This is a genomic window from Pseudomonas sp. S1(2024) (assembly GCF_046557535.1).
This window is the reverse complement of the sequence record NZ_JBKGFP010000001.1, coordinates 226279-336174: the sequence shown is the minus strand read 5'-3', so window position 1 is coordinate 336174 and position 109896 is coordinate 226279. Positions and strand designations below refer to the sequence as shown.

The window sequence follows — 109896 nt, the reverse complement described above, 5'->3', positions numbered from 1 at the left end:
ACTGTTGATCTTCGAGTCAGTAGACGAGCTGTACGACCGCGAGCAGGAAGCCGAGCGCCAGAAAGCGTTGGCAAAACTCAATCCTCGTGAGCGCAAGATCCTTGGCCTGGAGTAGGGCGGGCTGAATGCAGCAGGCTCTTCAGCCCCCTGCGAAGGGGGCGATTAGCCTCGCATCAGCCGCTCGCCTTTCTGTTTAGCGGAAAAACTGGAGCTGCACCCAAGCCCCAAGGCGCCTGAGCGCAGCAGCATAAAACTCGATGCGTTCAATTTGCTTGGCGTTCACACATACAGCCTTGCACCCAGCCTCATAGTCATCGACTACCCGGTGGAACCTGTTTATGAAGGTGGCGCACGCCTCCTTGCTGTTGAGGATCCGGACGGCACAAGGGCCGCCAATAGCATGATTATCGCTGTAGACAGCCCCCTGATATACCTCATAGATAGCCTCTACCACCCCTGGCGACGTGTCGTAAAGCTCATCAAGCTTGGCAATTTCTCCCATTTTCTGGAAGGCGTCATCAATCCGGCTTTCGGCCTGATGCTTGTTCTGCACATGGCTGTAATGATCAAGTTCGCTTGGTGCAGGGTGCCCCGCTTTGATGAACGCCTTGTAGGCGACTTTTTCATTCCAGACGTACCTTGGGGTGCCGTCTGACAACGGCCTTAACACAGCATATTCAGGCTTTACCGGCTCACCTGTCGCCGACATGATCTTGCCGACCTTCAAAGCCTTATTGGCCTGCATCATGGTGATGGCAAAGTCTCTGGACAGTTGTTTGATGCCGGAGAACTTGGTGTTTTGGTTGGACATATTTAAATCCTGTTGTTATTGAAACTCCAGATGGAGTAATAACAGCATCAATATATTATAAAGCAGAATCAATAAGCAATAAAAAGCTGTAACTTCGTCACACCATTTTCATATAGTGCTCGTACATGCAAACAACAAGTCGTGATCATCGGTGAACATGCGAAGAAAGACAATGATGCGAATGGCGCGAAAAAATCACCTGATTCAACCCTGTGAAGCCATGCGTCCATGAAAGGATTGTGAATAGCGTATACCTGGTATACTCTATTGGAGTCACCAATCGAAAGGAGAAGGGCATGTCACTGGTATTCATCGGCGAGCAGTTTCGCAACGAGGTCACCAGACCGTTCTCCCTGCGTCGGCTTGAGCGTGGCCGGCAACCAATCGATTTCGGTAAGACCAGCCTGGCAGTTGAGCCAGGCGTCTCGACCAACAACCTGCTGATCAAGCTGCGCAATAGTAATGAGTTGAAGATTCCCGCCTTCGTTGGCGAACCAGTACGGGCCTTCATCGAAGCCTGCGTTGCCCACGCCAGGGCGGCTGATCTGCCGGTGCGCAACCGCTTCATCTACGTGACCCTCGATTCTCGCCCTTTTAAAAAGGGTGGCACGCAGCGCACGCCAGGATGGCACGCGGAAGGCCTGCAGGGCGCCGAGGTTACGGTCAAGCAGGGCGGCTGTTACCACTTTTTGTGGACAAACAAACTGCCGTTCAAAATCAGCACGCAGGGGTTCGATCTGTCTGGCATCAACCTTAGCCAACACCATGTGTTCGATTCGCTGGCGCGGCAGGTCTATGACGATATGGTGAAACCAACCCTGGCCGGGCACCTGTACCTGCTTAACTGCTACCAGATGTACACGGCGGTGCCAGCTGAACAGGACACGGATGATCGGTTGTTCGTGCGTGTTTCGTTCTCGGAGCTCGCCTACACCTCGACCCGCATGTCACTGAACCCTGATATCGATTATCCCTTCACGCCGCACACCACGACCGGTGCCGCACCCGCCCATCTGCAGGTCTGGGATGGTGGTGACGAGCAGGTCGGCAAGGCGTCTTGACCCCTGTGGGCGTGCCCCCTAGTGTAGGGTCACCTGGACGCTGGAAAATGGCCTGATGACGCAGACAATGCTTCAAACCCGATGGATTGCCCTTTGCCAGCGGCTGGGCATCGACACGCCAGAGCACAAATGGGGGATCCTGGAGGCTCATTACCAGGCCGAAGGGCGCACTTACCATACCTTGCGCCATGTTGCTCAGTGCCTGGTGCTGTTTGACCAGTACCGCACCCTGGTGGCCGACCTGGATCTTGTCGAGTATGCGTTCTGGATGCACGATGTCGTCTACGACCCCAAGCGTGCGGACAACGAAGCGTTGAGCGCTGAAATGGCCGGGGCATGGATGGCGCAGGACGTTCGCTCGGCCTCTATCGTGTCGGCACATATCCTGGCCACACAGCACCCCTCGGCGCCGATCGATCCGGATCAGCAATTCGTCGTGGACGTTGACCTGGCGATCCTGGGGGCCCCACGCTCGGCCTATGCCGACTACTCTCAGGCCGTCAGGCGTGAGTATGCCTGGGTACCCGATCAGGCGTTTCAGGTGAGCCGGGGGAAGGTTTTGGCTGACTTCCTGGCCCGATCGCGTATCTACAGACGTCCGGAGTTCGTTGACCTGTGGGAGCAACAGGCTAGGCTTAATATGCAGTGGGAGCTGAAGCTCATGAGAGAAGTCGACTAATTCCACCGACCAGAGGGAGGCGGGCTGCCATGAACAACGATCGTGATCAGGCACCGGCAGAGCAGGACATCCACCTGAGTCTGACTGCCAGCGAATACGCCGAACTTCTCAGCAAGATTGCCAAAGAATTGGAAATCTTCGGCGTGTCTGAGCTTGACGGGATGGCCAGCGCCACGCTCAAGAGTGCATTCGTCAAGCTGGACATGGCGTGCCCATTTGACCGACAAACACTGGGTGAGCTGCAGCCGGTTGAGAAAATCCGCCACCAACTTGGCCATCTCTATTAGTGAGAGGTTGTCGGCTAATATTTTCTCAGCACATCCGCTACGTCATCTCCCACAGATAGGGTTTATGCCACCTTCTGGGCGGCTTGGACTCCCTCCTGGGAGACCTTCAGAAAGAACCGCAAAAGCTAGACCAAACCTGCCTGGATCATCTGGCCTCGTCCGTCAAGATCACCACGCGGGGGCTGGTTGGCATTGCGCAAACGTGGTCAATAAGCCATATCTGACGGTCGATCAGGACACCATATGACGAGAATTTCTACATGGCCATTTGACGTCCTCACCTACCTGAAGGAAGGCGGCTCCAAGGCTACGATTGTATGAATTTATGTGTATATCCCATTGACATATACACATGCTTCATTATCATGGGATATACATTTGATATATCCCGCGAGGTGTGCCGTGGAACAAGGCGCCGTTTTTCAGAGCAATCGCAGTCAGGCGGTGAGGCTACCCAAGGCTGTTGCCCTTCCTGATGACGTGAAGCGTGTCGATGTGGTGGCTCTTGGTCGAGCCCGGATCATTACCCCTGCTGGCGAGTCTTGGGATAGCTGGTTCGACAGCGAAGGCGTAACTGTTGACTTCATGGCGGAGCGCGAACAGCCTGCCGATCAGGGGCGCGAGACTTTCTGATGCTCAAATTCATGCTCGACACCAACATTTGCATCTTCACCATCAAGAACCGTCCCCAAGAGGTGCGTGAGGTTTTCAAGCGGCATCACGGCCAGATGTGCATCAGCACCGTGACGCTAATGGAGCTTATCTACGGTGCGGAGAAGTCCTCGAACCCCGAGCGCAATCTTGCGGACGTAGAAGGCTTTGCGGCTCGACTGGAGGTGCTCAAGTATGATCAAGAAGCTGCCGCCCACACTGGTCAGCTTCGTGCTGAACTGGCCCGTCTTGGTAAACAAATTGGCCCCTATGACCAGATGATCGCTGGGCATGCCCGTTCTCAGGGGCTGATTGTCGTCACTAACAACCGCTGCGAGTTCGACCGCGTGCCCGGTTTAAGAATTGAGGATTGGGTAGCCCCGATCGCGTAACTGAGGAAAACTCGGCCATGGCACAACTGATCGAGGCGCTACGCTTGACTGCCGCGAAATGGCGAAAAGAAAACCAGGAACATCGTGAGGGCGTTGTTCTGGTGTGGAAAGGCAAGGTATACGGCTGGAAGAATGAGCTGCGTGATCCGGCCAGCGAACGCCCAGGCGCCTATGCCGTGGACAAGGCCGGGCAGGTCTTCAAGGCCGAAGGCGGCGACGACTACAACGGTGCAATTGAATGGGTCGCGGTTGTCCCTGACGCGCCATAGGATAACACCATATGGACGCAAGACTTTGGACTGTTGCTCGATCTGCCAACCCAGGCTTCGCCTTACAAAGCTAACTAGAGGAAAATTCATGGAACTCCCGATTTCTCTCCCTGAAGGATGGTCTGCTGAAGCGGATGAAATGCTCGGCGTAGTCATCACCGCCGTGTCCTCGGAAGGGCATAAAGGATTTGTCACCGTCAGCGAGGCGAAGCGCTCGTTCGAGCTGGGCATGAGCGTGGTCAGGCAGCGCAAGCACTACGCTGGTCGATACTGGAGAAAGGAGTTGTACGAGGAAGCAGTTGCCACTCTTCGGGCAGCAATGAGTTAGGGGAAACTACAATGAGTAAAGCGAAAGCATGCAACCATCAAAACCAACACACAGAGGGAGCGGGGGTTCGCTGGTGCTCTGATTGCGGCAAGAAGGAGCCAGCACCTTTGAGCTTGGATCAAGCGACTTCCGCAGAGCGGCAAAGGCAAGCCAACCGGATTGAGGGACAGTTCGACACTCTACAAGATCGGGTAGCTGCTGTTGGACACGGCAAAAAGTACAGCGACGAAGAAGTGGCGGCAATGCGGGCAGAGATGACGGTGCTTTCGAACCAGTATTTCGACCTGACCGGCCTTACCTTGGAATAGCAGGGTAACATACGTGAAGATCAAACCGACCCGCGAGCGGATTAATGATGCACTGGCTGGTGGAGCGCTCAGTTTTCACGAGTTGGCCATGCGGGTTTATCCGCCTGAAAGCCACCCAAGGTCTTGGCGCTATAGCGCGAACGGAGGCCCACCAGGTTGCTTCATCGCTTTGAGCAGAATGGTGCGTGAAATGGGCCTGATTCAATGGGAAACGGGGGTAGGCGCTGGTCAGCGGTTTGTTCAACTGCCCGAAAACTCCAAGACATAGGAATTCGACTCGTGATCCTTCGATGGCTTCGCCGCATGATTGGCAAAAAGGCCCAAGCCCCAACGCTGTTCCTTGGGTCTACGACCTCCGGCTCAATGACCGATGCCCAGTTGAGGGAATGGGCTTGGCGGTTGCATGCCACCTCGATAGCCCCGGCAAAACTATCAGGGTTCGGAATTGACCCTGCGTTGTTGCTTAAGGCACAACTGGACGATCAGGCGTTGATGGATGTTCGTCGCTGGTCAGGCGTTGCGCACCCAGACCAGAACATATAGAAAACCGACATCTTTCTGCCTGGAGTCCCCCAATGACCTTAATGAAAATCGTGTTTTCAGAAGAAGACAAAGGCTTTGGTCAGGTGGGTGGCAGTGTCCGTATGGACGACCCAGGATTGTGGCCTCTGTCACCTGACACCCAGGAGCCGATGACACCTCTGTGCACGGTCATGGAAAGCTTCCTCCCAGCTAAAATCTTTCCGCCCGAGATGGCTGCCACGGTATTCATAACCGCTAGAAAACAGCGCGACGGGGGCTTCAAGGAATCTGTCGTCAGCCGCTACTCACTTCATGAGCAAGCGGAGCTGCCTGGCATCCACAATGGTTACGCACGGTTCATTCTCCACCGGCTGTGTGAGGAGGAGTTACCCGCCCCACCTGGAACGCTCTTGCTGGAGCGCCGTTATATCGACTTCGAGCCAATGACCGAAGAGGAATTTGCCGAAGAGTGCGCGGACGAGGACTCCGGTCTGGGCATCAGCAAGCAACTTGGTCGAGCAGCCTGGATGCAGGATCCCATCTATGTCCCAGACCCGTACTTGCTCCTTTTGCAACTGACCGACCATGAAATCAGCCGCTGGGCCCCCGAGCAGGAAGGAATCTTCCTGGATGGCATAGGTTACATCTACCTGGACAATCGTGCGCGGCGAAAAAACCAAGGCGACGAAGCCGGGTTCTTTTTCGTTCAATACACCTGATGACAACAAGGATCAGCGTGTTACCATTCGCGGAGCTGGTTTACACCAAAGTCAGGACGCTAGCCACAGTTGAATGCAGGAAACCCGGCCATGACTTTAAACTGGATTGTTTGTTGACTGGGCCGGTGACACCCGTAAGACCGAGAAGCCGTAGATTTCTTCGAGTGCATCATTGATCAGGCGGGTATCATCCACACCAGACTATCAAATTGAGTGAAAACGACCGATGACTACCGATTACACCCCGCTTTGCTTCAAAGACCTAGCCACACTGCCTGGTGTCAAGGCCGTGGATGTTGTTGGAGGCATCTTGGTGGTGCTCCTCAATAACGACTCATCGATCGCTGTCACCAGAGCGGCCTTGGCAGAAGAGCTTGGGCTTGAGAAATGGAGTGCCCTTGTCGGCGAGGAACAGGCTCTTTCTCTGACCTCTGCTGAGATGCTTGATCTCATCAAGCGGACTGCATCAGCAGCTTCCTCGAACTGATCACGAAAGCCAGCGGAATCATGAATCCCATGAAACATCGTTATGACGTTGAACCAACGGTAGAAGCCATTCGCAGCATGGCCGAGCAGTTGCGCAAAAAAGCTGCAAAGCTTGACGATCTGGCCAGCGAGATGATTGCAACAGGGAATCTTTCGCTAGCCGGAGATGCCGCAAATGTCGTGAACAACCCTGTATCCCATATGCACTATCTGGTGGATCGGCCTTTAGCTGCGATGGCCAATCCGGAAGATTGTTAAGGGAAAACGTCCACGCAAAACAACAACACCACTGATTCAATTGCGCCTGTGACGCATGCGGCCCATGCCCATTTTGAACCAGTAGTTGCCCAAGCTAATGGTAAATGGGGGCTTGACATCCTCCCCTACCAAATCATTCCTTTGGAAGGGGATTTCCACAGTTGGACGCTTATGGCCGAGCGCAGGAATTTTTTTTGGCGGCGTGGACGTCGCGACCGTGGGTGACATCGTACCTATTGCCAATCCATTCTCTTATTCCAATCCCAGCGATACCTCTTGTCCTTGAATCTAGCAATTGCTGGTAGTTCGAGCAGGATTGAGCGGTGTTTGCGCTGGGAATCTTGAAGACGATCCGTGAATCCTTGTTGGATAGGGGGCTAGACCATAAGGCTCGGACGCAGCTGATGCCTGCGATCGTGGAGTGATTGAGGGCAGGACGGGTTCCAGCCAATGGTTTCGAACCATCTGCGCCGTTTATTGGCGACTCTTCCAAGGTTTGAAGCTGAACTTTAGCGCATGTCCAAATGGGGAGATGGAGCGGTTTTCGCGTAGGCTGTAAATTGATTAATTGTTTCGAGTATTCAGCTAATTGACATCGCCCTTGCATTGTCGTTAATTTAGCTGCCATCAATCCATGGACTGGGTTCCAGGCCAGGTTGAGCCCTTATTCTCAGGAGCCTCTACGCATGAAAACCGCTATTCGCTTGATCACCGCTTCGACGATCGCCGTGCTGCTTTCAGGTTGCGCGATTGATGGCATGAACAAGATGACCACCTATGGCGGCGTGGGCGCCCTAGCCGGCGCTGCCGCTGGCGCACTCATCGGTGGCGACGGCAATCGCGGCAAGGGCGCAATGATTGGTGCCGTGCTGGCGGGCGGCGCGGGGGCCGGGTACGGCTACTATGCTGACAAGCAGGAGGCCGAGCTGCGCAAGCAACTGGCAGGTACCGGGGTAGATATTCAGCGCGAAGGTGATTCGATCAAGCTGATCATGCCGGGGAATGTCACTTTCAAGACCAACTCCAGCGACATCGCCAGCAATTTCTACAGCCCGCTCAACCAGGTGTCGGCTTCGCTCAAGCAATACGACCAGACCACCGTCTCGGTGGTGGGGTATACCGACAACACCGGCCCACGGCAGTACAACATGAACCTGTCGCAACAGCGTGCGCAGAACGTGGCTCAGTACATCATTTCCCAGGGGGTGGGTGGGCATCGCCTGATGATTCATGGCGCTGGGCCCGATCAGCCTGTGGCGAGCAACAGCACTGAAGACGGTCGACTGCAAAATCGCCGTGTGGAGATCAGCCTTCGCCCAGTGGTGGCAGCCGGGGCGTAAACCCACCTGAGGCAGCGCTCGGTGCGCCAACAACTTGCCGTTGGTGCGCCTGCTGGCTGGCGAGGCAGGACTCATCGCAGGCCGAGCCAGCCATCAGGAACAACCCATCTGCCTTGGCTATAGACCCAGCTCCAGGGCCAGGAAATCATCCATTCGATTGTCAAAATCAGCCTGCTGCTCCGCAGTAACAATGGCGTCGAGCATAAATTCCTTTGTCAAGTGGGTGCCCCTCGCCATAGACGGGTGGATAGCCTTGACTATGAAGCTGTTGGGCTGCAGCTCCCCACAGATAGCGACCTTCCCAAGGAAGAAGATTGAGATGTTCCTTTTGTAGCCGTTGTTAACCTCAGTCCGAAATGCAGCCAGCAGGGCGTCGCTCAATGCCTCAAAGCGTTTGCCTGGATTTTCGACCTCGAAATCCTTCAGCCTGGGGTGTCGAGACCTGAACTCATGACCCTTTACATTAGCGCTTCCTGGTGAATTCGCGGAATCATCTCCATGCCCACGATTGAAGAAGAAAAAATCATCATGATAGAAATCACCATAATCCCGATCTTCAGGCGTTTGCGAAATTTGACTTCCAGCGGTCATCGAGAACAAAGAGCACGCGCAATCGCCCCGAATCAATGAGTCCAGGTGCAACGACGATGTGTAATGGTGTTCATTGCTCAGCACGTTGGCTGCAGCCAGTGCGTCCTTGTCAACTTTGATGGAAAATTCAGATACCAGTTCAGCGTAGGGTTTCCCCATCAGCAGGTTGAAGAAAGCATCCATCTCACGCTGATCGGTCTCATCGAACGCCTTGTGCAGCACGTCCAGATCACGCCAGAAATGCACATGCGATTCAAGCCATGGAATGCTGTCCTGGCTTGCTATGTGTCTGCGCAAATCCATCAGCGCATTGTCATGCGACCTTCTGAGCAGCTGGGAACCACCGAATCGTGCCCACAATCTTTCCTGGGAGCTTTTGTGGTCATCGACCAGCTTGCTGTAGTCAACCTTTTCAAAAGTTAGAAAGCTGACCAAGCACTGCAGCAGGCCCGCATCCATGTCCACGGTGTTTGTCAGCGGAATGTCGCGTGCGGGCTTTCCCTCCGAGCGCCTGACGCTGTTATAGACATCACGACAGCCACGCTTGAGGACATCCGTGATCAAGGTGTGACGGGCCAGGGGGATGATGTCGTGGTAGATTTTCACAATTTCAGTTCCGAGCTGGTGCTTCTCAGCATTCTCACACGGGAGTGACCACCCTGAATAGTGTGACTGGCGACATGCAGGCCTCAGACCCTGAATACAAGTTATTGGCACTGCAGTTCTGTCGATTGCCATAATGGCAATTTTACCCTTGCCTGTCGTTCGGTTTATCTGTAAATTGCCATCCACTGCCTGGAAAGCCCATGATGATGAGGAATGGCAGCGTGGAAGGTTTTAACGAGAAATTGGTGAAGTGTCGGATTTTCCTGAAGTGCCTGCTGGTCTTTTGCGTGGTCAGCAGCGTCTGCCGCGATGCTCTGTCACACTGTATCTAACAGTTGCTCACGGTCTTGATGCGCAGTTCCAGCGGCGGGCTGAAGATGCTGTATCCACTGGCGTATGGTGCCCTGCTGGTGCAGCGCGCAGCCGCTGAGACGGTATGCATGAAATCACCACGCCGTGGCAACCGAGGTCTTTTATGGTTGGTACCTCAACGCCATCAACCAGGATCGGTCTTCACTAACCAGCGATAGGGAGAAGCTTGGCGGATTGGTGTCATGTGGCTTGCTGGCCGAGCTGAGTACGGCTGCTGGGGCAGATCAGGTTGGCTCCGGGGTGAACTATTTCACCTAGGTGCCTGACGTGAATTCGGGCTGGAGCAGCCCCTGGATGTGAAACCCCGGTTGGGAGGCACCAGCCAAGCGGTGGTTGCAGTGACTTCGGAGCAGGCTGCCGGCGTGAAACAGGGTCTGCTGGTACAACTCAAGCCGTTTCAAGGTTGCTGGAAAATTGCGCATATTTGGCCTCGCACCACGGGGCTTTACTAAAAGAACTCTAAGACAGCGCTGGGGCAAACATGAAAACCAGATTAACTGCAAACGCTAACCACTGTCGTGCACCATACCGTTTGAAATTAAGAAGTTAGCATCAGATGCATGCGAGAGAGCTCGCCAATATATTGCCAAATCTGGAAAAATGAGGTTTACTCCGCAGCTGAAATGCGAAAGCGCTAGCTCGATGCCTCAGTCCGTTTGGCCTTTTGTTCCCAGTCACTTGTCAAGAGATCATTCATGACGCTGCCCAATACATACAACGCTGATGCCATCGAGGTGCTCTCCGGGCTGGATCCGGTTCGCAAACGTCCTGGCATGTACACCGACACCACACGCCCGAACCATCTGGCCCAGGAAGTGATCGACAACAGCGTCGACGAAGCGATGGCCGGGCATGCCACAAGCATTGAAGTGATCCTGCATGAAGACAACTCGCTGGAGGTGACGGACAACGGGCGCGGCATGCCCATTGACATCCACCCCACCGAGCAGATGTCCGGTGTCGAGCTGATCCTGACCAAACTGCACGCGGGCGGCAAGTTCTCGAACAAGAACTATGAGTTCTCGGGCGGCTTGCACGGTGTCGGTATCTCGGTGGTGAACGCCCTGTCTGCCAATGTGGTGGTCAACATTAAGCGCGATGGCGGCCTGCACAGCATCAGCTTCGCTGACGGCTACAAGCTCACCGAGCTGGAACGCATTGAATCGGTCGGCAAGAAGAACACCGGAACTTCCGTGCACTTCTGGCCAGACCCCAAGTATTTCGACTCGCCGAAATTCTCCGCCAGCCGACTCAAACACGTTCTGAAAGCCAAAGCCGTGCTTTGCCCAGGCCTGAATATCAGTTTTGAAGACAAAATCGCTGGTGAGAAGATCGAGTGGCACTACGAGGATGGCCTGCGTTCGTACCTGTCCGAGGCCTGTGCTGACAGTGAAACCGTGCCGGAAGACCCCTTCACCGGCAAGCTGCGTGGCGACAAGGTCGAGCTGGAGTGGGCCCTGACCTGGCTGGTAGAGGGCGGCGAAGCGCTGCAGGAGAGCTACGTCAACCTGATCCCGACTGCCCAGGGCGGTACCCACGTCAACGGCCTGCGCCAAGGCCTGCTCGATGCCATGCGCGAGTTCTGCGAGTTCCGCAACCTGCTGCCACGCAACGTCAAGCTGGCTCCTGAGGATATCTGGGGCGGCATCACCTACGTGCTGTCGCTGAAGATGCAGGATGCCCAGTTCTCCGGCCAGACCAAAGAGCGCCTGTCTTCCCGCGAAGCCTCGCCTTATGTCAGCGCCGTGGTAAAAGATGCCTTCAGCCTGTGGCTCAACGAACACCCTGACAAGGGCCAGGCGCTGGCGGAAATGGCGATCAGCGCCGCCCACCGCCGCCTCAAGAGCAGCAAGAAGGTCGAGCGCAAGAAGATCACCCAGGGCCCAGCACTGCCCGGCAAGCTCGCGGATTGCTCGGGTACCGACCCGATGCGTGGCGAACTGTTCCTCGTCGAAGGCGACTCTGCAGGCGGCAGTGCCAAGCAAGCCCGCGACAAGGAGTATCAGGCCATCCTGCCGTTGCGTGGCAAGATCCTCAACACCTGGGAAGTCGAAAGCGGCGAAGTCCTGGCCAGCCAGGAAGTGAACAACATCGCCGTGGCCATTGGCATTGACCCAGGCTCGTCGGATCTGAGCGAGCTGCGCTATGGCAAGATCTGTATCCTGGCCGACGCCGACTCGGACGGCTTGCACATCGCCACTTTGCTCTGCGCACTGTTCGTCCAGCATTTCCGTCCGCTCGTGGCTGCCGGCCACATCTTCGTCGCGATGCCGCCGCTGTACCGCATTGACCTGGGCAAAGAGAAATTCTACGCCCTGGACGAAGCCGAGCGCGACGCCATCATCGATCGCCTGGCCGCTGCGAAAAAGCGTGGCACCCCGCAGGTCACACGCTTCAAGGGCCTTGGTGAGATGAACCCGCCCCAGCTGCGTGAAACCACCATGGATCCGAACACCCGCCGCCTGGTGAAGCTCTCGATCGATGACCACGCCGTGACCAACGAGATCATGGATATGCTGCTGGCGAAAAAGCGTGCCTCTGATCGCAAGAGCTGGCTGGAAGACAAGGGCAACCTCGCAGATGTCGAAGTCTGAGTAGGCCGTTAACCGAATTTTGAATGAGTATTCCATCATGAACGATGCGATCAACCTGAGCCTGGAGGGCGTTGAAGAACGCTCGATGGCTGATTTCACCGAGACGGCCTACCTCAACTACTCCATGTACGTCATCATGGATCGGGCGTTGCCGCACATTGGCGACGGCCTGAAGCCTGTGCAGCGCCGGATCACCTATGCGATGAGTGAGCTGGGCCTTGATGCCGACAGCAAGCACAAGAAGTCAGCGCGTACCGTGGGTGACGTACTGGGTAAATTCCACCCCCATGGCGACTCGGCGTGCTACGAGGCGATGGTGCTCATGGCCCAGCCGTTTTCCTACCGCTACACCCTGGTCGATGGCCAGGGGAACTGGGGCGCCCCGGATGACCCGAAATCCTTTGCAGCCATGCGATACACCGAGGCGCGGCTTTCCCGCTACTCCGAAACGCTGCTGACCGAGCTGGGCCAGGGCACGGTTGACTGGGTGCCTAACTTCGACGGCACCCTCAAGGAACCTGCCACGCTGCCAGCGCGCTTACCCAACCTGCTGCTCAACGGCACCACGGGCATTGCCGTGGGCATGGCCACTGACTTCCCGCCGCACAACCTGCGCGAAGTGGCCGCTGCTTGCATTCGACTGCTGGATGATCCAGCGACGACCACCGCGCAATTGATGGAACACATCAAGGGCCCGGATTACCCGACCGAAGCTGAAATCATCAGCTCGCCTGGTGACATCCTCAAGATGTATGAAACAGGTCGTGGTTCGGTGAAAATGCGTGCGGTGTATAGCGTTGAAGACGGCGACATTGTCATCACCGCGCTGCCGCACCAAGTGTCGGGCGCCAAGGTGCTGGAAACTATCGCGGCACAAATGCAGGCGAAAAAGCTCCCGATGGTTGCGGATCTGCGTGATGAATCCGACCATGAAAACGCTTGCCGCATGGTCATCGTTCCGCGCTCCAACCGGGTCGACACTGAAGCGCTGATGGATCACCTGTTTGCCACCACTGAACTTGAATCGAGCTATCGCGCCAACTTCAACGTGATTGGCCTGGATGGACGCCCTGCGGTCAAGGGGCTCTCCACGTTGCTCAGCGAGTGGCTGCAGTTCCGCATCACCACGGTGCGCCGCCGCCTGCAATTCCGCTTGGACAAGGTCGAGGCCCGCCTGCACCTGTTGGAAGGTTTGCTCATCGCATTCCTCAACATGGATGAGGTGATTCACATCATTCGCACCGAGGACGAGCCGCGTACGGCCCTTATGGCGCGCTTCCAGCTCACCGAAGCCCAAGCCACCTACATCCTGGAAACCCGCCTGCGCCAATTGGCACGCCTGGAAGAGATGAAGATCCGTGGCGAGCAAGACCAGTTGCTGCAGGAGCGCGAGAGCCTCAAGCTGTACCTGGAAAATGAAGTGGAGCTCAAGGGACTGGTGCGCTCGGAGATCATTGCTGATGCCGACACCTATGGCGATGATCGCCGTTCGCCGATCGTGGAGCGCGCTGAAGCCAAGGCACTGTCCGAAACTGAGTTGATGCCTTCTGAGCCGGTGACGGTGGTGCTGTCGGATAAAGGCTGGGTGCGCAGCGCCAAAGGCCATGATGTCGATGGCGCCGGGATGTCGTACAAAGCCGGCGATACGTTCAAGATGGCCGCCAATGGCCGGAGTAACCAGTCTGCAGTGTTCATTGACTCGACGGGTCGCAGCTTCTCCCTCCCGGTCAACCAGATGCCTTCAGCCCGAACCCAGGGCGAGCCGCTTTCGGGCAAGCTCAGCATCCAGCAGGGGGCGACGTTTGAATGCGTGACGCTGCCAGACGATCAAGCCTACTACCTGCTCGCCTCCGATGCTGGCTATGGCTTTGTGGTCAAAGGCGAAGACCTGCAGTCCAAGAACAAGAACGGCAAGACCTTGTTGACCTTACCGGACAACAGCAAAGTCATCGCGCCGATCCTGCTCAAGGATCGTGACCAGGACTGGGTCGCTGCAGTCACCAGCGAAGGGCGTCTGCTCATGTTCCAGGCCAGCGAACTGCCACAGTTGCCCAAAGGCAAAGGCAACAAGATCATCAGCGTGCCTGGCGACCGTGTAGCCTCGCGGGAAGAAATGATGACCCAACTGGTGACCCTGAGTGAGGGTGACAGCCTGCTGATTACCGCTGGCAAGCGCACCATGACCCTCAAGCCTTCTGATCTGGAAGGTTACAAGTCCAGTCGGGGCAAGCGCGGCAGCCTGTTGCCCAAGGGCTACCAGAAGGTGGATCAGGTCGAGGTCAGCGCCAGCTGAGCTTGAAGGATCTGAAGAGGGCGCCTGCGGGCGCCTTTTTCATGGGGTAACCACTCAGCATGGGAAACAGTAGCCGAGTTGGACGGCACTGGCCGCAAGATCAGTGCTTGCCAGAGACATCTAGAGCAGATTTCTTGAAGGGCACCAGCGTGCCGCCTGGCTTCTCTGCCCCTATGTTCAGGATGTGATCCGGCAGGGTGATGAGGAAGGCCTGGACATGCAGCACAGGTCGAGGACTGTTGATGATATGCATCATGTAGACCCTGTCTTTGGGCGACACCTTCTTTGCGCAGCGCCTTGCCGTGGTACGAACTGCTTTGTCGGTTTTGTGAATTTCCATGGCCAAGCATACACAGACCAGGGCGTCTAGAAATCTCATGGTGCTTCCAGCAGTCGACGGGGTAGAGCAATAAATAGCGGCCCGAATTATGCCATGGCTGATGCGCAGAATCGAGTTTTAATGAGCGATCGCCGGTGAGCGACAGCCCATGGCTGTGCTGGCCTGCCCCACTCAGAGGTGATGTCATTCAGCCAATCGAGACTGGCATTTACTCTGTCGGAATGCTGCGCGCAATTTGCAAACAAAATTTTGGAGTACTATGTGAACAAATTTGTGAAAATGGCGATCAACAAAATTCATGAAAATGACATTAATTATGATTTTCTATACAGAACCAAGCAATATGCATCAGTCGTAAAGCGCCAGGGTTGGAGGAAGGGTGATAAGCGTCGTGTGGATAATGCTTTGTGCCATGCACTTAAATACAATTTTGAATTTTCAACCATAAGTGGGCCTAAATCATTCCCGACCGATCTTGCCAGCGATAAACTTGCTATAACGACTTTTTGGGTGCCCGTTGGAGAATTTTTCTATTGCCCTGATTACAAATCTTATCGATGTGGTTTCGTTGAGGCCACTGACAAATTTGGCAATGTACAGAAAGCAATAGATTTAGCAAGAAGTGAAACCTTTAAGGCATGGCAGAAGGCCAAGCGTTTCCTGCTGCAAAAGAAAGGTAAGAGCTTAGTGAGACCCCTATTCTGCATTGGGAATTCATCAACATATGTCTATTTTTTTAGAGATTTAAATAATAAGCAGATTAAGATTGGATTTTCTGGCGACCCAGTGGCACGAATGATTGAGATTAGTCGCCAGCACGGTAGGGGGGATATATTTCTTGAGCATGCCATACCAGATCATGGGCGTGATTTGGAGCAGAAGCTGCATAAGCATTTTCATCAATTTGCATGCGGATATGAGTGGTTTAAAGAAAACCGGGAACTGGATTGCCTAATTAAAAACCTCCAGAGTGGTCATGCCATCCAGGATCTTCTACCTATGCAGTGATTTATAAATGTTACGCACAGCCCAAGATGCTGCACAAGATGATTTTCAACTGCGTTTTCGGTCAAACGACCCAGGTACTGCTTATCATTTGTGATCATGGAGGCCGACCTCAATTGCACGTCCGTCTTGGGGTGTTGCTCGATCAGCGCCGGATCAACAGTGGACAACAGCGTTTTGAGCACTTGATTGTGTATTCTCCACTGCTTGTCCTCAGGGTAGTTTGATAACTCAAGCAGGTCTTCCATGTTGGGGAGCGAGCCTTGGATCGGCCCTTAACAGCCGAGTCAGCTGGTGGAATTCTGTAGCATCTCATGTGAATCAGGCCCTGTCGAAAAGGCTACGGGTGAGAGAGCACGGAGGGTGTGGAAGCCACGCCCCACTCAATCATGAGTGGCTGTTTACACCTGAATGGATTATTCCTATACTGTACCGGGTGTCACTGCATTAATATATGTTACAGAAGTATTGTGGAGGAGCGGAAGGTGTCAAATTTATTCGATAACTCCCTCGAAAGAGCAGATCGGCAACACTACATCACTGGCGTGCCGGCGATAAACTTCCCAACCTCAAAGAATACTGGCGGGTGGCACTTTCTGAATTATTTTGATCTTGATCGTGGGGTCTTCAAGGTTTCTCTTTCTGGCATTCACTATCCCAGCACTAATAAGTATTTCGGTGATTTTGGGATTGTTGATATTTCAAATAAGCTAGACGCTTTAAAAATTCCTCACTTTAATAAGAGGGTTTTTATGGCAACCCACCACAGGGCTGCAGCAGACATACTGATCAAATGGGCAATTTCAGGCAAAGTGCATTGCACTGTCGAGGCCGATGAATGGTTCCCTGCTAAAAGTGATCGAGATGCCCTTGTAAATGTACTTACCCTCGCAAAAGAAAAATTAGAAGAGGATGGACTATGGATAAGACTGCAATCCTGGATGACGTCACAGCTAGAATCAGGGTCAAAAAAGACTCCGTTCGAGGAAAACACCTTTCATTGATGCTAGATGTTCTTGAAAAGCTATCGGGATCATCGCTCGTATTCAAGGGTGGCTCATCCCTCCTCTTGTGCCACGGGGGTACAAGGTTCTCGGAAGACCTAGACTTTGATGCTTTTGCCCCTAGAAATTTAAAGTCAGTGCTTGGGTCGCTTGCCCCAAAGTACCAAGCGCTCGGCTGCACATACGAGGTTGAAAACCCCAAGAACACTTCAACAAGCAGTCGATACAATATTTTTGTCAGTGGTGAGTACGGAAGTTTTAAGTTGAAACTGGATATTTCACTTCGCGATTTCAGAAAAGGAAATGGCCAGCCACCCCTTGTGACAATAAACGGCATAGAGACCTATTCAATTCAGGAGATATTCAACCAGAAAGTTAATGCCGTTGTTGGTACGGAAACAAGCAATCAAAGAACTAAGTCTAGGGATATATATGACCTGAATTTTATACTGGCAAAACCAAATATTGTGGTTGATCAGCATCAGTTGATTAGACTTAAAAATGAGCTTGGCAATCCAAGCTCTATGCTCGAAAGATACTTAGAAGCATGGGAGGAAGATCCAATAACATCTGACTTCAACCTTGATGAAGCCTCTATTAATCTATTCGACAGTGTGGAATCACGAATAGTAAACTCAGGTCACGATCGTCGCGGGTTATTTGCAAAAGCTGTGGAAAATATTGAGTCTGGAAATGATCTAGGCCCCAAGATTAATGAGAGTGATCCAGAGCCCTAGCTTCACCGTGCTCTTAGAAGCACAAGATGCCAGTAAGCTTTAGCACGTGCATCCCAAGACCGACCGACAGTGCTCCTTGGTCTACCTTCACCAGTCGGGAATAAACCTCAGCCGGGCGGCTGCACTTGCGCCTGGGCAAGGGTCGAAGCTCGTCTTCAATGGTGCCTCAATCATGGCTAAGGGTTTCCCTCTACACATTTGAACTGAGCCAATATACAAATAAATGGAAAGTCATTGGAGAAGCCTGTAAAATGGTAAGTTTATCACCTGACTGGTCTGACTCGCGTGAAAAAATCAGCAATGGTTTTAGCTCTTGCCTGCACACTTGCGCTGCCGTGCCACGCCACTAACGTCACCCGGCACTTCAACAGGTGGGTCTGTTGGCTTTGATTTTGGCAATGCAATCGGCGCTGAAATTCCAATACGGGTTCAAATGGGGGCGGCGATCTGCCCAGCGATGCTGTCCTGATGAACCAAGCCGCCACGGCATGGGTGATTCCGGCAGATGGGGTAAGCACAACCGTTTTGACCGTTATGCTGACTGATCCATATGGTGTTCCTGTCGCTGCTGGATTGTCTGTCCCCTGGTCAACGGACAGTGGCACCCTGTCGGCCAGCGCCTCACTTACAGATGAAAATGGCCATGCCAGCGTAACACTGACCGCCCCTTCAACCAGTGGCGTCATAACGGTGTCCGCCAACGGCAAATGACCATTCCGCATTCATGCCTGGTAGTGGCAGCCCAGGATGGACGAAGCCACAGACCTAGAGACCCAGGTCTGCGCCTAGCTGATCGACTGCCGTCCCCTCTGACATGCGCTCCAGGTACCGCTTTTCGCCTGTAAAGGCGTAGGCAGCCCGAAGCTGAGTGTCGGTTTTGGCGCACCGGTCTATATGCTGCGGATCAACGTATGCGAGCAATGCGTCTATTGCCATACCGTGAGCCTTGCCAGCTCTAACCTGGTTGGCTGATGAAGAAAGCAAATCTTCGACATATTCCTGTTCCAGCGTGTTTGCGCTGGCGATTTTGTCCAGATACTCGCCTGGAGAGCGACGCTCGATGTGCTTGTAAAGGATCTGATGCCCTGGGATGCCAGCTTTATGCAGATCTTCGATAAGCACCTGCACCATGAAAGGATTGTCACTCATGGCCGCCGCCAGACAATCTTCAATCACTTCTGGATAGCGGGTTAGTAGCTCATAATAGCCAGGAATATGCCTTAGACCATGGTCTTTTGAGCGAATTGCAAGTGAGTCCATGTTGTAAAGGCCTTCGTAGAACTCACATTTAGTCCCTATTTCAGGAGCGATTTTGTAAAGCTGATGCCCTGAAATATCCAACCCAACGGAAGCCAGGGGGAACGAGGTGGTCTCTAACGCTTTAGCCTGACGAGAGATTCGGCATTCGACCTCCATCATTGATGGCGTGGTCATTTCAGCCCAGCTGCGAACACTGGATAGGGGGTCAAACACAGTCTTTGCCAAGGCCGAACAAAGACTTTTTCTAAAATCACGGGAGAAAACCGATTTGGATATTTTTTCCACCATGGGAGCATCATCAAAAATTACGGCAAGCTGGAGAAGCGTGTCCTGAACTGAGAATGCCTCATTGAGATCCAACCAGTTTTCAACTGATGTGTTTTTGAATGCAAGGTAGGGGTTGATTGGATTGCAATCCAAGATCCAACGGATTGTGTCGTAACAATCTCGTATCAGCAACGCGTCTAACTCTGCGAATTTTTCAAGAATGTACTCCAGCAAATCATCATAATCACCACATGGCGCGCTCAGTGCAAAAGCGACGTTTGCAATGAAGATGTCAACGGCTTCGCGATCGTCCCGCTCCGACTTGGGTGTCGACGCAACCGCGTCCAGCAGATCATCGATACCTGTGTCGTTGAGCATGTGCTGCCTGAAGGCCGACTGGCAACTGCGCTGCACCTCGCCCGAAATGAGTTCAGGGCATTCGTCATACGGTCGTGCCCCGTCGCTATTCATGCGATTGTTCAGCTGCAAGCCAGCAAAGCCAGTCAAAAGCGAGGTCATGTCGGAAGTTCCTGAAGTCTTGACCTTCAGTATACATACTGAGTTGCCGGGAGTTGAACAACCCAAGAAGGTGGCGCCAAGCCACTGGCTTGTCTATTGACGCATCATTCGCTGGCGCTGAGCATGGCCACGATCAACGCGATGATCGTGTCCTTCTGCTCCGGGCTGGACTGGGCGACCATCAGCGTGAGCGAGGTCAAGGCCATGGGGCTGATCAAGGCTTCACCACCGGTCTCAGGAGCGAGGCGCCCATTGAAGTCCAGGAATGCCACGAACAAAAATGCCGCCGAGCGCTTGTTGCCATCCGAAAACGGGTGGTTTTTGACGACAAAATACAGCAGGTGGGCGGCTTTGCTTTCGACTGTGGGATAGGCGGGCGAGCCAAATACCGATTGTTCAAGGTTGCCCAGGAGGGCGGCCAACTCCTGCCCCCGGTCACGGGCAAACAGTTCCGAGGCCTCGCCCTTTTCCATCAGAAATCGCTTGAGCTCACCCAGCTGCAATTGAGCCTGGTCAAGCGGTGGAAGCTCACCTGCAGATTGCCCTTCGACGTCTGGGAAGCGGTCGTCGTCATAGCGCTGCAGCCAGGTAAAGGTGTCTTCATACTGGCGAATCAAAAGACCGATGGGCAGGGACATTGCGGTTACTCCTAACCATTTTCTGGAGTGAAGGTGGGGCTGAACTCAATAATGCCATAACCCATACACTCACCGTCGACCAATTTCAGAAAAGTGCCTGATTGACCCGGAGCAAAGAAAACGGTCGAGGTTGGCTCGATCAGCTGCCCCCAGCGGTAGTCGCCTGGGTCAATGCTGGATCCCGGCAATGGCCCGATCAACACGTTGGCCCAGCTAGGTGCGCCCTTCCAGCGTTCGATCTTGGCAGTTTCACGGATTTCCAGTGCTTTTTTGAGGAGGTTGTCGGCCATGCGGTCGAGCCCCTCGCTGGCGGCATAAATGGCGGCCCGCGCCGGAGACTCTTCCTGCACCGTGGGCGGTACAGGAGCTTTTCTTTTGCGACGACGCTTGTCGGCTGCGCACATCCAGCCCACCGGCAAGGAATCCCCATTGGCAATCAGCCAGTCGCGTTTGCTCGGCACATCGGCGACCGATGCGGTTTTCGCGCATTCTGGGCATACGGCGACATCATGCGGCTCGTACCAGAAGTTTGTGGGCTTGGTGCACAGGGCGCAGGGTTCGCCGGGCATGTAAGATGGAAAATCATCCTTCACTACTTTGATCATGATGGTCGCTCATGGCCAGTTATTGATTGCCATTATGGCAACGTAATGGTGAAGGTCAAGCCTTTATCAATAAATTGGCCAAGGGTCAGTTGGTTGAGCGATGCCGCGAAAGGTTATAGCTTGATGGCGGGAGAGGGGGACGCAAAGGTCAGCCCCTTCAAAATAAAAAAGGCCCTAGGGTAGGGCCTGTTGGCATCAGCAGACAATCATTCGGGGCTGGCTAGCACTTGGCTGATGGGCGCCCCCATGCGAATCCTGTTGTTGCCACGCGGCATAGGAATCAGCTTGAGGTCAATATTCTGATCAACATACAGGCCGTTCTGGTCAATGGCTCGAATGAGCACTGATGTATCGCTAGCACCTGTTGTCTGGAACCTCATCCGCGCCCCCTCCAGGGTGACCACCCCGTGACCGGGTTGGCGGATTACCTCGAACACATGCGAGTCCCAGCGGTTAGGGTCAGTGACGGTCAAGGTTGCTGCACCACCGATGCCGACATACGCCTTGACCTCATTCGGCGAGATGCTGAGGGGCGGGAGATTGTACTGATCGACCTTGACCACCCCGTTGCCTTCAATGGCCAAGCCAGCCTGGTCAGTGGCGGTGAATTTGAAGCTGTCGTCGCCATAGAAGCCTGGGGCTGGCGCGTAAGCCAACCGGTCACCCAGCACCACGATTATGCCGTTCTGCGGTGCTTGAGTGACAGCATAGCTGTGACTGTCCCAGAGATTGCGATCCTGCACGGTTGGGACAACTGGGTCGCTCAGCTTCCCCTCACGCCCCTGAATCACTACGGAGGCAAAGGTGGGGGCGTAGTTGTATTTCTCGACCAACACGTGCGCAGCACCCTCTACAGCCATGCCCGAGGCATCGAGCACCTTGTAGGTGAACCCGTCGCTGCCGACATAGCCTTCAGCAGGGGTGTAGGTGAAACCCGATGCGGTCGGCACGACACTGCCGTGCTCAGGGTCTGAGAGCACCGAATACGTCTTGCTCTGCCAGGCATCTGGATGGCTGTCCGCTGGCGTGACAGTCGCCTGGGAGCCCTCATTGACCTTGAACTCCAGCGACGTTGTCACATCTGGATTAATCACCTGAATGGTCGATTGGCCTTGTTCAAGGGTGAGCTTGGTGCCCGAGGCATCGAACACACTGGCCGTCCAGCGAATTGACTGTTCGCCAGCGCGAGGCAGTTTTCCGGCCAGTTCCAAGGGATCAAGGGATTTGATTTTGAGGCCCTCTGGTACGGCGGTGAATTGGATCAAGCATGTGAGTGACGTGCCCGCCACACCTGCCTCCCTGGCAATGGCCTCATCCCCCGTAATTCTGCACCTCGGGCCTGTCAGCTGAGACATTGTCACCGAAATCAGGTCGATCGCCCGCGTGACGGGCTTGCCTTGCAGTGACTGGGAGAAGGTGGCCGAGGCGACGGTCGACTGGACATCCAGGAACTGCTCGCTACTGGTCAGCAGCACCTTCTCCGTGCCTTTGTTGTAGAGGGAGAGGGAATAGCCGATTTTTTGCCGACCGACATCCAGGGCTCGACCGGTCAACTGCGTCATGGGATGAAGCGTGCCTGCCACATCCGTCTGCTTGAGCCCACGTGGGATGCTTGTCCATTCCAGCAGGCAGACTGGCGCTAGGATCGGGTCAGCGGACTTGGCCACTTCGGGGGAGGTCGTCACTTGGCAAGTATTGCCGGCTGCTTGTTCAAGCGTGGCACTGACAGTGGTCATTGCCTGCACGGGTTTGTCATCGTTGACGGCCAGTGACACTGTGGGAAGCCAGGTCGTGATGTTTGCGTACACCACGGGGGAGTTGGGGGCCGAGGTGGAGATGATCAGGCTATTGCTCCCGACCGCGCCCGGTGTGACAGGCACTACAGGGATGGATATCTTACCACCGGTGCTGGTGAAATTCAGCTGACCCAGCATCACCGTTGACCCAGGGTTCACGGTGAAACCCGAAATGCGCAGGGGGGTGACCGCATCCGAGCGCACGGTGGCGAGCAGATCATAGACTCCAGATACGGGCGTGCCATCAGCAAGCTTCAGCTGCTGACTGTTGATCAGCACAGAGCCATCTTTTCGTTTGAATTCCGTGGGTACCGCAGGAATGTTGATCAGCCCTTTGTCATGATCGATGATACCTGCCATCGGCGGGCCATACAAGAACGTCGTTGCTCCGGTACCTGTGTTTTTCTGGGCGTCCTGCGCGGTGACTGTCAGCGTGTAGGTTTCCCCAGCTGCCAATGATGGGAAGAGGATAGGGTATTCAAGGCCGTAGGTGGTCGCGTTGATTTTTCGGTACGACAGGGCGATCGACTCATTGGCGGGCCCACCTGTCAAATTCACCGACACAATCTTCGGCGCGGGATCCTTGTCATCGGTAACCGTGAAGCTGATTTTGTCCAGGGTGTCGATGGTTTCGCTGGCACCTTTGCTGACAGCAATGACTGGGCTTTTGCGGTCGCTCTCAACGGTGAACAATGGAATTCTGGAGACTGCGCCCAGGTTTTCACTGGCAGCGCCTACGATCTCCTGGGTGCCCTCCGGGAGGGTTTTCAGGTCAAACTCATACTCGAAATTCCCGCCATTGGATGAGGTCAGTTTTTTGGTAACGGGGAGTTGGGCACCAGATTTGTTCTCGATCCACGCTGTTTTATGTGCAAGGTAGTTGTTGTAGTCCCCTTGATGCGGCTGTTGCACCTTGAGTGTCAGGATCATTTCGGCGGCATTGTAGGTGTAACTCAGAACGGGGTAATACAGATCGTTCCACCAGACGTTTGCCCACTGCCCAGAAGCACTCAAAGCCCCGTCAGCACTTTTCAGTACCGCCTGGTTATGCATGTAGCCCGTAGTGCCTTTGGCCAGTGTAGTGTCAATGGCGATTTCGCACTGGGTCTGCCCCGCAGGGATGGTGCAGGTGCCCAGATGGGTCGCCACCTGGGCGAACGGACGAGCTTCGACAGTGTATCTGACCTTGGTAACTTTGATCGGAAGCTCCTCGGGCCTCACGATTCTTCCAGAATAATTCATCCAGCCTTTGTCACTGAAATAGTATTCCACCAATTTTATCACAGGCGTTTTCGGGGCATTGGGGTGAAGCACCAGGTCATACCGAATGGTGCCTTGAGAGCCCCATTCGCCATAATTAAAAAAGCGTATGTAGTTGGTGTCTTCGGCCCGAAACGGTAACGATCCTACCAAGTAAACGAAAGTGTCATCTGTGCCAACAACCGTGTTTTCGCCGAAGCTGTTTTGAAACCTCAACCCACCCAGACGGTAGTCGTTCCAGTTGGTTTTCGGAATCTTCCAGGCCAGCCGAATCGGGTTGGTTTTCACCGCATAGCCTGGCACATAAGGCACGAAGCCTTTCAGCCCTGGTGCAAGGGTAGCGGTGTTATCAGGATCATAGACGGCGAATGGCTCGGTCGGCGCGTTGCCAATGTTGTCAAACATGACCTTCTGCCGGTTGGTCGCAGTGACGTTGCCGGCCTTGTCTGTGATGACAAAATCAACGCCAAACACCTCATCAAGGTCGGAGTTGGGAAAGAAATTTGTACGGTACTGAATCGACGCTGTTTTAGTGTCTTCGGAAAACAGCACGTTTTGCGCCTTGTAGAGCTCACCTGTCGCCCGATATACCCTCGCCGTGACATTGCTGATCCCAGAAGTGTCAGAAAAGCCACTCAAAACAAAGGTTGAGTAGGTTGCAGCATCGGCAGCCGCCAGCCCAAGCTTCCACACATCTCCAGTCAGAACAGGGGTGCCCCAGGTATACGGTCGTGGCGCGAAGGTGCCGGCCACCGGGCCTTTTGTATCGATCACCAGGCTGTTGTTGTCGCTCTGGACAATAGCGCCCGTGCTCGACAAGATATCTGTGCGAACCGAGTACTTCCCATCCGCCAGCTTTGGGCTCAGAAATTCTTCGCCGTAGTAGCTCTTGCCGTTGTAGGTGATGACGTCGTTGGCCCCCAAGACTCTAGTGCTTTCCTTGATAAAAGTGGGTGCCGAAGAACCATTGGGGGTGACGGTTACGCGAAGTTTACGGTCAATCCCGCCGCTGACCATGAAAGACACCGTGGACGCTGGATTGATAAATCCGACTCCGGGCTCGGTTGCGACCTGCTCGCCCGTGCCGGTGGTGTAGCTGTACCTGACCAGGTCGGCATAGGCATTGTCGACTGACAGCAGTGGTAGCCCCAAAATAATGCCCAATGCTCCCCAGGCACATTTTCTGCGCGTCCTCTTCATCCTATCACCTACACTCATCAGAACCCCCTTCGCGCTCTACCCTCTTTGGGTAAGGCCAACCTGAATTTCCCCACAGCGGATCGCATCGGATCGTCGCGTCAAATTACATGCATCTTTTAGCCTTTAGCTACATATTGAGTTTTTCATGGATCCATTCCAAAGTCCATTGGGGTTTAGCTCTTCACCCGAATTGAGCTTGCCCATCTTTCAATCGTGGGGCCTGAAGAACAGCCAACGAGATTTCTGTGGTACCAATCCACACTGGAAATCCAGATGTGATTGACCTATATTGACTGCAATTTTGACTAGAGAGTATTGCAGATGACGCCGGGGGAGTTCGAGACATTTGTGCGTGACAGGGCCTCCTTGGGCTGGAGTCGTCAGCGGGTGTGCCAAACCCTGGGAATCACACCCGTTAAGCTCGCGCACCTCACCGAAGGCATGGATGACATCCCGTGGCCCAAGCCTTCGTGTGGAGCTGGGCATCGCCTGCACTACCAGTCTATCAAGGGGCAATTCCCGCTCTATCTGCAGCGCAATATCGAGAAAGCCCTGGCCGCCAACGCCAAAAAATATCCTCAGTACACCCTATGTGGAGTGCAGGGATCCGTGCGCGAACTGTTCGTGGCCTGGAGTGACTACATTGACGTTTCTCTGTGTACAGTGCGGCGAAGGCTGGCTGCCGGAAAAAGTCTTTATGATGCCCTGTTTCTCCCGGCCACCCCGGCTAACAGTCGAAATCAGGGGAGAAGGAAAATCCCGACCTATCGCAAGCTGCGCAGAACCCGTCCCAAGCAGGCGGCCATAGCGCAAATCAACAACCCCATATGAGGCGGTCATGAGACCTATCACCATCACCAAGTACGCGCAGGGCCTTAGGGCTCCGCAAGGGGTCTGGACAGACGCCGATGACCCGCACTTCCAGCGCTGCGTTTTCGGCGGACAGGAGATGCTACTGGCCAGTGTTGGCGATGCCGACCTGACCTATGATCTGGTGTTCATGTCGTTCAAAATGGCTGGTTTCCACAGTCTGGAGGTGGCCAAAGAGAGCGCTCAGGCGTTTGCCTTGAAAGTGCTCAAACTGGTTACGGAAAGCGCTGCCACCCTGGAGCCAATCCAGTTCTCTGTTGAACGCGCCCTGGATCCTTCAGCTCCATTTCCCGGATAACCCTTACCTGCGGATGAGCCATCGCGGGAATTCATGCCAGCTTGCAGCTCCCCACATTTCTGGTGACCCAAGAAAAGGCCCGCAACGCGGGCCTTTGTCCCCCAGCTACAATTACCTGCCTGTTACTGAACTGCCCACTGCTGGGCAAAGGTCTGGGCCAAACTTGCATTCTGCTCTGCAGTGTTCTTGCTCGACCACACAAGACCGGTGGCCACAGTGACGGCCTCCAGATCCGGGTAGCGTGGTTCGCCGTCCACCACGGTCTCTTGGCGCCAGGTGTTCGGAAGGTGAGAATATTGTCGTCTTTGGCCCGATGCTTCGGCATTCGCCAGCTGGTCAGCCTCGGTTTCAATACAGGGTCTGCGAGTGATCGTCGTGACCAGGTGGATTTCCAGCGTGCTCTCAGGGGTAACGCCATACTCCTGGGCGAGCAGCTCGGCGCCGTGGGCGTCGGTACGGGTAAAGGAGGTCAGGTAGCCGTAATAGTCATTGGTTACGGGGCCCTGGCGAACGACTTTCCCGCCGTGCGTGAAGAGAAGGGCAGTTTCGCTTTCCTGCACCCAGATCACTTCACGCTCAAACGACGCTTTTTGACGGGCGCCGCCCACTTCCACGAACTGCACGAATTTTTCGGTGGTCTTGCTTGTTGGACATTCAGTGCGAAATTGCGACATAGTCGAACTCCCAGGTGCTGCGCGCAATGGCAGGGGTAGATTAATCCTGAATGGCTTCACATCACCGGCATGAGGCCCTATTTTTCCAACACTTCAGCTCGGGTGAAGTCACCTTCCTTGAGCTCACTACTGAGCAAACTAGCCAGGTGATTGGCTGCGACCCTGATTGCCTCAACGTTTGGCGTCCAGAATTCGATCATCAGCCAATTACCTGAATCCCCCTGCTTGAAGGGCTTGCAAGGCTCAACCTGAGGATCCTTCATGGCCATCACCAGCAGGGTGCGCTGCTCTGGCTTGAGGTGAATGGCCTGAAATGACCAGGACTTATCGCCGTGGGGCGGCACCAGCCTGGTGACCAACTTCAGCATGGTTCAATCTCCTTGAGCAGGTCAGATTGTTCATCGCTGATCACCGCTCTGCCGACAGTTAAACAGCAGAACAGCCCGGCGAGCGCTAGCAGCATCAAGAAGGCGCAGACCACCGCGCTCAGCAGGCTTACGCGAAAGAAGGGCAGCATAAAGTCGACGATCGGCGATTGCACCCCGACCTCCATGGCCGTGGCAACGATGCTGTTCCACTGGTGTAGGCAGCTATAACAGAGAAAGAGAAACGCACCGGCCACCAGCAGGTTGAGCACAATCAGCAACGTGATACGCGACACCGGCTCTTTCGATTTGATTGCAAAGGCCATGACAGGCTCCTTGGGCGTGTTGTCATTTTGGCAATATATGCGTCAAGCGCATTTCTGTCAATAAATGCGAAACCCGAGTTGAAAATATTTCCGAATATGCTATTTTTCAATCACGGCCTGTCTCCGCCTGCAGCTTGCCCCATACCGGGATGGCAAAGGATGACGTTCACACCCTCCAATCGAATTCGGTCTTCTGCCAGCGATTGGGTAATGCAAGCGCCCTGTCTGAAGTTGCTGGCACCTGGAGCATCCGAATGCAAAACGAATACGTTTCTGCGGTAAAAACGCACGCCTCGGTTTTGGTCGAGCACCTGAATCGCTACGGTATCAAACTGAAGAAAACTCAGGCCATCGAGGTCATTGCCAACTTGCAAGGGCAAACTGACTGGAATCGGGTCAGGGCCAAGCTCACCGGAGTCGAGAAAAAACTCATGCCAGAGTTGCCGGCAGGTGCCAAACCCCTGCGGGCTATGATGTTGCTGGGTCGACCAGGGATTGGCAAGACCGAGGCGCTGAAGACAATTGTTGAACTTGAGCAAGCGGACAGCCAGACTAACTCCTTGTTTATCTGCCTGTCAGGCTCCGCTCATGTGTACCTTGATGAGCAGGACAGCATTTCGTATCACAGCAATAATTTTGATGTTCACTACTCGTCAACTGGGATAATCAAGACCACGGGTCGGCTGCGCCTGCCAAATAAGCCAATTCTGATCAACATGATTTCCGATGAGCGTGGATCACGTCATGGCCTGAAGCAGTCATTCATCAGCTTTCTGATACAAAACAAAGAGTTATTCCAAAGTGTTCGGATTGGCTCGGTGTTGATCGATGAACTGCACTGCCTCCAGGCGGACGAGGAGCGGGAGATCATAGAGACAGTGGCCTGGTTCTCCGCGACGCTGCCCAGGCCGATCCGTCAGTTGGTGATGGTGAGCCAAGTGATACCAAGTTTTAAGACGGCGCCTGCCGGTGTTGACTTGAAGCTTTTGGTGGATAGCCAATTTCCATTGGCAATGGATTGGAAGCCTGATGAAAATCTTAGTTTTCCACATGAGAGTGTTGGTCAGGTTTATACGCGCCCATTAGACGGAATGGGTTATTGGGAACATCCTCATCTGCCGTGGCGCTCTCAATCCATTGACGATGAATTTTTGGTGAAAGATATCTTCAATGCGGTGATCCTGGCATTGATTGAAGAAAAAAGCGAAAGGCGAATCAGGGTGAATGGAACCACGCGGTTACGATATGTCCTTGGCGAGTCGATCTGGTTCCGGGATCTTCGCGCAGATCTACTGCGCCTCTAAGACCCCAAAAGCTCCTTCGGGAGCTTTTTCCTTGCGATGCCTGTGTTCGGAATCTATGCACATTGCCTTGACGACGCTGATAGGCTGGGCAAATCACCTGCCGGCCCCAAGTGTTAGGCGCTGGCGTTTAACTCGGCATGACTGGAACACTCACTGGCGGGCCGGTAGTCAATGCCCTGAATGGCAAGGGCAGCCTTGCGAATGCGACCCTCTGCATAGAACTTGTTGCAGGCCGAAATTTGAAAATTGTCTGTGTGACCATGCCAGCGCAGATGAAAATACGCACCTGACGGATTATGCAAACAGATCAGGGAGTACTCATGCGCTGGAAGATCGTCATCGTCGGTCATTTCCGTCACCTGGAGCACCTTGAGATCCACACCTGCCAGCTCTTTACCGTCAGGGAGCTGGAACACTTTACTCGCCAGGCCTTGTTGATGGCGAGCAAGCTGAAAATCATGTGCTTGTTGACGTTGTTGAAAGGCTTTCGCCTGGTGCGCCTTGCCTTGTTTGGCAACAAACACTGCCACGCCTGCGCAGAGTCGAGCATAGAGGCCTGGTTTGGTTCTTGGCTGGGTCATGACGTTCTCCGAAGGCCGGGAATTTTTCAGGGCAGGGTGCTATCAATCATGGGATGAGTGTCAGTTGACGTTTCGCAAGACAACACATCCCTTGCCGTTTGTTCAAGTTAGCCACAAATTGCCAAATTGTCAATGCCTCCTTTGCCAGCGTCGGTGAGTAGGGGCTGATACTGCCTGCTCGCCCGAAGATCGCCCGACTATCAGGGGGAAAGGCGTGGCAATAAAAAAAGCCCCTCAGGGGGGCTTTTCGGTGTCCCCAGCCAGTGCGCAGCATCTGCTGGGAATAGCGGGGATGGGTGTCTACCACCAGTTGTAGCTATTGCGTTTGTTCAGCCGGCTGAGCGCTACCTCCAGGTCGCCGTTTCTCAATGCCTGGTGGATCGCCTGGCGATGCTCACGGCTTTGCTTCTTCACATCCAGCCTTCGGCAGAAACCTGGTACGCTGCGTCCGCCTTTGTCGCGGTGGTGCTTGCGCACAGACTGTCGCACATGGTCATCGTAGCTACCGGGGTTTCTCCAGTCATCGACCCAGCGCGGGATGCCGCTGTAGTGGGAGACATCAGCCTCGCTGTAAATCACGCCGATGCGCTGGTAGTGCTGCCGGTTACGGTTGGGTTTTCCCTGACGCAGTGTTCGTGACATTTTTGTTCCCTCGTTTGTGTGAACACAAACGGGAAACCTTGTTGTGGCGGTAGGGGATCATTTCTTTCATGGGAAATCCTCATGCTGGTAATGGGAGATAACCAATATAGGTAAAAACCTTCAACAGGATTTCAGAGTAACATCCTTCCAAACGCTTCACCAGCTCTTCGCACATTGCCCGGCCAAATGCCGAGACACTCCGAGGTTACCCTTATTTTCCCATCAGATATCAAAGAAACACCTGGCGCCACTGGATTGCGAGCGGAACTAATCGGTATCTGCTAAAGCGGAGTGATGGCTGGATTGGCCAGCCACCGGAAGTCTTACAGGTTGAAGGCGTAAACAGTGAACCTACCCAGTCCACAATCATAGGGTAGAGAGGTAATGCTGTAGGCAGTGTTGCTGGGCACCCCGAAAGTAATGGTGGCAGTCTTGTACCATTCGTTGTTGTTATCAATAGCTCCTGCGACTTGCATGCCGTTTACCGTAGCGGTCAGGTAATAGCGGTTTGTGCCGTCACTGCCACCGCATGAAGGAGCATTCCCGCCACGAACCATAACGATTTGAGCCTTTGACCCCGAGCTCAGCGTGGCGCTCCCCGTGTATGTGCCCATTTGTGTATAGTCACCCTGGATCCCATTTGCAGCCCATTGGCCTGCCTGGCATGACAACAGTTTTCCGTCGCTGGCCCTGCCCACCAAGCCGGATGGGGCGCATCCTGCACCTTCTGTGGCCAGGCCCCCAAGCGCAAGGTATTCATTGGTGGAAATCCTGCCAGCAGAGGTAATGGTGCCAGAGTTGGTAATGTTGGCACTGCGCAGGTTTGCGAGGTTCGAGGTGTTGTTCGGGTCGAGGTAATAGGCGGTGTTGTTGGAATCATAAAAAATCTGCGCGAGAACAGCGTTACCTGCGGTCACATTGCTGCTAGCGGTGACGTTGCCGCCAGCGGTGACGTTCTGACCTGCAGTCACGTTGTTGCCAGCAGAAACATTGTTGTTGGCGGTGACGTTGCCAGTGGCTGTTACGTTTCCGGTAACGGTCGCACCATTGTCGACTACCAGGCTGTTGCGTACGCGCAGACTACCGATGATTTCCGCGTTGGTGTCTACGACCACTCCGGCTCCAGAAACGGGGGTGACACCCGAAGCTGCACCCAAATAAAGCACCTGACCTGCCAGGTTTTGTACGCGGGAGGCCCCAGTGATTTGCCGATTAAGAGCGTTAGCGTCATCAAACTTCAGGTTAGCATGCATGGCGTTTCCGCCATCGGTGCGTAGCCAGATATCGCCCGTGGATACGTTGCGGGCCACCATGGTGATCTTGGCATCCAGGGCATTTGACTGATAGCTGGCATCGGTAGCCGCCGCATAAGGGGTGGCTCCAGTTGAGCCAGTGCTATACCCGGCGCCCAGCGCTGCCGCAGCGGTGAGGGCAGCCATGCCAGAAAGATCCGAACGAATGGTGGCGACATTGCCTTTATAGAGCGTGAAGGCACTGGTCGTGGTGGTTGCAGTCAGTTTTCGGTTGGGCGCGGTACCCGTAGCGGTAATGACCGTGGTAAAGCTCAGAGAGCCGAACTTGATGGGATTTGCAGCGCTGGCTTCAGGGAAACTGCAGGGGAGAAACTCGCTACCTACCGCGAGTGTACCACCGCACGTTGTGTTCTTTAGCCAGGCAGTCCCCGCTCGCGTGCCGACAGCCACCGCACTGTTCTGAGCGAGGCTGGCGCGAACGGCATTGTTGTATTGGTAGAGTTGCTCGCCAACAACGCGCGCTTGGGCTTGCTCAAAGGTTGCCTGGCGCTCGTTGAACGACATGATGATGCCGACACTGAGAAGTGCGACAACTAATAGTATTTCTAGAAGGGTCAGCCCGCGCTGAGACTGTTTCATGCTCTTGCGTCCTATTGTTATTATTGTCGCAGGATCAAAGGTTGAAAGCTTTTACGGAAAATACACCGGGGTTGCAGTTGTAGGGTTCACTCGTTATATAGAATTGAGTATTGGCAGGCGCCATGAAGGCGATGTAGCCCCTTTTACCCCACAGATTACTGGCATTGTTAATGTTCGCAACGATCATGCCGTTTAATGTTGCCGTCAATTGATATCGGTTTATACCATCCCACACATCACACGAGGTGCCATTACCACCATAGACTTGAATCAGTGCAGCCTTGGCGCCCGTGGCGAGAATGGCTGAACCGCTGTGACTACCCATATTCACATATTGACCGCTGATACCACCACTCGACCAAATCCCTGCAGTACACGAGAGCACAGCCCCTGTCGACGATCTCGCTACTAAGCCAGTTTGAGCGCAGGGGGAGCCTTCGTTCACTGTGGCTCCGAGCTGGAAAAACTCATCTGTTTTCAGCCTGCCCGCTGTCGCGACCGCTAGTGAGTTGTTGATCGTCTGCGTGTAAATGGAGTTGAGGTTGGAGGTAGCGGCTGGATCCAAGTAATAGCCAGTGTTGTTGGCATCGTAGAAGATCTGGGAAACCAGAGCACCCCCTGCGGTGACGTTTCCGCCAGCCTGGACATTGTTGCCGGCAGTTACGGACTGATTTGCTGATACACTGCCAAGGGCAGCGACATTGTTGCTTGCCACGATCTGGTTGGAGGCTGTGACGCCCCCTGTAATTGCTGCACCATTATCTACCGCCAGGGTGTTGCGCACCCGAGCCGAGCCGATAATTTCTCCATTGGCATCCACTACCGTGCCCGCCCCGGAAACGCTGGCGACACCAGAAGGGCTCCCTAACATCAGCACGCCAGCTGCAATATTCTGGATTCTCGAAACTCCCTGTATCTCTCTTGCACTGGCCGATGCAGCATCGAAGTCCAAAGTAGCCCGCATAGCATTGGCGCCATCGGTGCGAATCCAAACATCGTTGTTAGGCGCTGCGCTTGCTACCATCACGATGGTAGAACTCAAGGGATCGGCCTTGTAACTGACGTGTGTAACCGCATTAACTAACGAGGTGCCTTCCTCGGATACGCTGCCATTACGGTTGGCATTGTTGGCTGAGGCTGCAGTGATTGCGCTAATGCCCGCCAGGTCAGATCGGCGCGTGAGCACACCCTTGTTGTACACCGAAAAGGCGCTGGTGGTTGTAGTGGCCGTGGTTTTCACGTTGGGTGTGGTGCCAGTTGATTGCACCAGGGTGCTAAGGGAGAGCCTGCCGAAGCGAATCGGGTCTGAAGCAGTGGCTGCAGGAAATTCGCAGGGAAGGTACTCTTTGCCAACCGCCAGCGTGCCGCCGCAAGTGTTGTTCTTAAGCCAGGCGGTGCCATCTTTCACACCCAGGGCCGGCGCTGTTTGTTGACTGAGGTAGGTGCGCACGGCGTTCTCGTACCGAAACAGCAGGGCTCCGGTCTGTGCCGCCTGTGCCTGCTCCAGATCTGCCTCTTTGGCGCTCAATGACAGGGCAAGAAGCAGGGAGGAAAGGCCAGTCACCAGCAACAGTTCTACCAGCGTAAATCCGCCTTGACGCTTTCTCATCAGATGACCCCCAAGTCTGAATGCGCATGCTGACCACAATATTCAGAAATGAATTTTGCCGTCGATGGCCCGTGGGCCATAAAATGCGTCAGACCAATTTATTGGCCAACCACCTGAGACTATTAGCGAATGGCCATCTTTATTGTATGATGCCAAGGATGTCATATTTAAGCATAAATTGCTATAGATGACCTTCATGCAATCCCCGCCTGGCCGGCTCTTCGCAGGGCACGCTGGATAGGGGGACGGAGAGGGCTGCGGCGCAAAGCAACCAATGATCTGGGCTCTAGTTTCCTTGCGCAATGTCAGAGAAGTGCAGCTCGATACCCAGGATTTTCGCTTGCGCCTGCTCGATTTGATTTTGCGCTTCTTCTTGCGGGCACAGCCTGATGGCGCAGTGCGAGTCATAGTTGTTGCGAGTAACTATGAAGAAGCTTCTGCCCTGTCCGTCCCAGCACAAAACCGCATGATCGTGATGGTGTTTCGGTGTTGACGGGGTGGTGATGACGTTTTGAACAAGAAGGTCTTCACCTTTCAACAGCCGTTTCTGACCGTCATGTGAAATTTGGAAGTGATGCTTACGAATAGCTCTTTGGTGGTAGGCAAGCACCTGCTGGTGATTACACCGGCGCAAAGTGACACCGAACCTATGCAGATTTGCCTTTAGCGCCGCGAAAGCGCGACCGATAGCACCTGCCTTCGATTGGGTTTTCTTCATGGGATAACCTTTCGTCAGATCTAGTGAAATTGGCTGATAAAATTGCCCCTGACATTCTGCCAAGGGCATCCTGCGTTCCTGGTAACACAGTCCGGCACAGACTCAGGCCTGATCCATCGTGTGGATCAATCCTGCGTCAATCCGAGCAGTTCTTGCACGGTTTGGCCGATCTTGAGTTGCTCCAGGCGCTCGTTCATTTCGGCGATGAACTGGCGGTGGGCTCGCTGACCTTCGGCTGCCCCTTTGGCGTTACCCAGGGCCAGCACCTCATCGACGACTTTTGCGTAGGCTTCGGAAATGCGCCGGGACTGCTCGATAAATGCCGCGTATTCACCTTTCTTGCTGGCGCCTTTGGCTACCATGGCTCGAAGGGCACTGATCTCCGCTTGAACGCCTTGCAGGAGGTCTTCGAGCACCGCCTTGAAGTCGACGGCGCCGTGGCGATCGAAGGTCATTGCGGGCGGCGTATCATTCCAGTGTCCCGTGTTGATCTGCACGCCACAAGGCGTGCAGAACCCCGCGTCACCGCGAACCATGAGGATGAACTGCTCGGCGGAAAGGTTCAACTCCAGCTTTCTGCCGACCCCCGAATGCAGCGTCGGACGGTCTTCGTGCCCCTGATCTACATCCACCCTCGCCAGATTGAAGACAATCGACTTCGAGTACTGACTGATAGTGCTCGCCCCCACCAAGAAATCGTTGGCGCCGCTCGGGTTGCTGACGGACACGGCGCCGTAGCTGCTGTGCGCCAAGCCAAGCCCATCGGCGTCCAGGCTGGTTTCCACGATCAGCTGACCGTTCTCGCTGCGCGTCGGGTCGTGATTGAGAATGTGGTGAAGGGTGCTGCCCTCAATTGCATCCGCCGCTGTGAAACGCGGCGCTCGCAGGCTCTCCAGGTGCGTGGAGAATGGGTTCTGTCGGTTGGACTTGTTGCTGCGGTCGTACGCGGTTTTCTGCGACCACGCTTCAAAGCTGTGATCGGCTTCAGGCAGTAAAAATGCTAGCTCTTCCGGAGTGAGACCGAGGTCGCGGGCGGTAACGACATCAACGTAACGCATTATTTGCCCCCTTGCGTTTTGCGCAGGCTAATCAGGGACTCAACCTCAGCCCGCTGCGAGGTCGTGACCTCCTGGGAGAATTCGGCGACCTTGGAGATCTGGAAGCTGAGGTTGCGCGTCAGCGAGGAAACCTCAGGAATGGTGCTGCGCTGAAGCGCATCGATTGTCTTTTGACTGAGCTTGCCACCTTTGACCCCCAATTCTTCGAAGTCGGTGGTCAACTGCTCCAGACGCCCGGTCATGCCATCGACAATCCCCTGGATTTTTGTGGCCAGGTGCCGTGCTTGCGAGGTGAAGGCCGAAGGAATCGTGGGCTCGATTCGGTAGCCTGCCAGTTTTTCGATAGTCACTGGAGAGTCGACGCTGCCAGAACTGGTCACCATAGTGTTGTAGCTGAGCTCACTCAACTGGAATTGCCCGACAACCTCATAGGGCGCGTACATGATCAACCCTTCAGGGGTAATGGTCGCCTCGGCGCGAGACACCGTGAGGGTGTAGGCTGTCAGCGACTTGCTTGGGGTACCAAACAGCACCGTCGGCGCCGGTAGCACATGGTGATCGACGGAGACTACGCCAATGGCAGGATGGCGCAACCGTACAGCGCCATCGGGCAGCTCGGTCTCGGCATATTGGGCGCGATCGACGCTGCGGTACTTCTCGATTTTGGCCAAAATGGAGTCACGCACGCGTGCATCGCCTTGAGCAGCGTGGGCGAGGTTGGCCAGGACGTTAAGCGACTCCTCGCGATCCCTTAAAAACTTCATGTTGCTTGGCTTGATGTACTTCATGCGTGACTCCCGCCAGTTTCGATTTCGCCCACGCATACTGATTGGGCTACTGAGTCCAAACACTCCCCATGGATGCCTGGGGCATGGGCTCAATTTATTAATATATTGCCAAATTGTCAATGAAATCTCTGTAAATCAGTGGCCAATGCTGAGCATGGTTTTTCAGGAGCGGCGATCTGTCCTAAAGCCACGCCTCCAGCGGGCTTTGGCCGCCGAGGTTGCGCAGATCATCAGCCAACCCAATCCCCTCCAGTTTTCTAAGGCGCGACCGCCAAATTTCCTGCATGCCCGCCGCAGGCCACACAGGTTGCTGCTCAAACATCAACAGGAACGTAAGCTGGTCAATTTGACCTGAAAATTCACCCAGGCCAGCCTGCCCCATCAAGGTCTTGATCCTCACGATCGGATCGGTGGCGTGCAGACCAACAACCACCTTGAAGCCGATTTGTGCCAGCTGCAGGGCTTCATAAGCCACGCGACCACAGCGCAGATCGTCGACAAACACAATGTCAGAGCGGGAGCGGGCGCTGTCCATAATGCTTTGACCCCCACTTGCGTTGACCCATTTGATGGCCGCTGGGTATTCCCGCTCCTGCTTACCGAACTGGTAGAAATCGACAGAGTCGTGACCCTGGATCAGGGCTTCATCCGCCATTTGCGAAAGCGTTGTGGTCATGCCGCAGCCAGTGCTACCGGCCAAGATGACCAGACCACCTTTCGGTGTGCGCAGGAAATCCTGAATCTCCTTGCCCAGCTGCGGGTTATTCGCAAACACCTCGTCGTATTGTCCCACCCAGTCTGGACGTATCTGCGTGCGCAGTTCCCGCACCAGGGGGGTGTAGCGCTCCTTCGGCAGGGCTTTAGGGTGGGCAGCACATGCAGCGTCCCAATGAGGATAGTTTTCCTCTTTGGCCACCAGCTCCAGTGCCTGGGAATGTGAAACAGGAATGCCAAGCATTTTTTCAATGGCATGGCGCAGGCGCTTGGCGCGTGATTTCAGAATTTTTGCGGACATAACTGGCTTCCAGATGTGGCCAGGCTGGCGCAATGCGCGATCGGAGTCCTCGTTCTCGAAGCCTGGTAAATGGTCACCCTAGGCTTTGGTTGCACCCCGCATTCACCGTACCCATGTGGGCGAGGACGACTGGCTGCGGATAGCCAGGGATGATAGTATCCACCTCGGAATTTTGTGTCAATAAACGCATAAATGCATCATGTGCGCGTATGCTAAATATTGACAATTTGGCAATGCAACCTATAATTCAAATACAGGGGTGCGAACCTGTACAGCCGTGGTCTTTGCTTGCAAAACACAGCGTTCCGCCCGACCCACTTCGAATGAGGGTTACCCCATGCTGGACTACCACATCAAGCAAGTCGAAGAATTGATGACAGAACATGGCAATACCGTGGGAGAAGATTTTTCAGGTCACGAAGTGCTTGAGGCAGCTCGCAAATACGCCGCCTCGCTCAACAGCGACCAGAAGCCTGTTCCCATCAATGAGCATTTGCGCCGCTGGGAAGACATGGGGCAAGGCCGCCTGGAACTGTTCCGTGAGGAGGATGGTGACATGATTGTCACGGTCATCGACCCGGAGGGCCACTCCAACAGCGTGCAATTCTGTACCTACGGCAGTGGTGGCGGCCAATCGCCCAAAGTGCTGAAGGCCCTGTACACCCTGGCCAGCGCCATCTTGGAAGAAAACCAGTCCCACCCTCAGCGGGGACGCGGGCCCGCCCTGGCAGGCAGCTGATTATCGTCAGGAGCACAGATGTACTCCTGACCGACCCCATGGATTTCAGACTTACATTTCGGAGCGATCACGTATGACCACCCACAGGGTAAAGCTGCCTAAAATGGCATTTTTTGATCTACTGTCAGGCGCCAAGAACGCCGAACTGCGCGATTGTTCCGACACTGCGCCGCATCGCTACCGCGTGGGTGATACGATGCATTTCAACCTGGTGGACGAAACCGGCAACCCGACTCCTCACGAAATTACCAGGACGATCACCCACGTCGAATACGATGGCCAGCTCGATGACCTCTGCCTGGTTTGTTACGCGCCAGTTCCCAAGAAATATGACCTGGACGCGGTGAAAAACCCTGCAGAGCAGGCAGCCTTCAGTCAATGGGCGTCTCAGGAACAGCATCCGCTGGACGACGCGCAGCGTGAATCGGCGCGGGTGGGTTGGCTGGCGGCCCTGGAATGGATGAGCCAATCGCCAGGTATCATGGAAACCCAGGCCCTGCATCGGGCTGCAACTATTGTCCGGCGTGGCAAGCAACACAACCGGGGAGCACGGGGGATTGACTCGCACCTGGAGAAAGCGGCTCAACGCATTGAAAAACGCGCTGACTTCGAATGGTATTTCTACGACTACGTGCACCCCACACCCGCCAAGCCGCAAATGGTTTGCCTGATCAATACCGAGGACGCCAAATTCCTGCAAAGCAATCTGCATCGGAAGGGCACTTTCAAAATGGATCTGTTCCTTGATGAGGACAGCGCCGGGGCGGACACCAGCTTGCTGTACATCATCCCTGCACCGGTTCATCACGCGCCACTGCCCGTCGATTGCGAGGCAGACCGCCCTGTCTTCTCGCAAAAATTCCCGGAGGCTGCGCGTTACAAGCTGCGCGAAGATGGGCTGTACTGGGATGAAGGTGGGCTGCGTGATGAGCCGTTTCCTGCCGGGCCGAACAGCGAATGGAAAGGCTGGAAGGCTTGCTACGAGCACCATGTGCTGCCCATGAGCACCGAAATCGCACGGCTAAAAATCCATCACCGTAACGAGTACGTGGAAGCCTACCGCGAACAAGAAGCCTTGGGCAACGGAGTGTAATGACCATGACCACCACCCACGATACCGCTGTCATCGACCTGGTCGAAGGCCTTGATCTGAACACCACCGAGGGCGGACGCGAATTCGTTGCCCGGCTTTTCCGGCAGCGCCTGGAACGCCAGGATTTCACAGGGTACATCAACACCGAGCTTGCTGGCGACTTTGCCTATCACCTGGCCCGGTTTCTGGCGCCCGAGCTCAAGACCCCGGTTCCCCAGGTCGAGCCAGCAGTGCAGGTTCCATTTATAGCTGGTAATTTCTACCGGACACTGGGTGGTGCCCTGGTTCGCTTTGTGCGCACCCACAACGAAGGGATGATGCATGAAACCATGGAAGACGAGGCGGGCATCCAACGTTACACCCGACGCGATTTTGGCCGTGTAACTGGTACCGATCACCATACCCCGGATCCGCGCAATGTCCTGCCGCTGTTCCAGCTGCCCCCGGAGGCGGCGCAGCAGGCTATCGGGCGGCAGCTGCAGCTTGACCAGGCCCTGATTGAAATCGAAACGCTGAAGCAACAGCTGGCGCAGGCGCAGGCTGACGGGCTTGTGCAAGCTGCCCAGGCACTGCGCGAGCATGAATCCTCCGGCTGGCTGGGTAGCAAAGGCCATCATACCGGCGTTATTCACGCTGCCGTGCATTTGGAGACACTCGCCGCGCAGAGGGGGTGGCGTGCTCGGGGGCAGTCGCCCCTTTAGCGCCCAGCGCTGCTGCTCCTGAGGCCGAAGGCCCAATTGCCGGCTGGGAGCTGGCCATCGAGGGTCGGCATAGCCGCCTTGTGCCGCCCTCAGAATATGACACGGTGGCTCAGGAGCAGCACCAGGTTGCGGGTGCCGAGCTTCATGCGTTGGTATATCAGCGCGATCTCACTCAGGCCCAACAACAGCGCGATCTGTACAAGGAGCGCGCCGAGCGCTTCTTACGCATGAAGCACGAAGAATGCAAACGTGCCGATGCTGCCGAACACCGGGCCAATGACCTTCAGGAGTCGCTAGAGGATCTTGAGGCGCACTATGGCAAGGCATCGGGACAAACCGGGAAGGGCTGACGCGTCGGCCATGGGCGAGACCCCGGCCTGAAGCTGGGGTTGCTTGCACAATGGCAAATTCTCAGAGACACGGGCGAGACTACCTCGGCCATTTCAACACGGGTGATCAGCATGCCAGAGCAAACAGGGCAAACACCGAGTGAACGGCTCCTCAATCTTTCTGGGCAGCTTCCACCGCTTGATCCGGTTATTTGGCGTGAGCTGTGCGCTGCCATCCACGACGTAGCGCAAAACGAAGCACAGGCCGTACAATTGCCATCGGAAACTCCTGCCTGGCCGGACATTGGCCCCGAGCTTGGCGAAGATCGTGATGCCTTTCTCAGCCAGTGCCATGCACGGCTGTTGGATGTGTGCGTGGATGCTGGGGGCCAGTTCGTCTGCGAACACACACGCACACTGTGGGATTTCTGGCGAGTACGCGGCCAGCAGCTTCAGGCAGGTTTTTTTGCGGTGCAAGGGGCAGAATGCCGGCGCCTGCAAGCGCTGGTGGATGGTCATGAGCAACACATCGCGCAAGTGGATGCACGTTGCCGCAAACTGGTCGACACTTTGACCCAGGCACAAGGAGCATGAGCATGAAACCAGGCAACACGAAAGACCCTCAATCGGCGGATATTCCAGCAGAGCTGGTATTCACTGCCAACGAAGCGCAAGTGATGCTGCATCGCCTGGAACTCCTGGAGCATGAGGAGCACTGCGAAGAAGTGTTCGATTCGGTGGATGCTGAATGGGCAGCTGACTATGCCGGGCAATTGGTCAAGCTGATCCAGGCTGAAGCTTATGTATTCCCACTCCCGTGCGCTGACGCTCTGGAAGTCCTTGCCGAGTCGCTGGAGGGGTCAACATTCTTCGGTGATGTCGATGATGCTATTGAACAGGGCCAGGTCACCAAACAGAAAATGGCCGCGTACAAACGCGCCGCTGGTTCTGCTGCGGCGAAAATTGAAAAGCTCATTGGCCGCCGCGTTGTCGCGGCCCTCAGCTGAGAACAGTGTCATGGCGCAATTGGAACTCAAGGATCATCCCGTGGGCACCCGCATTCAAATTGGCGATCGTTTCTTTGTGCGCCTGCATCACGGGACTTTCTGGAAAGAAGATCACCCCATCCCTGGTAACTGTTGCAGGCGGCCATCGGCGAGCCTCAGGCAGATCGAGATCGCGCTGAAGACCGCCCATGTTGTGCTGCCCAGCGCCGAGGGCTGAGCATAGGGTTTCGAAACAGCCTGAGATTTGCAGGCTTTCAATTCTTCTCTCCAATGCAGGTGGGTAACATGAAGCGTGCCATGGCAATGGTTGGTCTGACACTGGCGCTGTCAGGTTGTGGTGAATCGGGCCAGATCAGTGAAGTTCTAATCGGCGGCAAGGTCATCGGAACCCCGCCATTCCAGCTGCCAGGCCCGATGTACGCGCTCAAGGCCTCGCCGGATCGGACTGCGCCAAACGGCACGGCCTGGGCGTTCGAACCTGCCTCCTGGAAACCCAAGGGCTGGTCGCTCTGGGTCACGTCCAATGTCTACTCAGCGTACGTTGCGCCGAAGAATGACCAATCCTACCTGCGCAATGGCTTTGGCCGTGCCGAGTCCGCGATTGAGCGTAGCGCCCAGGAGAGTCTTTTTCTGGGGGCGGTGAGCCGGTGGACGAAGGCCAACAAGGTGGCGCTGGAAATCAATTTCTTGGGCTATGACGCGGCGCCGTTACCGGGAAACTGGGCGCACCCCTCCAAGGGTTATTTCCTTACGCATAAGCACTCACCCTGTGACAAAGCGTTTCGCCTGTGTGTGAACAACTATTTCGCTTCCCCCGTGCTGCGGCAGCCCGAGAGCGGGCGCCTGGCATTCAAGGATTGGATAGCACCCTTTTTGGTCATGCCTGATGATGAGTCGTCGATGGGCAAGCGCTACGTCATCGCGGCCCAGGGTGGCCAGGAAAATGCCGACAGTCCATTTTTTGACTGGTGGCCAACCATGGTCTTTCTGGTCAATCCCGAAGGCAGCGTGGTGCGCGCCTGGCTCCCGCAAAAAAATGACCGCGCCACCGCAAATCGGGTCAAATATGCGATCATTACCGAGATGGGCGGCAAATACGCTGGCCTCAAGGTGACGGACGATGACCCCAATCCCGGCGTTCCCGCTCACGCCTATTACGGCAAGGATTACATTCATGCCATCACAGAAAAAATGGTCGGGAATCAATGATGACAACCATCCAGCTGCCTGAACCGATCCTCACTGGCACCCAGCGCTCCTACACCATCAGCAGCCTGTGGCAAGGTACTGCGGCTCGGCCCAATCAGGCGTCCGAGCGCCAATTGCTGAACCTGGTGTTGCCGTCCTGGCAACGCCCGCCCCGCTGGAGCGATGTACAGCAGGTTCGCTTCATCGAAGGCATCTTTTTGGGGCTCGGCACCGGTTTCTACGTCATCAATGGCCGCGAGTACGGCGACGATGGCAAAGACCTGCCGATGTCTGGCTGGTTGTTGGATGGCCAGCAGCGCATCACCGCCATTGCCCGGTTCATCAACGATGAAATCGAGATCTTTGGAGGGATTCGTTACAGCAGCTTAACCCTGCCTGAGAAGCGTCGACGCTTCGAAAACATTGTCTTCCCCTGTATTGAACTGGAGTACCAGGCTGACGAGGCCCTGCTAAAGACCCTGTATCGCCGCTTGAACTTCAGCGGTACCGCGCACACCGCCGAGGATCTTGCGCTGCTCGATGAGCCCAGCGCCACCTGCAAGGACTGATGTTCGTATAACCCAGGAGTTACCATGCCAAGTGAAGAAACCGTTACCCTTGCGGGCAACATCTACGTTGCCCCCTGTCTGCAATGCGGCGGAACAGACATTGTGTTGTTGCACAACCACGACACCTCACTCAACATGGGTGGGGGAAAGTGCAAAAAATGCGGTGTCGAGGCCCTGGCCGAGCTGAGCGTCAACCCCAGGGCGGGGCAGATGGCGGCTGCCTGGAATGCCCAGAATGACACTCAGACATTGATTCGCAAGGAATTGGGGATTATTGCTCAGGCCCAGCGCAGGGTGCTGGAACTGAAAGCCAAGCCCTGGCATGTCGAAGACTGAATGCGGCTCAAGGGCGTTGATGGATGCCGGTGGAGCAGCGACTTTCCGCACTCACCGGCTGCAGCAATGGATTGACCGCAACCTGTATTTGCAGCTTTTATGGAGTTGCCACCCTGGACAACCTGCAAAAGCCTCGCACACCGAACTGAGATACCGCCATGAGCCACGCCACCCCCATAGCAGCAGAGGTGCTAGAAGCGCTGTTGCAGTACATCGACACGGGCACCTGCGCGTATGGGTATGCCGGCAGTCATGAGCGCCTGGGCGTTGAACAGAAGGTGAAGCTGTACCGTAACGCGCCCTCAAAGCTGCTGCATGGCATCTGGCTGATTGATGCCATTCATCGCATGCAGAATCCCGCCGCATTCTCAGCCAAGTTCGAAGCCATCTTGAGATTGGTGCCCCGTGGCCTGAACCCATCAACCATCCGCCAGCATCTGACCGACACCCTGTTGTGCACGGCGGTTGTCGATAATCGCGAGCAGGCCCGGCATCTGGAGGCGGTGTGGGAACTGATCCATGCGAATCCCAAGTCAGTGTTTACCTTTAACCTGAACAGGCTGGCGCTTATGGATATCCATCGCCTGGCCCTTGAGTATGACGGCATGCGCCTCAGCGGCGCACCGAATACCTCTTACCTTGCCTACGCGGTCATGCAGTGCTCGCCCGATGCATCCGAGCAGTGGAGCTTCACCCCAGGGATCAAACAGGAGGAGGCGGCGTTCCTCAAGGGCTTGTTCGAGGATGGCCAGGAGCAAACAAGCAGGCGGAGTTTGTATTCAAAAATCACCTTTTTGCGTAAGCATTACTCCCCGGTGACGGCTCGCCTCGCCGATGCCTACGCACAGTACCTGACCCTAAAGGTCATGGAAGAGGAGGCTGAATCCGCCCTTGATCCTCAGTTGACCAAGCTTTTATTCGAGGGTCAGCAAGTCGAACACCTTTACCAGGCGTTTGTGCAACGACTCGCGCCAGGCCCCCTGGCCTTTCATGGCGCCGCGAAGTACCAGGCGATATTGGCGCAAGCCGAGCAAGTGCTGCGGGTGGTGATGAAGGAGGTCAAGCCCGGCCAGCATGATGAGATGCTGGCGCTGCAGATCAGCCGCCAGTTCGACGTAAAAAAGATGCAAGGCTCCGCCCCACACATGCTCGCAAACTATTTCCGCTGGTTGGCTAGCATTGCCCACAACTGGCCTGTTGTCGTTACGGCGCTGTTGACCAATAGAGGTGATGGACTGGAGCTGCAGCGGGCTCAAAAAGCTACTGTCGGCACGGCCTGTCGCCTGGCCATGAGCTACCTGATCAATCCGCGAGATGTGACACCCCGGCCCACCCAAGTTTACAAAACCCTCGCCGAAGTAGTGGTGCAGGACACCTATACCCTCAAGCTGGCAGGGCTGGTGCTGCACAATCGCAAGGATCGCAACAGGGCGATCGAGACGCTGTACACCATCACCCAGGACGCCAAGCTGCTGGACATGATGCATGATTCATCGCTTGAAAATACGCTCGCGACCGAATTGGGCTTATAAATGGCACTGAGCACGCCAATTGCGGGTTAACCCGGCTGGATATCAGCTATGATTTACCTGTATATTGCATTGCCAGCCTGGCAAGTCAGTGCCACCCGCTGCTCGCTTATCCGCCAAGGACAGAACATGGACTACACGACCGAAACCCGCCACAACTGCCTGATTGCCTATGGCAGCATCCCCATCATGGAGTTGGTTCGGATTATCCAGGAGGCTCCAGAAGAGGCCGACATGGATCTTCGACTTCAGCGCATGCTGGGTGCCTCACTGGTGAGAGGGTTGCCCGAAGACTTGAAGCGGCTGGCCGCTGACCCCTATGTCCTGGAGCGAGCCACTGAAATTGCCCGCCAGGAGTTGGGCGACAAGACGGTCAGCGCCGAGGCGTTTAACTGGCTGGTGTCTGGCGAGCGCGGCTCTAGCTCAGAGCATCTGTTTTCGGTCGTGCTGGGGGTTGAATTGCCGGGCAAGGGGTTTCCTGCTGACCCCGCTGATTTCTCGCGGTGCCGCAAGCTGTGTGAACAGGTTCCTGAGGTCGCCAGCAACCTGCAGCTGATGAAAGCAACTTCGACGCAATGGGCGCGCCTGATCGATCAATGGGACAGCCTCTGCATCCTCATGGACAGCGAGAGCCCGCAATGGCGAGAAGGGGTTGGCTGCGCGCCGAAAACCTACAAGTCCATCCAGGCGCTCTAGCGTGCCAACCCGCTTTGGACGGCAAGCTTATAAGGCTGCCGGCTCTGGAAGCTCGAATTCCAGCTCGGGCTCGGCACTCGCCGCACCGCTCGGCAACACGGTGTTGTAGCCATTGGCAATGCAGTCGAAGTGCAGGATCCAGTGGCGCTCGCGGTCATTGATGTAGGCGGTCTTGTTTGGATGATCGTCCGGCAAGGCGATGGTTTCGAGTGCCTGGAACTGCCAATCTGTCAGGGGCGTGGATTTGATGACCTGGTGGAATTTGGACTCGCTTGGATACGTCAGGTGTTGCCACCAGCGCAGGGTGATCGGCCTGATGGTCTGACCCACATAGCACTTGCCTGTGGAGAGCTGGCGAATCAGGTAAATCACTGCCGGAAGCTTGCCACTACAGACTAGGTCGTAATCCTTGATCCGGCGCAAGCGACCTTCTTCCGCACAGCTTTGTGAGCAAAAATCCGGGCCTTTATCGCGTTCTGCAGGGTTGTTGAACTTGTCGATAATGCGGAAACGGGCAGCGCATTCCTTGCAATCCAGAAACGCAAACCGCCGTCGCATGACGTCATCCTCCGGGAGGATTTCACTGATCGACAGCAGGAAGGCATGGTTCTTCAGGTCGTTCGCCAGCACACGCAGTGGAAACTGCCGCCCATACTCTTCTTCGATCAGCAGCTTGGCGGCCTTTTTATTCGGGGCCTCGACCTTGTTGGAATGAAGGGGCGGCCATTCCCAATTCGAGTTGAATGCCCCCATCCCCAGCTGATCATCTGGCAAACGTCCTTTGATCTGGTAGTAAAACTCTGGCACGCCCAATCTCCTTCTTTGTGTGCTGGTCATTGGCCAGCAAGCAACCCTTAACTCAATATCCAATATAACGCGAAAGCCGTTATTCAGCCTCGGGCTCCGCCACGGGCAATGCCTTAATCTGCTCGATCTTGCGGATATATACCTCAAGGCCTTCGAGCACCGACCCGTTTTTCGCCTCTTGGCTGACAAACCGATGTATCCGGGCACTTGGCAGCCGCTGGGCAAACAGCGCTACCAGCAGGTCACGGTTGGTCTGACAGTCGCGCAAGCACTGGCCATCCCCGTCACGGCGATCAAACAGGACAAAACCTCGATCGACCAGGGACTGCTCCCACAAAGCCTTTTGTTCCATATCCGAAACCGGGGTCGCCGAATTGGTCAGCGGATAGTGCCCAAACAGCCTGCAGGAAAAGTCAGCTTTACAATTATATTGGCCAAATTGGACTTCCCGCACATGGCCAAACCCGTCCAGTTTCCACCATCCATCAAGCTGCTCAACCATCGAAGCGAGGGCCAGCTGGACATTCGCTGGATCTTGGGCGCTCCCGATCAGTGCTTCCAGCCTGTGCACTTCCATGTTCGCTCTGCGCAGCTCGGCGTGGCGATCTTCGCTGTCCACAGCCGCCTGAGTCGCTACTTCCAGCAGCTCACCCAGGGTCTTGATATGGCTTTCAGTGATGTTCAGTACGCTGGAGGCCACGCCTCGCGTCAGGCAGGCGTCTTGGCTCTTAAACCAGAGCAGGGAGCCCAGATTCTGCTGGATTTCCTTGATTGTGCGCTGCAGCACCGCATCCTGATCTGGGTTCAGGCTGACGGGCGTTTCATCGAATTGCGACTCATGTAGTTCCATTGCTCAGATCACTCAGGGTGACAGGTTTTGGGCTGGCACCGTAATTATTGGGCAAGTTGGTGATCGTCCAGTTAACCACCGAGTGTTGCGCCTGGGTGGATATTCTCACGCGCCATTTCACGAATGAATTTGTTCAGGTGGCCCAAATGTGGATTTCGACCGCCTGACACGGCACGGGAATACACCTCGCAGCAAGCTTTGATATAAGCCAAGCTGTCCGACCCATCTGGTTTTGAGGCTTCGCAATCTGCCGCCATGTGTGCATCTCCTGGGTGAGATTAATTACCTGCAGCATAGCATTTCAAGCAGGGCATTAGAGACGTCTATTTAGCCTGCAGGATTGTCATATTTCAACCATTTAGACCATAATTGTAATGGCAGCGCAGAGCCATCGGTTTCTTTGAACAGGTGGCTCTTCAGGGGGCCAGTTACGCTGGATGACCAATCGATCCCCCTGTTGACTTGGTAGCGCCGGGTGGACATGGCCAGCCACGCGGGCACACGGGCCACTCCCAGGGAGCGATCTCTGGGATTTTTTTGCCTGAGATGGGAAATGACCTGCTGGGTCGCGTCTGCGACCGAATCATCGTCCAGTCGAGCGGCAGTCTAGCGCAAGATCAGAAGGGCAGATCCCTGCCGGATACCTCATAGCCTGGGTCTTCAGGTTTGCGGTCGACCGGTGCTGAATACGGGAAGCCCATGTCATCGGCAAACGAGATGGTGCGGGTGAAGATTTTTCGCTTTTCCTGTTCGCTCAGGTCGCTGATGAATCGGTTCTGATTGTTGGCCAGGGACTGCCTGACATCGTCTCGCAGGCGATCGACCAGCGCCTCCACCTCCGGGTTAGGGCAGCCCTTGCCCGTGCGGGCCATGGCCAGCCAACGCTGCGCAGTGATCTCATCGCGCACCGCCTGCATCGCCGGGGTCACCTGAGCGCCTGGCTGATCCGGGTTGATCAGGAAGCCGCCCCGTTCGAAATGGGCAGCCATCGTCTCCCGCATGATCGTGGCAATCTCCGCCACTGTTTTTTGCGTCATCGCCTGAGGGTCAATGTCCTTGAGTAAGACATCCAGGGCCCACGCGGTGGTATGATCCTGATTCTTCACCGAGATATCCGCCCGCCGCTCCAGCCTGAGCATATTGTCGAACGCATCGAAGGTGCCTGTTTTCTGGGCGTAGAGCAGCACCATGCCCAGGTCGCCGGCTGTTTCCATCACGCTGCTGAAATACTGCGGGTCGAACTCATGTTCATTGCGGATGTTCACACCATCCTCAATGTTGTACAGGCAGTGGGTGAGTTCATGCGCGGGAATGACAAAGTCCAGAAGGTTCCGGTTCATGATCGTCGGGCTATTGAGGTTGTCCGCCCCAATGTAAACCTTTGAACTGTTCCATGGCTTGGCGTAGCTCCTGATGACGCAGCCATTGGCGTCCTGACCCGTTTCGGAGCGCGAGGCGAAGTAGGCCCTGGCATTCATCTGTACCTGGTCAACCTCTGCAGGCGTGGCCTGCCAGGCATCCAGGGCCACGCGAACACTGCGCATGAAGGGCACGAATCGCGAAAACTGACCCTGCTCAATGACATTGACCGGGCCCAGGTTGCCCTCAAAGCGCGTGCCCTCCACCGGAATGGGGTTGACCAGGTCGTTGGCGCGGACAAGGTGCGCAAGGCCTGGCACTACACCGGCTATGGCCAAGCTGATCACGGCCCCACTAATGAACTGCTGTGGACGTTTGATCAGCGGGCGTTTTTTGAGCTTGGCTGGTAGGTTGAACAGCATACTTGCCTGCTCACCTTGAGAGACAGCAATCACCTCATTCACTTGCCGCTTATTGTCCACAATCACCACCAGAAGTTTTTTGAAGGAGATCGCGTCCGTCTAGCGCTCTGACGGTTCGCTTATTTCCCGACTGGTGATTATTGTAGGGAAGGCGAAAGAGGGCGTGCAAGGCCCATACTTATCGGGATTGCCGACTGGATGTGCGCTGCTGCGCGGTTTGAGCAGGGCCTATAGACCCATATCATGTCCCAGGGCTTGCTCCCAACGGTCTTCCGGTAAATGCTGGCCGCTGGCCTGAAGCTCCTCTCCAGTGACATTGAGCAATAACATGGAATCAGTGCAAAGCCGCTCCGATTTTGCAAGACAATCAATGGTCAACTGACGTATCGGGGGCGTGAGCTGCAACAAGGTCTTTTCTGGCAGCTTGGGCCGCATCGACGGAATCCAGCTTTGGTGGATTGCCCAGTATTTGTAACGGGCGGCAACCGAGGCACACACCCCACTGATAAAGACAGCAGCCTCAGGCGCGGTCAAGGCGTCAAAGTCCACAACCCTTTCGAGTTCTTCGTAGGGTATGCTAGGCAAGGTGACTGCTGCATTTAGCACAGCTTTCAGGCCATCGGTATAACCCCCCTCACGGGCTAGGAGATTGGCCTGCACTTCGTGCGTTGCCCCACCTCCAAGTGCGTCATCGAATCCGATGTTGAAACCAGCGCGGCCCAAACAGTCCAGCTGGAACGCCAGCAGTGACTGTGGATTCCAGCTTACTGGGTGGTAGATCAATGCCAATGGCCCGCCCAGCAGCTTGCGGTGCTGATCCCCAATCAACAGATGCTGCCTGATAGCTTGACCGGAAACTTCATCACGGGCTGGCGCCAGTCTCCGCAAGGCTTCAGGGTCAAAATAGAAGAGATTGATCAACACGCCGCGAAACACAGCATCACCCAATACGGCATCTATTTTCAGGGCCTGGCAAATCGCTGTCATGACAATGCGCAGCTGCTTGATGAGGCGTTTCATCCCAACTCCCTCCAGGTGGCAAAGCAGTCCGATCGGATACACCGCCACCTTCACACAGGTTGCCAGCTCATTGTCCGTGGTGACTCTGCCATTTAAAATGTCTTGGATTAAGTAGCGTGAGACTTGGTCAAGGGTCACACCGTGCACCACTTGGCCTTTGAATACTGCGACAAACAAATCATACAGCCCCACGTCACCGCTGAAATTGGCACCTCCACGTACCTGTGGGCGCTGGTTCGCCCGGATATTATCAATGTGTTCCTGCGTACATTGGCTGACTGGATCAGTGCCTAGGGTGGAACGCTGGGCTTTCCCAAAGATTTCAAATCCACAGCGTGCATATATCGAGGAGTCAAATCTTTTGCCGGCCTCTGAGGTTATATACAGCCTATGCACCAGCCGTCGAATGACTGACAGCTTGGCATCGAACAGTGGCATCAGGGGTGGCAGGCCCACACCAAGCATGACATGCCTAGGGTTGATCGAAAGATGATGATCGACCAAGCGTTCATAAAAGTCAGCCAGGGAGCTCTGGCCGTAGCTGTGCAGGAACGCCATGCAAAATGTCAGGACGGCGCGTAGGTCGGTGCCGTTACACAGCCGGTTTTCGAGAAAATCATGGTGGAATTTCCTGAAATTACTGGCACTTTGACGGTGCCAAAGCGCAATCCTTCTTGGTAGATCGTTATCCTCACCGGGCAGTTGTTTGCGGCATGCCTGGGTGTATTCGTTGATCAGGGCAGTTGTTTTTTCGCCAAAGGCGTCTGCGGCAAAATCTTTGAAAATGACGTTCATTCCACCCTCGACCCTTGCGCGATGTCCGCTACGTTAACAACCTCTGAAGTTAATGCGGTCGATAACCTGCTGGCATCAGGTGGCGTTTTGTTCTGGCTGGTACTGAAGCATGTCCTGCTTGATCGCAAGGAACCTGAATGCAGCATCCCTGGTCGCCGCTTCCAGTGAGTCTGCGGTGCCCCAGCTGTAGCCGTTGTAGGCGCTGCCGATCTCCCAGGCCCAGGTTTCCGGGTACGAGGCAATGATGCCCCTGCCAATAGAAAGCTCGATTGCACTGTCCGGTATGTCGGCAGGGTTCTCGTTGCCCAGCCCTGCACTGAATTGGGCCAGTTGCGTAGCCGCCTCGGTGTAGGCCTCCAACTGGGATGGCGCAACACCTCGGCGCAGCGCCAGGTTGTCGCCGTAGATTTCCCAGCCCCAGGATGCCGGGGAATCGGGACATAAGCCAAGTGCCACCCTGAGGGTAAGGGTTTCATCCTTTTCGCCGTTGGACATGGTGCAGAATCTCGCAGATTAATGGGGATCGGTGATGTGCCAGCCAATATACATGATAAGTAAAAAAGGCGCTCGATGAGCGCCTTGTTCACTGCCGACTGTACCCTCACGGCTGGGGGTCTTCCTCCACCGGCTTAGGTTTGCGCGAGGAGAGCAGCATGAAGAACAGCGGCACGAAGATGGTCGCCACGAAGGTCGCGGCTAGCATACCACCAAACACGCCTGTGCCCATGGATTTGCGTGCGGCGGCCCCGGCGCCACTGGACACCACCAGTGGGAGCACGCCGAGGGTGAACGCCAGAGAGGTCATCACGATGGGGCGGAAACGTAACTTAGCCGCTTGCAGCGAAGCCTCGATGAGGCCGACCCCCTTATCGAGCTGTTGCTGTGCGAACTCAACGATCAGAATGGCGTTTTTTGCAGACAAACCGATTAGCACCACCAGGCCGATCTGGAAGTACACGTCATTGGGCATGCCACGCAGCAGAATGGCCCCGAATGCCCCGAGCAAGGCGAAGGGGATGCTCAGGATAACGGCCAGCGGCAGGCTCCATTTTTCATACTGCGCCGCCAGGATCAGGAACACCATCACGATGGCAAATCCGAAAGCCAGATAGGTGGTGGAGCCGCTGTTTTGCTCCTGATACGCCTGACCCGCCCACTCGACATGGTAGTTGTCAGGAAGCACCTTGCCGGCGACCGCTGCAACCGCCTTGATCGCATCGCCAGAGCTGACGCCCTTGGCTGCACTGCCGGTGATCTTGGCGGCGACAAAACCGTTGAAACGCTCCAGGCTTTCCGGGCCGTTTTTCATTTGTACCTTGACCAGCACCGAGAGCGGCACCAGCTCATTCGCTGTATTGCGCACATACAGCGCGGTGATGTCTGTTGGCGCACTGCGGTACTGCTGATCGGCTTGCACCTGGACGCGGTAGGTGCGGCCCGAGAGGTTGAAGTCGTTGACGTAAATCGAGCCAATCGTGCTTTGCAGGGTGCTGTAGAGGTCTTGCAGGGACACGCCCATGGAAACAGCCTTCTCCTCATCGACATCCACGTACAGCTGCGGCACTTGTGCCCGGTAGAAGGTGTTGATGCTGGCGAAATGGGGATCTGCCTTGAGCGCCGCCACCAGCTTGTCCAGTTGCTTGGCCAGCGACTGAGGATCCCCGTCATCACGGTTTTGCAGGTAGAACTCAAACCCACCGGTCGAACCCAGGCCCATGATCGCGGGCGGGTTGAACATCATGGCCAGGCCGTCGTTCATGCTCATACCAATGCCCATGAACTTGCCCGCGATGTCCATCGCGGTCACTGTGCGCTCCTCCCAGGGTTTCAAGGCCACAAACAGGGCGCCGGAGTTGCTTTTGTTGCCGCCACCGATGAAATCCATGCCACTGATGCTGAAGACGCTTTTCACCGATTCATCAGCCATCATTTTCTGGCGAAAGTTCTCGATGAAGGCCGTGGTGCGCGAGAGCGAAGCGTTGTCTGGTAGCTGAATCGAGCCCATCAGCATGCCCTGGTCTTCCGCTGGCACAAAGCTGGTCGAGGTGGTCTTGGCCAAGGTCATGGTGCCGGCGCAAACCAGCAGGAATACCAGGGCGGTGGTCACCTTGTTTCTAAGGGTCTTGCCCACCAACCAGGTGTAGCCAGAGGTGAGGCGCTCAAACCGGGCGTTGAATCCGGCGAAGAACTTGCCCTCGACTTTGTGAGGCTTGAGCAGCAGGGCGCACAGCGCAGGCGTCAGGGTCAGCGCAACGACACCCGAGAGTGCGACCGCCAGCGCCACCGTCACGGCAAACTGTTGGTACAGGGTGCCAGCAATGCCACCCAGGAACGACACAGGGATGAATACCGAGCACAGCACAAGGACGATCGCCACCAATGCCCCTGAGACCTCCTGCATGGCCTCTATTGACGCCTGGCGGGCAGACAAGCCCTTCTCATGCATGAGCCGCTCAACGTTCTCCAGCACGACGATGGCGTCATCCACGACGATACCGATTGCCAGCACCATGGCAAACAGTGTGAGGGTATTGATCGAGAAGCCCAACACCCAAAGGCCGGCAAGGGTGCCCACCAGCGACACTGGCACCGCCAGGATCGGGATCAGGGTTGCGCGCCAGTTCTGCAGGAACAGGAACACCACCAGGATGACCAGAATCATGGCCTCAACGAGGGTCTTGATCACCTCGTCAATCGAAACACTGATGAAGGTCGTGGTGTCGTAGGCGGTCTTCACCGACACGCCGTGTGGGAACTGTTTGCTCAAACTGGCCATTTTGGCCTTGACGGCATCGGCGACATCCAGGGCGTTAGCACCGGTCTGCAGGTTGATGCCCAGGCCAATGGCTGGAGCGCCATCCATGAACGTGATGGACGAATAACTCTGCGCCCCGAGCTCTACGCGGGCAATATCCTTGAGGTGTACCACGCCTTTCTGGGCGTCCTGACGCACGATTATGTGCTCGAACTGTGCTGGGCTGATCAAGCGTCCTTTGGCGGTGACGGTGAAGGTCAGTTGCTGGGATCCGGCGACAGGCTCATCGCCGATTTTGCCAATCGCATTTTGATTGTTTTGGCTCGCAATCGCTGACGTCACATCGGTCATGGTGATGCCTAATGCGGCCATTTTTTCCGGGTTGATCCAGGCACGCAAGGAATAGCTCTTTTCACCAAAGATCTGCACATCGCCCACGCCCGGCACCCGCTTGAGGTCATCAACCAAGTTTAGGGAGGCGTAGTTGGAAAGCTCAAGGGCCGAGCGGCTGCTATCTGGGGAAACAAGCGCCAGCACCATTAGCATGTCACTGCTGCGCTTGCGCACGGTGACGCCATTGCGGTTCACATCCTCGGGCAGACGTGCCGTGACGGCTTGCAGGCGGTTCTGAATATCCACCACGGCCATGTCGATGTCTGTGCCGACCTCGAAGGTCGCGGTCAGTCGCATGCCGCCATCGGAGCTTGAGGTGGAGTTGTAATACAGCAGGCCTGGCACGCCGTTGAGGACATCTTCGATCGGCGCGGCGACCACCTTGGCCAGGGTCTCAGCACTGGCCCCGGTGTACGTGGCGCTGATATTCACCGTGGGCGGGGAAATGGCGGGGTATTGCATCACCGGTAAGCCCAGCGAAGCCAGGGTGCCGGCGATGATGATGATCAGGCTGATAACCGTCGAGAAAATCGGTCGCTTGATGAAGAAGCTGGTCATTTTGCATCCTTGTTTGCGGTACCATCCTGAATCACCTCAACAGGGGCGCCCGGATAGATTTTCAAAAGGTTGTCCAGGACGACCTCGGCGTTTGCTTCAAGCCCGCTCGCCACCTGGTATTCGGTGGTGTTCCAGCCGTTGTTGCCCACCGCCTGGCGCTGCGCCTTACCGTCCTTGACTACATAGACGTAGGGCCCGGCTTCTGACTGCTGAACGGCCTTCAAAGGGATCAGGCTGACATCGGCAAGGCTGGCCCCACTGACGGTCACCCGCACGTATTGGCCCGCCTTTAGTCGGTCATCGTCGTTACCCAGGGAGGCCCTGAGCGTCACGGTACCGTAGCTGCTGCTGATCTCGGGCGAGGTGTAGTCCAGCTTGGCATCGCCCACGACCGACCCATCCTCAAGCAACACATTGACCTTGGCATCGTCCAGTCCGGCAGGGAACATGGCCTGGTACTGGAGCTGAGACAGGGCAAAGGTCACCCACATGGGGGAAACCGCCGTGAGCGTCACCAGGTTGTTGGAGGGCGAGAGGTAATCACCCACCGACACCGTTGCTATTCCCAGCTTGCCGGAGAAGGGGGCCTTGATCACGGAATCCGCCATCCCTTTGCGGGCGATATCGCGGGCGGCCAGGGCGGAGTTGACCCTGGCCTGCTCGACCTGAAGGGTGCTCAGCGCGTTGTCGTAGTCCTGCCGGGCGGCGGCTTTGTTTGCCAGCAAATTGGCTTGCCGGCGCTCTTCGCGCAGGGCCTGGTCGAGGCTGGCGCGGGCGCTCTGCAGCTGGGCATCGGCCTGTTTCAAGGCAAGGTTCAGGTCAGTCTGTTCCAGAGTGAACAGGACTTGCCCCTGCTCCACGGCATTGCCATCGGCGAAGTGCTTGGCTTCAAGCAGGCCGGTGGTCTTGGCCTTGATATCAACCTGGGCCGAGGCGACGGCCTGACCCAGTACCGTCAGCGTGGGGGTATAGCGTTGCAGGTCGACGCGTTGGGTGTGGACAGGGGTTGCGGTCGGGGCGCGGTGGTTCTGGGATGGCGCACCGCTGTTGCCGCAACCTGCCAGTAAAATAGCGGCGGACAGGGCGCAGAAGGCCTTACATGCTCTCATTGGGCTCTCTTTTTATTCTGGAATTGTCTCAGCTGGGTATATTTTGGCGTTCTGCGGCTGATAGGGCAACGGTTTTGTTGGATATTGAAAATGGCTGGGCGGGGATGAAGGGCATTGATCTGCACAAACACCCCTGAGTTAGGACTCGCGCCAGTCAGGGGCAGACACACCTCGCAATATATCGGCCCGGCTGAATCTGCGCGGCGCTCGACTTCTGCAGATCCTGGCCGGCATAAGCGGGACTGGATTACTCGGATTAGTGCTAAATTGACTGCCTTAAGGGTCTCCGGTAGAGTCTATGGACACCCAGTGCGAGTAGATCCCATGTCGATGCCTCACCTGAATGCTAACGAACAAATAGTCTGGGAGGGTAGACCATCCCAATGGAACAACGCAGGGACGTTCTTTGCCGCCACGCTGTTCTGCTGGATGGCATTCCCGCTGCTGATTGCCCTGTGGCAGTGGCTGGTGGTGAAAAACACCCGCTATGTGCTGACCAATCAACGCCTGTTCACCTACCGGGGCGTGTTGAACAAGCATGCTGACGAACTGGAGCTGTACCGTGTCAAGGACTACGCCTTGTTCAAGCCCTTTCTGATGCGCTTGGTGGGCCTGGGCAACGTCTCCCTGGTGACCTCCGACCGCACCACACCGAATGTTACGCTTGCGGGTATTCTCGAATCCGAGAAGGTGCAGGGCATGATTCGTAACGAGTCCGAAGCCTGCCGCATTCGTCGCGGCGTTCGCGAATTTGACGCGTAAGGAATTCACCATGATTCATACTCAGGCCTTTCACAAGGGTCAGTCGCAAGTCTTGCGGGGCGAATGCAAGGGACTGCTCGATGAGCTTCGCGAAGAGTGCGGCAAAGAAGAGCCACGAAAACACAGGCTGCTGACAGCACTGCCGGCAGTGCTGGTCAACAGCTTGACGGTCATGGCGATCATGGCGCTGTGCGTGTTCGGCCTTTTTGCTTTCCTCATCAGCGGCCCGCTGCCGCCTGAAGCCCAGGATGCGTTGTCAAATCTCTTTGCCATCCTGCTCGTGGGGTGTGTGATCGCAGGTTATGCCGTTTGCGCCTCGTATGAAACAGACTTGATCCAACAAAAAGAAGTGACGGCCTATTTCTACGAACGCTTTGCTTCCAAAGCGAAGGAATTCCCGGATCTGGCGATGGCAGTGGATGGACAGGAATTTCTCACGAATCAGGAGGCGGCATCCGCGCTACGCCGCCTCATTCGTCGCCTGGATCAGGAGATTGCCTCAACAGGAGCGGGAAAGTCGCAGGACGCCATGCGGCGTAAATTTCAAGAAGTCTCCCTGCGCGACAAATCCGAACTCGCGCCTTGAGACAGCCCAACGGCTCTGAAAGGCCCGATGCCAAGCCGCATTGTTCGAGTCTGCGCCTGGGGCTTGGTTTCACAAGTGAGCCAGCTGTAGCCAGAAGGCGCAGGTGGCACTGTCAAAACCCTTCGCATCCTGAACCCACCGCGAGGCACCAACCCATGAAAACGATTGCAACAAAGTGCTTGCTGGTGCTGGCGTGCTTGCTGATGTTTGCAGGGATCAGCGCTTGCACCCTCGGCTTCGTGAGTGATGATCAACCGACCCGAATATTTCTGGGAATCTTGGGGACGGGCTGGATGTTCGTAGTTGTCCAAATCGTCATGCATCGTCTTGATGACCCCAACAGCCCAGATTACCGTCACGTAGAGCCTCAGGAACGCGTTGCTGTGGTGAAATGGTTTTGCCGGTATCTGCCGAAATGGCTGCGCTACTGCCTTGGATTTGCTTTGGCCACTGCCCTGGCCGTGCTTGTGGCGTATGCAGCAGGCCCTATTGGCATCTTCGTCTGGATCGGCGCCACACTCGGGGCTGGAATCACCTTTGAGCGCAAAGAAATAGCCGCTGACACTGCAGTCTGTAAGGAATGACCTGGGAAGCAGCAAAAAAGCCATTTCGGTTATTTGACAAATTGGCAACTGGGGCGTAGAATTTGTTGCTTGATTGGCTGGCAGCCCGTTGACCAGCCAATGTTCATGAATAACACAAGGAGAACCTTTTCATGGATCAGCATTTTCGCACCAATGACACCGTTTATTTCACCCTGCCACAGTCCTGCGACAAGACGCCTTCCCAGGTTGTACCTGGCGTCGTCAAGGAAGTGTTTGGCTCGTTGATCCATGTTGAGCTCGCTCGTAAAAAGCGCGGCAACTGGACGTACGAGTTCCGCTCTGTGCCCCACCTGTCCCTGAGCCATCGCCCGAAAGGCTCGGCACCGATGGACAACCAGCGCCTGCCAATGTCCTTCGGCCAGGTCTGATTGCTCCCAGCCAATCCCACCTAGAGCAGCGATCTGCGAGGTTTTTCATGGTCTCTGGGCAGTCGAGCGCTGCGGCGCCGCAAACACTTCCACCCTGCATGATCGGCGAAGTCCGCGAGTTCGTGCAGGGCATGAAGGTTTATTGGAATTTTAAAAGCCTGGGCGGCAGGGCAGCGCAAAGCATCCCAGCCATTGTGAAAAAGGTCATGCTCACGCGCATTCGGATCGAGTTCATGGCCTGGGAAGCGGGCGGATGGGTGGCGCGCACACGCACCATTGCCATTACAAATGTGTCCCCGCGTGATGCCCTGGTACCCAGGATTGATCAAGCGGGCAGCGGTGTAAAATCAACCCCCGCCTACTGACTATCTGCCCAACGAAAGCCCGCTCTCAGGTGTGTGCACCCGATGCTTGGCTCGCTCCTGCTGAGGCACATCCACCGCAATACCCCGACCACCCTCGTAACTGACGTCGTACGGCTGGCCGACTTTCGGCTCACCCTTGAACAGACTCCGAGCGTGCTTCACGATGCCATCGTCGGAAAATTGCCACACGTGTCGATCGTTGACATGCACGATCGCACTGGAAAATGCAGCCGATTCCCGCGTTTGGGTTGGGTCTTTGGCATCGGCAAGCTGGTAGATACCCCTTGGCAAACCTGCCTCCGGCTTAACCTCCAGGCACACCCACTGGCCGTCGATGACCATCTCAATCTGGCGACTGCCATTCAATACACAGATCTTGAGCGAGCGCTCAGGCTTCATCAGCACCGAAGGGAAATACCCTTTCATAACCACCTCATTTCTTGTTTTTCTTTGATTGTACCGGTTGATGTGGCAATAAATCTATTAATCGTCGAGATCGTCGCTATACCCAATGGCATCAGTTCCAGAATCCGGGTCGTTCTCAGTGCAGACACCCTTGCGAACCAGCCTGGCCAGCGCTTGGCGCTCGTGAAAACGCGCCCGTGAGTTGACAAACTTCTTGGCGCCGCACTTGTCCCTGGCGATCCCGCGCTTGCCGTTGGTGTGGCTGGTGCACGTTGCATACGCAGTGACTTCCCTGTCGGAAAGCTCCAGGCGGCGTGAGTTGCCACCAACAATGTAGCGAGCGAAGACAGCCCTGGGGTCGCGGGTTTCTTTAAAATTGCGTCGATGATTGGTTTTCATGTACCACCTTCAAACGTATGTGTTGAACCAGGTTACGAAACGCCGCCAGCGGCTGTGATCCTGGGGTGCTGGCGCGGGCGGCGACTGGGTAGGCTCGGCTGGTCGCGGCAATGCCTGTTTGGGGCCGTAGCGCTCCTCCCGCCAGGGGTTGCCGATGTCATGGTAGCCACGCTGCTCCCAATAGCCAGGGATCTTCTCCTGCAAAAATTCAATGCGCCTCAGCCATTTCGGCGACTTCCAGAAGTACAGGGAGGGGATGACCAGGCGATAGGGCCCGCCATGCTCCGTGCTGATCGGGGCGCCATCGTAGGTGTGTGCGAGCATGGACTGTGATGCCAGCAGATCAGACAGGCGAACGTTGACCGTGTAGTCATCTTCGCAGTGCAGGAGGACGTAGGGGGCGCGCTCATCGATCCCAAGGCCTGCGACCAGGTCGGTCAGGAGGACACCCTCCCATTGGCTGTCCAGCCGTGTCCAGCTGGTGACACAATGGATATCGGCGCTGATCCTCGACTGAGGGAGGCTGGCGATCGCCTGGTGATCGAGCACCCTGGGCTGCCTGACGCACCCCTCCAGTGCCAACGTCCACGCCTCGATCGCGATCTCGGGCTGTACTCCCAAATCCAGCACAGGCAAGCCTTTCACCAGGCCTTGCCCCGGTGGAATGCGCGAATTTCCCGGCTGGGCCTTATCGCCCGTGAGGAAGCGGCCTTCCTCGGCAAATTTCAGTTTGGCGGCAATCAGCTTCCCAGGATCTTTCACGGCGATGTTCTCCCAAACCCGCAGGGCCGAGGCCCTCATTCAAAATGACGAGGCGACGCACAGTCCTGGCCAACCTTCTGACAGAGGTTTGTTCCCGCAGGCCTTCAAGTGAAACGCTATTGTCGCCTCAATCCCGCCACGGGTAAATGCCTTATCGGCTATTCGGGTTAAACATATATTGACCGATTAAGAAATTGTCCCCATGATGTGCGCCACTGACGCCGAAGCCTATGCCGACAAGATGCACTACATCCCGGAGCAGCTCGTCCAGCTTCGTGCGATCGACAAGTACAGCGAGGCCTGTGCCAAGTCGACCTGCCAATGGCGCCATGCCGGTGACCCTGCCTGCTGCGAAGTGAGTGCGACAGGCCTGGCAGTTGCTGCCAGGCAGTAGGTTGTCTTAGGGCCTGGTGCATAAGTGTCCGCAGGCCCTTTCCGGCATAAAGGCAATATTCCGCTTAACCGATAATCGTGAACCCAAGGAGCATCCATGAACCTGATCAAAACCCTGCCACTGGTCTTCGGCCTCATGGTCGGCTTCGCCCATGCGGAACCGAACAAGGTAGTCATCGCGATCGACGCCCCAGGTTTTTCCTCGGCACTGACAACCCAAGTCGGTCGTTCGGCCACGGTCAGCTCGGGCGAATTGCAATCTACTCCCCACCAGGCGCTCTGCATCACCATGGACGTGAACCCTGCCGAGGGCCCGGACAAGCTTTCGGTCGTGATGAATACGGTCAGTGCGACCACGGTGACAGTTCTACCCACCAATACTGACGCCACCGGGGTCAGGGCTTACGTCGGGTTCATGCAACAGGCGGTCAAAGACCAGAAGGTGGCCGACGCCAGCAAAGACTGTACGTCGCCCACAGGCATGACCAGCTCGACCACCAGGAGCATGTTTGTGGAGTTTGCCTGGGGGGTACCGAAAAAGATCGACCTGCTCGATGGCCAATCCCTGACCATCACGATCAACAACCCAGAAGCTGCAGGTTAGTAACAGGGGCTCACGGTGCCAGCCCCTTGTCTCGCGCCTGACCTGGCATTCAAGCTTCTTCAGGCGCCGAGGTATCAGCGGCGGCGGTGGCCTTCAAATGAGCCTGAGCCATTTTCACCAGGCTCACCTGATAGGCGACTGCAATGGCGGCGAAGCCGAGGGTAATGATCAGCGAACTGACCACGTCGAACGAGAAAAATCCAAGCCCCTCACTGAGTTTTGAGGTGATCCGTACCAGGTGCATGCCAGCAAAGTATGCCAGCAGCAAGGGGATAGCCACTTGGGCTTTGGGTTTCTGGTATTGGTTTGATCTTGCCATGACTTGCTCCGGTGCTGTGAAACGCCAGTTTTTAGTCGAACTGGCGTCTTGTCGTTGGAATACCCAGAGGGTTCAGGCGCCAGCTTTTTCCGAGGGAATCTGATCCTGGGTGTGTTCATTGGCTTCGGCTGGAATTGCCCTGCGCATTTTTGATAGGTAGGCCACACCTAAGCATGCGAACCCCAGTGAAATTAGCAAGTTGCCAGCCACTTCGGTCGAGAGGAGATTTTGGCCCTCGTGGATGAAAGTGGCGGTTTTGACCAGGTTGACACCCGCACAGGCAATCCACACCAGGCCAAATACACCGTCGGCGTTCCAGCGTTTTTTTGTTGTTTTCATTTCATGTTTCCAGTTGTTGTTATTGTGGATTCAGGAGCAGACGACCCGAGGGCCGGGGTACTCGGCCAGGGCCTTGTCCAGGCGGTCTTGGGCGTTGCAGTGGGTGCAGGCCTTATCGGCTCGGGGTTGGCATTTGCCATGGGGGCGCTTGATGTCATACAGATCCTGCATCACCCCGTGATACAGCGCCGACTCCTCGCGCAACCGCTCGACATTCACGGCGCGTTGCACGCGAAGCTCGCGCTGCGGCTGTTCAAGGGAAATGATCATGGTGCGATGAATCGACCCCAGTTTCCAGGTGTGCAGATGTGCCTCTTGCGCATTCAGGAAGGGGCCATAGGCGCATACGCCGGTCTCCCACAGGCTGCCCTCGATGATGAGTGCCCTCGGGCTGTGCGCAAGCTCCTGTCGACGCTCAGGCGTCTCCAGCGCATACTGCGCCGCGACCTCGCTGGCCAGGGTCGTATCGAGGACAAGCGCCAGGTGACCGTTTTGGGCCAGCGCCTCGTCACTCGGCGTATCGCGGGTGAACCCAAGCAGCCTGATCCCCTGGCCAAACGCTTCTGGCCGCTGAAAAATGGCGTAGTGGTGCAGGGCGGGCATGTGGTCGCCAGGGCAGTCGGCATGTTCCAGCACGGCTTTGCCGGCTGGGCTGCTTGTCACTGTCGTCGCGCCTTGGGATTGTGGTGCTGCCAATGCCTCGGACTGGACGTTGATCGCAAAAACGGTGACCGGCTCTGCTCCAAAATGCGGATGCGTCAGCGTGATCACGCGAAAGCCTCTCCAAGGCAGTTGTAGCCGCCTTGTGGCGTCATCGCGGCGTGGGTAGCCTCGCGTCAGCTCGATGCACGAATAGTCGCGGCCTTCCAGGCGCTTGCGCCAATAGGGCGTGACCAGGCGATACTCTTCCAGCTTGGTGCCGGACTTGATCGCGTCGAAGTATTCGCCCTTGAGGGCCAGGGTCAACGTGGTCATGACTGGCTATCAACCTCGCGGCAGCCTGCAAAGGGATGGGTTTTCATCATTCATCCGAACAGATCCGGCGTCACACCCGGCGCGGGCTTCTCGTCTTGTGCAGACGGAGCGGCGGCGTTGGTCTCAGGCGTGTTTCGATTGGCCCGCCAGGCCGTGGCTTCTTCAGGGGTTCCCAGGCGACCCGTGGCCCGGCGCATGGCGCACATGGCACCGGCTTCGGCCCAGGTGATCGCCACTGCACCGTTTTTGATGGCAATGGCTTTTTTGCTTTGGGCGATGTCGTAATGACTGTGATGGCGGGGTGGTGCCTGATGCCAACGCCGGGCTACGCCAATCGCGTCCGCCATCGCATGCAGCTCTTCGTCGCTGTCTGCAATCATGTGGCACATCACCATGTTCCCAAACTTGGCTTTCATATCGTCAACGTAGACGGTCATAGAACAATCCCTTCGGGTGCTGTCTGGTTGGCTGGACATCCAGGACGGCGAGCCGCAGGGCAAATCCGTCCATCAGAGCTGCCAATATAGCACATAAGGTGTCGATAGGCGCGGCCCTGTTGCCCTCTCAGCGGCAGGATCGATGCAATGCGAGCCAGCATTGAGTCCGCCTTGTTATCCATCTCGACTATAGTGATAATTGGTGCATCGGAAATACCAACCAGTTCCCCGACCGCCTGGTGCCTCATGAAAATTTCGACCTTGATCTTGGGCCTGACCTTGGCCTGCTCCGCACTGTTCGCGCAGGCTGGTGATAAGCCGGCGCCGATCGAACTGCCTGCTATCCACATCACGGCGCCAGCGCCCGATCCGACAGAAGCACTCCAGGCCAACGATGCTGAGCTTGCAGCTGATCAAGCGGTCGAGCAACCTGCACCCGACGGGAAGGCCAGCAAACCGATCATCTATTGAGAAGTGATGGCGCCTGTGAAGTCGCTCCATGCGCTATCAACGGGCTTCTGAGGTCATGCTCCGGGCTTGCCCTGCGCAGGCTTGTGCGCCTGGCGCGGCATGCTGCCATCGGCATGAGCCCATTGGATCGCTGAAAACACTGGGGCAGTAACTCCTTAAATGATATATTGGGCTGAAGCCCAAAGAGGAGACCGCTATGCTCGGCCCCATTACAGCTCAGCGACGCAAAAGAAAGCATGAACGCACCCTGTCCCTGCTTTCAACCATTCAGCAGCATTACCCGCTGGCTTTCCCGCCCAAGAACACCACCCCGGTGTACCCCCTGAACCCTGGCATTGAAAAGGAACTCAAGCACGGCCTGGCCATCCGGCAGATTGAAGCCTCCGAGGATGAAATTCAGCTGGTACTGGCCCACTGGTGTGGCCAGAAGTTCTACCTGAAGGCCTTTGAAAACCAGGCTTTCCGCGTTGACCTGACGGGGTTCGAGACCTGCCCACTCAGGCAGGAGGAAAAAGACCGAGCCTTTGAACGCAAAAAATTGCTCCTGAAGAAGAGGGCACAGGCATGAGCTGTAGCTTGGATGACGTCAACCTGATCATTGTGCACCAGGGGCAGAAGCGCTATTGGGCAGGGGTCAAGACCTGTGGCCACGTCTTGATGGACGAGCGCCTGGGGCTGTGGGCAGAGAACCCAGAGCCGGATCTCTCGTGGATCTCCAGGTCGACCTGGGGGGGAAATGCTGGAGGCCATTGAGTCGCCTTTGGCGGAGCCAGTGTATGGCAGCATCACGGTGGATTTCGATGCCAAACACATCATTGATCGCTCAGGCTTCGGCCATTTTTTCGACATGAACCTGTCCTGGTTGGCCATGACCTGGCGATTCCCCCGCGAAGCCCCGGTTACCAAGAAATCCCTGCGTGGACATTTGCGAGCAGGGCGTGTGCAGCTGATCGAAGCGTGCGACTTGCGTGATGCTTGCCCGACTGGCGAAGTTTTTCCCACCACTCTACCGAAGGCCCAGGCGTTTGCCGAGCACAAACTGGATATTGGTTCCTGGTATGCCAGATTCAATCTACCGGAGGGGTGGACGTACTTCGCAGATGCCGAGGATGACAGCGTCGCGGGCTAAAGCCCAAGATCCAGGGCCAGCGCCTCGGCTGCCAGGTCGCCTTGCATGTGCTGCACGAAGCGGGGCTCTCGGGTCAGCTTGTAGAGCTTGAGCAGGGTCGCGTCATTGAAGGGGCTTGGATCAAGGCTGGCAAGGTCGTGGCGCATAAGCAGTGTCCCGCACCAGGCGTGGTGCAGCTCACGCCACGACGTTTCCTTGAGGGATCCAGGAATCCGATCCAAATACAGCCCTACGGCCTGCTCTGCTGGCACCGCCAGGCCATCCATGCGTTGGCCAGATAGCGCGCTTACAACAGCGCGTTCGAGCTGCACACCCAGATCAAGCAGCATGTCCTGGTACTCCCTGAACAAGGGGAAGCCGTGTTTCATTCGAAAGAGGGTGTGGTAGTTGTATTTGAAGGTGAGAATGTTTTTGAAGGCGATCGTAGCTACTTCCTCATCGATCCAAGCATGGGCCAGTACAGAATCTCTAAACTGCATGATCCCGTCGCGCCGAACCTCAACCGCTGAGAGCGGACTACGCAGAATCAGGTTGTCCAGGCGGCGCAGGGCACACGCTACTTCGTCAATGCTGTTCACTTGAAGCTCCTTTGGCTTAGTACTCACATTGTATTGATGCCCCGGTGTTCCGCGCAAAGAGCATCATAACCAAAAAACGAAACGGCAGTTTCGTTTTCAAGAGTTTCCGCTGAGCTTGCGAAGAAACGAAGCCGGAGCTTAGTTTTTGCATTGCTCCTGCTGTATGTGCACCGCCTTGAAATCTGATTCTGCATGCACCAGCTCGATTGAAAGAATATCATCCGTAAGTACCGCCGTGATGTCCCGGATGGGCAGGGCAGCAGTGTACTTGATGATGGCATTGCCCAGTCGATAAGTGCGCTGTTTGTTGTTTCGATGACCCGCCCCCATCAACATGCTGGAGATTCGCATGGTGTGAAACGCATGCATTTCATATGCTTTGGGCGAAATAGACCCTTTCAGCATATCAGCCTGATCGTAGCCTGGCAGGGTCATCAAATAGTCAGATAGCTGTTTGCGCGCCGTCTCAGACATCACTTTGTTCTGGCTCAACGACACAAAGGAGTCAAGACTCATTGAGTTGGCGTAGTTTTCCTCATCCAACACAAACATCCATTTATCCCTCAACTCCACCAAGGAGAAATGGAAAGGTCGCGCCATGGCGAGTGCTTGCGCAATCCATGCTTCGTGCCCACCTCCCATGTGCTTCTGCCAGGTCTCCGCCAGAGCGTCAAGCTCGCTCGAAGAACAATCCTTCCAGCGCAGATCTGCAAATTTCTTAAAGATATCGGCGTGAAATTCAGCTTTTATCCCGGACAGGAACAATTCCATATTTCCGATCAGATGTGCATGGCTATAAGGCTGAATGTTGAGGATCACCGTGTTGTCATTATGGGTCAGCCTCACTTCATTCAAATCAAGATCACCCAGTCGGTAGCTGAGTTGCGTCTTATTCCCCGAGCTTATAGCTGTAAATGCATCAGAGAAGGGATAAGCCTGCTGGTTTCGAATGTTGAAATCGCTATTCATGCTGACCTTCCTTAATGAATTCACATAATGCGCTGAATGTGAAACCGGCACTGCGCGCAGTGCCTGTATGCTCTTGGCTACAACAAATTTACTGGCTGTCGAGCTGTTTGACGTTCACCGTTTTTACGCCTGTTTCAGAGTGGCCCAGTTCGATGGTCAACACGCCATCAGAAAGGGTCGCGGTGACTTCACGAATAGCCTTGGCAGAGGCGTACTCGATTTCGGCATTGCCCATGCGGTAGGTTCGAGCCCTGCCCTTATTGCCGGTGCTTGCCACCAAGTGCATGAACTGCATTACCAAATAGCCGAAATGCTCATAGGCCTTGGGAGAGATGCTTCCATTGAGTGCATCATCCTCATTATAGCCGGGCAAGTTTATCAGCCAGGTGCGCAACATTTCGCGTGCATGCTCGCTCAACATGCGGTTGTGCGCTAATTCGACAAAGCTGTCGAGGTTAAGGTGTTTCCGATAGGACTCAACATTGAGAACAAGCTCGCCCTTATCCCGCAGCTCAATCAGGGCGGTATGAAGCGGCCTGGCCATGCCGAAGGCGCGAAGTGACCACTGGTCGCTTTCTCCAGCCTGTTCATTCTGGCTTAACAGCCAGGTTCTTACCCAGAGGTTCAGGTCATCAACCGAGCAGATGCTCCAACGCAGATGTGCGAGTTTTTCGGCATGATCCTGACGGTTTTCTGGCCTGATCTCTTGCAGATACATTTTAAGGTTTTCGATCAAGTATCCCTTGGAAAACGGATTGATCGTGAGGAACACCTTGCTGTCATCGTGTCTGACCACAACCTCGCTGTGATCAACGTCTCCCAGGGGGATTTTCAGGCGGGTTGTGTTGCCCAGGGCGTGCACAGCAAACCGATCCGCCAGAGGATCTGTTTCGTAATCCCGGAGGGAGAAGGGCTTCTTGGTGCCAGCGACCTCATCAAACAGATCAACTACTGCCGTGGTGAGCAGCTCAAAACCTTTGCCTGCCTTGTAAAATGCATCGCGAATTGGGGACTTATTCATGGAAAAATCTCTCTTGTTTTTATGAGGGGATGTTTGAACGTGTGCCCAGCATCATCAGATCGCGACCCGTGGGTTGCTGGTGAACGGCTAGGCCGAATTCTGGCATGATTGCCAATATATGGTCAAAGATATCAGCCTGGATCTTCTCATACTCCGTCCAGACGGAAGTGTTGGTGAAGGCATAGATCTCAATGGGAAGTCCATGTGGTGTTGGATTCATGTGCCGGCACATGAGGGTGCGATCTTGGTGGATCCCAGGGTGGTTGCGCAGGTACAGCTCCAGGTACGCCCGGAAGCTGCCCAGGTTGGTGATCCTGCGGGTATTGACCAGCTCGCGGCTATCGGCGGGCAGGTTTTGATTCCAAAGCTCCAGCTCGGTCTCCTTGGCCTTCAGGTAATCCTTGAGCAGGCCGAAGCGGCTGAGGTTGGCTTTTTCCGCCTCATCCATGAAATGCACGGTGGATTGATCGATGTAAAAGGCTTTTTTGATCCTGCGGCTATTGGACTGGGTCATCTGGCGATACGACACGAAGCTTTCTGTGATCAATTTATTTATGGGTATGCTAGAAATTGAGAGATCGTAATTCTCCACTCGCACTGTATGTAAAGCAATATCGATGACCACGCCATCGGCATTGAATTGATCCATTTTAATCCAGTCGCCGAGCTTCACCATTCCCCCGGCATTGATCTGCACCGCCGCTACGGTTGAAAGAATGGTGCCCTGGAAAATCAATAGCAGCACGGCAGCGAGGGCACCCAGGCCTGACAAGAGAATCAGTGGCGATCGGTCTACCAGGGTCGCGATGCAGAGGATCAGGGTGACGATGGCCAATAGCAGGCGGATGACCTGGATATAGCCCTTCATCGACCGGAACTTGGCCGAGGGGCGCTTTTGGTACAGGGCGTGGGCCATGTCCAGCAAGCCTGAGAGGAACAGGGCGAAGCACAGGATGATAAAGGCGCTACAGACGTTGTTGGTGACCGTCACGGCGGCGCTGGGAAGCCCAGGGATAAAACCCACGCCGGTTGCCAGGATCCAGGCGGGCACCACGTTGGAGAGGTGCGAGATGACCTTGTGGGGCAGGCCTCGGCTGTTGGATTCAAACACGGTCAGGTGCAATACGTGGCTGATGCCCCGCACGATGACACCCTTGAGTGCGAGGTTGGCCAGCCAGGCGCCCAGCAAGAGCAGGGCACAGAGGGCTGCCGTATAGGCCAGTGGGTAGTCTTGCAACCAGGTGATACAGGCGGAAAGGTGATCGTACAGCGGCAGTGCTGAGAGGGTTGTCATGGCTGTCTTGGATTTTCGTTATCAATATACGCTATAGACAACAATTCTATCCAAATGGTCACGGCGTAGATAGGGCTATCTATTGATACGCTCGGCGAGATTTCGGGGCATGTATGTCATCGATTGCCAGCAGTCTGGCAGCGCGAACCGGCGGAAGATGCGATTGCGCAGACCAGCCATGCCCCTTGCATCAGAGCGACACAGACTAATGAAGGTGAGTGGGCAGTTGATGACTTTGGCAAAGTCAGCCCTAAGAGAGGGTTCCACGCGCAGATCTGCAAACACGCACGCGATCACGATCTCGCTCACGGTGCTGTTCTCAAGGATCTCCAGGATCTGGGCACGGACTGCAGCGCAATCACCGATCACCACTTGCCAAACTACAACACAGCCCAGGGCGGAGACACCGGGATCGACATAGCGATGCACCACGTTCGTAAATGACTGACCCAAGGTGACGTACTGCTTCATCCAGTACACCAGCAGACCTTCTGTGCTGGCCGGCGCCAAGCGATCCAGCAGCAGATCGGCTTCTTCAGCCAACAATGACCATGTTGTAGGCGTGCAGTGATCATGGATCCTCTTGTTCAGCGCCGCGATGGCCAGTGACAGTGCACCCGCTGCATCCTCGCACTCGGGGTTGGCCAGCGCCTGGATAACCTCATACAGAGACAGCGTCGACATGGACTTAATGCAGCTGGCTTCTGGTAGGCGAGCCTTCCTGGGCCGGAACATGCAGCCGGGCCATGATCTGGTCGATATGCGCCATATGCAATTCAGTGACGAAGACGTCCAGGTCGATGTTGTGCAGGCGGAACACGGCTGCTGACTCGTCGCCCAGGTTTAGGTGGTGGCAATACAGGTGATGCTTGAACTCGGCAGGAGAGGCAGCCTTGAGGTGCTCAACCGTTTCGGCAAACTGCTCGATCCAGGCCTGGGTTTCGGCGTACTTTTCCGGCGAATACCCTTCTGCGTCCTGCCCGAATCGGTAGCGGCTTTCCTTCAGCGAGTCTTGCAGTAAGCACAGCGTGCTGTACACCGCCTCGTCGGAGGCAGCATCGAGCGATTGCTGGATCTGCTCGCAGATCAGTTCAGGCGCGGCACTGAGGCGCTTGAAGCGCTCATAGCACGCTGAGAAGTCTGCAGGCGCATCGTCGGTCGGGATGAAGACCTGGATGTTTCGGTGCTGCCCAGCATGAAGAATGATGCCAGAGAACGCCTTTTGTTCATCATCGTAGAGCATATGCATGAGTCAGTCCCCGAATGAGAGTTCGGCCAATATAGAGATAAAGCTTTCGGATCGCAAGGGGCCGGCGCGGTCTGTTTGCCAAGCGATCACCTTCCGCCATAAACTGAAATCAAAAAGAGCTTCAATATCCATGAAAATCAAGAACCCATCCCGGTTTCTCGCCACTGCGGCATTCGTCGCGTGTGCCAGTCTGGGCCTTGCTGCCCCCAGTTTTGCCGAGCAGGCTTCGGTCAACCCAGATGCGCCAACCAGCCTTCAAGCGAGCATCGGTGAGCTTCCGCTTCTCAACGGGGTCAACCTGGAAGGACGTTCAGTGCGAATGGTCAACGAGCAGGACTTGCCCGCCACGCTGCGCCAGGCGATTCGCCAACAATCCGGGGGCGGCGCCATGCGCTTGAACACTAAGGACAACAACATTCTGTGTAGCGTGACTGTGCAGGCGCACGCGGATGCACCGGGTATGCCCGGCACGGTGTACTACAAGCTGTCCTACCAGAATGAAGAGAATGTGCTGGTCGATCGCAACGTCTATGACTTCTACATGGCAGCGCACGAGCTGAGCCACTGCTTCAACCATGCAAGCCAGGCGTCCAACAGGCAGTTGATCGCCTTACAGAACAGCCCCAATTTTGCGGCCTATGCCCCCATCCTGCACCTGCTGGACTCCTCAATCCGCGAGACCTATGCAGACTTTTCTGCGGCGCTGCTGGGCGCCAGCAAGACCGGGGACTGGAGTGTGTTCAGCAAGGCCGTCATGCCGTTTCGCGCCAGCCTGCCCGACCTGAAGCACCTGACCCTCAATGCCACGGCCAATCTCGTTAACGGCATAGACCCCAAGACCCTCAAAGGCATGAGCTTCGAACAGGTTAACACCCTGGCGAACAAGCATTTCAAGCTGCGCTTCATGAATGCTGCAGGCGAGATTGACATGCGCAGTGCCGGTGTCTTGGATGTTATCTCAGAACTGGCCTACACAGGCGAGCGGCTGAGAATCCTCTCTTCGATCGATATCTATAAGAACGATGCGACCTTGTTCCTCAACACCTCAAACCTGGTTCGTGGCTTTGGCGAGGCGGTGTACACCAAGCCGATTGCGCGGGCCGACGACTTTGCGTTTATCTCGGCGCTTCATGTGGTGGATGCTAGGCAGATGGGCCGCTTTTCAAAAGAGGGGCGCAACAATACCCGCGATGGTCGTCAGCTGGCGCTGGAGTTTGGCGCAGCCATGGTCACCAAGGAGCGATTGGAAAGGGCGGTCGATGAGTACTTCAGCAAGGTGCTTTTCAAGCAGCCCAGCCAGATCGATCGCTATGTCGAGAGCGTCCAGAGCTGGAGCAAGCGCACAACAGCTCCGGGTGCCGAACGCCTGTTGGGGGCAAAGCTTGAAGACTTCATTGCCGAGAACGTGCGTTTTGACGACAGGGCCCCAGCGCAGACCAGCAGAGCAGGGCTTGAGGCGCGCATTCAGGAGCGCTTGGGGGCCGTCAGAAGCGGGGCAGGCACAGGCCTGCAGACTGACGTTCAACAGATGCCGGCTCAGGCCGTACAACAGCGCAACTCCCAGGCGTATAGTGCTGACCATGATCGTTGACTGAGCAAACACCCATGAGCAGGGCGTGTATTCCAATCACCTGACCTGAACAGGACTGCTATAGTAGCTGAGCGCCACGTCTGGCCCGAGCAATGCTGGAAAAGACAGGCCAAATTCAGCCAAAGAGCAGACAGGAAGTCGAATCATGAGCGTTGAAGCCGCCCCCTTAGCCCTTGAAACGGTCACTGCGCCCCAAAGGGTGGTCTCGACAATGCACTGCGCTCGGGATGTGCTCACCGGCAGCCACTACCCGAACTACCTCGATCGTTTCATTGAGAATCACCCCGACCCTTTGAGCAGCGCCTGCAGTCGAGGCGACAATGTCCTGCTCAAGCAGCTGCTCAATCACGGGGTTCATCCAGCCCAAGATACTCAAGATCCACTGATCATTGCCGCAGCCATGCGAAACCAGGCGGGCGTGGCGCTGTTGCTTCAACATGGTGCCAATCCTAATCTTCGAAGTCGATCGGGTTTGCGCGGGCCTGTTCACGCGGCGATTGGCAAAGATCCGCAATGGGCGCTTCAGATCCGCCTTAACCCTATCTGGAGGGCGGAGGCCAGGCGACTGCCCGCAGACCGACTGAGCGCCGATTTTGAGCGTGCCGAGCGCGATATCATTCGTTTGCTCGCCCATGCCGGGGCTGACCTGAACAATGACCTTGGGGGCTTCGAAACCCCGCTGCACGTGGCCATCCTGGATTCGAATATCGCGATGCAGGCACTGCTACTTCGACTGGGTGCCAACCTCGATATCCCCAACTACCGGGGTGCCACGGCCAGGCACCTTCTGGGCCCGGAGCTGACCCGGATGCTGATTGACCTGGCCATTGGCTGAAGCAACCACGCAATGCATTTAAGGGCCCCAGAGAAGGCCGCAGTCAGGTGCTTCAGCGTTTGCTTGCAGCCTGAACAAATCGAATTCCGGACAGGCAGGTCGTTATGCTACCCCATGGGGGCTGGCCCCTGGCTACAATGCCAGCTCACCCTCCAGCAGCTCTGCCAGAAGGGGCTCTGACAGCCTTCCCAGATCCATCTCCAGGCAACCACTCAGGTGAAGCATGAAGGATTGGCCGAGGCTCAGTTGAACGTTTTCGAACGCCTGGGGATTGTTCCGATACTCGCGCTCCAGCAGCATGTGGTACACCGCCTGTCTCTCATGCCGCTGGCTGGTTTTGGGGGAATGCCATGCAGCAAGGACAAAGACTGGGGGCATCCTGGCGCCCAATTTCAGTAGGGTGCCAATCTCAAAGGGGGTGTCGACTGGCGTCTTGTGGCCCGTGGCAACTTCCAGCCAGACATCGCGGAACTCCCGGCGCAGCCAGGGAATTGTGTCGCGTTTCGTGGTGGCCCGGCTGAGCACTTCCTTGTGTTGCGCCCACAAGGATTCTTGCAAGGGCGTGCACATACCCTGAGCCATCCACGGGATCATGAGAGCCACCCGTCGATTCCGGTACAACTCGAACAGAAGGCGTGGCGTCTCAATGGGGATCAAGCCGTCAGCCACATTGATCCACGTGGGTCGACCGGTTTCTATCACATGGATTTTTTCTGTTCGAAAATGCTCAAGGGCAGTCATTTTCTACGCTCTGGCTTTGATTGGGATGAACACGATGGTGGCAACAGGGATTCAGGTAGACGGTATCGACACCTATCAATATATGCAATAATCGAGCATATAAATTTACCTCCCAGGGAATCACCATGAAGCTCGTTATCCCCCGCCTGAAGGCCGATCAGCTCGCTCTGACCAAAAAGTGGACATTTAACCTGCACCATGAGGAGCGTAACGCCTCCCTCGGCGCGCACCTGAATATCGCGGCAGAGAAATTCCACTGGATCACCAAGGACAACCTTGCCACCCAAGTCACCTTGCCCAAAGGCACGGTCATGACGGTCGATCGCTACTACATCCGACAGGGGAACGAGCAGTTTGACTCGATCACCTTCCTGGTGCATGAGATCGAGGGCAAGGTGCTGAAGAAGAAGCTGCGCTTCTGGGTGAAGCTCGATGAAGCGTTGACGCTGGATTTCAAATACCTCTGAGCGGTACCGGGCTGTCGGATAATCCTTGTTCTCTGAGTAGCCCACACCTCCTCAGAGCGCCAGGTCGATCTCCAGGGCCTGGGCGATCTCTTGTTCGCGCATGTGTTGCTTGCACTGATCCCAGCCAAAGATCTTGAAGAACTTGAGTGCTCGCTGACTGTCCAGGTGATGCAGCAGGGTGGGGTGCTCGCCGATCGGCATGAAGTAGCTTTTCACGTAGCTTCCCATGCCCTTCAGATTCAGTCCGCCTAGGTAGCGCAGAGCCATGGCCGGGTCTTTGTCAATCAGCAGGTCGAGCCAGTCGATTTTGGAGGGCAATCGATCCACAGTCCGATAGCTGTCGCCGATATTCACCTGCCGTGTTTTGGCCATGATGCCATCGGGGTGATTGGCGGCGATGCTCTCCAGTGAAACGCGCTGGATCTCCCTGAGGAAATAGCCGTCCCTCAGGCATTCGAGCAAAAGCGCAAACATTCGCTGGCCATCCTCATCCTGCAGTTGCTTGGCATCCATGGAGGTAATGGGCACCAGGCTGAAAAGGTGCTCAATGAGTGCGCGATCCAGGCGTTTATCGCCCTGGTTGCGCTCCTGCACATCCTGGTATCCAATCCTTCCCAGCAGCCAGTCCAGGGCCGTCTCGTACCGATCAGCGATGCTTGGATGAACTGTGCCGTCGTCTTGCAAGGGCGGGGTAACATTAGACAATTTCATGCTGGTGTCTCATAGTCCCAAATCGCTTTCAAGTTGGCGCACGTACAAGGCGTCACATGCCTTGGCAATCTGCGCGTCGAGTTTGGCCAAAATCAGGCCGTCCGCCATGCGTTCACTGGTGCAGGCAAACGCGTTGACCGTGGCCGCGATGTGCTGGCGCAGCGTAGGCTCGGCCTTCCACAACCTGTTCGCGATCTTGGCCATCATGGTGGGCTGATCCTGCTCGGGGATGTCGAAGCCCGCCCACTGGCTACCCGGTTTGGACAGGTGCAGGTACAGCGCGGCCTGGGCGAATCGCTTGCTGCCGGCAGAGGATTGCGTCAGGGTCGCCATTACCGTGTCCTCCATGGGATGACCGAGTTCCTCCATCACCACGAAATGCTCCATGACCATCGGCCAGCTTCGCTGTGCCACGGCATATCGCGCACACAAGCCGTCCAGTCCAAGTCGCTTGAAGAACTGGGCCATACCCAGAGCCAGTGGATCATCGATCAGGAATTTGAAGTTGAGCCCGGCAAGCAGTTTTTCATGGTGGTCGCACACGAAGGCTTCCAACGCCATCCGCACCGGCTCGTCGCACGCAAGGCTAAGCTCGTATGTCCAGCGACAAAGCTGCTGGGTGAAGTCTTTCGGGTAGGTGCCGACGTCGAACCCCATGTACTTTTTGGCCAACTGGAGAAACAACTGGTGCTCATTGTGCTGCACCAGCTGGGGGATGAAGCGATACAGTGAGAAGTCGCGCAGGTGCAGGTGCTGCTTGACCAGTAGCGGGAAAAATACGCCAGGATTCGCGACACTGTGCAACGTCGATTGGTATTTCAGGTATTGATCATCCAGATCACACCCAACAGTCTCCATCAACAGACGGGTTGTCCTGGCTGGAATGCCCTGGGTGAAGTACAGCTTCTGTAATTGCTCCAGGTGCCCCACGCCCAGCAGCTCTGACTCGCTGCGAAACAAGCGGGCATGAGCATGGGCCGCCTTGAGAGTGACGAGCAGAGCCTCGATGACTTCTGGGCCCACTTCATGAGGTTGCATGGCCAGGATCTTGTTCAACTGCCCAGTGGCTTTATCGATCAGCTGGTTCACAGCCCAAGCTCCTCCTGCAGGCGCGATTCGGGGAAGCCGGGTATGCCCATCAAGTATTCCAGCGGGTAGAGGTTTCGAATCTCCTTGATTACCTCCTCTTCAACCTTGATATGGCTTGCCACGTACTGTCGCATGAACTCGGCACGCTTGCTCTCGATGTCAGGCTGAGCCTTGTGCCGCTCAAAGGCTTCTTGAACGATCACTGCCTGGGCTTTCAGGTTTTCCACCCGGCCCTGACCGTCCCCAAAGGCACAGACTTTTGGCGGAGGGGCAAACCAGCAGTCCCTTCCATGAATCTTATTCATCGCCTCAACTGCATCGTCACTGTCGAATACCCACCGGTTTTCCTGATCCTGAATGAAATACTCGACAAACGCGGCGAAGGTGCCCAAGCTTTTGGTGCTCTGGCTGAGCGAGGCGAGCATCCAGAGCGACAGTTTGGTATCAAACGCCTGCTCTGCCAGCATGAGCTCATCCCTGTTTTCGAGACCTTCGCGGCTGTGCAAATACAAGTCCAGTGCCAGCTTGGGCAGCCCCAGTTGCGCCAGTTCACGCAGGGCGGGTCTGTCGGAGGCCCGCAGGCACGGCTCTCGGCGATTGCTGGTACTTAGCGACCATTCACAAATTTCTTCGATGCGCGGGGCCATGCGCTCCAGGAACTGCCTGAAGAAGAGGTCTCGACCACCCTTGATGAGCAGCGCCACCACCTGATTGTCGAACGAAAAGGGGCTGTCGTGCAGGTCTTCGTCGTGAAGCAGCCCTTCGATCAGCTTGGCGGCGAGTTGGTGATTGTTGTGCGTCAGCAGCGTGTCAATGAGTTCGAGTGAGCGCACGAGCCTGGGGGCGGCCTCACTGCGCACTTCAACTTCATCGACCAGGTGCTTGGCCCGAAAGAAACCATTCTTGAGGATGTTGTCGACCAGCTTGTTGTCTGAGCCCGAGTGATCATGCAGCAGGAATGGCGCAGCCAGCCAGGGCTCAAGTGGGCAATGCTCCGCCACAAAGGCGCGATACAGGCGCTCTTTACCCAGGCCACTGTACTTCTTGGCAAAGGTGTAAACGGGCTCACGTAGGGTCTGCAGGTGCTCCTGGGCGAAGAGGGCCGCCTGGTGGTGGCCGGTTGAGAAGGCCTGGTTCATGTGTTGGGTGTATTGCTGCGCGTTCTCTCGTGCAGATTTCCAATCGCGATCGATGAGATTGGTGAGGATCACGCTCATCTGGTTGCGAAAGTGTTGTTTGGTGAATGCCGGCTGAGTCATCGGAGATCTCCTTCAATAAATCATTAAAGCATGGCCTCCCAGCGTGTTGCCAGCTGCGTTCGTGCTGCATGGACGCTGGCAAGGCGCATCTGCCAGAATAAGGCAATGCAACCGGCACAGACCTACTCGAACGCCCATGAAAAACCCCATTTTCGGCACCTCCCTCTCCATTGAACTCAAGCCCGAGCGTGTTCAGGTGGTCAGTCAATTTGCTGAAGCGGCATTGGGTGTCGCCAGGAGGCATTTCCAGCATTTTCGAAGCGTTTTTGAAATGACGGACGAGAATGGCGACTGGGATGTGAATGCTTATGATGAGTTCATCGAAAGCCAGCAAGGCATCAAGTTGTTGAGTCAGTTTTTTGATCGCGGGGTGCTGGACATCGCCACGCTAGTGCTTGCTGACAACGTCCAGTTTGTGGATGAATTCTGGCGGAATTTCGCCAGCTTTGAGCTTGATGAGCTGCGCAAGGATCTGATGCAGTACGGGCTTCATGGCTTGCATTTTCGCAGCAATATGCCCACTCAAGACCACCGGCTGGCGGCGGTGAAGTTGCTTTCACAGCGGCTGTTTGACCTGCAGTCAGAGGCCTATACGGAGGATCCGTGCTTCCCGCTGGGGGCGATGTCGTGCCTGATCAAGCAGGATTACGAGGAGGAGTTTGTGTACGCCAAGCATGTTGAGGAGGGTGCTGAGCTGGCGGATGGCGTCCCACGGGCGAACAAACATCACTTGAACGCACTCCTTGACCTGGGCCTTGAGACCACGGAGGGCAAACCATGGAGTCTTGAGTGTGCTGTGGACTATTTCCTGACCTATGAGGGGATGTACGACTACAGCACGCTGAAAGAGACCCTTCACCCGCAGAAACTGGCGAACATGATTGAGCTTGGGTTTAAGTGTCTCGTCTACAATCGTGGTTATCACCTGAAGTCGATGCACGGTGATGCATGGCTGACGGATTTCGAGCTGATGAAAACGATTGAGCCTACGATCGACCGGCTGATGACCCCGTTCAATTCCTCCTCTGAGTTCAATCAGGCACTCAAACGCCAGGTGTTGATCAACCTGTTCAGCGCATTTCCGTCAGGACTTGCCCTATTGGACGCTCAACCGGAAGAGCTTCAGGGGGTTATTCTTGACCCAGTGCTTCGAGGCCATCCTGACGCGGCGTTTTTCGCCAACACCCTGGCTGGGCCTACCCATCTGTTTGCTGGCAACCGATCTACCCCCAAGGAGCACAAAGCCACTCAGGTGGTTGAATTCCTGCAGGCAGCCGGCTACCCGATTCACATCGACATCGCCTGCAAGGGTTGGCTGTCCACCCTGGGCCAGACCGGAAATCTGATTGATCACGCCGAAGGCAAGTCTGATGTTCTGGACGCGTTTTTCAGTGAGTCGCGTACGCTCGACGATACCCCGTTCGGGACAGCCCTCAGCCTGCTGACGCCCGAATACCTGGCACATTACAGCGATAGTGCCGTGATCAACCTGATCAAGGCGGGTGCGCAGATAAGCTGTCCCGAGGCTGGGTATCTGACCTACCGGCGTGCGTGCGCAGCCATCGACTTGCGCGACTTCTTCGCCGCCAGGGCCGACTTGATTCCAGTCGTGCTTAGCGCACTGGAGAAGGACGACCTGATCAGCATTCACGCCTTCAAGCTCTGCGGGTTCGGTAGGCGCGAGCTGACCCTTCTGGATAATCCGCCCGACTCGCTGAATGAGCATATCCTTGGCGGTGACCTCGGCCTGTAGCCGCTACCCAGGCGCTGGACGTGGGATTTACGGCTCTGCCACACTTGGGTTAATAGCCTTTACAGACCTGGTCAGCCAGGGGCAGGAATTTTGTGAGCCAATTATTCAAGAACGGCCAGACCTTCGAACTTACGGCTGAGCGGGAAGCGCTCTTCGAGCGCTTTGCGTCCGGCGTGCTAGCGTTTGCCGCAATTTCCGGCTACGAGTGCGAGTCTGCAGAGGAACTGTGCGCGGAACACACCCACATCTTTCGCGCATTCGTTGAATCAGACGCGGGACGCGAGCTGCTTTCGCAAATTCATGCGGGTGGAGCGCTCGACTTTTTCACCCTGTATGTGAATGACGCCAGGCCCCATGACATCAAAGACGAATGGCTGGAGTATGAATCCCCGTTCAGCTTCGCTGATCTGAGGGAAGACATCGAGAACCACGGGCTTCACAGCCTGCATTTCCGCATGAACCTCACCGACGAAGAAGGTCGCAAGTGGGGCGTCACCACCATTTCACGACAGCTCCACGACTACTTCGGCGATACCTGTCCAAATGACCTAGCATTCCCCTTGCACAGCCTGTCTTCCTTGATCATGGAGGACTATGACCATGAACTGAAACTGGCAACCGACGCAGTGCGAGACCTCGAAGGGGATGACACCGACCACGAGTTCACCAAGAGCGAACTCAACGCGCTCCTCAACCTGTGTGCTCGGGTCGATTTTGAGCCGGAACAGCCTGATGCACTGGACACAGGCATGGCCAAGTTCATGAGTGGCAGGGGGCAGTACGAAATGGAAATTGCCGCCAATACATTGCCGCGTGACCTGCTGGCGGATCAGGTCGAGCAGGGGTTGCTGGCCATGGTCTACAACTACGGCTACCGCTTGAAAGCCACGATGCCTATCAGCAATTTTGAGCTCAAGGAGGAGGTAGAGCCCGTCATCGACCACCTGCTTGAGCAGTTCAAAAGCTCTCCGGAGTTCACGGCAGCACTCAAGCGCCAGGTGATGATCAATTTGTTCAGTGCCTTCCCGCGAGGCCTGGAGATGTTTGGCACCAAGCCCGAGGAACTGCAGGGGGTGATCCTTGATCCAGTGCTCAAGACCCATCCCGATGCGCAATACTTCCTGAAAACCTTGATGGGGCCCGTGGCATTGTTCCGCGCCGACAAGTCCGCCGTCGAGGAGTGCAAAGCATCCTCGGTGATCGACTTCCTGACCGCAGCCGGCTACCCGATCACGGTTGAAACGGCGAGCCGAGGCTTGCTGTTCGATCGCCCTGAATTCAGCGCCCTCATTCACCATGAAGGCGGCCAGTCCGCCGTGTTGGATGCCTATCTGGCAGAGGATCGTCCAGCCGACAAGATGCCACGCCATGTCATCAGGGCGTTGTTGCGCCCGGAGTACCTGTGCACGTACAGCGAGCGGGCCGCACTCAACATCCTACGCACAGGCCTGGATTTGCGGGCGGCTGAGGCAGCTCTCGCCCGCTTGCCCAAGCTTCACCTGAAAGGGCTCTTTGCCCAACGACCTGAGTTGGTTGAGCAGGTGCTCGATCATTTGTGGAAAAATGACCTGCTGACCCCAAAGGTCTTCCGGGAGCTTGGGTTTGATCACAAAGAGCTGCGGCTCTTGGGCTCCCGCGCCCCAGACAGCCTGGCGGAGCATGTTTTAGGTGGAGAGCTTGGCTTGTGAAACTAACTCAGTTGTTCTGCACTGTACCTCACGAGCAATTCAAGCCTTCCAGTCAAAAAGGCCAGCAGGCGTTCCTGGAGGCAGTCAATCTTGCCTTGGGTGAAGTGGCGCCCATAAACACGTCGTTTGACAGCCTGGTCGCTCTGCATCAGCAAGAGTCTGCGGCGCTGGCGACCGTGATCCAGGCGTTGAACAGCCAAGGGCATGCCTGGATGGAGGCTACGCACAGGCTCGACTTCCAGGCCGCTTGGGTGCTCGATGGCGGCCAACTCTCGGACATTGTCAATCTCATGCAGGTTACGGACAAGGAGTATGTGCGCAACCTGGCCGAGGACTGCATCAATCTTGGCGCTCATCACCCGCTGCTCCTGATTGGATTCAAGGACAGCAACCTGTCACTTGCTGGAGCAGGCAAGATTCTGACCAGCCTTTTTCATCCCTCAGGGGACTGTTTCAAGACCGTCGAGGCGCTCGGGACAGACATCGATCGACTCACATTGGGGGCATTCGAACATGCGCCGGAATTGAAGGATAAGCCCGACATGGCCTCGGCGCTGTACCTGAATCAGTTCCACCCAGGCACGCAGCGCCCGGTTGGTGCGGTTGACCTGAGCTTACTTGCCTGCTCGGTCTATCACGGTTTCCTGGAGGATCCCTCCAGTGTTGATTATGCAGTGCGCCGGACGCTGAATGTGTTGGTGTACACCCCCCACCTGCAGCTCAAGGCCCGTGGGGTGGGCACGATGGAGATTGCACAGTCTGCCCAGTGTGTGATGGACGCCATTGAAGCCTACATCGGTGTGCGTCTCAGGATTGCGGAAGTGGAGGCCAAGGCATTCAACACTGCTGCCCTGGCCAACCTGTTCAGCCCTTTCCCCAAGGATGTCGCGTTACTGGGTATCAGCGATTATGCTCTTCACGGCCAGCCAGGATTTGAGGGGCTGCCACGAGGCCAACTGGCGATCACGCTGGAAGGCCCCTTGGGCAGTTTTTCTGGCACGGACGATCATAACTCCATGGGGGTGATTGCCGAAGGCTGGGAAAACGCAGGCTATCAGGTTGATCTGAACAAGGCCTTGTTCTCACTGCTGCAAGAGCACGAGAGTTTTCCCACCCTGGTCAAATACAAAGAGACCTGTGAATTTCTCGAAGGATGCCTGCGTCGGATTGTTGCCGATGGCCCTGTCGATGACGAGCTTACCCAATTCCTGAGCAATCACATTTCACTGCTCAATTTCGAGAAGCTGCCCGCCGAGTCCCAAATTGGCTACCTGGGTATTCGTGTGCACGACTTCCTCGCAGGGAGGTGGTGGGACGATGATTCGCAGCCCGAGAAGAACATGTCTTCTCAGCTGAAGAAGCATCCGGCGCTCATCCCCGATTTTTTAAGCTACCTGGATCGGCATGGCCAGTTGGACGCGCAGGTGCTGGCGTTTGCCAAACTTGGGGCCGGGGTACTGGACGAGCTGGGCGCCAGGGCCAGTGACCGCCTCAAGGAAGATTACCTGGCGCAGGATCTTGGGCTCTAATTAACGGAATCGAACGATGTCGCTAACCTCTGTATTTAAAAATTTCAGCCCTGATGCCTTCAGCGATCAATTCAGCATTGAAATGCAATTGATGACCCAGGAATTCAATAGTGAGCTGATGTGGGCTGCAGGCGGTTCATTCGGTGATAGTCCGCGCATAGGCTCGCTCTTGGATCTGAGGGAAAAATCCCCCAAAGTGTTCGACCAGGTCTGTGGTGAGCGCAAGTCGGGGCACGGCCAATTGCGTGACCGCAGTCAAAAGTTCTTTGAAAGCCCCGAGTTCCAGGCAGTATGGCTGCTGGACGGCGCGGAGTTCACCCCTCAGACCCTGCCACTGCCCCTGTGGAGCAACCTTGTCGAGAGCTTGTGCAGACAGGGGGCACATGGCTGGTTCTATAAGATGCCCTTCAAAGACCCTGCCCTGGCCTTGAAAGCCGTGAACAACCTGATTTCTATGCTGCTGGATTCACCCTTTGCGCTATCGAGCCTGACGTGGCTGGGGAGCTCGCCATGGCGCCGAGAAGCGTTTTCCTCGTTGCAGGGGTTCAACGTCAATCCAGAATTCGCTGTCGACACTGACAAAAGACTCAAACGGTGGGTGGCGAGTTATTTCACTGAGCAAAGCAATGGGGAATCCCCAGACCTTCGCCTGGCACTGCGCGAGTGCGTGTACAACGAAGCACTGCGTTTAAAATCCCAGGGCTATCTGACCCATCAGGTGGTGCATCGACTGAGCGAGCGGATCAATCTTATATTTGACCAGTTTTTTGGAGACAGTCAGTGCCTTCCTGTGGGACGACTCTATCCGCTGTTCCATCGCCAGGTGTTGATCAATGCTCTGGCCGCATTCCCCGAAGACCTGGCGTATCTGGATGCCTCCACCGCCGAGTGTTACGGGCACCTCAGTGCCTCCTCTTCTGACGATGATCGGCAATTGATTCGATCGATGATCATCCAAAGACCGACCTCGCACTTGACAACGGTGTTCAACGGCCCCGCCTTCATGATTTCGGATGTACAAGAAGCGTTCACGCCGTATCACGTGGCCATGTCTCTGGAAGACAAGGGGGTACCAATTGACCTAGACCACATCTTGACCGGGCACCTCAATAACCCGAAGTTCACGAACAAGGCGATTGTGTGCGATTCGCGGTGGAGGCACTGCAAAGCTCTGGAGAATTTGTTCGCAAGCCTCCCTCATTTTCACGACAAATCAACACCTCAAGCACGCAAGATCATTGACTATGCCACCCTAATTTGTCCCCCCGAGAACTATTCGACGGCAGCTAAATTTGGCTTCTTGGTCGGTTTGATCGAAAATGCCAGATTGAAACTGGCAGCGGGTGAATCACTGTCCTGTCGGCATCATCCCGCCGACGAGTTCCAGGATGATGCGCCACTATGGGACGAGGTGCTGGGGTATTTGCAGCGCACGGGCCCTATGGATCAGCGTCTGCTGAAATGGTGTGGGTTCGGCAGTGACGTGCTATCCAAGCTATCCGCTGAAGATCAGGAGCGCGTGGCCGAGCATTACCTGGGGGACGACCTGGGCCTGTGAAGCTAAATGATAGGCGAATCGAATGAGTCAAGGCTGTGATGAGGCCCATACATTGTGCTGACGAAGGATGGCTCACACCAATGGGGATGGATAAGTTCTACTGAAACCGAGCGTGTTGAACAAAAAATCGAAAGCATTTTCCGCGTGGCGGCCTGTCTTGAGGCCCCAGCTTCTTCAGCCATTCGGCGTAGGGCAGCCGGTTGTGCAGCAGGAACTGCAGGCGGCCTGGAAAGTCCGGTGATCCCTTGGCATCCCAAATCGGCATACCCGTCCAGCCGGGCTCACCCATCCCTCGTACCGCTAATTCCAACTGGAGGGGGCTTAACGCGTTTGAGCCTATGGCCGGGGTCATGGGGTAGTTCACCTTTCGATACGGTTGAATGGCTATCAATATAGCGGTAAATAGGGCCATCGCCAACCCAAAGGGCAGTCGGAACTTTACCCTGAGGACGCTGATCTGCCAGACTTGAAGTACCAAAGGGCGCTAGGAAGCGCCACCCGACCTCAAGGCACAGGCTGATCATGAGCAACTCCCTCTTCCGCAAAGCTTCGCTGCACATCCTTCCGCCCGAACGGGCCCAGGCGCTGGAGCAATTTGCGGCCAAAGCTATGGAAGCGATCGGCATGTCTCCTGGCGCATCTTTATCAGACATGGAGGTTGAGGACTTTGACTTGCTGACTGAGGTTAAGGGGTTACTTGACCCGATTTTCAATACGCGAGGGTGTCTCGATTACGTGGCGCTGGCTGTTGAGGAAGGCATCGACATTGAGCAGCACTGGGAGATGCTGCACAGCGGCTACTTCTCCAGCCTGGTGGACGAACTTTACAACTACGGCTTGCACGGCCTGCATTTTCGCATGGGCATTGTCGACCCCCAGGTGCGCCGCGACCTGACCCTGAAACTGGCTGACGCCATCGTGCTGGCAACGCCGCAGGAAGGTTACCTGGCCACATCGATCGACCATCAGCCGCATTTCCCGATCAGCGCCCTGTCGTGTACGTCGAGCGCCATGGCTTTACGAATCGAGCGTGAATACGTGTGCTGGCACCAAGGTATTGCTGCGCACATTGAGAAAAACCCCTATCGCCCCGAGCAAACCGCCGCGCTGCGACACATTGGCGGCCCCGGAACCGCCGCCGACCAGGTTGTCCAGGAGAAGGCCATTGACCACTTGCTCAGCGAAAAGGGCAGCATGCCGTTTTATGCCCTGGGTGACAGCCAGCGGGCGATCCAGATCGAGAAGGCCCTCCACACCCTGGTCTACAATCGTGGCTACTGCATGCGCACCGAAGGCGCCTCGTGCGAGTCAATCGCCGAAACAGTGAAGCCGGTGATCCAGCACCTGCTCAGCAAGATCGATCTGTCGGAACAGCTGTGCAAGGCCGTTGAGCGCCAGGTACTGGTCAACCTGTTCAGTGCCTTCCCCGAGGGGCTGGCCATGCTTCAGGCGCAGCCAGAGGAGCTTCAGGGGGTACCGCTGAACCCCATGGTGCTGACGGATCCCAAAGTGGACTGCTTCAAGCATACCTTCTCAGGCCCACTGGAGCTGTTCAGGGCGGCCTCCACCACGCCCTATCGGCATCGGGGCACCCAGGTGATCGAGTTCTTGTCAGCGGCAGGCTATCCGATCCACCCGGACTTGGCCTTTGGTGGCTTCCTCTCGGCGACGAAGCTGCATGATGACCTGATCTTGAATTGCCATGGTCACTCCAAGATCATTGAGGAGGTGCTGCTGCCTGAGCACATTCGGCAGCTCCAGGACGTGGGGTGCAGAATGGAGGTCAACCAGTTTACCCCCGTACTCATCCGCCATCTGGCCAACCCCGAAATCCTGCGCCACTACGGTGACGCCGCCACCCTGATGATCATACGCCTGGCGCTGCCCATGGCAGGCGAACGGGATTTGCCGCCGATTCACCAGGTGTTCAGGGCTCGCCCTGGCCTGATCGAGCCGGTGTTGAACATCATGGTAGAAACGTTCTACCTGTGCAACCAAACCTTCGATTATTGTGGCTTCGGCGGCAAGGAGCTGAAACTGCTGGGCAGCCGAGCACCTGAAAGCATGCTCAGCGACTACCTTGAGAGGGATCTCGGACTATGAAACTGCAGTGCTTGTTCTCCGAAGTACCCCTCGATCAGTTCAGTCAGATCCACGAGGGCTGCCTGAGCAAGTTCTACGTCGCACTGGCCTCCGAGCTCCACGACCCACGCCTTGGCGCAGAGGAGCCCGTGGCGCGCAACCTTGCGCATGCTTATCAACTCAATCCGGGGGTCGTGCGGGAATGGGTCGAGACGCTCAGTAAGGACAGCCTGCTGCTGCGCACGGTAATTGCCTCCTTGGGCTTTCAAGCGGCGCTACTGCTCGATGGTGGGGAGCTTGGAACCTTTGATTTCGACAGCAACAGAAAGCTGGATGCGAAGAATGCCTACCGCTGCGGGGCGCATTACCTGTTCTTTGCCATCGGCTACAAGAGCACGGAGCTGGCCCTCAAGGGCGTCAGCCACTACCTGCACCATCTGTACGACGATGTGGATTACACGCACGGCTTGTCCGCCGACCAATCCATCTCCGGAAGCCTGTCGTTGCATGGGTTCCTTGGCAAACCCTGGATCCCCTCGAATCTTTCCACGAGTGGCATGCAGGTCTATGTCGACAATTTCCTGACCGCCCAGCGCATCAGCGGAGCACTGCTACCGGTCAGCCCCACGTTGGTGAGTGACACCCTGAAAGATTGGGGGCGAATCACGGACATGGAACCTTTCGAGTTAAGGTTCCTGCTCAAGCACTTCGTCTACAATCCGGGGATGCGTTTCAAGGCGCAAGGGCGCCAGCAAAGCGAGATTGTCGCCCACCTGGAGCCGGTAATCGACCAGATTGTGCAACAGCTCGACGCCCTCTTGCCAGCACGGCAGATGGCCAAATGGAGCTCGCTCTTTCGGCGCCAAGTCCTGGTCAACCTGTTCAGCCCATTTGCCTCTGACCTGGCCATGTTTGACGTACAAACCCACGAGCTCATGGGTCACCCTGATCTTGTCGACCAGGACATTCCTGTGCTGCTTGAGGACACGTTCAAGGGGCCGCTGTGTGTGTTCAATCAGGGCTATGCCGGCGATATCTATGCCAACTACCAGCGCCTGGAGCTGCCCCTGGATATTGACATGGTGCTGGCAGGCACCCTCGCCAATGGCGACGAGGCCTACGAGGTGCTGTCGGAAATAGGCCGCAGTGACACCACCGATCGGTTGCTTGCGCAGTTCCTGGAGCAGGGCCCCGCAAAAACCCCTGAGATCGGTGTACTGCTGAGCCTTCACGGAGCGCTCGACATCCACAAGCACGGTGAGGCTGGCCAGGTGGCGCTGCTCGTTCTCAATGTCATGCTGACCACCCAGGCCCGCGACAGCGCGCCCTCTGGCGATACGAGCATGGACTGGAAAGACAAGTTTCTGGGCGTTGCAGCGGTGATCAGGCAGGCGCCAGCGCTGGGTGACTTGCTGCTGACCCACCTGGAGCGCCATGGGCTTCCGGATGCAGAAATCCTGCTGTGGTGCGGATTCGACAGCCGGATTTTGCGCAAGCTGAGCAAACCAGCACCCGAGGCCTTGAGCGAAGCCTTGTTGTGCACAGACCTTGCGCTATGAAGCTCAAGGGGCTGTTTCAAGCCATACCATTTGGGCATTTCAGCAGTCCGCTAAAAGCCAAGCTGCGTCAATTGCTGGATGCAATCAATGGGGTACTCAATGACATCGGGGGTGATGAGCATCTCCTGCTGCCATCCCTTTTTGCAGCGCATGCGTACAAGCCCGACCTGGTAGTCCAAGCGTTGAATGCCGTTGCCTCAGACAAGCAGGGGCGCGCAGAACTGTTGTCCAGCCCGATGGTTCAAGCGGCATGGGCGGCTGATGGGGGCCATCCCGACGTGCTCCAGGGCTACCGGGTCAGCAGCGATGCTCTGCATGCCATCGCCGGAGGTGCGCACCACGCCTTGCTGGCGCTGCATGGCTTGCACCATGGCCTGAAGGATGACGCCCGAGCGTTTGCCCTCAAACATTTTCTACGTAGCCTTGAGCTTGATCGGCAGCATGACCCCGCGCTGTTGAGTGTGCTGTCGCTTAGGGGTTTTCACGGTGAGTTCGTTTCCCCTCAGAACGTCACGACGCACGCCGCAAGGATTTACCTTGAGGCTTATTTCCCTGGCTTCCAGAAACCCAATACACTGAGACCATTGAGCCCGACGCTGGTCAATGACTTGCTCAAGGCAACGGGCCGATTGCCAAGCAACGATGTGCAGCGATGGCTGCTCAAGGTGCTGGTCTACAATCCGGGGCTGCGCTTGAGAATGGCGGGGTTCGATTGCGACCAAGTGGTGGAGCACTTGCTGCCCGTTTCGATGCAGATCGTTGATGCCTGGCAACAGTGCGGCGAACACCTTCTGTCGAGCACCGAGGAGCGTTTGATTGAACGCCAGTCAATGATCAACCTGGCCTATCCTTCGCCGGAGCATCTAGCGGCTTTGCAAGTAACCCCGGAAGAGATTCTAGGCCATCCTAATCAAGACAAAGATCACCTGCCCGCTTGGGCGAAAGAGACCTTGCAGGGGCCCTGCAGAGTATTCAATTTCCTCCAGGGTACTGAGGTCGAGCCTGGATTCGATCGGGCACAACTACGTGAACGACCCCAAAGCATTCTTCGTCAGCAGGTGGCTCAGCTGAAGCTGGCGACCTCGCTGCTCAAGGAACATCAGCGCAGTGACATGACTGACAGGATGTTGGCCAGGGCATTGGAGCAGGGGGGCTTGCATTACCCCCATGCCGATGAGCTGCTATGCCTGGTACCTCACCTGCGACCCGAGCTGCACGAGGCGCCAGCTATCACGGGCCTGGTGGTGATGATGATTGAGGCGCAATTGTCCCAGTCAACGCTGAAGGGGCGTAAGCGAATCGCGGTGAATTCGAACACCTTTGGGAGGCGAGATTTTCAAGCGATCAGGCAATTGATAGCAGCTAGGCCAGAAGTGCTAGGGGGGATGGTCGAATATCTGGAGCGCAATGATCTGTTGAGCTATCCGCTGCTCAAGGCTTGCGGCCTGGATAGCAAGGTCTTGCAGAGCTTGACTGTACAATGCTCTGGCACGCTTGCAGAAGAATTCCTATTGGACGATCTGGGTATTTAATTGGATATCTGATCCAGCGCCGACCTGCGACGTTCGTGCAATATTGAATCCCTTTCAACCTTCGGCGTGGGGCAGGCATGGAACCGTTCCGGTGTAATAATGGCATCGGTTGATTCCAGTGTATTGCGGTTTCCAGTCCCCCGGATCCGCAGCTACCTTGGTTTCTGCTGATCGTCTTTTTGCACGGCCTGATCACTGGCATTGCCCTTGCGGTAAGTGCAATGATCCCCCAGGTCTTTACGGATCCTTCACGTCACACGCCTAGGAGCGCCGCTGCCTGTATTGCGCAAATGCCTTGGAAGATTGCGATGTCCGATGCATCCAGCCTTGATCGCATCAAACAAACTTACAGCAGAAGAAAACCCTCGGGGGAGTATTTGCTCTCGCCACTCAGAACGACAGAGAGCACTATTGCCGTCAGGCCCATTCTGGATCCAGAGAGGGCTCTGACAGAATGGCTGTTTTTTCCTTGGCAAGCTGCGCTGCGAAATGCTCCCTGTAACCTTCTATCACCAACAAGACGGTGTCTCCCGTCAGCAGATCTGGGACACTCTGAATTGACTCAAGGCCATTCAGGTGTCCTTTGAGGGTATCGAAAGCTTCCTTGAGTTGGGGGTCGCGCACCTTTTCCCGAAGCACTGGGAACTCCCCTTCGTCTGTGTTTTCAGTGCCCACTTGCTCGATCTCAATCGCATGGTGTTCCAGCGCTGAAAGCGCTTCGCCGAAGTGATGCCGGATCTGCTCAAAAAGGTCTTCCGAATCCTCAATGGCGCGCTCATCAATGGGGAGCAGTAGATCGCTCAGCAAGGCGCAGCCTTCAACCAAGGATTTCTCAGCAGCTGTGTAAGGATAGATCTCGTAGCTCATGGTAACTCCTTGTTGGATCGATTAGGCCTTGCGGATGGGCAGCGGGGAGGGCACCTTGCCGTCCAGGTAGTCACACAGGTAGCTGCGCACGCCCTCGGGATTCAACAATCGGCCCCAGGAGCGAATGGCGTAGGTGAAGTAGTTCTCGCCGATCTTGTCGATTTGCATCTCATAATCATTGATCAGCTGATCAATGTAAAACGCAATTTTCGAGCGCTGCAGGCCCGTCAGTTCAGCGATGTTGGCGATGGTTGCGTCTTGCAATCGATCGATTGCACCGGCAGTCAAGAAGAAGCGGGCAGGGTGGGCCTTAGGTAGATGTGGTTTTTTTTGTGCTGCTTCAACGGTCATGGAGATGACCCCTTTTGCGACTAGATCATTGGTACTGTGGTCTCTTGGCGTTTCGTCCTTTGTCCGAGGGTTACCCCTCCTTACAGATTTCTTCCGTTGATATGGCGGCCCTGCTTCAACCAGCGAGCCGAGCCCCGCCTTCGGCAGTTCTCGAAAAACTCGATTCCATACATTCATTCGTCCCTAAGAGGCTGTATTTGCAGTAATTGCCATGGGCGCTTCGATCTCTACCAGACTATTTCCCATGATAACAAATGTCAACTGAGGGCAAAAAGCCAGCAAGTTGCATGGATAGTAGCCATCTTAAGGACTTCTACCTCAAATGCGACTGGTAAACACTCGCAGTGATCTTGATTCAAGACGGCTGCCAGAGCACTTGAATTGCCTTTTTTAACCTCAACCGCCAGTAGTCAACCAGACTTGGCTTGAGCAATACTATCAATAATCGTGAATCCTCTACCGCCCAGATTGATTCGTCGGGCGTCAGATCCTATGAGTAGCCTTGCCAATGCATTCTCTATTCAAATCTGTACCCCAGACTGCGTTTTCACCGCACCTACAGCCCATTTTGGCCAAGCTCAAAGATGCCTGCGAGGCCGAGATTGCGCGCAGAGGATTGGATCCAATTGTTTGCGATTGTTTTGCCGCCGCCGTAGGTCACAGCTATTTTCTGCCGGCCATCCTAAATACCGCTTTGGGCGATGATGTCGAGCTCCTGATCAGTGCAGAAAACCTGGAGTTTGTGGCTGCGTATGCCATGGATACCACTGATTTCGATGTGTTCTGGATGGTGATGGCGGAGGACTTCGGTGATTCGAGCTTGTTTGATTTGAACGAGCAGGTGATGGAACGCGGCCTGACTAGCCTGGTGCGTCGGATCAATTTCCAGGACGAGACCCTGCGCAGTAAGGCAGTGGCATGTCTGGCTGACAGGATATCCAGTTATTGCGGCTATCCCAGCAGCCAGGTATACACACTGGCCGACAACCAACCATGGTTGGCAGGACAACTCATCTTGGCGAGCCAAGCCCTCGGAGCGCTGGCTGAGGCGAGTGACTGCAAAATTCCCAAGCAATGGAATAAAGTGGAGATCAAGCCCAATTCCTTGAACCGGATCCTATGTGCCGATCGAGACCCTGCTATCAGGGATATCGAAACTGGTGTGCGTGGACTGGTAGAGCCACCCTCCTTGCTTTCCTCGAACGGCCTTGAGCGCATTATCGACCTGATTGTCTACAACCCAATGGTCACCCTGCAGATGAAAGGGTGGACGGTGGCACAAATTGCCCAAAGGTTGAGGCCTGGTGCAATGACCTTGCTTTCGCACTACGGCTACAAGGAGTTTGATCGGCGGCAACTGTTTCGGCAAATGCTAGTGAATGGTTTGAATGCCTACCCACGCCTGGCAACCGAGCTTTCCGCCACGGGCGATGAGCTCTGGGGCCGAAGCCCGCTTCTGGTAAATAATCCTCGGGTGAGCAGTCTGGTGAGAACCCTGGCGGGCCCGCAGGGCACTTTTGCCGATATCAACTGCGTTATGGAGCGCAGTCGTCTCATTGAAGACTATGTTGGCGCGGCCTTCCTCGACTTATACGACAGCCACCTGAGCAGGACAGCTGCGGTTCGCAGCATGGAGTTCCTGACTAAGCCCGGTGATGAGATGGCTTTGCAGCTTCTAATTGAGCAGCGCAAGCTCTTTACCGAATCGGTTGCCTACCGTTGGGCGGATATCGAGCGGCAAAGCCCTGCTTTTACCGACGATGCCTACCTAGCCCTGATCGAATACCACATAAAAGCAGTGCTGGAACACTCAAGCCTGCTGGGCTACTCGATGCATTCAGGCAAGAAACTCCTGCAGCAGCGACCCCACTTGATGCCTGAAGTGGTCGAGATCTTGTCTTCTCTCCCTGCAGCAGGGGTGAGCAGTAATCGCGTCTCACAATTGGCGGCAAGCATGGATGTGGATGCCGGGTTACTGCTAAGGCAGGAGGCGTTTCTGGCCGATCAAGTCATGCAGGCAGACCTGCTGAGTCACGAGCTGGGGTTGTGACGCATTAGGCCTAAATTGTTCTGGCGCATGACTTGTCAGGTAGAGTGGGGCGCTGTTAGATTGGTGACCCAGATATCCAAGTAGGCTATGGCTGAATTTACTTCAATCACCCGGTAAGGAAGATCAATGAAAAAGCTATTTGCAGCGCTGCTGGCGCTGCTGCCCCTGACGTCCCACGCGGACACCACTATTGTCACCGGCAATTCCTCGGTGACGATCAATGGCAAGACCTATCATGGTCGCAACGTTTCCGTCAGCGGCAACGGCAATGTGGTGGTCGACGGAGTGCGGCAAGAAGGTTCGTTGGTAGGCCTTATCACCGTGGTGGTAAATGGGGATGCCAATTCCATCTCCACACAATCCGGTGATGTTCGGGTGCAGGGCGGGGCGAAGAAGGTCAAAACCATGAGCGGTGATGTTCATGTGGCTGGCAATATTCTTGGCGATGTCAGCACGATGTCCGGCGACATTACCGCCCAGGTAATCAAAGGGGGCGCGCATTCGGAAACTGGAGACATTGGGAAAGGTTTCTGAATTGGCGGGTCAGGGTCAGAGCTTTGTGATGGCAGAAGCGTAAATCCCCAGGCATCGTTTCACCTGGGGATGAGTAGCCAAGCTTTACTTTTTGAACTCGACAGTAACGATGTAGCGCTTGGCTAGTTTGGCACTGGCGTAGTCGGTGGCGCTATGATTCCAGCCCACATAGAAAGGCGAGTATGGGTAGTCGTTGACAATATTGCTGCTTGAGATGGAATAGAAAATGTTGCCAGCAGCATCGACCATATCGATCTTGATTGATGAGAATAGCGCAGCCGAATTCTGGTTGCGATCCTCGAAGCCTATGAGTACCCGCCCACCATAGCCGAGAGAGGCATAGTTAAGTACATGCGCAGGATCAGTGCTGCTGATGAGCTTCCCGGCGTTCCCGTTGGGCATGTAACCCCACTGGGTGTCGACCTGTGCGATTGTGACCACATATTGAGCATTGGTGTAAGCCTTCGTACCTACGCTGTCTCGCGTTGACGTGGCTGCAATATTGCGGGTTTCAATTGCGGGCTCACCAACATTGCGAACAACAAGGGTTTTCTCATTTTTTTCTGTAGCCTGAACAGTGCGCTCTTGGGGCTGCTGGCAATCTGTGGCGGTTTGTTTGAAGGGAGTGCCCTGATCAATTGTGTCCGCCAGGGGGCTCCAGTTCGAACAGGCGAGCAGAGCTCCGGCATTGACCCAATCACTCACAATACTTTCCCAGGGCACCCAGTTACCACTCGGTTGCGCAGCTTTTCCAGCCTGAACTGGGGCGTTCATTCGGATGATGTTGTTTGCATGCGTCAAAGGGCTGGCAAGGAGCATAGTGGCAAGCAAGAAGCAAAATTTGACTGTTTTCATGCAAATGTCCGGAGGAATGTGTGATAGAATTTGGGCCCAAATACACGCTTGATTTTCAGAGTTTGGAAGCAATAAAGTCAATAAGCGTTTGTGAATTATTCCTAATACGCGACCGGTGAGCAGTATCTCAGTCAACTACCAACCTGGCCTCGCGCAGTAACTCATCCGCATTGAGCGCCCACATTCTCACCCACGGCCAACAAATAAGGACACGCTATGCATTAGGTTGACTGGAGGAAAGTCCGCATGATTAATCGACCTGATTACCCATCTTGCATCGGGCGTGCAACGGCGTAATAGCTTTGGACGCGTTTGCCGATGCAAGTGAAATCATGTTTGCCCGGTGGATTCCATTCGTCGGTGTCACTGTGGGCCAGATCACCCTTGCGCACATTGCCATCAAAGACGAGCTCGTAGCCTGCAGGCGGTGTCGGGAGGGAGCGTTTCGCCAAGGTCATGTCATCGTCCTATGCAGTAAATTGAAGCAGGAGCAGAAACCACCCTGCCACAGCCAGCGCAGGCCCAAAGGGTAGCGGATTTCCCAGCGAAGATCGACGGGTTTTTGTGAGCAAAAGCGCCAGCAACAGCGCCAGAACACAGGCTATCAGGAACAGCAGCGGCAGTGCTTGCCAGCCAAGCCAGGCCCCGAGCGCTGCGGCAAGCTTGAAGTCACCATTGCCCATCATCTTCATGCCGCGCATCGCCCCATAGCCCTCTGCCACGCCCCATAATGCCGCGTAAGCGAAGAAGGCGCCGTAGATACCCTCAATGGCGTCACCATGCCCTGAAGCGCGCCAGAGAAGCCCTGCCCATAGCAATGGGTACACCATGCAGTCGAGCAGCAGAAAATCACTCAGGTCAGTGTGGATCAGGGCCAGCAGGGCCCAGGTCACTCCCACGGCCACCCAGCCTTCCAGGGTCATCCCGCCGTGCGCCAGGGCTACCAGAGAAGCTGCCAGTGCCGTGATTTCCCAAGCCAGGTGATGGCGGCGTTGATCCAGCAAGGGGATCAGCAAGCGTGCTTGCCGGCGTTGCGCCCACAGCGCAGGCAGAGCGCCGGGCAACCTGCGGCTCATGACTTTGCAGCCCGCTTCATCGGCCATTTCGAGCTGCCAACGCGCTTCCAGGAAACGCACCAGTGCCGGGGCCAGCACACTGATCCCTCGACCCGCCGTTAACGCGGCCAGCGCGGCGAGCCCCCAGAGCAGGGGAATTGGAATGTTGATCATCGCGCTCCTTGTCGTCACTACACGCTGCAACGGGCAGGCAGCGGCCTGCACACCCCATGAATGTGGCAGAAATGCTAGAGCATTTAGCCTCGCTTGAGAAGGCAAAAGCACGCTTTATTCGTAAATTGACCGAATGGCGTTCTGTGCTCTATCATCAAGGCATCCACACGAAGAATTCAGACCATGAATCAGAAGACCACCGCGTCGGGCTTTACTGTGTTTTGGCGGGAGCGGCGCACCCGAATCTTGCTGGTCATCCTCATCCTGGGCTTTCTGGTGGGGCAGTGGGCGCAAGACGCCGTCCAGCGTCACCAGCAGCATGAGCGCTATGCCAAAATTGAAGAGCTGCGCTCGAAGTCCGAATACCACGATCGGATTTTGAAAGCCTACCTGTTTTGCGTGCGGGATGACGGAGAGCCGGAGTCCACGTGCATCGCGAATACCGTTCAGCTGGCAGACCTCAACGGCTACCGCAGCAGAATCAAAGAGGTGTTCGACGATGCGCACATCCCAAGTCGCTAGGGACTGCCTTCTGGCACCTGCCACGACCCAGCTGGAGCGGTTTCTGGATGTGGATGCCAGTGCACTCAAACTGGCTGAGGCCAACAAGTTGCTGAAAACTGTGCTGACCTGGGGAATTCTTGGCTTCGGCATCTTGAGCTTGATGGCCTGGGTGAGTCAAAGCTGGCTCACTCTGGCCTCACTGTTCTTCTGGATCATCATCCTGGGTTTGCACTTCATCCCGCAGGCGAAAAGGGATGTGATCCGAGCCATGAATTGCCTAATGGTGCGCATCTCGTTCCTGGATGGCGGTGAAAAACACCTGTACGTGAAGCGCATGGACAGCGTGCCATTGGGTCGGCAGGAAGTGGCTTATCAGCTCGGTCGCGATGTATTCTGAAGGTGAAAGCGGATCAGGGTGTCCGCTTTTCGACTATATGCAGGCCAATCAGCGCGAGTGCTTCGTGCTTGTTTAAAACCCCGGCTCTTTTCAGCGAAATGACCAGGCGCTCAGTTTCATCCAGCTCAACCTCGTCTCCCGACAGCCGGGTGATCACAGTCGCCAACCGATCGAGATTCGTCTCGACATATTGAATCCCGCAAAAGCTGGCGAGCGCGCCGATTTTTTCCCGCATGCTAATGGGGAGAGAAAACACCCTGGATTTTTCAACCTCGATGATGGCTTGCTGGCGCTCGCTGGAAATCGACACAAGGGCTCCGTATTTCAGAATGGGGCGGCGTTGTACGCTCTGTGCAGCGACCTGTCCGCCGCCAGCCCTCAGGCTTTGCTCAGCGTCTTCACCACCCCTGTCAGCGGCGCAAAGAACAGGCGTGGTGCTTCAGTCGCCCCGCGTTTGAACGATTGCCACAACGCCTTGATGGGCGCGTCCGACAACGGCGGCAGGGTTTTACGCTGGCGATCGACATGGTCATATTCGGCGCGGATATTCTGGGCCAGGGCGTTCAGAAATGGGGTTTTGGTGGTTTTCACAATCTTCGTGCTCCTAGAGACCAATATCGCTCTGGAGGATATTGGCGAGTAAATGCTCATTTTCCATGTTGTTGAGTATAGCGTAGTTGCCAGTGACCTGGTAAGCGAATACCCGCGCCGCATCGTGATGATTGCACACCTGTAGCAGTTGCTCAGTCGTGGCCGCCATCAGCAAGGCTTTGAGGTACACAATGGCCTTGTCCATGTCCTTGTAGTCGATTCGCTTATCGACCAGTCCCATCAGTTTGCGGTGTAGCCACATTTCATCGCTGCCGTGCGCTTGCTTGAGACGAAGCGCTTCGCCAACCGGGATGTCCAGAATCATGGCGCCCAGGAACAAATCCCCCTGGGGAATGTGTTTGCCCAGAAAATCGGCCAGCGCCGCGAGTTTGTCGGACAGTCCCTTGAGGACTTTCGGGTCTTTTTGATCGCGGTGGGTGAATACTTCGAAAGGGGGCAAATCATCGCCAGCAAACCCATGGCTTTCTCGATAGCCTTGCAATATGTCGGGGCCAACGGCAACGGCTAGATAGTCTGGATTCAGGCTCAAGGTGAGTAAATCCTGGTTAAACGCGCCCACACTGACCGATCGATTTTCCAGGTTGCCGCCCAGATTCTGCGCGATCTCATTGCACTCCACGATGCTGGTCAAGACACTGCCCATCACCAACTGGCGCAGGGCGCGGCAGTGCGCATCGACGACCGGGAAATTGCCGTTTTTCAATAACGCCTCAAACGTTGCAACCGCTTTGCTGAATTCCTGGTGGTTGTCGGCGTCAGCGCTGATCAAGGAATAGAAGTCCAGCATGCCGACAAAGTTCTGCTGGTGATTGAGCTTGCTGTTGTACAGCAGGCATTCGGGGCCATTGAGCAGCAGATATCCGAGGGTCTGATCGCTCCACGTCGCCTCAGTTGGAAATTGCCGGCTGGCGCAGTACTTCGAATGGTAGCCTTCACGGGCCTGGCTCGCGATGAGCGAACTGCCCATGGATCGAGCTACTTCGGTCACCCTTTCCAGGATCCGGGGTTGCTGGACATGATCCAGGCCACAACTGAGACCCAATGCCGCCAGGTAGCCACTCCCGGCCCCAGGGAATGCCGTGTTGAGGTCGGCCATCACACTGCAGATGCTCTGTTCATCTCCAAACAGGTTGGCCGCCTCAAGCACTGCAGCGAGGCACCGATCGGCAAAGGCCTGGCCCTGCAAAAGGTGATTCTTGTCATGATTCTTGCGAAGCTGAAAGGCTTGGCGGTATTGGCTGACCACCTCGTTGATACTGGCGCATGCTTCGCCCAGCTCACGGGCTTGTGGAGAGCAATGAAATGTTCTGGCGGTCATGAGGGGCAGTGTTCGGTCGGGATATAGTTTCATCCTAGCCCTTGCTGGCGACCCAATGCCAACGGTAATTGCTTTTAGCAGCGCTCTGGGCCACGGCCCTGGGTGCTAGCCGGAAAAAGTTGGGATGGGCCCCTGGTGCAAGGCATGCAGATAGGGTCGAGAGAACTCCCGCTCCTCATCCACATCGACCAGGCCTTTGACCGCCAGCACACCCTGGACAAAACCCATCCAGCGCGACAACTTGTCGAAAGGGTAGCGATGCGCATTTTGCATGGCTTCCGCACACAGTCGAGAGAGGTGCTCGCCGCGACATTTTTCCGGCAAGTCCTGGAGCTCGGCCATGTGACTGGCGATCAGTTTCTGGTACCGACCAAAGAGCACTTCGACGGCCTGGGCTTCAGCGATGGTAAGCATGGCCTACTCCTGTTCAACCTCAGCATCTTTCAGCACGGTCACGAGCTGATGCATGATCATGATTTTCGGCGCAGGTTCATCGCCGAGCGTGTGATGATCAATGAAGTCCTGCGCCTGGGTGATGACCCCGTCGCGGTCGGCGGGCAGCCTGAGCAAGGCGGGGTCGCGGGGTAACTTACAGCGGTTGGCGAAGTGAATGGCCCTCCCTGCGCACTGTGGTGCCTGGGCCGCCTGCGCTTCCCAGTCGGCACGTTCGTAGTCCACGTGCATATGGCACGGCATGCGTTGCTCAGCTTCCGAGGTCTGCAGAAACTCAAGGGGTGTGGAGCCCCCCAGCCAGCCGCGAGCGCTCTGCACTTTCCAGGGACATTCTCGGCAAGGGCGTTTGTGCTGTCGCTTCATGATGGGGTTCCGCTGAGTAAGGTCTTGATCATGACCCGTCCATGCGGGAAATGGAAGGGGGAGTCGATAGCTTTGTTTGCTTGCAAACAGCTGCTTGAAACTGGGTGCTGTATCAATATGCGCCATACTTGTTATGGCTCGCTTTTTCAGGGACAATTCCTGAATAACAAGCAGCCCAGCGTGGCCATAGACCGGGATTTTGTTGTGAAAGTTGACCTCAATCAGGCGCTGGCGACTGTGGTCGCCATCCTTAAGAAATTTCCAGCAGGCGCCACCCGCGCTGATGACCTGGCCCGCATGGACTCCTTGCTTCATGATCGCGAAGCCCAGAAAACAGAGTTCTACGTGGGACTGTCCAGGGCCATCGACATGACCAAGTCCCTGTGGCACCTGCTGAATGATGATGACCAGAGGGCCGTGCGCCACGCCCAATCCGATCTGTACGCGGGTATTGAGGATCAGGGGGTTGATGTGGACGTGGATGTGGATCGGGAGTTGCTACGGCGGTTGGAAGCCCATGCATTGCGCCACAACAAAAGTCTCAACCAGGTTGTTCAAGATGCACTGTCCGGCTGCGTCAGTGGCCTGACCTTTGCCATGCGTGCGTGAGGGCTCAGGCTTGCTCCACGACTCGTTGCATGACGTTCTTTAATACCCCTTTGAGGCGCACTATCCACTGTAACCGCCTACAACGGACTGGTTATCCCTGCTTTAGGGGCGGGGAAGGTCAGGCTGTTCGAGGTCAGTTATATCCATCACCGCCTTATCGGCGGCTTAGAAATGAACTTGGAGCAGGCCTCCACCCGCGACGCATCTCCCCGCCAGCAGGCGGCTTAGAAGTGCGAGGCGGATGTGCCAGCCCATGGCAATTGCCTTACCACCTTTCAGGTGGTTTAGAATTTGAACACCACGCCGTCGATAGCCTCGGTGGCATCACCACAGCAGACGGTTTAGAAAAAGGGGTAGGCACAAGCTCCTGGAGCATTCCCGTCAGCCAGGCGGCCTAGCAGGATCGACTATGCGCTTCGAAGGCTGAAACCCATGCCACGGGCAGCGCAACGAAGTTTTCCGACAAACCGATCAATGTTTATCTGGTCGCGAAACTCTGGCCAGCGCGTACCTGCGATAAAATCGGCCAGCACCGTCATCAGCAAATCGGACACCTCGGTATCCCCCCAGCCATACTCAGCCAATTTGGCGCGCTCGACGGGGTACAGGGACAGTATCTGCACAAGCTGCTCGGCACTGAGGATGATCCCGGTTTCGGCAGCAATGTGCTCGGCGGCCAGCGCCACGGTCTCTTTAGACGGAACGAGGTGTAGGTTGGCTAACGCGTGCTGCATGCGTGCTCGCTGGATGGTAATGTAGACACCATCCACCAACTCGTCATCGTCCATCAGGGAAAAACGACCTGGTTCGACAATCAACATGGTTAGCTCCGGTAGAACATTTGAGGTGTCTTCGGGACGATGCCAACGGCCCGGTCGTGGGTGTCTGAGCGTTTTCCAGGGCCTTGGGGTGGCCTGGTCTTGCATTCTCATCAACGCTTGCACCAGGCTCTCGGCAGCTCGGTGCCGGGGTTGTCTGATACTGGCCGAAGGTTTTACAAAAAGCTGGTTTTTTTTAAAGGCGCCTTGATTGATTCGTGGGGCACCTTGATGATCACTTTACATAGATATTGGGTTGTTGTCTACTGCTGGTCGTTCACTGAGCGCTGGCCCCAGCGGGACAAAGTCGCAGGTGTGCGACCCGACATCCAGACAAAGCCTGTCAGCGCCGATACCAGGGGATAGGTCAGGGCCAGTGGAATTAGGCATTTCTTCAGCTGCTGCACCGGGTGTTTCGGGCCATGGCTGCGCAGATACGCAAGTGCTGAGTTGGTGCTTGCGGCCCACACGCAGCAGGCGGTCAAGAACGTCCAGGGGCGAGCCAATGGCAGTGACCCCTGAAATGGGTGGCTGGAGCAGCGCCAGCTCCTCCTGGCGAGTACGCCTGTTGTGCAGCACGCGCATCGCGCTGCTTACGCGGCCACGCAGCGCCGAAAGCGCTTCATTATAAGCTTCACAGTCCATGGCGAATTCACATGCTCGCTCCCAACTATCAGCTCGCTGGAGGGCGTGCCAGGCATAGGCGCCGCGAGCCACGGACAGATCTGCGTATTGTTCCGGGTGCACTTGCGTACCGAGCAGGTACAACGCAAATTCTTCGTCACGTACCGCCTCGACATCCAGGTGGTGCAGGCGGTCGCTCATGAAGCTGTAAAAGTGATCGTACACCTGCTGTTGGGGCAGATGTGACAGTTCGGGGTACATGGCCACCAGCTTTAGCGCTTCGGCATTTTCTTCCGCGCTCTCTGGCGCTTGAAGGTCGGTCGTGAAGTCGGGTTTCGGCAGCTCGCGGGTTACAAGCAAAGCCCAGATAGCAGGCAGGTCTGAGTCAGGGAGATTCAGAAGTGCATTACGCTCTGCCTCCCAATCACGGGTAAGGGTAGCTACCGCGCTGTACAACTCCTGATTGAAAGCGCTCAAGCCAGGTTCAAATCGGGCCGAGCTCAAATCACTGGGGCATTCCTGCCGGGAGGCGTTGACAGCAAACGCCGGCTTTGCAGGCAAATCCAGGGTCAGTGGCGCGTTGAATTGCAGCCATTGGCCATCGTACTGAAAGTCGCCTGTGCTGGCGATCGACCGCCCGATCAGGATATCGGCCAAAGCCCGTTGCGCATCGACGGGGCTTAAGAACAGTGCTGGAATACGAGCTTCCAGCGCGTCATGCTGCACACAGAAGCCCCCCTCAATGCGTTCGACGACATATCCGATCGGCACTACTTGGTACTGACTGACAGCAATAACAGGGTCAACCCAGGATTTGACCATCAATGCCATGACCGCCTCCGGCGAGGTTTCCGGATCGACAGCCTGCTCCCGCACTTGCTCAAGCAGCCGATTGAACACGAACACCTGCTCACCCCGCACCAGGTAGCGTGCGTTGGGTACGCCAGGCAATCGTAGCAGCGCTCGCTCAAGCTGGTGATTTCCACCCAATGTCCGCCAATACTCATCGACTACCACGATTTTTTGAACAGGAGCGACCTGATCGCTGGCTTGAGACATGAAGGCGGACTCCGGGTGGCTGAATGACTGTTCCGCACTATATCGTGTTAATCGTATATTGCAAGCGGCATTGCTTTCCTGCACGCCGCCGTTTCAGTTCCGGGACAGGTGGGCATTGGTTGTCGATCATTCCATTTTGGCCAGGCGATCACGCGTCATCTGCTGGCGACGCAATTCATCCCGGCGATTAAGTGCTTCTTCCACTTCAATTTTGCGCAGAATGAGGTCTGGGGCCAGTCCTCGCAGGTGCCAGCGCAGCCCCCTGGCTAAAGCAGCCGGCTCCCTGATCCTTCGCTCTAGAAAGGGCAGCACGGGATCGTCGGCCAGTGCCCGCTGCAGCTCGGCAAGGGGCTTTAGCGTATGGGTGTCCCGCCCGCTCGCAAGACCCACCAGGTCTTCGAAGGTTGCGCGGGCATCGAGCCTGTTCAGGCGGGCAACTTCCTTGCGCACCAAGCGCTCCTGCTCCAACAGCGCCGCCCTTGGCAGCTTGGGCCATTCAGGGATGTAGGGGATTGGCACCCGGTCGAGCTGATAGCGACGCGCCGTCAAGTCAAGATCATTTGCAGCCCAGTCATCCAGGATCAGCAGGAACATGTGGTTGAATTCATGTGCCCAGCCTCTGGAGAGGGTTGGAATAACCGAGTTATCCAGGTTGTACCAGCCGAGGGCATTCCAAACCGTCTCAAGGTCGGCAGGCACGGTGTCCGCAAACTTGATGAAGGCTGGGGCGCCCAACGGGTGGTCAGATCCCTGGCGGGCTTCGAGAACAATGTAGCCTTGATCACACAGGGCTTGCACATAGCTGGCAATCCGAGCATCAATCATCAGGACAATCCCAGTAGTCAACACGACCTCGCGTTGCGCTATCTGTTCGTGCGGCACTTTAAAATGGCTGCGCCAGTTTGGGCAAAACCGGAAATGGGTGACAAATTTGCCGAGAAACTTCTGCGAGTACTGGGCCTGTTCAACCATCGCCTGATATTCATCACCCGACGCTTCAATCAGCAGCCGCACGAGGCCTGCGTCTGGCCCGTGAGGCACTGGATCGTAAACGTTGAGGCTGCAGGCCAGTCCGTCCACAGTGGTAAATTCCAGGTCGTTGCGTTTGAGGGATAGCATGAGTGAGTCTGCCTTGCCAAAGCCTGCTGGCCAGATTCACCCTGCACGTCAAGATGATGGAATATGTGATAATCCAGGCATCGGTTGATTTTATGCAAAACCGTGAATACTGACGATCAGAGCTATTTAATTATTTTTATTGTTGTTAGTGGAATATAGCCCTGCAACGCAGTTTGTTCAATAACACTGTCCAAACACTAATAAAACAAAAGCGTTTTGCAAAATGGCAATAAAGTTATATAGGCAATATAAAAGTATTGCCTGATTTGTGATTTATCAAAATATTGATAGATTTCGACGGAGCGGCTAGACTGCTTGCCTACCTATTGACCTCATGGAGGCCTGTCGTATGTCAGATTCTGTGCAACATCCTTCACCACTACCCATTTTCGAAGTGATTTCCCAGCAGGGTAATCGCCGCTTCTTCAGTCAGTCGGATGCGCAGTCCATGAAGGCCTTGCTTGATCAGTACCCAGGCATGATGGGCCCTGGCGTGGCCGGTGAGTCTTCAATTGAAATGCTCGAAGGTGATCGGGCCTGGCAATTCGATTACGTGATTAGCTTCATGAACGAGTTCTACCGTTCGCGGTGGTGTTCGGGGGGGCTCTGCGGCTGTATGGGATGCGCCAACGGATCCGGGGGATTGGCTGCACTGGGGTTTACTAAGGAGGACTGGTTGGCCTGGCGATCGCGGCAAATCCAGTTCATTGGCCTGCATAACGTCAGCTAATCGGCATTATAGTGCATAATTCTTTTGCGCTTCGCTGAAAATCAGCATTATAATGCCGTTTTATAGACCGGACTGACATCCTCACATGCCCGGCGATGGCTCATTAACCAGCTTTTTGGTGCGGGCCATCAATTGCGGGACGAAGAAGTTCACCATGCGCACCTGGTCAATCAACATGGATTTTGCCAGTTCGTAAAAGGACTTCTGCTCAGGGAACAGCTTGCGGGCAGTCTTGGCCATCGGCAGGAAATAATCATCCACTTCTTTAGCGTAGGCGAGCATTTTTTCATTGGAAAACACGCCTGTCATGGTGGACAGGTTGTGGAGCCTGTCGATCAATTTCGCTACCGAGGCGACAGGGCAGTGCGCCATTTCCTGGAAATACTGTTCTTTGGAAATTTCCACCCCATCACGGTATTTGGACAGCCTGACGCTGTAGGTGACCACCTCTGGGAATTGCGCCTGCAGAACCGCTTTGCTTTCGGGAAAATCCTCGACCAGGTCGTGCGCCAGGATCGCCAGGTAGACCGATGCCGGCGAGGTGAGGTTGAGGTGCTGGGTGATGGCGACACCGAGAATGCTGAGCTGATGGTAAAACTCAGGAGTTACCCCATCCTTACGCGTGCCGCTGTGGTAGTGGGCGGCCAGCTCCATGAGTTCCAAGACGCGATTGTACTGGGGATCTTCTTTCGCCATATCCGTCAGGCTAGCGCGAATGGTTGAGCGCAGCTTTACAAAATCAGTGGTATTCATCAGGCAGTTTCCGGCAGATGGGTGTTTTTGCATTACACCATTGGAATTGGGTCTGTGAAAACCCCGCTAACCAATAAACCTGAAAATTGGGAGACCCAGGTTAACTGCCGTTGCTAGCAATCATCCGCCGCCGCCGACGCACAAAAAAGCCCCTGAAGGGGCCTTTTGCATTGGATATCGCCTATCGGACAGGCGACTGGGGGTCTTGCGCCGCTTTTTGGGCCAAATAATCAATCATCGCTTGCGCCCCTGCCGAGGTTTTGGATTGACCCCCTTGTGCGTTAGGCAAGCAGGATTCGCAGGGGTAGACGGCGCAGACTGTTTTTCAGAGTTCATGGGCAGTGCTCCTGAATTGGGGGGTGGTAAGAGTATACACCGATCGCTGTAAGGCACCGGAACCTTTACCTTATTGATCCGCTAGGGCCTCCAGAAATGGCGATCCCTGGGTGATCTCTATATAGCTGCCATGTGGCTGGTAGAGCATGTGTAGTGTGCTGGCTCGCCCATCGGCAGGGTGCTGCACACACTCGCCAGGCCAGTTGCCATCAATCACTGCGAGACCCAGCTGGGGGTGTCGGGCCGCGATCACCCAGTGCCAATCACGCGGGCTGACATGTTCACCACAACCTCCCACCTTCAAGATGGCCAGCGCCGGCAGGCAATCCCAGTCCCGCCACTTGCCCAAACGGGTGTCGAGGCCCGCTATGGTCAGGGCCGCCCGCAGCTCCTTGTAGTTCGTGCCATACCCCGAGCGGTTAGGCCTGGGCCCACCATAGCCCAGTCGATCAAAAATCGCCTGAGCCTGCTCGTAGCCAGTGCCCGCGATACCTGCCAGGGCGGCGATGCCGCAATCACCATTGCCTCGCTGTGCCACCCGTGGCGGAAGGCGGGTAACGCAAGGAGCGCTTTTGGAGTCAAAGACCAAGATCGGCCTCCAGTTTCCACGTCAGCAGGGTGTCTTTACCCGCGTTTTTCACTAGGTCGTCATCGATCAGTGCGCCGACCAGCATGGCAGAATCTGGATCATTGACCCTGGCGGCAAGCTTTCGGGGCTGCAGTTGGTAATAGGCGACAATCGTGGCGGCATACGCCTTCAAAGCCTCCCGCAGATTGGTACCGTCCGATCGGTTGGTGTAGTCCAGGGTCATCAGGGGGGACAGGGCCATCAGTCGTGGCAGGGGCTTTTCCTGCGGCTGCGCCATCGGTTTCAGATCAGGGGTTAGGGCGCGGGTCAGTTCAATCATCATATTGAATTGAAGCGGCGAAAAGTACATGCCCACCACGCGCTCAGCCGTGGCGGCGATTTTGTCCAAGCTGGCGGGGGTCTTTAAGGCAGGGTAAGATTCTGGATACTGATCCAGGTAGCGGCTGGCAAAATCTCGAATCCCCTTGAGCAGCGTATTATTTTCGCTTTCGTCGCTGTACACCGTGAACTGCTCGATCAGCTTTAGATAAGTGTTTGCAGGCACGTGTGGAATATGCCCATAGACAATCGACGGATCGGGGTTTTCGTTCAGTGCTTTCAACACCGCCAGGTTGTTCTTCAGGGCCCTACCTGGGTCGAGGACATAAATGACCAGCGCAGCATCCCTTAACGACGGGATGGCAAGGGGGGAGCGGGCAATGATTTCCATCAGCTCCACGCCTGACTGAAAGTTCGGGGAGGGCGCAAAGTAGCCAATGCGTTTAGCGATTTCGCCATACTGCTCCGCCTCCGACTTGGCGGGTCTAGGGGCCTGTTGCACCGCCTGCCTCATGGTTTTCAACGTCTCTTCCATCTGCAGCAACAGGTCTGGATCTTTGGCCACTCGCGCCAGCATAGCGCCACTGGTGCTGTGGTTTTCCATCATGAAGTAGATTTCAATCAGCGGCCTGTCTTCCAGCGGGGCCGTGGTTGCAATGGAATCGACCAGGCTGTGCGCCGCCTCGGCCAGCCCACCGCAGAAAAACCGAAAGGCCAGGAGCGCCCGCAGGGTTTCGGGCAGAAAGTGGTACTCCAGGTCATTCTCGCGATAGTCCCGGCGAATGGCCTTCTGACGACCCTCATCGGCGAGCACTTCCTGGATGATTTCTGCAGCTTCCTGGTAGCCGAGTAGATCAACCAGGTGCTGGAGATCAGCTTTGCGTTTGGGCTGTGTCAGGGCACGAAACGCCCAAGCCACCGGATCTTCTCCGGCGATCAGGCTGCCGAGGTAGTCCACGGGCTTTGGCTTGATGAAGTTGAACATCGGTGTTATAGCCCCAACTCTGATTGAAGGATGGATTCTAAATCGCTGGCCCGCAGACGGTCAGTCAGACCTGGAATATCTGAAGTCACCAGCCCCAAAAACCTGAGGTCGACCAAGGAGATATCCACCTGATTGGCTAAGGCCTCTATCACGCTGGTCTTGAAGTGGTGATGGGCGGCCATCGCACCCTGGAATAGCGGGGCATACGGGGCGCCCATGAGGTTGCGCCCCTGCAGTTGCAGGATCGGCTCGAACAGGTTGATCACACTGGTTGGCTGATAGTGGCTCCAGGCGCCTGGGTGGGCACCGATTGCCTTGATTGCCTTGATAGAAGATTGCGTCGACAATGATTGAGTTTCCAGCACCTCATCCAGGGCCTGCAAATGCCCATGCCCGGCGTGGATCAATGCCTCGACCAACGGCGCATCGTGGTGCACACGCTGCGCTAGCTGGCGCTTCACGACAGAGCCATAGTGTGCGGTGAAATACTCAAGGGACGCCTGTATCTCCACAGCGTTATGGCCGGCAAATGCCAGAACGGGCCCCTTGGCAAAGATCGGATGAGCATCAGCCTCAGGCACCCAGCTGCTGCCTTCACCAAAAACTTCTCGCAGGTGGTCAGGGCTGATCGACAACGCGTTATACAACACTTGGTTGACCGTGGCCTCCATCTGTTCTGTACGCACATGGCGCCTGAGCACCAGGGGCGCCCGTGCACGCACGAGGCTGGCAATGGCGTTGGCCGGCAACCCTTGATTGATCATCAGGAATACCGGGTCGTAGATACTCAACGCAATCACATGCTGCGTATGATCACGGCGCACTTCGGCATCATCCCACTTGAACGCAATCACCTGGTGCAGTTTGGTCAGCGCCTGTTCGAACAGGACGTCATCATGGCTACCCAGCACCACCAGCTGGTGTCGTTCAGCCGCCGTCAGCTGACTGGGATTGATGTCAGGTGGAAGCAGCTCGCCGTAAAGAGCGTGATGCAGTGAATCATGGGCAATCCAGAGCAGATCCGGACGAGGCGAGCATACCCCACCGTACTGATACATGTCCTGCTCCAAGGTTTGGATTGATCGGGGCAGGACAGAGACCAGCAAGCTGATGGCCTTGAAGCGCGCTTCCAGCGGCGTATCATGGACAAACCATGCGGTGACTGCGTGGATGCCATGGTAAATGGCCCTGCCAATGACATCCACCACGTCCACGGTATCCAGCTCGGAGTTGGCAAACGCTGAAAGATTTCCGCCTGAAGCACAGTAAGCATGAATAAAATTGATGTCTTTGATGAACGCCCCTTCGATGGCCATCTGGAAGAAAGGGATACGCCGGGGGTTTGCCAGGTGTGCTTGCACATAGGGCTCGAACAAGTTTCCCCGCACGAAGCTGACCAAGTCTGGATACGCGCTAAGGCTGGCACCCTGGTCATCAATGAATTGGTTGATCGCGCTGCAGATGTCTTGTGCCCGCACCTGCTCCTGGGTGGACAGCCCATTCAGCAGGTCTTGCGAAAACAGGCTCCTCATTTTGACCATTCTCCAAAGTATGCAGGACGACCTTCACGTTACATTGTTATTCGCCCGCGCTTTCTTACGCAGGGAGCGGTTCTTGGCCGCAATTGGGTTGGTGCCACGCATGGAGGTGTTGAGCGCCAGGTGGTCACTTTTGCTTAGTATGACCTCATCACGCACGATCGCGCCAAGCGTCATTCGCATCCCAAACTTGTTCAGGATGCTATTGAGGGTATTGATGGTGGGATTGGCCTTGTCGTTTTCCAGCTGGTACAGCGCCTTCGTCGACATCTGGCACATTTTGGCGAAAGTGGTCTGATCGAACCCCGTGACCTCGATCCGCAACCGGCGAATGGAGGTGCCCAGCGTCTGCCTACCCAGGACATTTTCCTTGAGGATATCTTCGATCAGCATTTGGCGCTGTTCGGGACGGAGGTGGTTCATCGCAGCCCCCATTCTGTCAGTCGTTTGTCCAATTCATTGAGGGGGATGTTCCGCGATGCCTTGACCTCCTCGGGCAGCTCGCTCAAGAGCCCAGGCAGAGCGCGGAATGTTTCGGCGCTTGTTTTCAGGTGTGTCATGAGCCGATCGGGCGCCACAAGCTCCCGAAGATCTACGCAAATTTTCCCCCAGTCGGGATTGCCTTTGCGTTCGGCATCCCACTTGGTGGCGCGAGTGACCCCCTCTGCGTCCAGCACCATCGGCGCCAGGTCGTAGATCGGAGCAAGCTGAAAACGCCCCTCCGTTCGGAAAATAGCGCTGTTGCGACCGTGGTTATCCGAATTGCCCAGTATTTTGTTCAGCAGGTCGCGCCGAACGTATTCGAACACGAGCCCCTCGATTTCGTCACCCTGCCCATTCTGGCGCCAGAGCTTGGCCAATGCATATAACACCGCCTCGTGATCCATGCGCTGACCTTGCTCCTTGACGTTGCAGACCGAATAGATGGACTCCATGGCAATACGCTCAACGCGGCCATTCACCACGCGGCGGTCAAACCGAGGCATCCACAGGCTGGGCTTTTCAGCCTCGCACAATTGCATCCTGGCCACCGGCACCGTGTCCAACCCCAGCTGGGCGATGGCCTTGTAATATTGGTACTCAGCCCTGAGAATCGCCTTGTCGGTCTCGGTCACCTTGTTGCGGGCAAACTTGATCAGCCAGTGGTGCTGCGCCTGGGCGTCAGGAAGCATCGCATCTGCGTAGAGCTTGCCTTGCGCATCTTCAACCATTAACAGCTTGGGCGCCTCGCCTTGAGCACCAGTAGCCCCACCCAGGGCGGCCCCGGCTTCGTAGGCGTACTCCAGGAACTCATTGGTTCTCTCAACGACCTCGTGCTGATCAAATGCTTCAAGGGCCCCGGCCTTGAGGTGTTCGACAGACTCCTTTACGCGCAGGTGGCCAATTGGAGAGGGGGTGCAGCGCTTGAAGAGGTAGAACAGCATATCCAACCCTTCAGTATTCTCCCCGCCGAAGCGCTTGACCAACGAGCGATACGCCGCCCCGGCAGGAATGATGTCATACACAAATGCCGGGTAGCCGGTATCCCGATGGGCATCCCAGGCCAGCGGCAGGTTGACACTCACTGCAGGCTCCAGCCGTGTTTCCAGCTGGTCGATGAAGTCCACCAGGTAGCCACCGTCATAGGCGGTGGAGCATGCCCCCACCATCACCTTTTGCGGGTTCTCGATGGTCAGTAACAGCGCATCACGCCACTGGCCTTGGACAAAGGTTTGAATCGTGAGCTGATCAGTCATGGCGATGTCGATACCGGAACTTTAATACTGCTTATGGTATGCTAAACCGAAACAAGCGGCAATATAGTTCTGCTTTTTGCGCGGTCGAAGAAATAATCAGTATTTTAGTGCCGAATATAAGTGACCATTTCATCGAAAGGAACGTTTCCATGACCTCATCCGTTCAAGATACCAACCTGTTGACTGCACCTTTTCCAAGCCAGGCCGTGCAGGCCCTGAACACCTTTCAGACTCACACATCAGGCGGCTTCTTAGGCCATCCCTATACCTGCGCGAACCGAGGTGATGGCTACCATGGTGAGGAGGGCGGGGATCTCGGGGTATTGATTGCTACGGAAGAGGGCTGGGTTTGTCCGCATTGCAGCTACACGCAACAGACAGCCCACAAGATGATGGTGGACACGGGCAGTGCCGCGCAACGGGATGTATTTAGGGGGCTTGTCAAATCCACCCAGTTGCGCGATCTGTTGAAGCAACGGATTGATGCGTACCAGGCACTGCAGACCCGCCACCCGGCTGCACCAGGGGTTGCGGTGATGTTGATGAGCCTCAGGGGCAAATGGGCGCAGCTGGGCGCTGAGTCAGCGGAGTAACCCGCATTCAGCCCAAGGTTGGGGCAACAAGCCTTGGCTGCAGTGCGTGCCGAAGCCTTGTTCCTAAACTGCATGAAAGCTGTTAGTGGGGCTGCATGGAGACTGAGGCCTCACCCTCACGTATGTCTTGCGCAATGGCCGCAAAAGGCACGCTCAGGGGCAATTGCTTCGCCCACTGCTCAGTCGCGCGCATGCAGTCGCGCTGAGGTTCGCGTACAGTCTGTCCAGACTGGCAATGCCGATAGTAGGCGAGCACGTCACGGTAATTGGGGCCCTTCAGCGCCAGCTCCTGGTACACCTTGGTGTAGGCCGCATGGGTCTGAGCGCGCTCTACGAGAAGTATGGCCATGGCACCAACACAGCAGAACATGCCCGCATAAACGCACTTCAAGGCCCACCGGGCCATCATGCCCGAGGTGCTGACGGCTACGCGGGTAGCAACGGATGGTTTCTGGTTAGACATGAAGCTACCCCTGCTTACTGCTGGCGTGTACGCAGGTAGACCTGAGCTTCGCCGGAGCCGATGTCGTTGCGAATGG

The 109896-nt window shown here is 55.9% G+C and carries 127 protein-coding genes (2 of these 127 cut by a window edge); 63 read left to right on the top strand and 64 right to left on the bottom strand.

Annotated elements, in window-relative coordinates:
- A protein-coding gene (locus tag ACLCGK_RS01800) for a hypothetical protein (RefSeq protein WP_056799349.1) crosses the window boundary here: on the top strand, window positions 1-115 show its end. It extends 197 nt beyond the left edge of the window; the window shows 115 of its 312 coding nt (coding positions 198-312); its start codon lies beyond the left edge, outside the window; it ends in the stop codon at window positions 113-115.
- A 78-nt stretch (window positions 116-193) separates the two neighbouring features.
- On the opposite strand, the gene ACLCGK_RS01795 is transcribed toward ACLCGK_RS01800, so the two are convergent.
- The gene (locus ACLCGK_RS01795) at window positions 194-811 is read right to left on the bottom strand and encodes a hypothetical protein (protein ID WP_410951051.1); all 618 of its coding nucleotides are present in this window, start codon (window positions 809-811) and stop codon (window positions 194-196) included.
- Window positions 812-1107: 296 nt separating this feature from the next.
- Between ACLCGK_RS01795 and ACLCGK_RS01790 the strand changes: the two genes are divergently transcribed.
- The 13 genes from ACLCGK_RS01790 to ACLCGK_RS01730 all read left to right on the top strand — a co-directional run bounded on the left by ACLCGK_RS01790 (window position 1108) and on the right by ACLCGK_RS01730 (window position 8111).
- Window positions 1108-1872, top strand: a complete 765-nt coding sequence (locus ACLCGK_RS01790) for a hypothetical protein (protein ID WP_410951050.1) — start codon at window positions 1108-1110, stop codon at window positions 1870-1872.
- Between the two features lie 55 nt (window positions 1873-1927).
- Window positions 1928-2551, top strand: coding sequence for a hypothetical protein (locus ACLCGK_RS01785; protein WP_410951049.1), 624 nt, complete (start codon window positions 1928-1930; stop codon window positions 2549-2551).
- A gap of 29 nt (window positions 2552-2580) precedes the next feature.
- A complete protein-coding gene (locus ACLCGK_RS01780) occupies window positions 2581-2838 on the top strand; it encodes a hypothetical protein (RefSeq protein WP_410951048.1) in 258 nt (85 codons plus the stop codon).
- A 402-nt stretch (window positions 2839-3240) separates the two neighbouring features.
- On the top strand, window positions 3241-3471 hold the full coding sequence (vapB, locus tag ACLCGK_RS01775) for a type II toxin-antitoxin system VapB family antitoxin (protein WP_410951047.1): 231 nt from the start codon (window positions 3241-3243) through the stop codon (window positions 3469-3471).
- Complete coding sequence (gene vapC / locus ACLCGK_RS01770) at window positions 3471-3881, top strand: type II toxin-antitoxin system tRNA(fMet)-specific endonuclease VapC (RefSeq protein ID WP_056799328.1); 411 nt, start codon at window positions 3471-3473, stop codon at window positions 3879-3881. The genes vapB and vapC overlap by 1 nt, the downstream gene beginning before the upstream one ends.
- A gap of 17 nt (window positions 3882-3898) precedes the next feature.
- The gene (locus ACLCGK_RS01765; protein WP_410951046.1) at window positions 3899-4150 is read left to right on the top strand and encodes an antirestriction protein ArdR; all 252 of its coding nucleotides are present in this window, start codon (window positions 3899-3901) and stop codon (window positions 4148-4150) included.
- 88 nt (window positions 4151-4238) lie between these two features.
- On the top strand, window positions 4239-4478 hold the full coding sequence (locus ACLCGK_RS01760) for a hypothetical protein (RefSeq protein ID WP_056799319.1): 240 nt from the start codon (window positions 4239-4241) through the stop codon (window positions 4476-4478).
- An 11-nt stretch (window positions 4479-4489) separates the two neighbouring features.
- Complete coding sequence (locus tag ACLCGK_RS01755) at window positions 4490-4786, top strand: hypothetical protein (protein WP_410951045.1); 297 nt, start codon at window positions 4490-4492, stop codon at window positions 4784-4786.
- 13 nt (window positions 4787-4799) lie between these two features.
- A complete protein-coding gene (locus ACLCGK_RS01750; RefSeq protein ID WP_156675952.1) occupies window positions 4800-5054 on the top strand; it encodes a hypothetical protein in 255 nt (84 codons plus the stop codon).
- A 307-nt stretch (window positions 5055-5361) separates the two neighbouring features.
- Entirely contained in the window at window positions 5362-6027 is a 666-nt protein-coding gene (locus ACLCGK_RS01745) for a hypothetical protein (protein WP_410951044.1), read from the top strand.
- 226 nt (window positions 6028-6253) lie between these two features.
- Window positions 6254-6514 carry a hypothetical protein gene (locus ACLCGK_RS01740; RefSeq protein ID WP_410951043.1) on the top strand — a complete coding sequence of 87 codons (261 nt, stop codon included), beginning with the start codon at window positions 6254-6256 and terminating at the stop codon, window positions 6512-6514.
- Between the two features lie 29 nt (window positions 6515-6543).
- A complete protein-coding gene (locus ACLCGK_RS01735) occupies window positions 6544-6771 on the top strand; it encodes a hypothetical protein (protein ID WP_410951042.1) in 228 nt (75 codons plus the stop codon).
- A gap of 686 nt (window positions 6772-7457) precedes the next feature.
- A complete protein-coding gene (locus ACLCGK_RS01730) occupies window positions 7458-8111 on the top strand; it encodes an OmpA family protein (protein ID WP_410951041.1) in 654 nt (217 codons plus the stop codon).
- 117 nt (window positions 8112-8228) lie between these two features.
- On the opposite strand, the gene ACLCGK_RS01725 is transcribed toward ACLCGK_RS01730, so the two are convergent.
- Window positions 8229-9308: a hypothetical protein gene (locus ACLCGK_RS01725; protein ID WP_410951040.1), complete on the bottom strand. Its 1080-nt coding sequence runs from the start codon at window positions 9306-9308 to the stop codon at window positions 8229-8231.
- A gap of 1067 nt (window positions 9309-10375) precedes the next feature.
- Between ACLCGK_RS01725 and parE the strand changes: the two genes are divergently transcribed.
- A complete protein-coding gene (gene parE, locus ACLCGK_RS01720; protein WP_410951039.1) occupies window positions 10376-12274 on the top strand; it encodes a DNA topoisomerase IV subunit B in 1899 nt (632 codons plus the stop codon).
- A 37-nt stretch (window positions 12275-12311) separates the two neighbouring features.
- On the top strand, window positions 12312-14567 hold the full coding sequence (parC, locus tag ACLCGK_RS01715; protein WP_410951038.1) for a DNA topoisomerase IV subunit A: 2256 nt from the start codon (window positions 12312-12314) through the stop codon (window positions 14565-14567).
- A gap of 100 nt (window positions 14568-14667) precedes the next feature.
- On the opposite strand, the gene ACLCGK_RS01710 is transcribed toward parC, so the two are convergent.
- Window positions 14668-14946 (bottom strand): hypothetical protein, encoded by a 279-nt coding sequence (locus ACLCGK_RS01710; RefSeq protein WP_410951037.1) that lies wholly within the window; start codon window positions 14944-14946, stop codon window positions 14668-14670.
- 222 nt (window positions 14947-15168) lie between these two features.
- Between ACLCGK_RS01710 and ACLCGK_RS01705 the strand changes: the two genes are divergently transcribed.
- Window positions 15169-15915 carry a GIY-YIG nuclease family protein gene (locus ACLCGK_RS01705; protein ID WP_410951036.1) on the top strand — a complete coding sequence of 249 codons (747 nt, stop codon included), beginning with the start codon at window positions 15169-15171 and terminating at the stop codon, window positions 15913-15915.
- On the opposite strand, the gene ACLCGK_RS01700 is transcribed toward ACLCGK_RS01705, so the two are convergent.
- The gene (locus ACLCGK_RS01700) at window positions 15882-16160 is read right to left on the bottom strand and encodes a hypothetical protein (RefSeq protein ID WP_410951035.1); all 279 of its coding nucleotides are present in this window, start codon (window positions 16158-16160) and stop codon (window positions 15882-15884) included. The two genes, ACLCGK_RS01705 and ACLCGK_RS01700, sit on opposite strands and share 34 nt — an antisense overlap.
- A 237-nt stretch (window positions 16161-16397) precedes the next feature.
- On the opposite strand from ACLCGK_RS01700, the gene ACLCGK_RS01695 reads away from it, so the two are divergent.
- The 3 genes from ACLCGK_RS01695 to ACLCGK_RS01685 all read left to right on the top strand — a co-directional run bounded on the left by ACLCGK_RS01695 (window position 16398) and on the right by ACLCGK_RS01685 (window position 18364).
- Window positions 16398-16916 carry a hypothetical protein gene (locus tag ACLCGK_RS01695; protein WP_410951034.1) on the top strand — a complete coding sequence of 173 codons (519 nt, stop codon included), beginning with the start codon at window positions 16398-16400 and terminating at the stop codon, window positions 16914-16916.
- Entirely contained in the window at window positions 16832-17653 is an 822-nt protein-coding gene (locus tag ACLCGK_RS01690; protein WP_410951033.1) for a nucleotidyl transferase AbiEii/AbiGii toxin family protein, read from the top strand. The genes ACLCGK_RS01695 and ACLCGK_RS01690 overlap by 85 nt, the downstream gene beginning before the upstream one ends.
- Window positions 17654-18121: 468 nt before the next feature.
- Window positions 18122-18364 (top strand): Ig-like domain-containing protein, encoded by a 243-nt coding sequence (locus ACLCGK_RS01685; protein ID WP_410951032.1) that lies wholly within the window; start codon window positions 18122-18124, stop codon window positions 18362-18364.
- Window positions 18365-18418: 54 nt separating this feature from the next.
- Here the strand turns inward: ACLCGK_RS01685 and ACLCGK_RS01680 are convergent, their stop codons facing one another.
- The 4 genes from ACLCGK_RS01680 to ACLCGK_RS01665 all read right to left on the bottom strand — a co-directional run bounded on the left by ACLCGK_RS01680 (window position 18419) and on the right by ACLCGK_RS01665 (window position 25216).
- Window positions 18419-19699, bottom strand: coding sequence for a hypothetical protein (locus tag ACLCGK_RS01680; protein ID WP_410951031.1), 1281 nt, complete (start codon window positions 19697-19699; stop codon window positions 18419-18421).
- A 104-nt stretch (window positions 19700-19803) separates the two neighbouring features.
- Complete coding sequence (locus ACLCGK_RS01675; protein ID WP_410951030.1) at window positions 19804-20337, bottom strand: type II toxin-antitoxin system death-on-curing family toxin; 534 nt, start codon at window positions 20335-20337, stop codon at window positions 19804-19806.
- Between the two features lie 11 nt (window positions 20338-20348).
- A complete protein-coding gene (locus tag ACLCGK_RS01670) occupies window positions 20349-20942 on the bottom strand; it encodes a hypothetical protein (protein WP_410951029.1) in 594 nt (197 codons plus the stop codon).
- A 206-nt stretch (window positions 20943-21148) separates the two neighbouring features.
- A complete protein-coding gene (locus ACLCGK_RS01665; RefSeq protein ID WP_410951028.1) occupies window positions 21149-25216 on the bottom strand; it encodes a DUF4165 domain-containing protein in 4068 nt (1355 codons plus the stop codon).
- Between the two features lie 297 nt (window positions 25217-25513).
- Between ACLCGK_RS01665 and ACLCGK_RS01660 the strand changes: the two genes are divergently transcribed.
- Both ACLCGK_RS01660 and ACLCGK_RS01655 read left to right on the top strand, forming a co-directional pair.
- Window positions 25514-26029, top strand: a complete 516-nt coding sequence (locus ACLCGK_RS01660) for a hypothetical protein (protein ID WP_410951027.1) — start codon at window positions 25514-25516, stop codon at window positions 26027-26029.
- A gap of 7 nt (window positions 26030-26036) precedes the next feature.
- Window positions 26037-26366 (top strand): hypothetical protein, encoded by a 330-nt coding sequence (locus tag ACLCGK_RS01655; protein WP_410951026.1) that lies wholly within the window; start codon window positions 26037-26039, stop codon window positions 26364-26366.
- A gap of 122 nt (window positions 26367-26488) precedes the next feature.
- Here the strand turns inward: ACLCGK_RS01655 and ACLCGK_RS01650 are convergent, their stop codons facing one another.
- From ACLCGK_RS01650 to ACLCGK_RS01640, 3 genes are all read right to left on the bottom strand, one after another.
- Window positions 26489-27040: a hypothetical protein gene (locus ACLCGK_RS01650; protein ID WP_410951025.1), complete on the bottom strand. Its 552-nt coding sequence runs from the start codon at window positions 27038-27040 to the stop codon at window positions 26489-26491.
- 77 nt (window positions 27041-27117) lie between these two features.
- Window positions 27118-27408: a hypothetical protein gene (locus ACLCGK_RS01645; RefSeq protein ID WP_056799263.1), complete on the bottom strand. Its 291-nt coding sequence runs from the start codon at window positions 27406-27408 to the stop codon at window positions 27118-27120.
- Entirely contained in the window at window positions 27402-27731 is a 330-nt protein-coding gene (locus ACLCGK_RS01640) for a hypothetical protein (RefSeq protein ID WP_410951024.1), read from the bottom strand. The genes ACLCGK_RS01645 and ACLCGK_RS01640 overlap by 7 nt, the downstream gene beginning before the upstream one ends.
- A 254-nt stretch (window positions 27732-27985) precedes the next feature.
- Between ACLCGK_RS01640 and ACLCGK_RS01635 the strand changes: the two genes are divergently transcribed.
- A complete protein-coding gene (locus tag ACLCGK_RS01635; protein ID WP_410951023.1) occupies window positions 27986-29035 on the top strand; it encodes a glyoxalase superfamily protein in 1050 nt (349 codons plus the stop codon).
- Window positions 29036-29148: 113 nt separating this feature from the next.
- Here the strand turns inward: ACLCGK_RS01635 and ACLCGK_RS01630 are convergent, their stop codons facing one another.
- From ACLCGK_RS01630 to ACLCGK_RS01595, 8 genes are all read right to left on the bottom strand, one after another.
- Window positions 29149-29616, bottom strand: coding sequence for a hypothetical protein (locus tag ACLCGK_RS01630; protein WP_410951022.1), 468 nt, complete (start codon window positions 29614-29616; stop codon window positions 29149-29151).
- Window positions 29617-29916: 300 nt separating this feature from the next.
- The gene (locus ACLCGK_RS01625) at window positions 29917-30258 is read right to left on the bottom strand and encodes a hypothetical protein (RefSeq protein ID WP_410951021.1); all 342 of its coding nucleotides are present in this window, start codon (window positions 30256-30258) and stop codon (window positions 29917-29919) included.
- 323 nt (window positions 30259-30581) lie between these two features.
- On the bottom strand, window positions 30582-32150 hold the full coding sequence (pilV, locus tag ACLCGK_RS01620) for a shufflon system plasmid conjugative transfer pilus tip adhesin PilV (protein ID WP_410951020.1): 1569 nt from the start codon (window positions 32148-32150) through the stop codon (window positions 30582-30584).
- A 34-nt stretch (window positions 32151-32184) separates the two neighbouring features.
- Window positions 32185-33759, bottom strand: a complete 1575-nt coding sequence (locus tag ACLCGK_RS01615) for a prepilin-type N-terminal cleavage/methylation domain-containing protein (RefSeq protein ID WP_410951019.1) — start codon at window positions 33757-33759, stop codon at window positions 32185-32187.
- Window positions 33760-34045: 286 nt separating this feature from the next.
- On the bottom strand, window positions 34046-34477 hold the full coding sequence (locus ACLCGK_RS01610) for a hypothetical protein (protein ID WP_156675946.1): 432 nt from the start codon (window positions 34475-34477) through the stop codon (window positions 34046-34048).
- 125 nt (window positions 34478-34602) lie between these two features.
- Entirely contained in the window at window positions 34603-35535 is a 933-nt protein-coding gene (locus ACLCGK_RS01605) for a hypothetical protein (protein WP_410951018.1), read from the bottom strand.
- A complete protein-coding gene (locus ACLCGK_RS01600; RefSeq protein ID WP_410951017.1) occupies window positions 35535-36323 on the bottom strand; it encodes a hypothetical protein in 789 nt (262 codons plus the stop codon). The genes ACLCGK_RS01605 and ACLCGK_RS01600 overlap by 1 nt, the downstream gene beginning before the upstream one ends.
- Before the next feature lie 181 nt (window positions 36324-36504).
- Window positions 36505-37338, bottom strand: a complete 834-nt coding sequence (locus ACLCGK_RS01595; protein WP_410951016.1) for an ATPase, T2SS/T4P/T4SS family — start codon at window positions 37336-37338, stop codon at window positions 36505-36507.
- A 337-nt stretch (window positions 37339-37675) separates the two neighbouring features.
- Here ACLCGK_RS01595 and ACLCGK_RS01590 point away from each other — a divergent pair, with 337 nt between their 5' ends.
- The 12 genes from ACLCGK_RS01590 to ACLCGK_RS01535 all read left to right on the top strand — a co-directional run bounded on the left by ACLCGK_RS01590 (window position 37676) and on the right by ACLCGK_RS01535 (window position 45525).
- Entirely contained in the window at window positions 37676-38077 is a 402-nt protein-coding gene (locus ACLCGK_RS01590; protein WP_410951015.1) for a hypothetical protein, read from the top strand.
- Window positions 38078-38150: 73 nt separating this feature from the next.
- The gene (locus tag ACLCGK_RS01585) at window positions 38151-39170 is read left to right on the top strand and encodes a DUF3850 domain-containing protein (RefSeq protein ID WP_410951014.1); all 1020 of its coding nucleotides are present in this window, start codon (window positions 38151-38153) and stop codon (window positions 39168-39170) included.
- A complete protein-coding gene (locus tag ACLCGK_RS01580; protein WP_410951013.1) occupies window positions 39170-39871 on the top strand; it encodes a hypothetical protein in 702 nt (233 codons plus the stop codon). Before ACLCGK_RS01585 ends, ACLCGK_RS01580 begins: the two co-directional genes overlap by 1 nt.
- A gap of 104 nt (window positions 39872-39975) precedes the next feature.
- Window positions 39976-40221, top strand: coding sequence for a hypothetical protein (locus tag ACLCGK_RS01575; protein ID WP_410951012.1), 246 nt, complete (start codon window positions 39976-39978; stop codon window positions 40219-40221).
- A gap of 111 nt (window positions 40222-40332) precedes the next feature.
- Window positions 40333-40794, top strand: a complete 462-nt coding sequence (locus ACLCGK_RS01570) for a hypothetical protein (RefSeq protein WP_410951011.1) — start codon at window positions 40333-40335, stop codon at window positions 40792-40794.
- 2 nt (window positions 40795-40796) lie between these two features.
- Window positions 40797-41207 carry a hypothetical protein gene (locus ACLCGK_RS01565; RefSeq protein ID WP_410951010.1) on the top strand — a complete coding sequence of 137 codons (411 nt, stop codon included), beginning with the start codon at window positions 40797-40799 and terminating at the stop codon, window positions 41205-41207.
- 10 nt (window positions 41208-41217) lie between these two features.
- Entirely contained in the window at window positions 41218-41424 is a 207-nt protein-coding gene (locus ACLCGK_RS01560) for a hypothetical protein (RefSeq protein ID WP_410951009.1), read from the top strand.
- 68 nt (window positions 41425-41492) lie between these two features.
- On the top strand, window positions 41493-42416 hold the full coding sequence (locus ACLCGK_RS01555; protein ID WP_410951008.1) for a hypothetical protein: 924 nt from the start codon (window positions 41493-41495) through the stop codon (window positions 42414-42416).
- Window positions 42416-42964: a DUF262 domain-containing protein gene (locus tag ACLCGK_RS01550; RefSeq protein ID WP_410951007.1), complete on the top strand. Its 549-nt coding sequence runs from the start codon at window positions 42416-42418 to the stop codon at window positions 42962-42964. Before ACLCGK_RS01555 ends, ACLCGK_RS01550 begins: the two co-directional genes overlap by 1 nt.
- A gap of 24 nt (window positions 42965-42988) precedes the next feature.
- Window positions 42989-43300: a hypothetical protein gene (locus ACLCGK_RS01545; RefSeq protein ID WP_410951006.1), complete on the top strand. Its 312-nt coding sequence runs from the start codon at window positions 42989-42991 to the stop codon at window positions 43298-43300.
- A gap of 158 nt (window positions 43301-43458) precedes the next feature.
- A complete protein-coding gene (locus ACLCGK_RS01540) occupies window positions 43459-44832 on the top strand; it encodes a hypothetical protein (protein WP_410951005.1) in 1374 nt (457 codons plus the stop codon).
- Between the two features lie 126 nt (window positions 44833-44958).
- Complete coding sequence (locus ACLCGK_RS01535; RefSeq protein ID WP_410951004.1) at window positions 44959-45525, top strand: hypothetical protein; 567 nt, start codon at window positions 44959-44961, stop codon at window positions 45523-45525.
- 27 nt (window positions 45526-45552) lie between these two features.
- Here the strand turns inward: ACLCGK_RS01535 and ACLCGK_RS01530 are convergent, their stop codons facing one another.
- From ACLCGK_RS01530 to ACLCGK_RS01500, 7 genes are all read right to left on the bottom strand, one after another.
- Entirely contained in the window at window positions 45553-46332 is a 780-nt protein-coding gene (locus tag ACLCGK_RS01530) for a hypothetical protein (RefSeq protein WP_410951003.1), read from the bottom strand.
- A gap of 79 nt (window positions 46333-46411) precedes the next feature.
- A complete protein-coding gene (locus ACLCGK_RS01525; RefSeq protein WP_410951002.1) occupies window positions 46412-47182 on the bottom strand; it encodes a hypothetical protein in 771 nt (256 codons plus the stop codon).
- Between the two features lie 617 nt (window positions 47183-47799).
- The gene (locus ACLCGK_RS01520) at window positions 47800-49005 is read right to left on the bottom strand and encodes a hypothetical protein (RefSeq protein ID WP_410951001.1); all 1206 of its coding nucleotides are present in this window, start codon (window positions 49003-49005) and stop codon (window positions 47800-47802) included.
- Window positions 49006-49191: 186 nt separating this feature from the next.
- Window positions 49192-50778 (bottom strand): hypothetical protein, encoded by a 1587-nt coding sequence (locus tag ACLCGK_RS01515; protein WP_410951000.1) that lies wholly within the window; start codon window positions 50776-50778, stop codon window positions 49192-49194.
- Between the two features lie 75 nt (window positions 50779-50853).
- Complete coding sequence (locus tag ACLCGK_RS01510; RefSeq protein WP_410950999.1) at window positions 50854-51273, bottom strand: hypothetical protein; 420 nt, start codon at window positions 51271-51273, stop codon at window positions 50854-50856.
- Between the two features lie 106 nt (window positions 51274-51379).
- Window positions 51380-54484, bottom strand: a complete 3105-nt coding sequence (locus ACLCGK_RS01505; protein WP_410950998.1) for an efflux RND transporter permease subunit — start codon at window positions 54482-54484, stop codon at window positions 51380-51382.
- Window positions 54481-55593, bottom strand: coding sequence for an efflux RND transporter periplasmic adaptor subunit (locus ACLCGK_RS01500; RefSeq protein ID WP_410950997.1), 1113 nt, complete (start codon window positions 55591-55593; stop codon window positions 54481-54483). Before ACLCGK_RS01500 ends, ACLCGK_RS01505 begins: the two co-directional genes overlap by 4 nt.
- Window positions 55594-55917: 324 nt before the next feature.
- Here ACLCGK_RS01500 and ACLCGK_RS01495 point away from each other — a divergent pair, with 324 nt between their 5' ends.
- The 5 genes from ACLCGK_RS01495 (at window position 55918) to ACLCGK_RS01475 (ending at window position 58279) form a co-directional block, all read left to right on the top strand.
- Window positions 55918-56355: a PH domain-containing protein gene (locus ACLCGK_RS01495; RefSeq protein WP_082476820.1), complete on the top strand. Its 438-nt coding sequence runs from the start codon at window positions 55918-55920 to the stop codon at window positions 56353-56355.
- A 10-nt stretch (window positions 56356-56365) separates the two neighbouring features.
- Entirely contained in the window at window positions 56366-56941 is a 576-nt protein-coding gene (locus tag ACLCGK_RS01490; RefSeq protein WP_410950996.1) for a hypothetical protein, read from the top strand.
- Window positions 56942-57096: 155 nt separating this feature from the next.
- Window positions 57097-57525 carry a hypothetical protein gene (locus tag ACLCGK_RS01485; protein ID WP_410950995.1) on the top strand — a complete coding sequence of 143 codons (429 nt, stop codon included), beginning with the start codon at window positions 57097-57099 and terminating at the stop codon, window positions 57523-57525.
- A 131-nt stretch (window positions 57526-57656) separates the two neighbouring features.
- Window positions 57657-57914, top strand: coding sequence for a hypothetical protein (locus tag ACLCGK_RS01480; protein WP_056799170.1), 258 nt, complete (start codon window positions 57657-57659; stop codon window positions 57912-57914).
- A 98-nt stretch (window positions 57915-58012) separates the two neighbouring features.
- On the top strand, window positions 58013-58279 hold the full coding sequence (locus ACLCGK_RS01475) for a hypothetical protein (protein WP_410950994.1): 267 nt from the start codon (window positions 58013-58015) through the stop codon (window positions 58277-58279).
- Here ACLCGK_RS01475 and ACLCGK_RS01470 read toward each other — a convergent pair whose 3' ends face one another.
- From ACLCGK_RS01470 to ACLCGK_RS01460, 3 genes are read right to left on the bottom strand one after another with little or no spacing between them, the layout of a single operon-like run.
- Window positions 58280-58705 carry a KfrB domain-containing protein gene (locus ACLCGK_RS01470; RefSeq protein WP_410950993.1) on the bottom strand — a complete coding sequence of 142 codons (426 nt, stop codon included), beginning with the start codon at window positions 58703-58705 and terminating at the stop codon, window positions 58280-58282.
- A gap of 57 nt (window positions 58706-58762) precedes the next feature.
- Window positions 58763-59083 carry a hypothetical protein gene (locus ACLCGK_RS01465; protein WP_410950992.1) on the bottom strand — a complete coding sequence of 107 codons (321 nt, stop codon included), beginning with the start codon at window positions 59081-59083 and terminating at the stop codon, window positions 58763-58765.
- Window positions 59084-59092: 9 nt separating this feature from the next.
- Window positions 59093-59845 carry a sulfite oxidase-like oxidoreductase gene (locus ACLCGK_RS01460; protein WP_410950991.1) on the bottom strand — a complete coding sequence of 251 codons (753 nt, stop codon included), beginning with the start codon at window positions 59843-59845 and terminating at the stop codon, window positions 59093-59095.
- A gap of 202 nt (window positions 59846-60047) precedes the next feature.
- Between ACLCGK_RS01460 and ACLCGK_RS01455 the strand changes: the two genes are divergently transcribed.
- Both ACLCGK_RS01455 and ACLCGK_RS01450 read left to right on the top strand, forming a co-directional pair.
- A complete protein-coding gene (locus tag ACLCGK_RS01455; RefSeq protein ID WP_410950990.1) occupies window positions 60048-60239 on the top strand; it encodes a hypothetical protein in 192 nt (63 codons plus the stop codon).
- Window positions 60240-60335: 96 nt separating this feature from the next.
- The gene (locus tag ACLCGK_RS01450; protein WP_410950989.1) at window positions 60336-60842 is read left to right on the top strand and encodes a hypothetical protein; all 507 of its coding nucleotides are present in this window, start codon (window positions 60336-60338) and stop codon (window positions 60840-60842) included.
- A 49-nt stretch (window positions 60843-60891) separates the two neighbouring features.
- Here ACLCGK_RS01450 and ACLCGK_RS01445 read toward each other — a convergent pair whose 3' ends face one another.
- From ACLCGK_RS01445 to ACLCGK_RS01430, 4 genes are all read right to left on the bottom strand, one after another.
- On the bottom strand, window positions 60892-61161 hold the full coding sequence (locus ACLCGK_RS01445) for a hypothetical protein (protein ID WP_410950988.1): 270 nt from the start codon (window positions 61159-61161) through the stop codon (window positions 60892-60894).
- A gap of 72 nt (window positions 61162-61233) precedes the next feature.
- The gene (locus ACLCGK_RS01440) at window positions 61234-61500 is read right to left on the bottom strand and encodes a hypothetical protein (protein WP_410950987.1); all 267 of its coding nucleotides are present in this window, start codon (window positions 61498-61500) and stop codon (window positions 61234-61236) included.
- Window positions 61501-61530: 30 nt separating this feature from the next.
- Window positions 61531-62475 (bottom strand): hypothetical protein, encoded by a 945-nt coding sequence (locus ACLCGK_RS01435; protein ID WP_410950986.1) that lies wholly within the window; start codon window positions 62473-62475, stop codon window positions 61531-61533.
- A 50-nt stretch (window positions 62476-62525) separates the two neighbouring features.
- Window positions 62526-62912, bottom strand: a complete 387-nt coding sequence (locus ACLCGK_RS01430; RefSeq protein ID WP_410950985.1) for a DUF4031 domain-containing protein — start codon at window positions 62910-62912, stop codon at window positions 62526-62528.
- A 246-nt stretch (window positions 62913-63158) separates the two neighbouring features.
- On the opposite strand from ACLCGK_RS01430, the gene ACLCGK_RS01425 reads away from it, so the two are divergent.
- The 4 genes from ACLCGK_RS01425 (at window position 63159) to ACLCGK_RS01410 (ending at window position 64512) form a co-directional block, all read left to right on the top strand.
- Entirely contained in the window at window positions 63159-63383 is a 225-nt protein-coding gene (locus tag ACLCGK_RS01425; RefSeq protein ID WP_410950984.1) for a hypothetical protein, read from the top strand.
- A gap of 196 nt (window positions 63384-63579) precedes the next feature.
- Window positions 63580-63951: a ProQ/FINO family protein gene (locus tag ACLCGK_RS01420; RefSeq protein WP_410950983.1), complete on the top strand. Its 372-nt coding sequence runs from the start codon at window positions 63580-63582 to the stop codon at window positions 63949-63951.
- Entirely contained in the window at window positions 63948-64136 is a 189-nt protein-coding gene (locus ACLCGK_RS01415; protein ID WP_410950982.1) for a hypothetical protein, read from the top strand. Before ACLCGK_RS01420 ends, ACLCGK_RS01415 begins: the two co-directional genes overlap by 4 nt.
- Complete coding sequence (locus ACLCGK_RS01410) at window positions 64120-64512, top strand: hypothetical protein (RefSeq protein ID WP_410950981.1); 393 nt, start codon at window positions 64120-64122, stop codon at window positions 64510-64512. The genes ACLCGK_RS01415 and ACLCGK_RS01410 overlap by 17 nt, the downstream gene beginning before the upstream one ends.
- Here the strand turns inward: ACLCGK_RS01410 and ACLCGK_RS01405 are convergent.
- The 6 genes from ACLCGK_RS01405 to ACLCGK_RS01380 form a co-directional block, all read right to left on the bottom strand.
- On the bottom strand, window positions 64509-65090 hold the full coding sequence (locus tag ACLCGK_RS01405; protein WP_410950980.1) for a hypothetical protein: 582 nt from the start codon (window positions 65088-65090) through the stop codon (window positions 64509-64511). The genes ACLCGK_RS01410 and ACLCGK_RS01405 overlap by 4 nt on opposite strands.
- Before the next feature lie 138 nt (window positions 65091-65228).
- Window positions 65229-66059 carry a hypothetical protein gene (locus tag ACLCGK_RS01400; protein ID WP_410950979.1) on the bottom strand — a complete coding sequence of 277 codons (831 nt, stop codon included), beginning with the start codon at window positions 66057-66059 and terminating at the stop codon, window positions 65229-65231.
- Window positions 66060-66147: 88 nt separating this feature from the next.
- Window positions 66148-67080 (bottom strand): hypothetical protein, encoded by a 933-nt coding sequence (locus ACLCGK_RS01395; RefSeq protein WP_410950978.1) that lies wholly within the window; start codon window positions 67078-67080, stop codon window positions 66148-66150.
- Between the two features lie 19 nt (window positions 67081-67099).
- Complete coding sequence (locus tag ACLCGK_RS01390) at window positions 67100-68374, bottom strand: mechanosensitive ion channel family protein (RefSeq protein ID WP_410950977.1); 1275 nt, start codon at window positions 68372-68374, stop codon at window positions 67100-67102.
- Between the two features lie 75 nt (window positions 68375-68449).
- Complete coding sequence (locus tag ACLCGK_RS01385) at window positions 68450-69058, bottom strand: hypothetical protein (RefSeq protein ID WP_410950976.1); 609 nt, start codon at window positions 69056-69058, stop codon at window positions 68450-68452.
- A gap of 4 nt (window positions 69059-69062) precedes the next feature.
- Window positions 69063-69623, bottom strand: a complete 561-nt coding sequence (locus tag ACLCGK_RS01380; protein WP_410950975.1) for a hypothetical protein — start codon at window positions 69621-69623, stop codon at window positions 69063-69065.
- Window positions 69624-69753: 130 nt separating this feature from the next.
- On the opposite strand from ACLCGK_RS01380, the gene ACLCGK_RS01375 reads away from it, so the two are divergent.
- Together ACLCGK_RS01375 and ACLCGK_RS01370 are read left to right on the top strand one after the other, a co-directional pair.
- Complete coding sequence (locus ACLCGK_RS01375; RefSeq protein WP_410950974.1) at window positions 69754-71214, top strand: hypothetical protein; 1461 nt, start codon at window positions 69754-69756, stop codon at window positions 71212-71214.
- Between the two features lie 145 nt (window positions 71215-71359).
- Window positions 71360-72049: an ankyrin repeat domain-containing protein gene (locus ACLCGK_RS01370; RefSeq protein WP_410950973.1), complete on the top strand. Its 690-nt coding sequence runs from the start codon at window positions 71360-71362 to the stop codon at window positions 72047-72049.
- Window positions 72050-72181: 132 nt separating this feature from the next.
- Here ACLCGK_RS01370 and ACLCGK_RS01365 read toward each other — a convergent pair whose 3' ends face one another.
- Complete coding sequence (locus tag ACLCGK_RS01365; RefSeq protein ID WP_410950972.1) at window positions 72182-72790, bottom strand: hypothetical protein; 609 nt, start codon at window positions 72788-72790, stop codon at window positions 72182-72184.
- A 125-nt stretch (window positions 72791-72915) separates the two neighbouring features.
- On the opposite strand from ACLCGK_RS01365, the gene ACLCGK_RS01360 reads away from it, so the two are divergent.
- The gene (locus ACLCGK_RS01360; protein WP_410950971.1) at window positions 72916-73257 is read left to right on the top strand and encodes a hypothetical protein; all 342 of its coding nucleotides are present in this window, start codon (window positions 72916-72918) and stop codon (window positions 73255-73257) included.
- Between the two features lie 51 nt (window positions 73258-73308).
- Here the strand turns inward: ACLCGK_RS01360 and ACLCGK_RS01355 are convergent, their stop codons facing one another.
- From ACLCGK_RS01355 to ACLCGK_RS01345, 3 genes are read right to left on the bottom strand one after another with little or no spacing between them, the layout of a single operon-like run.
- Window positions 73309-73941: a hypothetical protein gene (locus tag ACLCGK_RS01355; RefSeq protein ID WP_410950970.1), complete on the bottom strand. Its 633-nt coding sequence runs from the start codon at window positions 73939-73941 to the stop codon at window positions 73309-73311.
- Between the two features lie 36 nt (window positions 73942-73977).
- Complete coding sequence (locus ACLCGK_RS01350) at window positions 73978-75057, bottom strand: hypothetical protein (protein ID WP_410950969.1); 1080 nt, start codon at window positions 75055-75057, stop codon at window positions 73978-73980.
- On the bottom strand, window positions 75054-76316 hold the full coding sequence (locus tag ACLCGK_RS01345; RefSeq protein WP_410950968.1) for a hypothetical protein: 1263 nt from the start codon (window positions 76314-76316) through the stop codon (window positions 75054-75056). Before ACLCGK_RS01345 ends, ACLCGK_RS01350 begins: the two co-directional genes overlap by 4 nt.
- Before the next feature lie 136 nt (window positions 76317-76452).
- Here ACLCGK_RS01345 and ACLCGK_RS01340 point away from each other — a divergent pair, with 136 nt between their 5' ends.
- The 7 genes from ACLCGK_RS01340 (at window position 76453) to ACLCGK_RS01310 (ending at window position 88017) form a co-directional block, all read left to right on the top strand.
- Window positions 76453-78069: a hypothetical protein gene (locus ACLCGK_RS01340; protein WP_410950967.1), complete on the top strand. Its 1617-nt coding sequence runs from the start codon at window positions 76453-76455 to the stop codon at window positions 78067-78069.
- 92 nt (window positions 78070-78161) lie between these two features.
- Window positions 78162-79757 (top strand): hypothetical protein, encoded by a 1596-nt coding sequence (locus ACLCGK_RS01335; protein ID WP_410950966.1) that lies wholly within the window; start codon window positions 78162-78164, stop codon window positions 79755-79757.
- Window positions 79754-81286, top strand: coding sequence for a hypothetical protein (locus ACLCGK_RS01330; RefSeq protein ID WP_410950965.1), 1533 nt, complete (start codon window positions 79754-79756; stop codon window positions 81284-81286). The genes ACLCGK_RS01335 and ACLCGK_RS01330 overlap by 4 nt, the downstream gene beginning before the upstream one ends.
- 16 nt (window positions 81287-81302) lie before the next feature.
- A complete protein-coding gene (locus tag ACLCGK_RS01325) occupies window positions 81303-82844 on the top strand; it encodes a hypothetical protein (RefSeq protein ID WP_410950964.1) in 1542 nt (513 codons plus the stop codon).
- 522 nt (window positions 82845-83366) lie between these two features.
- Window positions 83367-84947 carry a hypothetical protein gene (locus ACLCGK_RS01320; RefSeq protein ID WP_410950963.1) on the top strand — a complete coding sequence of 527 codons (1581 nt, stop codon included), beginning with the start codon at window positions 83367-83369 and terminating at the stop codon, window positions 84945-84947.
- Window positions 84944-86485, top strand: coding sequence for a hypothetical protein (locus ACLCGK_RS01315; RefSeq protein WP_410950962.1), 1542 nt, complete (start codon window positions 84944-84946; stop codon window positions 86483-86485). Before ACLCGK_RS01320 ends, ACLCGK_RS01315 begins: the two co-directional genes overlap by 4 nt.
- Window positions 86482-88017 (top strand): hypothetical protein, encoded by a 1536-nt coding sequence (locus ACLCGK_RS01310; protein WP_410950961.1) that lies wholly within the window; start codon window positions 86482-86484, stop codon window positions 88015-88017. The genes ACLCGK_RS01315 and ACLCGK_RS01310 overlap by 4 nt, the downstream gene beginning before the upstream one ends.
- A gap of 417 nt (window positions 88018-88434) precedes the next feature.
- Here the strand turns inward: ACLCGK_RS01310 and ACLCGK_RS01305 are convergent, their stop codons facing one another.
- Together ACLCGK_RS01305 and ACLCGK_RS01300 are read right to left on the bottom strand one after the other, a co-directional pair.
- A complete protein-coding gene (locus ACLCGK_RS01305; protein WP_410950960.1) occupies window positions 88435-88884 on the bottom strand; it encodes a hypothetical protein in 450 nt (149 codons plus the stop codon).
- A gap of 21 nt (window positions 88885-88905) precedes the next feature.
- Complete coding sequence (locus tag ACLCGK_RS01300) at window positions 88906-89235, bottom strand: hypothetical protein (protein ID WP_056799079.1); 330 nt, start codon at window positions 89233-89235, stop codon at window positions 88906-88908.
- A 568-nt stretch (window positions 89236-89803) separates the two neighbouring features.
- On the opposite strand from ACLCGK_RS01300, the gene ACLCGK_RS01295 reads away from it, so the two are divergent.
- Complete coding sequence (locus tag ACLCGK_RS01295) at window positions 89804-91285, top strand: hypothetical protein (protein ID WP_410950959.1); 1482 nt, start codon at window positions 89804-89806, stop codon at window positions 91283-91285.
- 126 nt (window positions 91286-91411) lie between these two features.
- Window positions 91412-91819, top strand: coding sequence for a hypothetical protein (locus ACLCGK_RS01290; protein WP_410950958.1), 408 nt, complete (start codon window positions 91412-91414; stop codon window positions 91817-91819).
- 84 nt (window positions 91820-91903) lie between these two features.
- On the opposite strand, the gene ACLCGK_RS01285 is transcribed toward ACLCGK_RS01290, so the two are convergent.
- From ACLCGK_RS01285 to ACLCGK_RS01275, 3 genes are all read right to left on the bottom strand, one after another.
- Window positions 91904-92674: a hypothetical protein gene (locus ACLCGK_RS01285; RefSeq protein WP_410950957.1), complete on the bottom strand. Its 771-nt coding sequence runs from the start codon at window positions 92672-92674 to the stop codon at window positions 91904-91906.
- A gap of 263 nt (window positions 92675-92937) precedes the next feature.
- Window positions 92938-93132: a hypothetical protein gene (locus tag ACLCGK_RS01280; protein ID WP_056799067.1), complete on the bottom strand. Its 195-nt coding sequence runs from the start codon at window positions 93130-93132 to the stop codon at window positions 92938-92940.
- Window positions 93133-93141: 9 nt separating this feature from the next.
- Complete coding sequence (locus tag ACLCGK_RS01275) at window positions 93142-93903, bottom strand: prepilin peptidase (RefSeq protein WP_056799064.1); 762 nt, start codon at window positions 93901-93903, stop codon at window positions 93142-93144.
- A 183-nt stretch (window positions 93904-94086) separates the two neighbouring features.
- On the opposite strand from ACLCGK_RS01275, the gene ACLCGK_RS01270 reads away from it, so the two are divergent.
- Both ACLCGK_RS01270 and ACLCGK_RS01265 read left to right on the top strand, forming a co-directional pair.
- Window positions 94087-94425, top strand: coding sequence for a hypothetical protein (locus ACLCGK_RS01270; protein ID WP_056799061.1), 339 nt, complete (start codon window positions 94087-94089; stop codon window positions 94423-94425).
- On the top strand, window positions 94403-94804 hold the full coding sequence (locus ACLCGK_RS01265) for a hypothetical protein (RefSeq protein WP_410950956.1): 402 nt from the start codon (window positions 94403-94405) through the stop codon (window positions 94802-94804). Before ACLCGK_RS01270 ends, ACLCGK_RS01265 begins: the two co-directional genes overlap by 23 nt.
- Window positions 94805-94817: 13 nt before the next feature.
- On the opposite strand, the gene ACLCGK_RS01260 is transcribed toward ACLCGK_RS01265, so the two are convergent.
- From ACLCGK_RS01260 to ACLCGK_RS01240, 5 genes are all read right to left on the bottom strand, one after another.
- Window positions 94818-95114 (bottom strand): hypothetical protein, encoded by a 297-nt coding sequence (locus ACLCGK_RS01260; protein WP_410950955.1) that lies wholly within the window; start codon window positions 95112-95114, stop codon window positions 94818-94820.
- Between the two features lie 68 nt (window positions 95115-95182).
- Complete coding sequence (locus tag ACLCGK_RS01255; RefSeq protein ID WP_410950954.1) at window positions 95183-95395, bottom strand: hypothetical protein; 213 nt, start codon at window positions 95393-95395, stop codon at window positions 95183-95185.
- Window positions 95396-95408: 13 nt separating this feature from the next.
- Window positions 95409-96734, bottom strand: a complete 1326-nt coding sequence (locus ACLCGK_RS01250; RefSeq protein ID WP_410950953.1) for a hypothetical protein — start codon at window positions 96732-96734, stop codon at window positions 95409-95411.
- Between the two features lie 105 nt (window positions 96735-96839).
- Window positions 96840-97148 (bottom strand): hypothetical protein, encoded by a 309-nt coding sequence (locus ACLCGK_RS01245; protein WP_056799046.1) that lies wholly within the window; start codon window positions 97146-97148, stop codon window positions 96840-96842.
- Window positions 97149-97151: 3 nt separating this feature from the next.
- Window positions 97152-97550 carry a hypothetical protein gene (locus tag ACLCGK_RS01240; RefSeq protein ID WP_410950952.1) on the bottom strand — a complete coding sequence of 133 codons (399 nt, stop codon included), beginning with the start codon at window positions 97548-97550 and terminating at the stop codon, window positions 97152-97154.
- A 30-nt stretch (window positions 97551-97580) separates the two neighbouring features.
- On the opposite strand from ACLCGK_RS01240, the gene ACLCGK_RS01235 reads away from it, so the two are divergent.
- The gene (locus ACLCGK_RS01235; protein ID WP_410950951.1) at window positions 97581-98159 is read left to right on the top strand and encodes a hypothetical protein; all 579 of its coding nucleotides are present in this window, start codon (window positions 97581-97583) and stop codon (window positions 98157-98159) included.
- Between the two features lie 407 nt (window positions 98160-98566).
- Here the strand turns inward: ACLCGK_RS01235 and ACLCGK_RS01230 are convergent, their stop codons facing one another.
- From ACLCGK_RS01230 to ACLCGK_RS01220, 3 genes are all read right to left on the bottom strand, one after another.
- Complete coding sequence (locus ACLCGK_RS01230) at window positions 98567-98980, bottom strand: hypothetical protein (RefSeq protein ID WP_410950950.1); 414 nt, start codon at window positions 98978-98980, stop codon at window positions 98567-98569.
- Window positions 98981-99217: 237 nt separating this feature from the next.
- Complete coding sequence (locus tag ACLCGK_RS01225) at window positions 99218-100660, bottom strand: hypothetical protein (RefSeq protein ID WP_410950949.1); 1443 nt, start codon at window positions 100658-100660, stop codon at window positions 99218-99220.
- Window positions 100661-100786: 126 nt separating this feature from the next.
- A complete protein-coding gene (locus ACLCGK_RS01220) occupies window positions 100787-101779 on the bottom strand; it encodes a hypothetical protein (protein ID WP_410950948.1) in 993 nt (330 codons plus the stop codon).
- A gap of 349 nt (window positions 101780-102128) precedes the next feature.
- On the opposite strand from ACLCGK_RS01220, the gene ACLCGK_RS01215 reads away from it, so the two are divergent.
- A complete protein-coding gene (locus ACLCGK_RS01215; RefSeq protein WP_156675935.1) occupies window positions 102129-102509 on the top strand; it encodes a hypothetical protein in 381 nt (126 codons plus the stop codon).
- An 81-nt stretch (window positions 102510-102590) separates the two neighbouring features.
- Here ACLCGK_RS01215 and ACLCGK_RS01210 read toward each other — a convergent pair whose 3' ends face one another.
- The 6 genes from ACLCGK_RS01210 to ACLCGK_RS01185 form a co-directional block, all read right to left on the bottom strand.
- Window positions 102591-103262 carry a hypothetical protein gene (locus ACLCGK_RS01210; RefSeq protein WP_410950947.1) on the bottom strand — a complete coding sequence of 224 codons (672 nt, stop codon included), beginning with the start codon at window positions 103260-103262 and terminating at the stop codon, window positions 102591-102593.
- A gap of 406 nt (window positions 103263-103668) precedes the next feature.
- Window positions 103669-104187 carry a hypothetical protein gene (locus ACLCGK_RS01205; protein WP_410950946.1) on the bottom strand — a complete coding sequence of 173 codons (519 nt, stop codon included), beginning with the start codon at window positions 104185-104187 and terminating at the stop codon, window positions 103669-103671.
- A complete protein-coding gene (locus ACLCGK_RS01200; protein ID WP_410950945.1) occupies window positions 104177-105490 on the bottom strand; it encodes a hypothetical protein in 1314 nt (437 codons plus the stop codon). The genes ACLCGK_RS01205 and ACLCGK_RS01200 overlap by 11 nt, the downstream gene beginning before the upstream one ends.
- A gap of 5 nt (window positions 105491-105495) precedes the next feature.
- A complete protein-coding gene (locus ACLCGK_RS01195; protein ID WP_410950944.1) occupies window positions 105496-107022 on the bottom strand; it encodes a hypothetical protein in 1527 nt (508 codons plus the stop codon).
- Between the two features lie 33 nt (window positions 107023-107055).
- Window positions 107056-107451, bottom strand: a complete 396-nt coding sequence (locus tag ACLCGK_RS01190) for a helix-turn-helix domain-containing protein (protein WP_410950943.1) — start codon at window positions 107449-107451, stop codon at window positions 107056-107058.
- Window positions 107448-108764, bottom strand: coding sequence for a type II toxin-antitoxin system HipA family toxin (locus tag ACLCGK_RS01185; protein WP_410950942.1), 1317 nt, complete (start codon window positions 108762-108764; stop codon window positions 107448-107450). The genes ACLCGK_RS01190 and ACLCGK_RS01185 overlap by 4 nt, the downstream gene beginning before the upstream one ends.
- A gap of 149 nt (window positions 108765-108913) precedes the next feature.
- Here ACLCGK_RS01185 and ACLCGK_RS01180 point away from each other — a divergent pair, with 149 nt between their 5' ends.
- Window positions 108914-109357 carry a hypothetical protein gene (locus tag ACLCGK_RS01180; protein WP_410950941.1) on the top strand — a complete coding sequence of 148 codons (444 nt, stop codon included), beginning with the start codon at window positions 108914-108916 and terminating at the stop codon, window positions 109355-109357.
- An 82-nt stretch (window positions 109358-109439) separates the two neighbouring features.
- Here the strand turns inward: ACLCGK_RS01180 and ACLCGK_RS01175 are convergent, their stop codons facing one another.
- Both ACLCGK_RS01175 and ACLCGK_RS01170 read right to left on the bottom strand, forming a co-directional pair.
- Window positions 109440-109820 (bottom strand): hypothetical protein, encoded by a 381-nt coding sequence (locus ACLCGK_RS01175; RefSeq protein ID WP_410950940.1) that lies wholly within the window; start codon window positions 109818-109820, stop codon window positions 109440-109442.
- A gap of 14 nt (window positions 109821-109834) precedes the next feature.
- On the bottom strand, window positions 109835-109896 hold the end of the coding sequence (locus tag ACLCGK_RS01170) for a hypothetical protein (RefSeq protein ID WP_410950939.1). 328 nt of this gene lie beyond the right edge of the window; 62 of the gene's 390 nt are visible here — the last part of the coding sequence; the start codon falls outside the window, past its right edge — the gene reads right to left on this strand; its stop codon occupies window positions 109835-109837.

Excerpts from the sequence above, each read along its gene's own strand:
- ACLCGK_RS01535 (WP_410951004.1), top strand. The coding sequence starts at position 44,959 with ATGGACTACACGACCGAAACCCGCCACAACTGCCTGATTGCCTATGGC.
- ACLCGK_RS01615 (WP_410951019.1), bottom strand. The coding sequence starts at position 33,759 with ATGAGAAAGCGTCAAGGCGGATTTACGCTGGTAGAACTGTTGCTGGTG.
- ACLCGK_RS01765 (WP_410951046.1), top strand. The coding sequence starts at position 3,899 with ATGGCACAACTGATCGAGGCGCTACGCTTGACTGCCGCGAAATGGCGA.
- ACLCGK_RS01490 (WP_410950996.1), top strand. The coding sequence starts at position 56,366 with ATGATTCATACTCAGGCCTTTCACAAGGGTCAGTCGCAAGTCTTGCGG.
- ACLCGK_RS01790 (WP_410951050.1), top strand. The coding sequence starts at position 1,108 with ATGTCACTGGTATTCATCGGCGAGCAGTTTCGCAACGAGGTCACCAGA.
- pilV (WP_410951020.1), bottom strand. The coding sequence starts at position 32,150 with ATGAAACAGTCTCAGCGCGGGCTGACCCTTCTAGAAATACTATTAGTT.
- parC (WP_410951038.1), top strand. The coding sequence starts at position 12,312 with ATGAACGATGCGATCAACCTGAGCCTGGAGGGCGTTGAAGAACGCTCG.
- ACLCGK_RS01275 (WP_056799064.1), bottom strand. The coding sequence starts at position 93,903 with ATGATCAACATTCCAATTCCCCTGCTCTGGGGGCTCGCCGCGCTGGCC.
- ACLCGK_RS01690 (WP_410951033.1), top strand. The coding sequence starts at position 16,832 with ATGGATAAGACTGCAATCCTGGATGACGTCACAGCTAGAATCAGGGTC.
- ACLCGK_RS01475 (WP_410950994.1), top strand. The coding sequence starts at position 58,013 with ATGATCGGCGAAGTCCGCGAGTTCGTGCAGGGCATGAAGGTTTATTGG.
- ACLCGK_RS01590 (WP_410951015.1), top strand. The coding sequence starts at position 37,676 with ATGCTGGACTACCACATCAAGCAAGTCGAAGAATTGATGACAGAACAT.
- ACLCGK_RS01585 (WP_410951014.1), top strand. The coding sequence starts at position 38,151 with ATGACCACCCACAGGGTAAAGCTGCCTAAAATGGCATTTTTTGATCTA.
- ACLCGK_RS01310 (WP_410950961.1), top strand. The coding sequence starts at position 86,482 with ATGAAGCTCAAGGGGCTGTTTCAAGCCATACCATTTGGGCATTTCAGC.
- ACLCGK_RS01545 (WP_410951006.1), top strand. The coding sequence starts at position 42,989 with ATGCCAAGTGAAGAAACCGTTACCCTTGCGGGCAACATCTACGTTGCC.
- ACLCGK_RS01250 (WP_410950953.1), bottom strand. The coding sequence starts at position 96,734 with ATGACCGCCAGAACATTTCATTGCTCTCCACAAGCCCGTGAGCTGGGC.
- ACLCGK_RS01185 (WP_410950942.1), bottom strand. The coding sequence starts at position 108,764 with ATGACTGATCAGCTCACGATTCAAACCTTTGTCCAAGGCCAGTGGCGT.
- ACLCGK_RS01345 (WP_410950968.1), bottom strand. The coding sequence starts at position 76,316 with ATGACTCAGCCGGCATTCACCAAACAACACTTTCGCAACCAGATGAGC.
- ACLCGK_RS01300 (WP_056799079.1), bottom strand. The coding sequence starts at position 89,235 with ATGACCGTTGAAGCAGCACAAAAAAAACCACATCTACCTAAGGCCCAC.
- ACLCGK_RS01625 (WP_410951021.1), bottom strand. The coding sequence starts at position 30,258 with ATGTCACGAACACTGCGTCAGGGAAAACCCAACCGTAACCGGCAGCAC.
- ACLCGK_RS01650 (WP_410951025.1), bottom strand. The coding sequence starts at position 27,040 with ATGTCGCAATTTCGCACTGAATGTCCAACAAGCAAGACCACCGAAAAA.
- ACLCGK_RS01395 (WP_410950978.1), bottom strand. The coding sequence starts at position 67,080 with ATGAATAAGTCCCCAATTCGCGATGCATTTTACAAGGCAGGCAAAGGT.
- ACLCGK_RS01480 (WP_056799170.1), top strand. The coding sequence starts at position 57,657 with ATGGATCAGCATTTTCGCACCAATGACACCGTTTATTTCACCCTGCCA.
- ACLCGK_RS01175 (WP_410950940.1), bottom strand. The coding sequence starts at position 109,820 with ATGTCTAACCAGAAACCATCCGTTGCTACCCGCGTAGCCGTCAGCACC.
- ACLCGK_RS01465 (WP_410950992.1), bottom strand. The coding sequence starts at position 59,083 with ATGAAAACCAATCATCGACGCAATTTTAAAGAAACCCGCGACCCCAGG.
- ACLCGK_RS01495 (WP_082476820.1), top strand. The coding sequence starts at position 55,918 with ATGTCGATGCCTCACCTGAATGCTAACGAACAAATAGTCTGGGAGGGT.
- ACLCGK_RS01435 (WP_410950986.1), bottom strand. The coding sequence starts at position 62,475 with ATGACCACGTTGACCCTGGCCCTCAAGGGCGAATACTTCGACGCGATC.
- ACLCGK_RS01670 (WP_410951029.1), bottom strand. The coding sequence starts at position 20,942 with ATGATCAAAGTAGTGAAGGATGATTTTCCATCTTACATGCCCGGCGAA.
- ACLCGK_RS01780 (WP_410951048.1), top strand. The coding sequence starts at position 2,581 with ATGAACAACGATCGTGATCAGGCACCGGCAGAGCAGGACATCCACCTG.
- ACLCGK_RS01595 (WP_410951016.1), bottom strand. The coding sequence starts at position 37,338 with ATGTCCGCAAAAATTCTGAAATCACGCGCCAAGCGCCTGCGCCATGCC.
- ACLCGK_RS01710 (WP_410951037.1), bottom strand. The coding sequence starts at position 14,946 with ATGAGATTTCTAGACGCCCTGGTCTGTGTATGCTTGGCCATGGAAATT.
- ACLCGK_RS01180 (WP_410950941.1), top strand. The coding sequence starts at position 108,914 with ATGACCTCATCCGTTCAAGATACCAACCTGTTGACTGCACCTTTTCCA.
- ACLCGK_RS01505 (WP_410950998.1), bottom strand. The coding sequence starts at position 54,484 with ATGACCAGCTTCTTCATCAAGCGACCGATTTTCTCGACGGTTATCAGC.
- ACLCGK_RS01760 (WP_056799319.1), top strand. The coding sequence starts at position 4,239 with ATGGAACTCCCGATTTCTCTCCCTGAAGGATGGTCTGCTGAAGCGGAT.
- ACLCGK_RS01225 (WP_410950949.1), bottom strand. The coding sequence starts at position 100,660 with ATGTCTCAAGCCAGCGATCAGGTCGCTCCTGTTCAAAAAATCGTGGTA.
- ACLCGK_RS01390 (WP_410950977.1), bottom strand. The coding sequence starts at position 68,374 with ATGACAACCCTCTCAGCACTGCCGCTGTACGATCACCTTTCCGCCTGT.
- ACLCGK_RS01565 (WP_410951010.1), top strand. The coding sequence starts at position 40,797 with ATGAAACCAGGCAACACGAAAGACCCTCAATCGGCGGATATTCCAGCA.
- ACLCGK_RS01630 (WP_410951022.1), bottom strand. The coding sequence starts at position 29,616 with ATGACCCAGCCAAGAACCAAACCAGGCCTCTATGCTCGACTCTGCGCA.
- ACLCGK_RS01515 (WP_410951000.1), bottom strand. The coding sequence starts at position 50,778 with ATGAACGTCATTTTCAAAGATTTTGCCGCAGACGCCTTTGGCGAAAAA.
- ACLCGK_RS01410 (WP_410950981.1), top strand. The coding sequence starts at position 64,120 with ATGCTGGAGGCCATTGAGTCGCCTTTGGCGGAGCCAGTGTATGGCAGC.
- ACLCGK_RS01635 (WP_410951023.1), top strand. The coding sequence starts at position 27,986 with ATGCAAAACGAATACGTTTCTGCGGTAAAAACGCACGCCTCGGTTTTG.
- ACLCGK_RS01450 (WP_410950989.1), top strand. The coding sequence starts at position 60,336 with ATGAACCTGATCAAAACCCTGCCACTGGTCTTCGGCCTCATGGTCGGC.
- ACLCGK_RS01385 (WP_410950976.1), bottom strand. The coding sequence starts at position 69,058 with ATGTCGACGCTGTCTCTGTATGAGGTTATCCAGGCGCTGGCCAACCCC.
- ACLCGK_RS01470 (WP_410950993.1), bottom strand. The coding sequence starts at position 58,705 with ATGAAAGGGTATTTCCCTTCGGTGCTGATGAAGCCTGAGCGCTCGCTC.
- ACLCGK_RS01245 (WP_056799046.1), bottom strand. The coding sequence starts at position 97,148 with ATGCTTACCATCGCTGAAGCCCAGGCCGTCGAAGTGCTCTTTGGTCGG.
- ACLCGK_RS01320 (WP_410950963.1), top strand. The coding sequence starts at position 83,367 with ATGAGCAACTCCCTCTTCCGCAAAGCTTCGCTGCACATCCTTCCGCCC.
- ACLCGK_RS01380 (WP_410950975.1), bottom strand. The coding sequence starts at position 69,623 with ATGCATATGCTCTACGATGATGAACAAAAGGCGTTCTCTGGCATCATT.
- ACLCGK_RS01375 (WP_410950974.1), top strand. The coding sequence starts at position 69,754 with ATGAAAATCAAGAACCCATCCCGGTTTCTCGCCACTGCGGCATTCGTC.
- ACLCGK_RS01400 (WP_410950979.1), bottom strand. The coding sequence starts at position 66,059 with ATGAATAGCGATTTCAACATTCGAAACCAGCAGGCTTATCCCTTCTCT.
- ACLCGK_RS01700 (WP_410951035.1), bottom strand. The coding sequence starts at position 16,160 with ATGGAAGACCTGCTTGAGTTATCAAACTACCCTGAGGACAAGCAGTGG.
- ACLCGK_RS01680 (WP_410951031.1), bottom strand. The coding sequence starts at position 19,699 with ATGACCTCGCTTTTGACTGGCTTTGCTGGCTTGCAGCTGAACAATCGC.
- ACLCGK_RS01360 (WP_410950971.1), top strand. The coding sequence starts at position 72,916 with ATGAAGCTCGTTATCCCCCGCCTGAAGGCCGATCAGCTCGCTCTGACC.
- ACLCGK_RS01340 (WP_410950967.1), top strand. The coding sequence starts at position 76,453 with ATGAAAAACCCCATTTTCGGCACCTCCCTCTCCATTGAACTCAAGCCC.
- ACLCGK_RS01325 (WP_410950964.1), top strand. The coding sequence starts at position 81,303 with ATGTCGCTAACCTCTGTATTTAAAAATTTCAGCCCTGATGCCTTCAGC.
- ACLCGK_RS01215 (WP_156675935.1), top strand. The coding sequence starts at position 102,129 with ATGTCAGATTCTGTGCAACATCCTTCACCACTACCCATTTTCGAAGTG.
- ACLCGK_RS01655 (WP_410951026.1), top strand. The coding sequence starts at position 26,037 with ATGAGACCTATCACCATCACCAAGTACGCGCAGGGCCTTAGGGCTCCG.
- ACLCGK_RS01455 (WP_410950990.1), top strand. The coding sequence starts at position 60,048 with ATGATGTGCGCCACTGACGCCGAAGCCTATGCCGACAAGATGCACTAC.
- ACLCGK_RS01740 (WP_410951043.1), top strand. The coding sequence starts at position 6,254 with ATGACTACCGATTACACCCCGCTTTGCTTCAAAGACCTAGCCACACTG.
- ACLCGK_RS01500 (WP_410950997.1), bottom strand. The coding sequence starts at position 55,593 with ATGAGAGCATGTAAGGCCTTCTGCGCCCTGTCCGCCGCTATTTTACTG.
- ACLCGK_RS01425 (WP_410950984.1), top strand. The coding sequence starts at position 63,159 with ATGAAAATTTCGACCTTGATCTTGGGCCTGACCTTGGCCTGCTCCGCA.
- ACLCGK_RS01510 (WP_410950999.1), bottom strand. The coding sequence starts at position 51,273 with ATGTCCAACGGCGAAAAGGATGAAACCCTTACCCTCAGGGTGGCACTT.
- ACLCGK_RS01415 (WP_410950982.1), top strand. The coding sequence starts at position 63,948 with ATGAGCTGTAGCTTGGATGACGTCAACCTGATCATTGTGCACCAGGGG.
- ACLCGK_RS01570 (WP_410951011.1), top strand. The coding sequence starts at position 40,333 with ATGCCAGAGCAAACAGGGCAAACACCGAGTGAACGGCTCCTCAATCTT.
- ACLCGK_RS01580 (WP_410951013.1), top strand. The coding sequence starts at position 39,170 with ATGACCATGACCACCACCCACGATACCGCTGTCATCGACCTGGTCGAA.
- ACLCGK_RS01685 (WP_410951032.1), top strand. The coding sequence starts at position 18,122 with ATGAACCAAGCCGCCACGGCATGGGTGATTCCGGCAGATGGGGTAAGC.
- ACLCGK_RS01745 (WP_410951044.1), top strand. The coding sequence starts at position 5,362 with ATGACCTTAATGAAAATCGTGTTTTCAGAAGAAGACAAAGGCTTTGGT.
- ACLCGK_RS01555 (WP_410951008.1), top strand. The coding sequence starts at position 41,493 with ATGAAGCGTGCCATGGCAATGGTTGGTCTGACACTGGCGCTGTCAGGT.
- ACLCGK_RS01600 (WP_410951017.1), bottom strand. The coding sequence starts at position 36,323 with ATGAAGTACATCAAGCCAAGCAACATGAAGTTTTTAAGGGATCGCGAG.
- ACLCGK_RS01280 (WP_056799067.1), bottom strand. The coding sequence starts at position 93,132 with ATGACCTTGGCGAAACGCTCCCTCCCGACACCGCCTGCAGGCTACGAG.
- ACLCGK_RS01220 (WP_410950948.1), bottom strand. The coding sequence starts at position 101,779 with ATGCTATCCCTCAAACGCAACGACCTGGAATTTACCACTGTGGACGGA.
- vapC (WP_056799328.1), top strand. The coding sequence starts at position 3,471 with ATGCTCAAATTCATGCTCGACACCAACATTTGCATCTTCACCATCAAG.
- ACLCGK_RS01365 (WP_410950972.1), bottom strand. The coding sequence starts at position 72,790 with ATGACTGCCCTTGAGCATTTTCGAACAGAAAAAATCCATGTGATAGAA.
- ACLCGK_RS01645 (WP_056799263.1), bottom strand. The coding sequence starts at position 27,408 with ATGCTGAAGTTGGTCACCAGGCTGGTGCCGCCCCACGGCGATAAGTCC.
- ACLCGK_RS01370 (WP_410950973.1), top strand. The coding sequence starts at position 71,360 with ATGAGCGTTGAAGCCGCCCCCTTAGCCCTTGAAACGGTCACTGCGCCC.
- ACLCGK_RS01265 (WP_410950956.1), top strand. The coding sequence starts at position 94,403 with ATGCGCACATCCCAAGTCGCTAGGGACTGCCTTCTGGCACCTGCCACG.
- ACLCGK_RS01440 (WP_410950987.1), bottom strand. The coding sequence starts at position 61,500 with ATGAAAACAACAAAAAAACGCTGGAACGCCGACGGTGTATTTGGCCTG.
- ACLCGK_RS01285 (WP_410950957.1), bottom strand. The coding sequence starts at position 92,674 with ATGAAAACAGTCAAATTTTGCTTCTTGCTTGCCACTATGCTCCTTGCC.
- ACLCGK_RS01420 (WP_410950983.1), top strand. The coding sequence starts at position 63,580 with ATGCTCGGCCCCATTACAGCTCAGCGACGCAAAAGAAAGCATGAACGC.
- ACLCGK_RS01200 (WP_410950945.1), bottom strand. The coding sequence starts at position 105,490 with ATGTTCAACTTCATCAAGCCAAAGCCCGTGGACTACCTCGGCAGCCTG.
- ACLCGK_RS01610 (WP_156675946.1), bottom strand. The coding sequence starts at position 34,477 with ATGAAGAAAACCCAATCGAAGGCAGGTGCTATCGGTCGCGCTTTCGCG.
- ACLCGK_RS01735 (WP_410951042.1), top strand. The coding sequence starts at position 6,544 with ATGAAACATCGTTATGACGTTGAACCAACGGTAGAAGCCATTCGCAGC.
- ACLCGK_RS01210 (WP_410950947.1), bottom strand. The coding sequence starts at position 103,262 with ATGAATACCACTGATTTTGTAAAGCTGCGCTCAACCATTCGCGCTAGC.
- ACLCGK_RS01270 (WP_056799061.1), top strand. The coding sequence starts at position 94,087 with ATGAATCAGAAGACCACCGCGTCGGGCTTTACTGTGTTTTGGCGGGAG.
- ACLCGK_RS01795 (WP_410951051.1), bottom strand. The coding sequence starts at position 811 with ATGTCCAACCAAAACACCAAGTTCTCCGGCATCAAACAACTGTCCAGA.
- ACLCGK_RS01190 (WP_410950943.1), bottom strand. The coding sequence starts at position 107,451 with ATGAACCACCTCCGTCCCGAACAGCGCCAAATGCTGATCGAAGATATC.
- ACLCGK_RS01640 (WP_410951024.1), bottom strand. The coding sequence starts at position 27,731 with ATGGCCTTTGCAATCAAATCGAAAGAGCCGGTGTCGCGTATCACGTTG.
- ACLCGK_RS01540 (WP_410951005.1), top strand. The coding sequence starts at position 43,459 with ATGAGCCACGCCACCCCCATAGCAGCAGAGGTGCTAGAAGCGCTGTTG.
- ACLCGK_RS01305 (WP_410950960.1), bottom strand. The coding sequence starts at position 88,884 with ATGAGCTACGAGATCTATCCTTACACAGCTGCTGAGAAATCCTTGGTT.
- ACLCGK_RS01315 (WP_410950962.1), top strand. The coding sequence starts at position 84,944 with ATGAAACTGCAGTGCTTGTTCTCCGAAGTACCCCTCGATCAGTTCAGT.
- ACLCGK_RS01785 (WP_410951049.1), top strand. The coding sequence starts at position 1,928 with ATGACGCAGACAATGCTTCAAACCCGATGGATTGCCCTTTGCCAGCGG.
- ACLCGK_RS01550 (WP_410951007.1), top strand. The coding sequence starts at position 42,416 with ATGACAACCATCCAGCTGCCTGAACCGATCCTCACTGGCACCCAGCGC.
- ACLCGK_RS01240 (WP_410950952.1), bottom strand. The coding sequence starts at position 97,550 with ATGAAGCGACAGCACAAACGCCCTTGCCGAGAATGTCCCTGGAAAGTG.
- ACLCGK_RS01605 (WP_410951018.1), bottom strand. The coding sequence starts at position 35,535 with ATGCGTTACGTTGATGTCGTTACCGCCCGCGACCTCGGTCTCACTCCG.
- ACLCGK_RS01560 (WP_410951009.1), top strand. The coding sequence starts at position 41,218 with ATGGCGCAATTGGAACTCAAGGATCATCCCGTGGGCACCCGCATTCAA.
- ACLCGK_RS01485 (WP_410950995.1), top strand. The coding sequence starts at position 57,097 with ATGAAAACGATTGCAACAAAGTGCTTGCTGGTGCTGGCGTGCTTGCTG.
- ACLCGK_RS01430 (WP_410950985.1), bottom strand. The coding sequence starts at position 62,912 with ATGACCGTCTACGTTGACGATATGAAAGCCAAGTTTGGGAACATGGTG.
- ACLCGK_RS01665 (WP_410951028.1), bottom strand. The coding sequence starts at position 25,216 with ATGAGTGTAGGTGATAGGATGAAGAGGACGCGCAGAAAATGTGCCTGG.
- ACLCGK_RS01675 (WP_410951030.1), bottom strand. The coding sequence starts at position 20,337 with ATGTCCCTGCCCATCGGTCTTTTGATTCGCCAGTATGAAGACACCTTT.
- ACLCGK_RS01445 (WP_410950988.1), bottom strand. The coding sequence starts at position 61,161 with ATGGCAAGATCAAACCAATACCAGAAACCCAAAGCCCAAGTGGCTATC.
- ACLCGK_RS01195 (WP_410950944.1), bottom strand. The coding sequence starts at position 107,022 with ATGAGGAGCCTGTTTTCGCAAGACCTGCTGAATGGGCTGTCCACCCAG.
- ACLCGK_RS01525 (WP_410951002.1), bottom strand. The coding sequence starts at position 47,182 with ATGGAACTACATGAGTCGCAATTCGATGAAACGCCCGTCAGCCTGAAC.
- ACLCGK_RS01755 (WP_410951045.1), top strand. The coding sequence starts at position 4,490 with ATGAGTAAAGCGAAAGCATGCAACCATCAAAACCAACACACAGAGGGA.
- ACLCGK_RS01730 (WP_410951041.1), top strand. The coding sequence starts at position 7,458 with ATGAAAACCGCTATTCGCTTGATCACCGCTTCGACGATCGCCGTGCTG.
- parE (WP_410951039.1), top strand. The coding sequence starts at position 10,376 with ATGACGCTGCCCAATACATACAACGCTGATGCCATCGAGGTGCTCTCC.
- ACLCGK_RS01290 (WP_410950958.1), top strand. The coding sequence starts at position 91,412 with ATGAAAAAGCTATTTGCAGCGCTGCTGGCGCTGCTGCCCCTGACGTCC.
- ACLCGK_RS01235 (WP_410950951.1), top strand. The coding sequence starts at position 97,581 with ATGACCCGTCCATGCGGGAAATGGAAGGGGGAGTCGATAGCTTTGTTT.
- ACLCGK_RS01230 (WP_410950950.1), bottom strand. The coding sequence starts at position 98,980 with ATGTTGATTGTCGAACCAGGTCGTTTTTCCCTGATGGACGATGACGAG.